At 62.0% G+C, this 115,343-nt stretch carries 93 protein-coding genes, 1 tRNA gene and 4 pseudogenes (2 of these 98 running past the window's edge); 34 read left to right on the forward strand and 64 right to left on the reverse strand.

Annotation, left to right across the window (positions count from 1 at the left end; genetic code table 11):
- Positions 1 to 772, forward strand: the 3' portion of a protein-coding gene (locus HCN50_RS03295; RefSeq protein WP_171708168.1) for a mannitol dehydrogenase family protein. It extends 749 nt beyond the left edge of the window; 772 of the gene's 1,521 nt are visible here — the last part of the coding sequence; its start codon lies off the left edge, out of view; its stop codon occupies positions 770 to 772.
- A 6-nt stretch (positions 773 to 778) separates the two neighbouring features.
- Here HCN50_RS03295 and HCN50_RS03300 read toward each other — a convergent pair whose 3' ends face one another.
- Positions 779 to 1,609 carry a hormone-sensitive lipase gene (locus HCN50_RS03300; protein ID WP_171708169.1) on the reverse strand — a complete coding sequence of 277 codons (831 nt, stop codon included), beginning with the start codon at positions 1,607 to 1,609 and terminating at the stop codon, positions 779 to 781.
- Positions 1,610 to 1,769: 160 nt separating this feature from the next.
- On the opposite strand from HCN50_RS03300, the gene kynU reads away from it, so the two are divergent.
- Together kynU and kynA are read left to right on the forward strand one after the other, a co-directional pair.
- Positions 1,770 to 2,963, forward strand: a complete 1,194-nt coding sequence (gene kynU / locus HCN50_RS03305) for a kynureninase (protein ID WP_171708170.1) — start codon at positions 1,770 to 1,772, stop codon at positions 2,961 to 2,963.
- Entirely contained in the window at positions 2,960 to 3,799 is an 840-nt protein-coding gene (gene kynA / locus HCN50_RS03310) for a tryptophan 2,3-dioxygenase (RefSeq protein WP_171708171.1), read from the forward strand. The genes kynU and kynA overlap by 4 nt, the downstream gene beginning before the upstream one ends.
- Before the next feature lie 82 nt (positions 3,800 to 3,881).
- Here kynA and HCN50_RS03315 read toward each other — a convergent pair whose 3' ends face one another.
- The 4 genes from HCN50_RS03315 to HCN50_RS03330 all read right to left on the reverse strand — a co-directional run bounded on the left by HCN50_RS03315 (position 3,882) and on the right by HCN50_RS03330 (position 8,224).
- Positions 3,882 to 4,352: a RidA family protein gene (locus HCN50_RS03315; protein ID WP_171708425.1), complete on the reverse strand. Its 471-nt coding sequence runs from the start codon at positions 4,350 to 4,352 to the stop codon at positions 3,882 to 3,884.
- A gap of 11 nt (positions 4,353 to 4,363) precedes the next feature.
- Complete coding sequence (locus HCN50_RS03320; protein ID WP_171708172.1) at positions 4,364 to 6,061, reverse strand: benzoate-CoA ligase family protein; 1,698 nt, start codon at positions 6,059 to 6,061, stop codon at positions 4,364 to 4,366.
- Between the two features lie 187 nt (positions 6,062 to 6,248).
- Positions 6,249 to 7,757 carry a flavin-containing monooxygenase gene (locus tag HCN50_RS03325; protein ID WP_171708426.1) on the reverse strand — a complete coding sequence of 503 codons (1,509 nt, stop codon included), beginning with the start codon at positions 7,755 to 7,757 and terminating at the stop codon, positions 6,249 to 6,251.
- 17 nt (positions 7,758 to 7,774) lie between these two features.
- Entirely contained in the window at positions 7,775 to 8,224 is a 450-nt protein-coding gene (locus tag HCN50_RS03330; RefSeq protein WP_171708173.1) for a cupin domain-containing protein, read from the reverse strand.
- Between the two features lie 264 nt (positions 8,225 to 8,488).
- On the opposite strand from HCN50_RS03330, the gene HCN50_RS03335 reads away from it, so the two are divergent.
- Entirely contained in the window at positions 8,489 to 9,526 is a 1,038-nt protein-coding gene (locus HCN50_RS03335; protein WP_171708174.1) for an AraC family transcriptional regulator, read from the forward strand.
- A gap of 12 nt (positions 9,527 to 9,538) precedes the next feature.
- Here HCN50_RS03335 and HCN50_RS03340 read toward each other — a convergent pair whose 3' ends face one another.
- On the reverse strand, positions 9,539 to 10,033 hold the full coding sequence (locus tag HCN50_RS03340) for a MarR family winged helix-turn-helix transcriptional regulator (protein WP_171708175.1): 495 nt from the start codon (positions 10,031 to 10,033) through the stop codon (positions 9,539 to 9,541).
- 212 nt (positions 10,034 to 10,245) lie between these two features.
- Between HCN50_RS03340 and HCN50_RS03345 the strand changes: the two genes are divergently transcribed.
- A complete protein-coding gene (locus tag HCN50_RS03345; RefSeq protein WP_171708176.1) occupies positions 10,246 to 11,418 on the forward strand; it encodes an ABC transporter substrate-binding protein in 1,173 nt (390 codons plus the stop codon).
- A gap of 20 nt (positions 11,419 to 11,438) precedes the next feature.
- Entirely contained in the window at positions 11,439 to 11,894 is a 456-nt protein-coding gene (locus HCN50_RS03350; protein ID WP_171708177.1) for a cupin domain-containing protein, read from the forward strand.
- Positions 11,895 to 12,008: 114 nt separating this feature from the next.
- Here HCN50_RS03350 and HCN50_RS03355 read toward each other — a convergent pair whose 3' ends face one another.
- From HCN50_RS03355 to HCN50_RS03375, 5 genes and pseudogenes are all read right to left on the reverse strand, one after another.
- On the reverse strand, positions 12,009 to 13,262 hold the full coding sequence (locus HCN50_RS03355; protein ID WP_171708178.1) for a flavin-dependent oxidoreductase: 1,254 nt from the start codon (positions 13,260 to 13,262) through the stop codon (positions 12,009 to 12,011).
- 195 nt (positions 13,263 to 13,457) lie between these two features.
- The gene (locus HCN50_RS03360; protein WP_171708179.1) at positions 13,458 to 15,806 is read right to left on the reverse strand and encodes a bifunctional salicylyl-CoA 5-hydroxylase/oxidoreductase; all 2,349 of its coding nucleotides are present in this window, start codon (positions 15,804 to 15,806) and stop codon (positions 13,458 to 13,460) included.
- 205 nt (positions 15,807 to 16,011) lie between these two features.
- Complete coding sequence (locus tag HCN50_RS03365) at positions 16,012 to 16,848, reverse strand: enoyl-CoA hydratase family protein (RefSeq protein ID WP_171708180.1); 837 nt, start codon at positions 16,846 to 16,848, stop codon at positions 16,012 to 16,014.
- A gap of 30 nt (positions 16,849 to 16,878) precedes the next feature.
- Entirely contained in the window at positions 16,879 to 17,640 is a 762-nt protein-coding gene (locus HCN50_RS03370; RefSeq protein ID WP_171708181.1) for an SDR family NAD(P)-dependent oxidoreductase, read from the reverse strand.
- A 310-nt stretch (positions 17,641 to 17,950) separates the two neighbouring features.
- A pseudogene (locus HCN50_RS03375) lies at positions 17,951 to 18,444 on the reverse strand (CoA transferase); the annotation flags it as partial.
- A gap of 60 nt (positions 18,445 to 18,504) precedes the next feature.
- Here HCN50_RS03375 and HCN50_RS03380 point away from each other — a divergent pair.
- The 3 genes from HCN50_RS03380 to HCN50_RS03390 all read left to right on the forward strand — a co-directional run bounded on the left by HCN50_RS03380 (position 18,505) and on the right by HCN50_RS03390 (position 21,528).
- A complete protein-coding gene (locus HCN50_RS03380; RefSeq protein WP_171708182.1) occupies positions 18,505 to 19,434 on the forward strand; it encodes a dihydrodipicolinate synthase family protein in 930 nt (309 codons plus the stop codon).
- A 124-nt stretch (positions 19,435 to 19,558) separates the two neighbouring features.
- A complete protein-coding gene (locus HCN50_RS03385; protein WP_171708183.1) occupies positions 19,559 to 20,584 on the forward strand; it encodes a YihY/virulence factor BrkB family protein in 1,026 nt (341 codons plus the stop codon).
- Between the two features lie 248 nt (positions 20,585 to 20,832).
- Positions 20,833 to 21,528, forward strand: coding sequence for a DUF3750 domain-containing protein (locus HCN50_RS03390; RefSeq protein WP_171708184.1), 696 nt, complete (start codon positions 20,833 to 20,835; stop codon positions 21,526 to 21,528).
- A gap of 104 nt (positions 21,529 to 21,632) precedes the next feature.
- On the opposite strand, the gene HCN50_RS03395 is transcribed toward HCN50_RS03390, so the two are convergent.
- Positions 21,633 to 23,228, reverse strand: coding sequence for an alpha-amylase family glycosyl hydrolase (locus tag HCN50_RS03395; RefSeq protein WP_311966967.1), 1,596 nt, complete (start codon positions 23,226 to 23,228; stop codon positions 21,633 to 21,635).
- A gap of 73 nt (positions 23,229 to 23,301) precedes the next feature.
- Positions 23,302 to 24,900 (reverse strand): alpha-amylase family glycosyl hydrolase, encoded by a 1,599-nt coding sequence (locus HCN50_RS03400; protein WP_171708186.1) that lies wholly within the window; start codon positions 24,898 to 24,900, stop codon positions 23,302 to 23,304.
- A gap of 204 nt (positions 24,901 to 25,104) precedes the next feature.
- Between HCN50_RS03400 and HCN50_RS03405 the strand changes: the two genes are divergently transcribed.
- Positions 25,105 to 25,296: a hypothetical protein gene (locus tag HCN50_RS03405; RefSeq protein ID WP_171708187.1), complete on the forward strand. Its 192-nt coding sequence runs from the start codon at positions 25,105 to 25,107 to the stop codon at positions 25,294 to 25,296.
- 13 nt (positions 25,297 to 25,309) lie between these two features.
- On the opposite strand, the gene HCN50_RS03410 is transcribed toward HCN50_RS03405, so the two are convergent.
- From HCN50_RS03410 to HCN50_RS03445, 8 genes are all read right to left on the reverse strand, one after another.
- The gene (locus HCN50_RS03410) at positions 25,310 to 25,993 is read right to left on the reverse strand and encodes an endonuclease/exonuclease/phosphatase family protein (protein WP_311966968.1); all 684 of its coding nucleotides are present in this window, start codon (positions 25,991 to 25,993) and stop codon (positions 25,310 to 25,312) included.
- On the reverse strand, positions 25,990 to 27,987 hold the full coding sequence (locus HCN50_RS03415) for a VTT domain-containing protein (protein ID WP_235976709.1): 1,998 nt from the start codon (positions 27,985 to 27,987) through the stop codon (positions 25,990 to 25,992). The genes HCN50_RS03410 and HCN50_RS03415 overlap by 4 nt, the downstream gene beginning before the upstream one ends.
- 269 nt (positions 27,988 to 28,256) lie before the next feature.
- Positions 28,257 to 28,460 carry a hypothetical protein gene (locus HCN50_RS03420; protein ID WP_171708188.1) on the reverse strand — a complete coding sequence of 68 codons (204 nt, stop codon included), beginning with the start codon at positions 28,458 to 28,460 and terminating at the stop codon, positions 28,257 to 28,259.
- 160 nt (positions 28,461 to 28,620) lie between these two features.
- A complete protein-coding gene (locus tag HCN50_RS03425) occupies positions 28,621 to 29,985 on the reverse strand; it encodes an HlyD family type I secretion periplasmic adaptor subunit (protein ID WP_171708189.1) in 1,365 nt (454 codons plus the stop codon).
- Positions 29,986 to 30,023: 38 nt separating this feature from the next.
- A complete protein-coding gene (locus HCN50_RS03430; RefSeq protein WP_171708190.1) occupies positions 30,024 to 32,201 on the reverse strand; it encodes a type I secretion system permease/ATPase in 2,178 nt (725 codons plus the stop codon).
- 48 nt (positions 32,202 to 32,249) lie between these two features.
- The gene (locus HCN50_RS03435; protein WP_171708191.1) at positions 32,250 to 34,172 is read right to left on the reverse strand and encodes a hypothetical protein; all 1,923 of its coding nucleotides are present in this window, start codon (positions 34,170 to 34,172) and stop codon (positions 32,250 to 32,252) included.
- A gap of 132 nt (positions 34,173 to 34,304) precedes the next feature.
- Positions 34,305 to 35,117, reverse strand: coding sequence for a hypothetical protein (locus tag HCN50_RS03440; protein ID WP_171708192.1), 813 nt, complete (start codon positions 35,115 to 35,117; stop codon positions 34,305 to 34,307).
- Positions 35,118 to 35,416: 299 nt separating this feature from the next.
- Positions 35,417 to 36,229 (reverse strand): hypothetical protein, encoded by an 813-nt coding sequence (locus tag HCN50_RS03445; RefSeq protein WP_311966969.1) that lies wholly within the window; start codon positions 36,227 to 36,229, stop codon positions 35,417 to 35,419.
- 107 nt (positions 36,230 to 36,336) lie between these two features.
- Here HCN50_RS03445 and HCN50_RS03450 point away from each other — a divergent pair, with 107 nt between their 5' ends.
- Positions 36,337 to 37,185 carry a response regulator transcription factor gene (locus tag HCN50_RS03450; RefSeq protein WP_171708193.1) on the forward strand — a complete coding sequence of 283 codons (849 nt, stop codon included), beginning with the start codon at positions 36,337 to 36,339 and terminating at the stop codon, positions 37,183 to 37,185.
- A gap of 216 nt (positions 37,186 to 37,401) precedes the next feature.
- Here HCN50_RS03450 and HCN50_RS03455 read toward each other — a convergent pair whose 3' ends face one another.
- From HCN50_RS03455 to HCN50_RS03475, 5 genes and pseudogenes are all read right to left on the reverse strand, one after another.
- Complete coding sequence (locus HCN50_RS03455; RefSeq protein WP_171708194.1) at positions 37,402 to 39,696, reverse strand: MHYT domain-containing protein; 2,295 nt, start codon at positions 39,694 to 39,696, stop codon at positions 37,402 to 37,404.
- Between the two features lie 217 nt (positions 39,697 to 39,913).
- Positions 39,914 to 40,093 (reverse strand): annotated as a pseudogene (locus HCN50_RS03460) (TRAP transporter large permease subunit); the annotation flags it as partial.
- A gap of 253 nt (positions 40,094 to 40,346) precedes the next feature.
- Complete coding sequence (locus tag HCN50_RS03465) at positions 40,347 to 41,363, reverse strand: transketolase family protein (RefSeq protein ID WP_171708195.1); 1,017 nt, start codon at positions 41,361 to 41,363, stop codon at positions 40,347 to 40,349.
- Complete coding sequence (locus HCN50_RS03470; protein WP_171708196.1) at positions 41,363 to 42,208, reverse strand: transketolase; 846 nt, start codon at positions 42,206 to 42,208, stop codon at positions 41,363 to 41,365. The genes HCN50_RS03465 and HCN50_RS03470 overlap by 1 nt, the downstream gene beginning before the upstream one ends.
- A gap of 23 nt (positions 42,209 to 42,231) precedes the next feature.
- A complete protein-coding gene (locus HCN50_RS03475; protein WP_171708197.1) occupies positions 42,232 to 42,993 on the reverse strand; it encodes an SDR family NAD(P)-dependent oxidoreductase in 762 nt (253 codons plus the stop codon).
- Between the two features lie 138 nt (positions 42,994 to 43,131).
- Between HCN50_RS03475 and HCN50_RS03480 the strand changes: the two genes are divergently transcribed.
- The 3 genes from HCN50_RS03480 to greA all read left to right on the forward strand — a co-directional run bounded on the left by HCN50_RS03480 (position 43,132) and on the right by greA (position 46,274).
- Positions 43,132 to 44,016 carry a LysR substrate-binding domain-containing protein gene (locus HCN50_RS03480; protein WP_171708430.1) on the forward strand — a complete coding sequence of 295 codons (885 nt, stop codon included), beginning with the start codon at positions 43,132 to 43,134 and terminating at the stop codon, positions 44,014 to 44,016.
- Positions 44,017 to 44,150: 134 nt separating this feature from the next.
- Positions 44,151 to 45,656, forward strand: coding sequence for a helicase HerA domain-containing protein (locus tag HCN50_RS03485; RefSeq protein ID WP_171708198.1), 1,506 nt, complete (start codon positions 44,151 to 44,153; stop codon positions 45,654 to 45,656).
- A gap of 135 nt (positions 45,657 to 45,791) precedes the next feature.
- Positions 45,792 to 46,274 carry a transcription elongation factor GreA gene (gene greA, locus HCN50_RS03490; RefSeq protein ID WP_171708199.1) on the forward strand — a complete coding sequence of 161 codons (483 nt, stop codon included), beginning with the start codon at positions 45,792 to 45,794 and terminating at the stop codon, positions 46,272 to 46,274.
- Positions 46,275 to 47,593: 1,319 nt separating this feature from the next.
- Here greA and HCN50_RS03495 read toward each other — a convergent pair.
- A complete protein-coding gene (locus tag HCN50_RS03495) occupies positions 47,594 to 48,193 on the reverse strand; it encodes a TetR/AcrR family transcriptional regulator (protein WP_171708200.1) in 600 nt (199 codons plus the stop codon).
- A gap of 202 nt (positions 48,194 to 48,395) precedes the next feature.
- Here HCN50_RS03495 and HCN50_RS03500 point away from each other — a divergent pair, with 202 nt between their 5' ends.
- The 3 genes from HCN50_RS03500 (at position 48,396) to HCN50_RS03510 (ending at position 54,201) form a co-directional block, all read left to right on the forward strand.
- Positions 48,396 to 49,637 (forward strand): efflux RND transporter periplasmic adaptor subunit, encoded by a 1,242-nt coding sequence (locus HCN50_RS03500; RefSeq protein WP_171708201.1) that lies wholly within the window; start codon positions 48,396 to 48,398, stop codon positions 49,635 to 49,637.
- 26 nt (positions 49,638 to 49,663) lie between these two features.
- Positions 49,664 to 52,852 carry an efflux RND transporter permease subunit gene (locus tag HCN50_RS03505; RefSeq protein WP_171708202.1) on the forward strand — a complete coding sequence of 1,063 codons (3,189 nt, stop codon included), beginning with the start codon at positions 49,664 to 49,666 and terminating at the stop codon, positions 52,850 to 52,852.
- A 155-nt stretch (positions 52,853 to 53,007) separates the two neighbouring features.
- A complete protein-coding gene (locus HCN50_RS03510) occupies positions 53,008 to 54,201 on the forward strand; it encodes a M20/M25/M40 family metallo-hydrolase (RefSeq protein ID WP_171708203.1) in 1,194 nt (397 codons plus the stop codon).
- 12 nt (positions 54,202 to 54,213) lie between these two features.
- On the opposite strand, the gene HCN50_RS03515 is transcribed toward HCN50_RS03510, so the two are convergent.
- Positions 54,214 to 54,423 (reverse strand): hypothetical protein, encoded by a 210-nt coding sequence (locus HCN50_RS03515; RefSeq protein WP_171708431.1) that lies wholly within the window; start codon positions 54,421 to 54,423, stop codon positions 54,214 to 54,216.
- Between the two features lie 813 nt (positions 54,424 to 55,236).
- On the opposite strand from HCN50_RS03515, the gene HCN50_RS03520 reads away from it, so the two are divergent.
- Positions 55,237 to 56,433 (forward strand): acetyl-CoA C-acyltransferase, encoded by a 1,197-nt coding sequence (locus tag HCN50_RS03520; protein WP_171708204.1) that lies wholly within the window; start codon positions 55,237 to 55,239, stop codon positions 56,431 to 56,433.
- Positions 56,434 to 56,796: 363 nt separating this feature from the next.
- On the opposite strand, the pseudogene HCN50_RS03525 reads toward HCN50_RS03520, so the two are convergent.
- The 7 genes and pseudogenes from HCN50_RS03525 to HCN50_RS03555 form a co-directional block, all read right to left on the reverse strand.
- A pseudogene (locus HCN50_RS03525) lies at positions 56,797 to 57,183 on the reverse strand (enoyl-CoA hydratase-related protein); the annotation flags it as partial.
- Between the two features lie 63 nt (positions 57,184 to 57,246).
- The gene (locus HCN50_RS03530) at positions 57,247 to 58,251 is read right to left on the reverse strand and encodes an NAD(P)H-dependent flavin oxidoreductase (protein WP_171708206.1); all 1,005 of its coding nucleotides are present in this window, start codon (positions 58,249 to 58,251) and stop codon (positions 57,247 to 57,249) included.
- A gap of 31 nt (positions 58,252 to 58,282) precedes the next feature.
- Positions 58,283 to 59,467: an acetyl-CoA C-acyltransferase gene (locus tag HCN50_RS03535; RefSeq protein ID WP_171708207.1), complete on the reverse strand. Its 1,185-nt coding sequence runs from the start codon at positions 59,465 to 59,467 to the stop codon at positions 58,283 to 58,285.
- Positions 59,468 to 59,507: 40 nt separating this feature from the next.
- Positions 59,508 to 60,638 carry an acyl-CoA dehydrogenase family protein gene (locus HCN50_RS03540; RefSeq protein ID WP_171708208.1) on the reverse strand — a complete coding sequence of 377 codons (1,131 nt, stop codon included), beginning with the start codon at positions 60,636 to 60,638 and terminating at the stop codon, positions 59,508 to 59,510.
- Between the two features lie 23 nt (positions 60,639 to 60,661).
- The gene (locus tag HCN50_RS03545) at positions 60,662 to 61,843 is read right to left on the reverse strand and encodes an acyl-CoA dehydrogenase family protein (protein ID WP_171708209.1); all 1,182 of its coding nucleotides are present in this window, start codon (positions 61,841 to 61,843) and stop codon (positions 60,662 to 60,664) included.
- Between the two features lie 15 nt (positions 61,844 to 61,858).
- On the reverse strand, positions 61,859 to 62,596 hold the full coding sequence (locus HCN50_RS03550) for an SDR family oxidoreductase (protein WP_171708210.1): 738 nt from the start codon (positions 62,594 to 62,596) through the stop codon (positions 61,859 to 61,861).
- Between the two features lie 14 nt (positions 62,597 to 62,610).
- The gene (locus HCN50_RS03555; protein ID WP_171708211.1) at positions 62,611 to 63,009 is read right to left on the reverse strand and encodes an AMP-binding protein; all 399 of its coding nucleotides are present in this window, start codon (positions 63,007 to 63,009) and stop codon (positions 62,611 to 62,613) included.
- A gap of 231 nt (positions 63,010 to 63,240) precedes the next feature.
- On the opposite strand from HCN50_RS03555, the gene HCN50_RS03560 reads away from it, so the two are divergent.
- Both HCN50_RS03560 and HCN50_RS03565 read left to right on the forward strand, forming a co-directional pair.
- Positions 63,241 to 63,984, forward strand: coding sequence for an SDR family NAD(P)-dependent oxidoreductase (locus HCN50_RS03560; protein ID WP_171708432.1), 744 nt, complete (start codon positions 63,241 to 63,243; stop codon positions 63,982 to 63,984).
- Positions 63,984 to 64,661 (forward strand): glutathione S-transferase family protein, encoded by a 678-nt coding sequence (locus tag HCN50_RS03565; RefSeq protein ID WP_171708212.1) that lies wholly within the window; start codon positions 63,984 to 63,986, stop codon positions 64,659 to 64,661. Before HCN50_RS03560 ends, HCN50_RS03565 begins: the two co-directional genes overlap by 1 nt.
- Before the next feature lie 34 nt (positions 64,662 to 64,695).
- On the opposite strand, the gene HCN50_RS03570 is transcribed toward HCN50_RS03565, so the two are convergent.
- Together HCN50_RS03570 and HCN50_RS03575 are read right to left on the reverse strand one after the other, a co-directional pair.
- On the reverse strand, positions 64,696 to 65,895 hold the full coding sequence (locus tag HCN50_RS03570) for a CaiB/BaiF CoA transferase family protein (RefSeq protein ID WP_171708213.1): 1,200 nt from the start codon (positions 65,893 to 65,895) through the stop codon (positions 64,696 to 64,698).
- Positions 65,896 to 65,973: 78 nt separating this feature from the next.
- On the reverse strand, positions 65,974 to 66,606 hold the full coding sequence (locus HCN50_RS03575) for a 2-hydroxychromene-2-carboxylate isomerase (protein ID WP_171708214.1): 633 nt from the start codon (positions 66,604 to 66,606) through the stop codon (positions 65,974 to 65,976).
- 240 nt (positions 66,607 to 66,846) lie between these two features.
- Between HCN50_RS03575 and HCN50_RS03580 the strand changes: the two genes are divergently transcribed.
- Positions 66,847 to 67,359 (forward strand): winged helix-turn-helix transcriptional regulator, encoded by a 513-nt coding sequence (locus HCN50_RS03580; RefSeq protein WP_171708215.1) that lies wholly within the window; start codon positions 66,847 to 66,849, stop codon positions 67,357 to 67,359.
- Between the two features lie 126 nt (positions 67,360 to 67,485).
- Here HCN50_RS03580 and HCN50_RS03585 read toward each other — a convergent pair whose 3' ends face one another.
- The 3 genes and pseudogenes from HCN50_RS03585 to HCN50_RS03595 all read right to left on the reverse strand — a co-directional run.
- Positions 67,486 to 69,306: an AMP-binding protein gene (locus HCN50_RS03585; protein WP_311966980.1), complete on the reverse strand. Its 1,821-nt coding sequence runs from the start codon at positions 69,304 to 69,306 to the stop codon at positions 67,486 to 67,488.
- Between the two features lie 172 nt (positions 69,307 to 69,478).
- Entirely contained in the window at positions 69,479 to 70,678 is a 1,200-nt protein-coding gene (locus HCN50_RS03590; protein ID WP_171708217.1) for an ABC transporter substrate-binding protein, read from the reverse strand.
- A gap of 589 nt (positions 70,679 to 71,267) precedes the next feature.
- A pseudogene (locus HCN50_RS03595) lies at positions 71,268 to 72,101 on the reverse strand (efflux RND transporter periplasmic adaptor subunit); the annotation flags it as partial.
- Between the two features lie 84 nt (positions 72,102 to 72,185).
- On the opposite strand from HCN50_RS03595, the gene HCN50_RS03600 reads away from it, so the two are divergent.
- The 3 genes from HCN50_RS03600 (at position 72,186) to fabF (ending at position 75,141) form a co-directional block, all read left to right on the forward strand.
- Positions 72,186 to 72,764: a TetR/AcrR family transcriptional regulator gene (locus tag HCN50_RS03600; RefSeq protein ID WP_171708218.1), complete on the forward strand. Its 579-nt coding sequence runs from the start codon at positions 72,186 to 72,188 to the stop codon at positions 72,762 to 72,764.
- A complete protein-coding gene (locus HCN50_RS03605; RefSeq protein ID WP_235976711.1) occupies positions 72,761 to 73,651 on the forward strand; it encodes an alpha/beta fold hydrolase in 891 nt (296 codons plus the stop codon). Before HCN50_RS03600 ends, HCN50_RS03605 begins: the two co-directional genes overlap by 4 nt.
- 227 nt (positions 73,652 to 73,878) lie before the next feature.
- On the forward strand, positions 73,879 to 75,141 hold the full coding sequence (gene fabF, locus HCN50_RS03610; RefSeq protein WP_171708219.1) for a beta-ketoacyl-ACP synthase II: 1,263 nt from the start codon (positions 73,879 to 73,881) through the stop codon (positions 75,139 to 75,141).
- 514 nt (positions 75,142 to 75,655) lie between these two features.
- Here fabF and HCN50_RS03615 read toward each other — a convergent pair.
- The 6 genes from HCN50_RS03615 to HCN50_RS03640 form a co-directional block, all read right to left on the reverse strand.
- Positions 75,656 to 76,438 carry an ABC transporter permease gene (locus HCN50_RS03615; RefSeq protein ID WP_171708220.1) on the reverse strand — a complete coding sequence of 261 codons (783 nt, stop codon included), beginning with the start codon at positions 76,436 to 76,438 and terminating at the stop codon, positions 75,656 to 75,658.
- Positions 76,435 to 77,247, reverse strand: coding sequence for an ABC transporter permease (locus HCN50_RS03620; RefSeq protein WP_171708434.1), 813 nt, complete (start codon positions 77,245 to 77,247; stop codon positions 76,435 to 76,437). Before HCN50_RS03620 ends, HCN50_RS03615 begins: the two co-directional genes overlap by 4 nt.
- 74 nt (positions 77,248 to 77,321) lie before the next feature.
- Positions 77,322 to 78,383 (reverse strand): ABC transporter substrate-binding protein, encoded by a 1,062-nt coding sequence (locus HCN50_RS03625; protein ID WP_171708221.1) that lies wholly within the window; start codon positions 78,381 to 78,383, stop codon positions 77,322 to 77,324.
- Between the two features lie 28 nt (positions 78,384 to 78,411).
- Entirely contained in the window at positions 78,412 to 79,719 is a 1,308-nt protein-coding gene (locus HCN50_RS03630) for an NAD(P)/FAD-dependent oxidoreductase (RefSeq protein ID WP_235976713.1), read from the reverse strand.
- A 15-nt stretch (positions 79,720 to 79,734) separates the two neighbouring features.
- A complete protein-coding gene (locus tag HCN50_RS03635) occupies positions 79,735 to 80,439 on the reverse strand; it encodes an HAD family hydrolase (protein ID WP_171708223.1) in 705 nt (234 codons plus the stop codon).
- A 43-nt stretch (positions 80,440 to 80,482) separates the two neighbouring features.
- Positions 80,483 to 81,562, reverse strand: coding sequence for an ABC transporter ATP-binding protein (locus HCN50_RS03640; RefSeq protein ID WP_171708224.1), 1,080 nt, complete (start codon positions 81,560 to 81,562; stop codon positions 80,483 to 80,485).
- Positions 81,563 to 81,814: 252 nt separating this feature from the next.
- Here HCN50_RS03640 and HCN50_RS03645 point away from each other — a divergent pair, with 252 nt between their 5' ends.
- Together HCN50_RS03645 and HCN50_RS03650 are read left to right on the forward strand one after the other, a co-directional pair.
- The gene (locus tag HCN50_RS03645) at positions 81,815 to 82,753 is read left to right on the forward strand and encodes a LysR family transcriptional regulator (protein ID WP_171708225.1); all 939 of its coding nucleotides are present in this window, start codon (positions 81,815 to 81,817) and stop codon (positions 82,751 to 82,753) included.
- Between the two features lie 302 nt (positions 82,754 to 83,055).
- Positions 83,056 to 84,366: an FAD-binding oxidoreductase gene (locus HCN50_RS03650; protein WP_311966970.1), complete on the forward strand. Its 1,311-nt coding sequence runs from the start codon at positions 83,056 to 83,058 to the stop codon at positions 84,364 to 84,366.
- A gap of 159 nt (positions 84,367 to 84,525) precedes the next feature.
- Here HCN50_RS03650 and ald read toward each other — a convergent pair whose 3' ends face one another.
- The 10 genes from ald to HCN50_RS03700 form a co-directional block, all read right to left on the reverse strand.
- Positions 84,526 to 85,638 (reverse strand): alanine dehydrogenase, encoded by a 1,113-nt coding sequence (gene ald / locus HCN50_RS03655; RefSeq protein WP_171708226.1) that lies wholly within the window; start codon positions 85,636 to 85,638, stop codon positions 84,526 to 84,528.
- 388 nt (positions 85,639 to 86,026) lie between these two features.
- The gene (locus HCN50_RS03660; protein ID WP_171708227.1) at positions 86,027 to 87,484 is read right to left on the reverse strand and encodes an aldehyde dehydrogenase family protein; all 1,458 of its coding nucleotides are present in this window, start codon (positions 87,482 to 87,484) and stop codon (positions 86,027 to 86,029) included.
- The gene (locus HCN50_RS03665) at positions 87,481 to 88,758 is read right to left on the reverse strand and encodes an NAD(P)/FAD-dependent oxidoreductase (RefSeq protein WP_171708228.1); all 1,278 of its coding nucleotides are present in this window, start codon (positions 88,756 to 88,758) and stop codon (positions 87,481 to 87,483) included. Before HCN50_RS03665 ends, HCN50_RS03660 begins: the two co-directional genes overlap by 4 nt.
- A gap of 72 nt (positions 88,759 to 88,830) precedes the next feature.
- A complete protein-coding gene (locus tag HCN50_RS03670) occupies positions 88,831 to 90,000 on the reverse strand; it encodes an alanine racemase (protein WP_171708436.1) in 1,170 nt (389 codons plus the stop codon).
- A 26-nt stretch (positions 90,001 to 90,026) separates the two neighbouring features.
- Entirely contained in the window at positions 90,027 to 91,013 is a 987-nt protein-coding gene (locus tag HCN50_RS03675; RefSeq protein WP_235976717.1) for a GNAT family N-acetyltransferase, read from the reverse strand.
- A 71-nt stretch (positions 91,014 to 91,084) separates the two neighbouring features.
- A complete protein-coding gene (locus tag HCN50_RS03680) occupies positions 91,085 to 92,395 on the reverse strand; it encodes an NAD(P)/FAD-dependent oxidoreductase (RefSeq protein ID WP_171708229.1) in 1,311 nt (436 codons plus the stop codon).
- Between the two features lie 44 nt (positions 92,396 to 92,439).
- On the reverse strand, positions 92,440 to 93,318 hold the full coding sequence (locus tag HCN50_RS03685; RefSeq protein WP_171708230.1) for an ABC transporter permease: 879 nt from the start codon (positions 93,316 to 93,318) through the stop codon (positions 92,440 to 92,442).
- A gap of 38 nt (positions 93,319 to 93,356) precedes the next feature.
- Positions 93,357 to 94,307: an ABC transporter permease gene (locus HCN50_RS03690; RefSeq protein ID WP_171708231.1), complete on the reverse strand. Its 951-nt coding sequence runs from the start codon at positions 94,305 to 94,307 to the stop codon at positions 93,357 to 93,359.
- 75 nt (positions 94,308 to 94,382) lie between these two features.
- Positions 94,383 to 96,050: a peptide ABC transporter substrate-binding protein gene (locus HCN50_RS03695; RefSeq protein WP_171708232.1), complete on the reverse strand. Its 1,668-nt coding sequence runs from the start codon at positions 96,048 to 96,050 to the stop codon at positions 94,383 to 94,385.
- Positions 96,051 to 96,077: 27 nt separating this feature from the next.
- A complete protein-coding gene (locus tag HCN50_RS03700; protein ID WP_171708233.1) occupies positions 96,078 to 97,742 on the reverse strand; it encodes an ABC transporter ATP-binding protein in 1,665 nt (554 codons plus the stop codon).
- A gap of 664 nt (positions 97,743 to 98,406) precedes the next feature.
- On the opposite strand from HCN50_RS03700, the gene HCN50_RS03705 reads away from it, so the two are divergent.
- Positions 98,407 to 99,732, forward strand: coding sequence for an NAD(P)/FAD-dependent oxidoreductase (locus HCN50_RS03705; RefSeq protein WP_171708234.1), 1,326 nt, complete (start codon positions 98,407 to 98,409; stop codon positions 99,730 to 99,732).
- Positions 99,733 to 99,846: 114 nt separating this feature from the next.
- On the forward strand, positions 99,847 to 100,323 hold the full coding sequence (locus HCN50_RS03710) for an Lrp/AsnC family transcriptional regulator (RefSeq protein ID WP_171708235.1): 477 nt from the start codon (positions 99,847 to 99,849) through the stop codon (positions 100,321 to 100,323).
- A gap of 16 nt (positions 100,324 to 100,339) precedes the next feature.
- On the opposite strand, the gene HCN50_RS03715 is transcribed toward HCN50_RS03710, so the two are convergent.
- Complete coding sequence (locus tag HCN50_RS03715; protein ID WP_171708438.1) at positions 100,340 to 101,716, reverse strand: aspartate aminotransferase family protein; 1,377 nt, start codon at positions 101,714 to 101,716, stop codon at positions 100,340 to 100,342.
- 342 nt (positions 101,717 to 102,058) lie between these two features.
- Between HCN50_RS03715 and HCN50_RS03720 the strand changes: the two genes are divergently transcribed.
- Positions 102,059 to 102,748 (forward strand): haloacid dehalogenase type II, encoded by a 690-nt coding sequence (locus HCN50_RS03720; RefSeq protein WP_171708236.1) that lies wholly within the window; start codon positions 102,059 to 102,061, stop codon positions 102,746 to 102,748.
- A gap of 134 nt (positions 102,749 to 102,882) precedes the next feature.
- Here the strand turns inward: HCN50_RS03720 and HCN50_RS03725 are convergent, their stop codons facing one another.
- The 3 genes from HCN50_RS03725 to HCN50_RS03735 form a co-directional block, all read right to left on the reverse strand.
- Positions 102,883 to 104,340, reverse strand: a complete 1,458-nt coding sequence (locus HCN50_RS03725; protein ID WP_171708237.1) for an NAD-dependent succinate-semialdehyde dehydrogenase — start codon at positions 104,338 to 104,340, stop codon at positions 102,883 to 102,885.
- Between the two features lie 209 nt (positions 104,341 to 104,549).
- On the reverse strand, positions 104,550 to 104,906 hold the full coding sequence (locus tag HCN50_RS03730) for a cupin domain-containing protein (protein WP_171708238.1): 357 nt from the start codon (positions 104,904 to 104,906) through the stop codon (positions 104,550 to 104,552).
- Positions 104,907 to 104,918: 12 nt separating this feature from the next.
- Positions 104,919 to 105,842 (reverse strand): 2-hydroxyacid dehydrogenase, encoded by a 924-nt coding sequence (locus HCN50_RS03735; RefSeq protein WP_171708239.1) that lies wholly within the window; start codon positions 105,840 to 105,842, stop codon positions 104,919 to 104,921.
- A gap of 381 nt (positions 105,843 to 106,223) precedes the next feature.
- Between HCN50_RS03735 and HCN50_RS03740 the strand changes: the two genes are divergently transcribed.
- Positions 106,224 to 107,102: a GNAT family N-acetyltransferase gene (locus HCN50_RS03740; RefSeq protein WP_171708240.1), complete on the forward strand. Its 879-nt coding sequence runs from the start codon at positions 106,224 to 106,226 to the stop codon at positions 107,100 to 107,102.
- 386 nt (positions 107,103 to 107,488) lie between these two features.
- On the opposite strand, the gene HCN50_RS03745 is transcribed toward HCN50_RS03740, so the two are convergent.
- Positions 107,489 to 107,563 (reverse strand) — tRNA-Gln (locus tag HCN50_RS03745).
- 275 nt (positions 107,564 to 107,838) lie between these two features.
- Here HCN50_RS03745 and HCN50_RS03750 point away from each other — a divergent pair.
- Both HCN50_RS03750 and HCN50_RS03755 read left to right on the forward strand, forming a co-directional pair.
- Positions 107,839 to 109,623, forward strand: coding sequence for an acyl-CoA dehydrogenase family protein (locus HCN50_RS03750; protein WP_171708241.1), 1,785 nt, complete (start codon positions 107,839 to 107,841; stop codon positions 109,621 to 109,623).
- A gap of 414 nt (positions 109,624 to 110,037) precedes the next feature.
- Positions 110,038 to 111,321, forward strand: coding sequence for a M15 family metallopeptidase domain-containing protein (locus HCN50_RS03755; RefSeq protein WP_210264750.1), 1,284 nt, complete (start codon positions 110,038 to 110,040; stop codon positions 111,319 to 111,321).
- Between the two features lie 73 nt (positions 111,322 to 111,394).
- Here the strand turns inward: HCN50_RS03755 and HCN50_RS03760 are convergent, their stop codons facing one another.
- Positions 111,395 to 111,739, reverse strand: a complete 345-nt coding sequence (locus tag HCN50_RS03760) for a GcrA family cell cycle regulator (RefSeq protein WP_171708242.1) — start codon at positions 111,737 to 111,739, stop codon at positions 111,395 to 111,397.
- 118 nt (positions 111,740 to 111,857) lie between these two features.
- On the reverse strand, positions 111,858 to 112,985 hold the full coding sequence (locus HCN50_RS03765; protein ID WP_171708243.1) for a hypothetical protein: 1,128 nt from the start codon (positions 112,983 to 112,985) through the stop codon (positions 111,858 to 111,860).
- Between the two features lie 758 nt (positions 112,986 to 113,743).
- Between HCN50_RS03765 and HCN50_RS03770 the strand changes: the two genes are divergently transcribed.
- On the forward strand, positions 113,744 to 113,959 hold the full coding sequence (locus HCN50_RS03770) for a hypothetical protein (protein ID WP_171708244.1): 216 nt from the start codon (positions 113,744 to 113,746) through the stop codon (positions 113,957 to 113,959).
- An 86-nt stretch (positions 113,960 to 114,045) separates the two neighbouring features.
- Here the strand turns inward: HCN50_RS03770 and HCN50_RS03775 are convergent, their stop codons facing one another.
- Positions 114,046 to 114,987: a ring-cleaving dioxygenase gene (locus HCN50_RS03775; RefSeq protein ID WP_171708245.1), complete on the reverse strand. Its 942-nt coding sequence runs from the start codon at positions 114,985 to 114,987 to the stop codon at positions 114,046 to 114,048.
- A 130-nt stretch (positions 114,988 to 115,117) separates the two neighbouring features.
- Between HCN50_RS03775 and HCN50_RS03780 the strand changes: the two genes are divergently transcribed.
- A protein-coding gene (locus tag HCN50_RS03780; RefSeq protein ID WP_171708246.1) for a crotonase/enoyl-CoA hydratase family protein crosses the window boundary here: on the forward strand, positions 115,118 to 115,343 show its 5' portion. Its footprint extends 539 nt past the window's final position; only the first 226 of its 765 coding nucleotides appear in the window; it begins with the start codon at positions 115,118 to 115,120; its stop codon lies beyond the right edge, outside the window.

Below are 115,343 nucleotides of genomic sequence, written 5' to 3' on the forward strand. Positions count from 1 at the left end.
TGAAGCGGACCGTACAGTGATTTCGTCCGCGCTCGGCATGATCGACGCATGGCCCGTCGTCACCGAGCCGTTCACGCAATGGATCGTCGAAGACCGCTTTCCGGCCGGACGGCCGGATTTCGCGGCTGCCGGCGTGCAGATGGTTTCCGACGTGACGCCGTTCGAGCACATGAAGCTGCGGCTGCTCAACGCCAGCCACTCGGGACTCGCCTATCTCGGCTATCTCGCAGGCTTTGAGACCATCGCAGCTACGATGACCGATGAGCACTTTGCGGCGTTCGCGCGCCAAGTGATGCAGGACGCGGTGCCGACATTGGCTATGCCTGAAGAGACGGACCTGGCGGCTTACAGCTCATCTCTTCTGCAGCGCTTTTCAAACCCTGCGCTGCATCATCGCACCTGGCAGATCGCGATGGATGGCTCGCAAAAGCTCCCGCAACGGCTGCTCGCCACCATGCAGGACCGGCTCCGGCTCGGGTTGCCGATTAATACCCACGCGCTCGCGGTAGCCGGCTGGATGCGTTACGTCACCGGCACCGACGAGCAGGGCCGCGCGATCGACGTGCGCGATCCGCTTGCCGCAAAGCTGAAAGCTCTTGCCGAGCGCGCTGGCCCGGCGCCGGAGCGGCTCGCGCCGGCGCTATTGGAAGTCGATTCCATCTTCGGTGCCCTGGGAGCCGATCCTCGGATGCACAGCGCAGTTACCGAGGCGCTCACCAAACTCTACGCACTCGGCGCGCGTCGGGCCGTGCAGACATTTCAGACAGCGTGATCGGGGTTACGGGGACAACAAGGTCCTGGTGAGCTGGTGATCGGGATCGGCGAGTCCGTCGATGACATCGAAATGATGCCGGCCGGGTTCCTCGATCGCGCGGGTTTTCGCGCCGAGCCCGGTCCAGATGTTGGCGAGGAGCGCGTTCTGGCGGACGAATTCCGGACGCTCGGCACTGCCCACCCAGCACGTCACGCGTGCATTCTGCATCGGCTCCAGTAATGCGGGGCTTTCCACGCGCGCTTCGGCCGCGTCGATCCGGAGCTCCGTGTTCATGGCGGCCTTCATCAGCGGACGAAGGTCATGAATGCCGGAAATCGAGACGGTGTGGCTGATGCGCGCCCGCACATCGTCCGGAAGCGGCGACGTCGCCGAAATCATGCGCGTCACCAGATGCCCGCCGGCGGAATGGCCAGCGAGAAAAAGCGGGCCTTCCACCATCGGGGCAGCGTGCTCGACGGCTGAGGCAATTTCGCACGTGATCTCGGCGATGCGCACGGCCGGGCACAGCGTGTAGGAGGGCATCGCCACCGCATAGCCGCTTTCAACCGATCCGCGCGCCAGATGCGACCAAAAGCTCTTGTCGAGCGCCTTCCAGAATCCGCCATGGACGAAGACGACCAGGCCCTTTGGCCGGTCTTCCGGCCTAAAGAGATCGAAGCGGTTTCGTGCGCGCTCGCCATAGCTGATATCAAGCGTCGCGCGGCCGCTGCCTTGAAGTGCGTCGCGATAGGCCTGCGCGGGCTGCACCCACGCCGCCGGCCAGCGTTCGCCGCCCGGAATGTTCGGAGCATTCGCATAGGCGTCGCTCCAGTCGGAAATCTGATGAAAAATCACGCGGTTCGGTTTCCATTTGATCTGGCGGGCGCGCGGACGTCCGATCGCTGCCCGCAGGCAACCAGTCTATACCGGGCAGCACCTTCCGCCGATAAACTTCAAGCTTGAAATAATCGATATCCGCGCGAATAATTCAAGGGGGCGCGGAACAGGGAATAACATGACCGATTTCACGCGTACAAAATCCCTGTTCGTCATCCCGGAGGGCGTGATCTATCTGGACGGCAATTCGCTCGGTCCCCTGCCCGTTGCCGCCGCCGATCGCGTCGGTCGCATGTTGCAGGAGGAATGGGGTAAGCACCTCATCAAGGGCTGGAACGTCGCCGGGTGGATGACGCAGCCGCGCCATATCGGCGACCGCATCGGCCGGCTGATCGGCGCTGCCGAGGGGACGGCGGTGGTGGGCGATACGCTGTCCATCAGAGTCTATCAGGCGCTGGCCTCGGCGCTCGAACTCAATCCGTCGCGGCGGGTGATCTTGTCGGACAGCGGCAACTTTCCTTCCGATCTCTACATCGCCAGCGGCCTGCTTGAAACGCTCGGCCGTGGCTACGAGTTGAAGGTCGTGGCCCCCGAAGACGTCGAATCCGCCATCGACGAGACGATCGCGGTGCTGATGCTGACCGAGGTCGACTATCGCACCGGCCGTCTACACGACATGAGCGCGCTGACGCGCCGGGCGCATGCCGCCGGCGCGTTGACGGTCTGGGATCTCGCGCATTCCGCGGGCGCGATTCCGGTCGAGCTGGAAGCTGCCGGAGCCGATTTCGCCGTCGGCTGCACCTACAAATATCTCAACGCCGGCCCTGGCGCGCCGGCCTTCATCTATGTCGCGCCCAAGCACGCCGATACGGCGCGGCCGGCGCTTTCCGGCTGGATGGGTCATCATGCGCCGTTTGCCTTTGACCTCCACTATCGCGCCGGACCGGGCATTGAGCGAATGCGGGTCGGTACGCCCCCGATCATTGCGATGGCCGCGCTCGACGCCGCCCTCGACGTCTGGGACGGCGTCAGCATGACCGACGTGCGCCAGGCATCGATCGCACTTTCCGACCTGTTCATCCGCGAAGTCGAAGGGCGTTGTCCCGAGCTGACGCTGGCTTCGCCGCGGGACGGAAAGCGGCGTGGCAGCCAGGTCTCGTTTCGTCATCCGGATGGCTACGCGATCATGCAGGCGCTGATCGCACGCGACGTGATCGGCGACTTCCGCGCGCCGGACATGATGCGCTTCGGCTTTACGCCGCTCTACATCGGAGAAGCCGAGGTTCGCGCGGCTGTCGAGGTCCTCGCCGACGTCCTGATCAATCGCCGCTGGGATACCGCGGAGTACCGCAAGAAGGCGCTCGTGACATGACCGGCAAGCCCGACGACTCCTCGCGTGAGGGAGCCCAGATGTCGTTCGACGGGCGCATGTCCTACAGCGATTATCTGCATCTGGAACGCGTTCTGAACGCGCAAGAGCCGCTCTCGGACGCGCATGACGAACTGCTGTTCATCATCCAGCACCAGACTTCCGAACTCTGGATGAAGCTGGCCATCCACGAAATCCGTTCCGCCATCAAGGCGATCCGCCACGACCAGCTGCATCCTGCCTTCAAGATGCTGTCGCGCGTCGCCCGGATCTTCGAGCAGCTCAATACCGCCTGGGACGTGTTGCGGACAATGACACCGAGCGAATACACCGAGTTTCGCGATCAGCTCGGGCAGTCCTCGGGTTTCCAATCGTACCAGTACCGCGCGATCGAGTTTCTCGCCGGCAATCGCAATCTGGCGCTGCTTGGCCCGCATGCCCACCGCGCCGACATCATGGCCAAGCTCGAGGAAATTCTCGCCGAGCCGGGCCTCTATGACGAGGCGCTGCGGCTATTGGCGCGCAATGGTTTTGACATCGGCGAAGACGCACGCCGGACCGACTGGCGCGTCACGCGCACGCCAAATGACGAGGTTCTGGAGGCCTGGAAGACCGTCTATGCGTCGCCGGCGAGGCACTGGATGCTCTACGAGCTTGCGGAAAAGCTGGTCGATTTCGAAGACTATTTCCGCCGCTGGCGCTTCAACCACGTCACGACGGTCGAGCGCATCATTGGCCTGAAGCGCGGAACCGGCGGCACGTCGGGCGTCTCCTACTTGCGCAAGATGCTCGAGGTCGAACTTTTTCCGGAACTCTGGAAGCTGAGAACGGAGCTTTAGAGCCTGATCCGCAAAAGTGGACGCCGATTTTCCGACAAGATCATGTTCAAATCAACGAGTTACGACATCTGCTAAGCCGGCTTCAGCGCGGCACCACCGCCGTCGCCTCGATTTCGACGCGCGCTTGCTTCTCGACCAGGCGTACCACCTGCACCAGCGCCATCGCCGGATAATGCGCGCCGAAAATCTCGCGATAGACGCGGCCGAGCTCCTTCAGGCTCGCGAGATATTCCTCGATGTCGACGACATACCACGTCAAGCGCACGAGATGCGCAGGGCTGGCGCCACCCTCCGCAAGAATAGCGGAAATGTTGGAGAGCGTCTGGCGCACTTGCGCGACGAAGTCCGGCGCCAGACGGCCCTCGGTGTCCCAGCCGATCACGCCACCGGTCACGACAATGCGGCCATCCGCCGCCATGCCGTTCGCGTATCCCTTCGGCATCGGCCAACCGCTCGGCTGCAGCACTTGCGGGCCCGGTAGCGAGGTATCGGTCTGGGAATGAGGCACCACGCTCAGCGTGGGGCCTTTGGGGACGGTCACCGGCTTCTCCATCAGGTTAGACATTATTCCGCGGCAACGCTCGGCGACGTGGGACCGGCCGCAGCCATCTGCCGCAGCGCAAAGCGCCGCAGCTTGCCGGTTTCGGTCTTCGGCAATTGCGCGACATATTCGATCGCACGCGGATATTTATACGGTGCGATCGTCTGCTTGACGTGATCCTGCAAGGCCTGCGTCAGCGCGGCGTCGCCCAGGGCGCCACCCGCCAATACCACATAGGCCTTGACGATCATGCCGCGTGCCTCGTCCGGCGCGCCGACGACACCGCATTCGGCGACGGCAGGATGCGACAGCAGCGCCGCTTCGACCTCGGGACCTGCGATGTTGTAGCCGGAAGAGACGATCATGTCGTCCGAGCGGGCGACAAAGGACAGTCGGCCATTGGCGTCGCGGACAAAGGTATCGCCGGTCAGATTCCAGCCGTCGCGCACATAGTTCGATTGTCGCTTGTCGGCGAGGTAGCGGCATCCTGTGGGTCCGCGCACCGCAAGCTTGCCGACAGTGCCGGGCGGCAGCTCGTTCATGTTGTCGTCGACGATTTTTGCCTCGTAGCCGGTGACCGGATGCCCCGTCGTCCCCGCCACTGCATCGCCGACACGGTTGGTGATAAAGATGTGCAGCAGTTCCGTCGAGCCGATGCCGTCGAGAATGGTCTTGCCGGTCTTGCGGGTCCAGCTTTCGAACACCGGCGCCGGCAACGTCTCGCCGGCCGAGACCGCCAGACGCAGCGACGACAGGTCGGCGCCGTTGTCCATGGCCGCCATCATCGCGCGGTACGCCGTCGGCGAAGTAAAGCAGATCGTCGCCTTGTAGGTCTCGATGATCTTGACCATCTCGGGCGGCGAGGCGTTTTCCAAGAGCGTCGCGGTCGCGCCGAACCGCAGCGGGAAAATCGCGAGTCCGCCGAGCCCGAACGTAAAGGCGAGCGGCGGCGAGCCGACGAAGACATCGTCCTCGGTGACGTCAAGGATTTCCCGGGCATAGCCGTCCGCAATGATCATGAGATCGCGATGGAAATGCATCGTCGCCTTGGGCTCGCCCGTGGTGCCCGAGGTGAATCCGAGCAGCGCGACGTCGTCGCGTCCCGTCTTCACCGCATCGAACCGCACCGGCTTGTTCAGCGCCACCCGGTCAAGCTCGGCATCATGGTTGGAGGTGCCGTCGAAATTCACCACCTGCTTGAGGAATTTGCTGGTCTTCGCGCATGCAACCAGCTCATCGGCGATCCGGCTGTCGGTCAGCGCCAGCGCAATCTCCGCCTTATCGACGATCTTGCCGAGTTCGACGGCGCGCAGCATCGGCATGGTATTGACGACGACGGCGCCTGCCTTGGTCGCGGCAAGCCAGGCCGCGACCAGCGCCGGGTTGTTACCGGAACGGATCAGGACGCGGTTGCCGGGCTTGACGCCGTAATTCTCGACCAGCGCATGCGCCAGGCGGTTCGACCAATCGGCCAGCTCCTTGTAGGTGCGCTGGCGTCCGTTGCCGATCAGCGCGATGCGATCGCCCCAGCCCTTTTCGACGATACGATCGGTCAGTTCGACCGCAGCATTGAGATACTCCGGATACTGAAACTCGGGCCTGTCGAGCAGCAGATCCGGCCATTGCTCGAATGGCGGCAGGTTACGCCGCGCGAAATCGTCGACATGACCGGACGGGCCAAGCGACGGCGGAAGGGATCGGCTGGGAGTTCTATCAGACATTTTCATCGCCCTCGCTTTCATCAATGAAAGGCTCGAGATCAATATCGAAGACACCCGGCAGTCGGCTCACAAATCATTTTAGGCTTAAAGTAATTTTCCGCAAGTGCGGAATTCAGGCCGGTCACAAATAGAGGCGGCCGGGCGCCGCCGTCAGGCTGCGCCCGCCCCCGGAACTCGATTCCCTGTCCTACGCGGCTGCGTGATAATCCGGCGCGGCGGCCAGGAAGCGGCCATAGGCCGCGGCATCCGGCGGGGTGAATTTCTCCAGCAGCGGATTACGCCGGCGACCCTTCACGCCGATATCGGCCAGCAATTCGTCGAAATGCTTGAAGTGATAGGGCGCGACGCACAGCCCGCCATAGACGCCGGCCGCCGGCCGCTCGACGCGCCTGAAATGCAGCATCATCTCGATGTTGTCCTGCATCTGTTTCGGCGTCGGCTGGCGCGCGAGCTGGCCATCGGCATAACGCACCAGCCAATTCGCCGCCAGGTCTGCGCACAACACCGTGCAGAAGCTGGAGTTGAAGCCCACGAACCCCATCTCGGGCAAATCAGGATTGGCAATGAGACGATAGAGCCGGTACTGCCCGTCGGGATCGACCAGCTTCTCGCGGAACGCCTGCGGCAGGAACGGCACGCCCAATTTGTAGCCGATCGCGAGCACGGCGACATCGGCCTGAACGCGCTGCCCGCCGGTCATCACGATCGACTTCCCGTCGTAGCGATCGAAGCTGCCTCGGATAGCCTTGATGCGGCCGTCGGCGACCATCGGGAAAAATCCCGGCGTGGCGATCGGCACCGAGCAGTTGACGCCATCCTCGATCCGCTCGTTCGGCACCATGTCGCATTTGCCGAGCTTGAGCTGAACTCTCAGCAGGCTCTCCAGCCCGCGCCAATGGGCCCAGACGAGCGGCTTTGCAACCGCATGCGCGAGCCGCGACAGCGCGCCGATGCCCCAGCTTTTGAACATCTCCTCCTGCGCGCGGATGTACAGAATGCGTTTGAAATTGACGAGACCGCCGATGAAGTAGGGAATTCGCCACACCGGCTCGCGGTACACCAGCGTCACTTCAGCGGCGCCGGAGTTGACCGCGTTGACGGCTATGTCGGTGGCCGACTTCGAACCGCCGAGCACGACGACCCTGCGGCATTTGGCAATATCCGGATCGTTATACTTCGACGAATGCAGGATGCGCCCGCCTTGCGCCTTGAAGCCGTCTTCGCCTGAGAGGCTAAGCGTCTGGGGCTCGTTGAACTGCCCGGTGCAGACGGCAACGAAATCGAAATCTTCGCCGCTGATGCTGCCGTCCGGCCTCCGCAGCTCGATCCGCCAGCCGGGCGCGGAATCGGGGCGGCGAACCATCTGCACCACGGTCGTGTTGAAGCGGATCGCGCCGAGCAGATTGTTGTCCTTGGCGTATTCAGTCAGATAGGCGTGGACCTGCGGCCCCTTCGGCCATTCCGGATAGGAATCCGGCATCGCCTTGTCGGTGTAGCGGTAGAGATCCTTCGGGCTCTGGGTTTGCACCTCCGGATAGGAGCGCGAAGGCTCCCAGACGCCACCGAGATCGCCGCTGCGCTCGACGATCGTGATCTGATGTCCGCGCGCGGCGAAGGCCTTTGCAGCCGCAAGTCCTGATACGCCTGCGCCAATGACGCAGACCTTTTTTTCGCCTGACCATGACGATGCCTCCAGTGAGATGCGGTTGCGTGCTATTCGTTGGCCTCGGGCGGCAGGAAATCCACCTCATGCTGCGCCGAGATCCGGACCACCTCTTCGGGGTCGGTCAGATTGTGGAGCCGGTCGAACAGCGCTTCCAGCTTCTGCATCGGCGACACCCAGAAGAGCGCGCGGGCCGGCTTGTCGGATTTGTTGAAATAGCCGTGCGGAATGCCGCGCGGCATCCGAACGAGGTCGCCGGCCTTGGCCTGCACCCAGACGCCGTCGAGCTTGAGGTCGAGAACGCCTTCCTGCACCAGGATGAACTCATCCTGCGTCGGGTGAACATGCACCGGCACGAACTGGCCGGGCTCGCTGTTGGTCTCGAACGCAAAGGTCGAATCGGTGACCGCTTTGGGAAAGTACACCTGACCCAGGATGTTCCAGGTCTTGCCCCCGTAGCCGGTGCCGTTCCTGGTGATGCCTTTTTCAAGTGCTGCCATATCGCCCTCCTCTGTCGCCGTTGATGTGGTTGCCATGTCCGAAATCGTTCGCGCAGGCTGGATCGGACCGAAGTCGCCGTCTAGCCGGAAAACGAATCCTGCCAACTCGCGGAGGAATATTGAATGCTGCGACGCAGAAAGGCTGGTCGTCATTCCGAGGCGACGCGAAGCACAAGATGGCCGCATTGCCTTCCGATCAGGCGGCGGGGCCTATCAAATCGCCTTCCCAATGCGGTCGCCCGCAGATATTATAGGCTTCAAATAATGCGGAGGACCTGGACCGTGGCGACGGGCACCAGCATTGTCAGGCATGCCCCCGCCGTCCGGTTGGCGGCGTTCAACCGTGTTTTGACCGATAGCGTCGATGACGACGCCGAGGCGGTGGGGCGAATATTCTGCCCGCATCGATTGAGGCCCGAGCACAACACATCATCCGAATTCTTTGCACTGCATAACGCCGCCGTATTCGGCGGATTATCCGTCAACTATGTCGCCTATGGCGGATCGGTGTCGATTGATCCCGGCTGTCTCGAGCGTTTTTTCCTGCTGCAAATTCCCGTGCACGGCTCGGCACGGATTGAGACAGCCTCGCGCGACGTCGCAACCGCTGCCGGCGCCACCGCATCGCTGTTGTCGCCGACGATCCCGACACGGATGACCTGGAAGGACAATTGCGCCCACATCATTCTGCTGGTGGACCGCAGCCTTCTGGAGCAACGGGCCGCGGCGCTGTCGGGTCGGCCGGCAGGCGCGGTCGAGTTCGAGCCGGCGGTCGATCTCTCCTCCCCAGGCGGCCAGGCGCTTCAGTCGCAGGTCTTCGAGCTCGTTGGCCTCGCCGAGCGCGTCGGACCGCGACGGCCGCTATCGTCGATAACAGCGGCCAATATGCGCGAGACGCTATTGAACGCCTTGCTCCACGGCCAGCGCCACAGTGCGAGTGATGCGATCGACCGGTTCGGCGGACGGATCGAAACGCTGCCGCCGTCATTGCGGCGGGCGCGCGAATTCCTCGATGCGCACGCGGAAGAGCCGCTCGATCTCGCCCAGCTTGCCGAGGCCGCGGGGATCGGCGTCCGCGCGCTACAGCTCGGCTTCCGGCGACATTTCGGAACGTCGATATCGGAGATGCTGCGCGACATCAGGCTGGCGCATCTCAATATCAGGCTGGTCGCGGCCTCCCCAGACGACAGCGTCACCGAGATCGCATTCGAGCTTGGATTTACCCATCTGGGCCGCATGGCGAGCGCTTACCGGGCCAAATTTGGTGAAACGCCGTCTGCGACGCTGCGTGCGATGAACTAGCAGCGCCGTTAATTAGCCTGCCCGCGCCTTCGCGGACCTCTGCGCCGACGCCTTGGTCTTGGCCAAGAGGCGCATCAATTCACGCACATCCTTGGGCGTAAGGTCGCCGAACATGTCGGCGATCCAAAGTTCGTGCTCGGCCGCCATCTTGCGGAATTCGGCGCGCCCGGCCTTGGTGAGGCGGATCACCTGGACGCGGCGATCGGCTTCCGAAGTGCGGCGATCGAGGTGCCCAGATTCGACGAGACGCTCGACCAGCCCGGTGACGTTGCCGTTCGAGACCATCATCCGCTTGGAGACGTCGGACAACGTCATGCCCTCGGGAACCTTGTCGAGCTGGGCCATCAGATCGAACCGCGGCAGCGTGACGTCGAAGCGCTCGCGCAACCGGCTGCGCACCTCGCCTTCGATCAGCGTGGTGCAGGTCAGGAGGCGAAGCCATAGCCTGAGCTCGTCGCCATGATGCTCCGGGAGCTCGACGGCTTTGGTCTCTGAATCAAGGGTCATGATGCAAATCGTGTCCGGCTTGGGCGCTTCCGCAATCCGAGCAGCGCGCCGCTTGAGATCATTGCCCAGATTTCTTTAGGTTTCAAGTAATTGGCGCGTCGCTTGCATGGAAGCGTTCTGCTTGCAGGCGCGCTCAACGTCAGAATAAGCTACCCTTCGAGCATTTGTTGTGCCGTGGATCTCGGCAGGAGAGGCCGAGCGGAGGAATAAACATGAAGCAGTCGTTGAAGCTGACCGGACTTGCCGTTTTGCTGGGTGTTGCCGCAGCTCCTGCCATGGCGCAGGAGAAGATCAAGATCGGCATCATCGTGACGCTGTCGGGACCCGCCGCCGTGCTCGGCCAGCAATCGCGCGACGGCTTTCAGCTCGCGGTCAAGGACCTTGGCGGCAAGATGGCCGGCAAGGATGTCGAGGTTGTCGTCGTCGACGACGAACTCAAGCCCGATGGCGCCGTGACCAAGGCCAAGGGTCTGCTCGAGCGCGAGAAGGTCGACTTCGTGGTCGGGCCGATCTTCTCCAACATCCTGCAGGCCATTCACCGGCCGGTGACCGAGAACAAGACCTTCCTGATCAGCCCGAATGCGGGACCGTCGAGCTATGCCGGCAAGGAGTGCAGCCCGTTCTTCTACGTCACCTCATACCAGAACGACCAGGTTCACGAGATCCTCGGCAAGGTCGCACAGGACCGCGGCTACAAGCGCGTGTATGTGCTGGTGCCGAACTATCAGGCCGGCAAGGATTCGGCGGCCGGCTTCAAGCTCGATTACAAGGGCGAAATCGTCGAGGAGAGCTACACCCCGCTCGGCACGCTGGATTTCCAGGTCGAATTGACCAAGATCGCCAATTCCAAGCCGGACGCGCTGTTCACTTTCATGCCGGGCGGCATGGGCGTCGGCCTCGTCAAGCAGTATCGGCAGGCCGGCCTCGCCGAGAAGATCCCGGTGCTGTCGGCGTTCACTGTCGATGAATCTACCCTGCCTGCGCAGCAGGATGCCGCGGTCGGGATGTTCGGCGGCGCCAACTGGGCGCCGAACATGGACAATCCGCAGAACAAGAAATTCGTCGCCGCCTATGAAAGCGCCTACAACAGCGTGCCCGGCACCTATGCCATGCAGGGGTATGACACGGCGATGCTGATCGACAGCGCGGTGAAGGCGGTGAAGGGCGATCTGAAGAACAAGGACGCCGTGTCGGCCGCGCTGAAGAGGGCCGAGTTCACCTCGCTGCGCGGTGGCTTCAAGTTCAACGTCAACGGCTATCCAATCCAGGATTTCTATCTGACCAAGGTCGCCAAGCGTCCGGACGGCAAATTCCAGACCGAGATCGTCGAGAAGGTGTTTTCCAATTACGGCGATCGCTACGCCAAGGATTGCTCCGCGAAATAATGATTGGAAGGGAACAGCAGATGAAGACCGAAATTGCCGGCGTCACCCGTGCCAATGAAGGCATCCAGGGAATTTCCTGGAGCATCCTTGGCCAGACCTATGTGCCGAAAAACGTCACCGAGCATTCCTTCTCCTGGCACGCGACGTTTCCGCCCGAGACCTTCGTGCCGCCGCACATCCATCCCGACCAGGACGAGTATCTCTACATCCTGGAGGGCAGGCTCGACTTCTTCCTCGACGGCGCGGACACGCAAGCCTCGCCCGGCGATCTGGTGCGGCTGCCGATGGGCAAGCCGCACGGCATCTTCAACAAGTCGGGCCGGACCGCGAAAACGCTGTTCTGGGTATCGCCGACGCGACGGCTCTACGATCTGTTCTGGGCGATCCACAACATGAAGGAGCAGACGCCCGAGGCGGTGGTGGCGCTGGCGGCCGAGCACAACATCCACTTCCTGCCGCCGCCTGCGGGGGCGTGAGGGTCAAAGACTCCCGTCATGGCCGGGCTTGTCCCGGGCATCCACGGCCTCAAGGTGTCGCCAGAGCAAAGACGTCGATGGCCGGGACAAGCCCGGCCATGACGGTGAATTTCTCTATCCCCGCACCGCCGCGAGCCCGACCTGCGGCGGGGCGAAGCCTGCCTTGGAAGCATAGCCGCGCACGATCGCCTCGCGCTGGGCGTGGCTCAGCACTTTGTCGATATCGGTGAATCCGTCAGGCGCCAATTGCTCGACCGCGTCGATCACGCCCTCGGGGCCGCCGCGGCGGTTCGAGCGCACGATCTCCGCCGTCATCGGCAGGCGCTTCTGTTCGTAAGCCACCAGCGCCTGACGCGGATGCTCGCTGCGCGCCAGCTCGTCGGCGAGCGCGCGGGCATCGAGGATCGCCTGCGAGGCGCCGTTGGAGCCGACCGGATACATCGGATGCGCGGCATCGCCAAGCAGCGTCACCCTGCCCCAGGTCCAGTACGGCAGCGGATCGCGGTCGCAGCACGGATACTCATAAAATTCCGCCGTCGCCGAAATCAGGCTGCGCACGTCGACATACGGCACCTTGAACCGCTCGACATGCGGCATCAGTTCCTCGCGCTTGCCGGGCCGCGACCAGTCCTCGCGGCGCGGCGGCGGCGAGTTGCCGTCGCCGATCTTCACCATCACCGCCCAGTTGGTCAGCCGGCTCGACGGGCTCGAGCCTTCGGCGATCGGGTAGATCACGACCTTGGCATTCAGCCCGCCGGCCACGATCATGGAGCGGCCGGTCAGGAATGCCGGCCAGTCGCGCGCGCCGCGCCACAGCATATGTCCGTTCCAGCACGGCGGTCCCTCATCCGGAAACAGCATCTCGCGCACCCGCGAATGAATGCCGTCGGCGCCGATCAGAATATCGCCGCGCGCGGTTTTGACATGGGCGCCGGTGCGGTCGAAAAAATATGCGATCACGCCGCCCTCGTGCTGCGCAAAGGAGCCGAGCCGGCAGCCGGTGTGGATTGCCTCGCCGCCCAGCCGCTCCTCGACGGCGCGATGGATCACGCCCTGCAGGCGGCCGCGGTGGATGGAGAACTGCGGCACGTCGTGTCCGGCGTCGAGGCCGCGCGGCTCGCGCCAGACTTCCTGGCCGTGGCGGCTCAGATAGTACAATTGGTCGGTACGAACAGCGGCGGCATCCAGCCGGTCCAGCAGCCCGAGGCCGGTCAGTTCCCGGATGGCATGCGGCAGCGTGTTGATGCCGACGCCGAGTTCGCGGATGCTGTCGGCCTGTTCGAACAATTCGCAATCGATGCCGCGGGCGCGCAGCATCAGCGCGGTGGTGAGGCCTCCGATGCCGCCTCCGACGATGATCGCTTTCATCAGCGCAACTCCAACTCTCTTCTTCAACCTCGCCCCGCTTGCGGGGAGAGGTCGGATCGCATCGTGAGATGCGATCCGGGTGAGGGGGTACCGCACTCACGGCGTTCACTGCTCGCGGAGAGAGCCCCTCACCCCTGCCCTCTCCCCGCGAAGGGCGGGGGGAGCGAGGGATAGAGCCGGAGGGTGCCACTCGGGCTATTCGGCTGCAAGCGGCTTTGTCGCTTCGGCTTTCAGCTCGGCGCGGGTTTTCGGTTTAGCCTTAACTTTGAGGTCCTCGAAATCCTGCCGGTCGCGCACGCTGTTGCGGAAGATCTGTTCCTTGCCCGGCAGATATTGCGGCGGACAGGCGATATCGGCGCCGTACCAGGCCGCCGCCCGCATCGTGAACGACGGATCGACCAGATGCGGCCGGCCGAGCGCGACGAGGTCGGCGCGGCCGGCAGCGAGGATGGTGTTGACCTGGTCCGCGGTCGTGATGTTCCCGACGCACATCGTCGCCACCCGTGCCTCGTTGCGAACCTGATCGGAGAACGGCGTCTGGAACATTCGGCCATAGACCGGCTGCGCGTCGCGCACGGTCTGCCCCGTGGAGACGTCGACGAGATCGACGCCGGCTTCGGCGAACGCGCGCGCGACCTCGACCGCATCGTCGCCGGTGATGCCGCCGGCGGCCCAGTCGGTGGCGGAAATGCGCACCGACATCGGCTTGCGCGCCGGCCATGCCGAGCGCATCGCGGCGAACACTTCGAGCGGATAACGCAATCGGTTCTCGAGCGTGCCGCCATATTCGTCGGTGCGCTTGTTGGTCAGCGGCGAAATGAAACTCGCCAGCAGATAGCCATGGGCGCAGTGCAGCTCCAGCATATCGAAGCCGCAGGCTTCGCCCCGCAGCGTTGCGGCCACGAACTCCTGCTTGACATGATCCATCGCGGCGCGATCCATCTCGCGCGGCACCCGGCTGTCGGGGAAGTAAGGCAACGGCGATGCCGAGATCGTGTCCCAGCCGCCCGCTTCCAGCGGCCGGTCCATCCCCTCCCACATCAACTTGGTCGCGCCCTTGCGGCCGGCATGTCCAAGTTGCAGACAGATTTTCGCAGCCGAATTGGCGTGAACGAAATCGACGATGCGCGTCCAGGCCGCCTGCTGCTCATCGTTCCACATTCCGGCGCAGCCCGGCGTGATGCGGGCATCGCGGCCGACGCACGTCATCTCCGTGAAAATCAAGCCGGCGCCGCCGATGGCGCGCGAGCCGTAATGCACCAGATGAAAATCGGTGGGTAACCCCTCCTTGGCCGAATACATGCACATCGGCGATACCACCGCGCGATTTGCGACCTGCATCTCACGCAGCTTCAGCGGCTGGAACATCGGCGCGACCGGCTTGTCGACATCGACATCAAAGCCTTTGGCGCGCACGTGCTTCGCAAACGCCTTGTCGACCTCACGGACGAACTCCGGCGCGCGCAGCGTGAGATTGTCGTAGGTGATCGCCTTGGCGCGGGTCATGACGCCGAAGGCGAACTGCACGGGATCGAAATCCCAGAAGCGGTCGACATGCTCGAACCAGACCAGCGACACATCGGCGGCGTGCTGGGTCTTCTCGACCTCCTCGCGCCGCCCCTGCTCGTAGGTCTTAAGCGCCTCGCGAACGCTCGGCGCCTCTGCCATCGCATCCGCCAGCGCGATCGCGTCTTCCATTGCGAGCTTGGTGCCGGAGCCGATCGAGAAATGCGCGGTCGCCTTGGCGTCACCGAGCAGCACCATGTTGTCCTTGACCCAGCGCTGGCTGCGGATCATCGGGAAGTTGCGCCACATCGAGCGGTTGATCAGCAGGGGATGGCCGTCGAGGAACCAGCCGAAGATTTCCGCCATGCGCTCGGCGGACTCGCGCTCGCCGAGGCCTTCGAGGCCGGCACGCTGGAAGGTTTGTGCATCGGTCTCGAAGATCCAGGTCGAACGTCCCGCCTCATACTGATAGGCATGCGCGATGAACGGACCCCACTCGGTTTCCTGGAAGATAAAGGTGAAGGCATCGAGCGGCTTGGTCGAGCCCATCCAAGCGAACTTGTTGGAGCGCAGATCGACCTGCGGCTGGAAATGCCCGATATATTTGTCGCGGAAGCGGCTGTTGATGCCGTCGGCGAGCACGATCAGATCGGCATCGGCAAAGCGGGCCTCGTCATCAATATCGGTTTCGAACTTGAGCGTCACGCCGAGTTCGCGGGCGCGCTCTTGCAGGATCAACAGCAGCGTGCGGCGCGAGCAGCCGCAGAAGCCGTTGCCGCCGACGCGGTGCACGGTGCCGCGGAAATGCACGGCGATATCGTCCCAATAAGCGAATTCCTGCGTGATGCGGCGATAGCTCGGCGGATCGTACTTCTCGAAATTGTCCAGCGTCGCGTCCGAGAACACCACGCCGAAGCCGAAAGTGTCGTCGGCGCGGTTGCGCTCATAGACGGTGATCTCGGCCTGCGGCCGCTGTTTCTTCAGGAGGATCGCGGCGTAGAGACCGGCCGGTCCGCCGCCGATTATCGCGACCTTCATCTATCGCCTCCGAAACAGGCTGTCGGGCTAGTCCGGAATTATTTTAAGCCTAAAATAATTTCCGGGCAAGGGGCTCTTTGTCCCACACACTCCGCCCTCATCCTGAGGAGCGGCCTCTCGGCCGCGTCTCGAAGGATGGGCTACGGACCTGCATGGTTCGAGACGCCGCTAAAGCGGCTCCTCACCATGAGGGGATAGATGGCCCTCAATTCCCCTGAAACACCGGGGTTCGCTTGTTCGAGAATGCCTCGAACGCCCGCGCAAAATCCTCCGTGGTCATGCAGAGCGCTTGGGCCACGGCTTCGGCCTCGATCGCCTCCTCCACCGACATCGCCCATTCCATTGCCAGCATGCGCTTGGTCATGGTGTTGGCGAAGGTCGGGCCTTCGGCGATCTGCTTGGCCAGAAGCTGCGCCTGCGCCAGCACCTGCTCCGGCGTGACGATCCTGGAGAAGAAGCCCCATTTTTCGCCCTCCTCCGCGGTCATGAAGCGGCCGGTATAGAGCAGTTCCGAGGCCCGCGATTGGCCGATGATGCGCGGCAGGATCGCGCAGGCGCCCATGTCGCAGCCGGCGAGACCGACCTTGTTGAACAGGAACGCGACCTTGGCGCCGGTCGCAGCCAGACGCAGGTCGGATGCCATCGCGATGATCGCGCCGGCGCCGGCGCAGATACCTTCGACGGCAGCCACGATCGGCTGCGGACACGCCCGCATCGCCTTCACGAGATCGCCGGTCATCCGGGTAAAGGAGGTGACGCCCTTGGTGTCCATTTGAATCAAGGGACCGATGATCTCGAACACGTCGCCGCCGGACGAAAAATTGCCGCCGGCGCCGGTCACGACGATGGTTTTGACTTCATCGTCCATCGCGCAGGCGCGGAAGAAATCGGTCAGCTCGCGGTAGCTTTCGAAAGTCAGCGGGTTCTTTCGCTCCGGACGATTGAGCGTCACCGTGGCGACGCGATCGACGACGGCCAGCACGAAATGTTTCGGCGAGTAATCCGCCAGCGGCAGCGTGACGGGGTTGGCAGGCTTGCTCATGGGATCTCCCTGAATTGCATTGTTGGCCGGTCAGATCTCACCGCCGGCGACCGCGATGGCCTGCCCCGTGATGGCGCCGGCGCCTTCGCCGCAGAGCCACAGCACGGCATCGGCCACTTCCGATGGCGCGACGAGGCGTCCCTGCGGATTGTGTTTTGCCAGTTCCGCGATCGCCTGCTCGCGGCTGCGGCCGGTCTTCTTGATGATGTTGTCGACCGAACCTTCCACGAGATCGGTTTCGGTGAAGCCGGGACAGACCGCGTTGACGGTGACGCCGCTCTTTGCCGTCTCCAGCGCCAGCGAACGGACCAGGCCGATCACCGCATGCTTGGCCGCACTATAGGCCGAGACATAGGCGTAGCCCTTCAGGCCGGCGGTCGATGCAACCGCGATAATACGGCCGCGCCGGCGCTCCAGCATCCCGGGCAACACGGCTTGCGTGGCGTGGACGACGCCCATGAAATTGACGTCCATCATTCGCTGGAACAGCGCCGCATCCGAACGGCCGAACGGCGCGGACTCCGCCGCGCCGGCGTTGGCGATGAGGATATCGATCGGCTGCCGCGCGGCGGCATGCGCAATAGCTGACTTGATCGCGGCCTGATCGGCGACATCGGCGACGGCAGCGAACTGCGCCACGCCGGAGGCAACGGCTTCATCCAGCGTGGCACGGTTCCGGCCGACAACGGTTACCGCCGCCCCCGCTTCCGACAGCGCCGCCGCTATCGCCCGGCCGATGCCCCGCCCGCCACCGGTGACGAGCGCATGGGAGGAACGCGACAACAGAGACATCGGGCAGGCCTCCTGGATGATGTTTCAGGATATATTTTAAACTTCAAGCTTTTGCAAGGAAGGGGGAGCTGGATGCGCCTCCATGACGCCGAAGCAGGCCACAACACGAGACCGTCATCCCCGCGCAGGCGGGGATCCAGTACGCCGCGGCTTATCGGCTTAACCACTGACGTCTCTGGAATAATGAATCGTCCGCCGGAGCCTGTCATCGGGCGCGCATTCGCGCGACCCGTTGGCGCACGATGACACTTGAATATGAGGCGGCGATCTCGCGGCGCGTCGCGTCCGAGGCTGGTCTGAAACTTCCGCCCACCGCGCCCCACATTACCTGGCCGACGTCATCGAAGCCGACGCGGTCGGACCACGGTCCCGGGCCGCCGAAGGCGGTCGCCGTGGTCAGGATGATGTCCGGCTTGACCGCCTTCAGTGATTCATAATCGAGCTTCATCGCCCGCAGCGTCTGCGGCGGCAGATTGGCGACCACCACATCAGTCGTCGCGATCAGCCGGCGCATCACCTTCTGGCCGTGCGGCTTCATCGGATCGAGCGTGATGCATTTCTTGTTGCGGTTGACCTGCAGGAACAGCGCACCCTCGCCGCCTCGCCGACCGGCGCGACAAAGCGATCCTCGCTGCCGTCGCGCTTCTCCACGCGAATGACTTCCGCGCCGAATTCCGCCAGCAGGGTCGCGCAATAGGGTCCCGCGATATATCGCCCGAAATCGAGGACGCGGACGCCCTCCAGAACTCCCCCATCGATTAACCCCTTTACCTTACTGCCCGGTTGCGCCGAGCCTTCCAGCATGTTGATGAATGAACCGGACGACCATACAATCACTGATCCTCCCCGAACGGAACATCCCAGATGACTTCGACTGCACAACGGCCCTATCGCGGTGTCTTCCCCGTCGCTCCGACCATTTTCGACGATCGCGGCGAGCTCGATCTTGAAGGACAGCGCCGTTGCATCGATTTCATGATCGACGCCGGCTCGAACGGCCTCTGCATTCTGGCCAATTTCTCCGAGCAGTTCGTCCTGACCGATGCCGAACGCGAGAAGGTGATGCATACGGTGCTAGAGCACGTCGCCGGCCGCGTGCCGGTCATCGTGACAACGACGCATTTCGGCTCGCGCATCTGCGCCGAACGCAGCCGCCAGGCCCAGGATGCGGGCGCTGCGATGGTGATGATCATGCCGCCCTATCACGGCGCCACGTTCCGCGTGTCGGAGAAAGCCATTTTCGAATTCTATCGCACCGTCTCCGACGCCGTCGACATCCCGATCATGATCCAGGATGCTCCGGTCGCCGGGACGCCGCTTTCGGTCGACCTGTTGGCGCGCATGGCGCGAGAAATTTCCAACATCCGCTATTTCAAGGTCGAGGTGCCGATGGCGGCGGCGAAGCTGCGCGACCTCATCGCCGCCGGCGGCGACAGCATCGAAGGTCCCTGGGACGGCGAGGAAGCCATCACGTTGATGGCCGATCTCGATGCCGGTGCGACCGGCGCGATGACGGGCGGCGGCTATCCTGATGGCATAAGGCAGATCATCGATCCCTATCTGGCGGGGCGCCGCGACGAAGCGATGGCGGCCTATGCACGCTGGCTGCCGCTGATCAACTACGAGAACCGCCAGTGCGGGTTGCAGGCCGCCAAGATATTGATGAAGGAAGGCGGCGTGATCGGCTCGGAGGCGGTGCGTCACCCCCTGCAGAAGGTACACCCGGCGGCGCACGCCGGCCTCATCGAGATCGCCCGCCAGCTCGATCCCGTGGTGTTGCGCTGGGGACGGTAACAAATAGCCGTCATCGACCGGCACCGCCCTGCGGCAGGGCATAACCGGCTGCTCGTCGCGCCTTGACCGAGGAACGTCGCCGTTCTCTGCGCATTGAGGCGTAGAGACATGGGGACCGTTCGATATGAACAATGTGCGTCACCTGCACGAGACCAAGCCCGAGCCAGCCAAGGGCGAGGCGGACGCTTCGGCGCCCGCGGGCGATCAGGCCCGCGGCCGCCGCGCGGTGTCACCGTGGCAAATTCCCTGGAAGGGCTGGAAGGACATCCTGATCAGGACCTACCGGCAGGTCGGCGAAGACCGGCTTCTCGCGGTCGCCGCCGGCGTCGTCTTCTACGGCCTGCTTGCCCTGTTCCCGGCGATTACCGCCCTCGTCTCGTCCTACGCGCTGTTCGCCAAGGCAAGCACGATCAGCGACCACATGACGATGCTTGCCGGCATCCTGCCGGAGGGTGCGCTCGGCATCGTGAAGGATCAGGTAGATCGGGTGCTTGCCAAGGGCGACGTCAAGCTGGGTCTGGCGTTTGCCCTGTCCTTCCTCCTCGCCGTGTGGAGCGCCAATGGCGGCATCAAGGCCATCATCGATGCGCTCAACGTGGTCTATGACGAGGACGAGAAGCGCGGCTTTTTCAAGCTCAACGCGGTTTCGCTCGCGTTGACCTTTGGCGGACTGCTCGGCGTGCTCCTCGCCATCGGCTCCGTGATCGCGCTCCCGATCGTTCTGTCGACAATCGGACTTGGGGCCGTTACCGATGCCCTGTTTCGATTTGGACGGTGGCCCGTTCTGGTGCTGACGATGCTTGTGGGCCTCGCGGTGCTCTACCGGTTCGGACCAAGCCGCCGCTCGGCGCAATGGCGCTGGCTCAGCGTCGGCAGTGTATTTGCAACGCTGACATGGCTTGCCGGATCGGCCTTGCTATCATTCTACCTCGCCAATTACGCCAACTACGATGCGACATATGGCTCGCTCGGGGCTGCGATCGGCCTGATGATGTGGATGTGGATGTCGACGATCGTCGTGCTGCTCGGCGCTGAACTCAATGCGGAGATCGAACATCAGACCGCCGCCGATAGCACGGAGGGCGGAAACAAGCCGCTGGGCCGTCGCGGGGCGAAGATGGCCGACACGATCGGCGAAGCGAAATCGTAAGCAGCGTAAACGGAATGTTCCTGTTTTTCTCGAGCAGGCTCGGATGTCTTGGTTCGCTGTTACTTTCAGCCGCTGTGACCATCGGCCTGCTTTTCGCCTTCGGCGTTCTCCGTTTCTAGTTTTCGGGAAACGCTGAACTGGAAATCAGCATTCCAAACACCTACATCAAGTGCCCGCAGACCGCCCCCGATCGATTCCCCGCCGTGAAAAGATATCTCCTGATTCTTGTTCTCCTCGTGCTCGTCCCCATGGCTGTTTCCGCCGTGAAATATCTGCTCGGCGAGCGGCGTGGGAACTGGCAGACGGCCGACCGGTCGAGTGCCGGGCTTCTTCCCAAAGCCTCCGAGCATGCCGATGCCGTCATCAGGGTCTTCGCGGCGAGAACGGTACGCTGGCGCGGGATATTCGCGGTTCACACCTGGATCGTCGTGAAGGAGCGCGGCGCCAGCCGCTATAGCCGATATGACTACACGGCCTGGGGTGAACCGATCCGGATCGACGGATTCCAGGCTGACGGCCGCTGGTTTGGCGCGGTCCCGGAAACGGTCGTCAGCGTCGACGGTCCGAAGGCGGAAGCGCTGATTCCCAAAATCCGCTCGGTGATCGAGACTTACAAGTTTCGAGCCAATGGAGATTACAGCGCCTGGCCCGGTCCGAACTCCAACACGTTCATCCAGGCGATACTGGATGCCGTTCCGGAACTTGAAGCGGTGTTGCCGCCGACGGCGATCGGCAAGGATTATCCTTACCATGGCAATTGGCTCGGCTTCACGCCGTCGCGCACCGGCGTTTTTGCTTCGCTCGGAGGTTATCTTGGGCTGACGGTCGGATGGATCGAAGGATTCGAGCTCAATCTCTTCGGCGGCGTCCTCGGCTTTGACATCCGCCGCCCCGCATTGAAATTGCCCGCTGTCGGCCGGCTCGGGGTGCCGGTTGGTCCGTGATAGCGGTATCGACCATAGCGAGGGATTGCCTAGATTGCCTGCCTGCCGCCATTCAGTGTTTGCGAGGAGATGTAGGTCAGTTCGGACGCACTCTCACCGGCGATTCACTGGTTTATCCTGACAATCACACCTTCATTCGGCCTCAGATGCGTCGGACCCTCGATCTTGCCTGGCTCACGGTCGAGGTAAGTTGATATTAGTGTGACGCCGCGGCCCTGCCATTCCCACAATCGCGGCTCCCTGCAGAGATTGAGAGCGACCACGATCTCGGCTTTGCCCAGGGCGCGTGCGAACCAGAACACGTCGTTGTGCGACCGCCGCGGCCGGTACTCACCATGCAGCAGGCAGGGCTCGGTGCGCCGCAAGGCGATCAGTTCACGGTAGAGGTTCAGCAATGATCGCGCGTCGCACCGTTGTCCCTCAATGTTGCGCGAACGATCTTCGCTGAGCGGCAGCCAAGGCTCACCGGTGGTGAACCCACCGCGCTCGGTATTATGCCAGCGCAGCGGCGCGCGCTCGGGATCGCGGTTGAGACCAAATCCCTTCACCAGTTTTTCGAACGGGTCGCGAACTCTGTCGGGCGGAATCTTCACCTGCTCCGATCCGATCTCGTCGCCGGCAAACAAAAACGGCGTGCCACGGATCGTCATCAAGAGCATTGCGAGAATTCTCGACTGCGCCTCGCCAAGTTTGGTCGCCACGCGGTGCTTGTCGTGACCCCCGATCACGAAGTCGGGCCAGGCGCCATCCGGGATCGCATTGAAATAGGCATCGATCGTCGCCTGTAGCGCAATTGCATTCCATTGAGTATCCAGAAGGGCGAAGTTGAGGGGCAGATGTAGCCGCGGCTTGCTGTTGCCGTAGAAGTGACCGATGCGGTCCGTCTTGCCCTGCACCTCGCCGCACAGCAGCCGCTCGTCGTATTCGTCGAGAACGCCCCTTACGTATTCGAGGCAACGCATGGCTTCGGGCCGGTCGTCGGTGAAGACAGGCATGTATTTTTGCGGCGGCGGCGTGGTGTCGTCAGCTTCGGGATCGGGGGGATTGTCGCGCAGAAGCTCGTCCTTGATCAGCACCGCGCTGGCATCGACGCGAAACCCGTCGACGCCGCGATCGAGCCAGAAGCGCATGGTATCGGCCATGGCTTGGTGAACCTGTTCGTTCCGCCAGTTCAGGTCGGGCTGGCTGGTCAAGAACGAGTGGTAATAGAACTGTCGGCGCGGCTCGCACCATTCCCAGGCGCTGCCGCCGAACCGGCTGAGCCAGTTGTTCGGCGGCCCGCCATTGGGAGCTGCTTCCGCCCATACGTACCAATCGGCCTTCGGATTATCCCGGGAGGTGCGGCTCTCCTGAAACCAGGCATGCTGGTCGGACGTGTGGTTGGGCACGAAATCGAGAATGAGCTTGATGCCATCCTTGTGCAGGGCATGTAACACACGTTCGAAATCTTCCATCGTGCCGTAGCGCGGATCGACAGCGCAAAAATCTGAAATGTCGTAACCAAAGTCGTGATCGGGACTTTTGTAGATCGGGGTCAGCCATACGGCGCCGACACCGAGCCATTTGAGATAATCGATCCGTTGCAACAGACCCGGAAGATCGCCATAGCCATCACCGTTGCTGTCTTGAAATGAAATGGCTGCGATTTCGTAGATGACGGCGTTGCGCCACCAAGCCGTCGATGTTTCCTTTGCACTCACGCGCCCAGCTAGCTCCTTTTGGTTAGGCGGATGCCTCACGTGAGTTCCAAACGTCCGCTGGATGCGGTGGTTCCTAACGGCTCGGCAGATCGATGACGAGCCCCTCATCACCAGTAAGCGTGACGGTGCCCGGAATCAGATCTCCGTCCCGCTTCGCCTCAGTTGAAACCAGGATCCTCGCATGCGCGTCCTCCTCCAGCTTCAGGGCCTGCGGGCGGTCGGTCAGATTCAAGACGACGAGAAGCCTGCTGTCATTGAACTCCCGGTAATAGGCCAACAAATCCTCGTCGACGACATATGGCCGATACGAGCCAACCGACAGCGCCGGCGTTTGCTTGCGCAGGTGCAGGAGGCGACGATAGAGATTCAGGATCGAACGGGCGTCCTCACGCAGCGTCGCGACATTGTTCGACCGCCAACCGTCCGCCAGCGGCAGCCACGGATCGACCCTGCTGAAGCCGGCATGCTCGCTCGCGTCCCACTGCATCGGCGTGCGGGCGCCGTCGCGGCCGACCCCGATTCCTGGCACGTTGCGCTCGAAGGGGTCGCGCACGCGGTCGCGGGGAATGTCGACCTGAGGCATTCCCAGTTCATCGCCGTAATAGATGGTTGGCGTGCCTCTTAGGGTCAGCAACAACATGGCGGCGGTGGCGGCCTGCCGTCGCCCCACCCTGCTGGCAATACGCGGTCGGTCATGATTGCCGAGCACCCAGTTCGGCCATCCACCTTTGGGCAGAGCCTCTTCATATTCGGTGATCAGCGCCTGGATGTGCTTTGCGTCCCAGCGCGCATTGAGCAACGCGAAATTGAACGGCAGGTGCACCCCGCCGAGATCCCTGCCGTAATAGGCGACCAGGCGCTCGACCGGCAGGTATATCTCGCCGATCAGCAGACGATCCGGAAACTCATCGACCGTCCGGCGCAACATCGCGACGACATCGTGCACCTCCGGCAGGTCGGTGGTGTAGAGCGGGATCAGCGCTTCATGCGGCGGCCTGCCGTCCCGATGATTCGGGTTGAGCGGATTGTCGCGGCACTGTTCGTCCTTGATCAGGTGCCAGATCACGTCGACGCGGAAGCCGTCGACGTCCTTTTGCATCCAGAAGCGAAGCACATCCTGCATGGCCGCCACGACTTCCGGATTTCGCCAGTTGAGGTCGGGCTGGGAATTCAGAAACGCATGATAGTAGTACTGGCCGGTGGCGGGATCGAACTGCCAGGCGCTGCCGCCGAAGTCGGACATCCAGTTGTTGGGCGGACCGCCATCAGGGGCTGGGTCACGCCAGATGTACCAATCGCGCTTCGGACTGTTGCGCGACGCGCGGCTTTCGACAAACCACGCATGCTGGTCGGAAGAATGGTTCGGGACAAAGTCCAGGATCACCTTGATGCCGCGCGCATGCGCTTGTGCAATCAGCCGCTCGAAATCCGCCATGGTGCCGAAGATCGGATCGATATCGACATAGTCGGCGATGTCGTAGCCGAAATCTTTCATCGGCGAACGGAAGATCGGCGAAATCCAGATCGCATCGACGCCGAGATCGACCAGATAGGGCAGCCTTTGGCTGATGCCCTTGAGATCGCCTACGCCATCGTCATTGCTGTCCTGAAAGGACCTTGGATAGATCTGATAGATGACGGCGGATTCCCACCACGGCCTCGATCCATTCATGGCTGTCGATCATTCCGATGCAAGGACCACAAAGGCGGATCGCGATGAACAATGTTGCCGAAGGATGGCGAAATCTTCATGACTGCGGACCGCGGCGTTTCGCGACAACAATTCGTCGGGATAGCTCAGGTTCCGAGCCACCTAACCGGATGCAAACGCTGGAACCTTCGTTTCGGTCAGACGTAAGAATCACGGAGGACCGACATGACCGATCAACAGACCTTTGCCTTGCTGCTGGGCGAGGCAGCGATGGCCGTTTGGGGCGATATGCCGCGCGACATCCAGGAAGCGTTATTCGAGACCGCGATGCGCGAGCGCGAGGACCTGCGCCATGGCCTCGCTTGCCTGCTGCATGAGCGTCATCCCAGAACCCAACATCCGGCGAAACCGGCGTGACGGCGGGTGAACCCTAATCCGCGAACGCGACATCCGCGATCACGGGAAGATGGTCCGAATAGGCGCAGGCCTTGCGATCGGTCCAGGCCGAACGGATCGTCAGATCGCGCGAGGCGTAGATCCGGTCGAGCCGCATCATCGGCAAGCGCGACGGAAATGTCCTGAGCCGCGTTCGCACCGGGCAAATCCGCGCCAGCACCCCACGTACCGACTTCACCCAGAACCAGTCGTTGAAATCGCCAATTACGAGGGTCCTTGTCGGCTGCACCAGGTCGGCCAGGGCATGCGCCTGGGCGTGCCGTTCATGGATGCTCAAGCCGAGATGCGTGGCAATGACGCTGACGTCCCCCAGGCGGGACACGATGCGCGCGGCGATCGCCCGGCGCGGCTCGCGCTCCTGATACGAGACATCGGAGATTGTCGGCGGCTCGGCGAAGGGCCAGCGGCTGAGCAGCACCTGCCCGTAGTCGCCGTCTTCCGTGACGATCGACCGCGCGTCGACGCTGTGGCCGCCGACCGCTTTTGCCAGCAGGGCAAAGGGATCATCGGTCCGTCCGCGCGAGTCGACCTCCTGCAGCGCGACGATGTCGGGCGCCCAGTGCCGGATGACGGAACAGACGCCGTCGACATCGAATCTCGGGTTGAGATGGAAGATGCCATGGACGTTCCACGTCATGATGCGCAGCGTCGCCGTCACGTTCTTCGTCCCGCCATCCACGTCACCAGGAACTGCACGCCTAGGCACAGCGCAATCCAGGCGAGGATCGCCAGCGCCAATAATACCGCGTTGGTCCACGAGGCATTGCGCGCGAGATCCGCGATCTGCGCGCCGAGCGCAGCCATCACCGCGATGCCTGGCGTCATGCCCAGCACGGTGCCGAGCAGGAAATCGCGCAGGCTCAGCTTGCTGGCGCCCGCCACCACGTTCACGATCGAGAACGGTGCGATCGGCACCATCCGGATCATCGCCACCGCAACGACGCCCTTGCCGATGATGCGGCTCTGAACCCGGGCGGCCCGGCGACCTAACAGCCGCTGCAAGCGCGCCTGGCCCAGCACGCGGCCGATCGAAAACAGCGTGAGCGCGCTCAGCAGCACGCCGACGCCGGCGCTGAAGAAGCCCATCCACGGCCCAAGCGCCGCCGACGTCGCCGCGATCAACACCAGCACCGGAAACACCACGAGCCCGCCAAGGACGAAGGCGGCGATTGCAAACAGCGGCGCAAAGTGCGACCCCGCGGGCTGCGAAATGATCGAGGAAACGAAGCCGACGTCAGCGAAATCGCGCAGCGACGTGTACTGCCAGGCGAGCGCGAGGCCAGCGAGCGCCGCGGCGAGGCCTGATACGGCCAAGATCGTTCTTGGCGTCCACATGCGATTGGCGGCGCGGTCGAGGTGCAGCGGCTCCCTGGGATCGGCGACGGGCTGCACCATGATGGCCATGCCGCCGACTGACGCGGCGGGATCGATCGGCTGCAGCGATTTCGCGGCGTCGCTCTCCGCCAGGCGATCGAGAAATCCGAACAGGTCGGCTTCGTTGCGCGCGATCTCACGTTCATCGACGCCGCAGAAATGCCCGATCAACTGGCGGCGAAGCCGCGCGATATATTTGCGGTGCGTTTCAGATGTCGCCTCGAAGGCGAGATCGCATTCGGTGTCGGCGCCCATCGAGCGATTGTTGAGGTTGGCCGAACCGACGCGCAGGATGTGATCATCGACGATCATCACCTTGCTGTGCACCATGACGACGGCATTCTTCTCCGGCCCTCGCGTCGATGGATAGAGAAAGCGGACCCGGTCCATGACACCAGCCGCCACGAAGTGCCCGATGAAGCCGCCGCGGCCGCTCTGCATCGCCTGCGATTCGAACCAGGACGAATGCATCTTCGGCGTCACGATCAGGACGCGAAGCTGCGGCACGTCCAGCAACCGCTGCGTCAGGAGGCGCGCGATGTCGGTGGCGCTGGTGAACTGGTTCTCGATATAGATGAAGCGGTCGGCCGCATTGATGGAGGCCTCGAACAGCCGCGCGACCTCGTTCACCCCGCCGGCACTCGCCGTTGCGATCTCGGTCCGGGCGATGCCCGCGGTCATGCCGCGGCACTGCACCGCCACCGAGGCCGGCCAGCGATCGCCGGCGACCGGAGCGGTTGTTGCGACCGTGCAGCCGGCGCTCCGCCACCTGTTCTCGGCCACCTCGGTCAGGCTGGCCGCAATCTCGCCATCCACCATGCACTGCACGTCGTGAAACGGCGGATAGGGCTTGCCGTCGGGATCGGTGCGCAGCGGATGCTTGGCTTCGTGGGCGCTGGTGTCCCAGCGCCGGATGGTGAGGTCGAGACCGCCGACAAAGGCAAGCGCGCCATCGATGACGACGATCTTCTGGTGCTGCGCCGAGCCCAGGGGAAGGCTGGAGTCGAAACAGAAACAAAGCCGGCCCGATGCGTCCGCCGTGAATTTGGTGACCGAATTCCATTCCCGTTCCGCCGCGTAGAGCGCCGGAAAATTCCAGATCAGGATGTTGATCTGCAGGTCAGGCTTCTCGCGCAGCAGCGCCTTGAGAAACGCACCGAGTTGTTCCGGATAACCATCCTCGGCACGCCCAGAAGGCCCGACGAAGCGGGTCTCGCTGTGGATGTCCCAGCCGATGATATAGACCTGCCGCGTCGCGCGCAGCAGCGCCTCCCGCAAAGCGGCGAAATAAGCGGCTGCATCGTTGAGAATTGCCAGCCGCCCCGCCTTGCATCTTCTCCAGACGGTTTCGCCCGGGATGAGGATGGATGAGCTTTGCAGCAGGCGGCACCTCGGCGACAGAAGACAAGCGGGATCACGAACGAATGTTCGCCCGACGACAATTCAACGCTTGGCAGGCCTGACAGTTCCAGCCAGGCGGAACTTGCCGCCTTCCCCACCGCTTTCGGCGCGTCGTCGAATTGCTGGGGACACGCTAGCGGTTGCTTCTATCGGCGAGAACCGGGGACATAGCGTTCCGGACCAGGCACTTCCTTCTCAACTGCAGGCTCAATATAGCTGATGTGCAGCGATGTCGGCGATTTGAAGCCGTCGAACATGACGCGGACGGTGCTGCGATAACGGCCCGAGCCGATGACAACCCCTTCCCGGCCGGCAAGATTCGGACATCGCGCGGCTCCGAGCGCGCTCATTCTGATGCGGGTCCGTTCAGGCAGTGAAGGCTGTTGGTCGGGCGGCGTCTTTGGCGGCCTCGTCGTCGGGCCGGGTGCTTTTGCAGGATTCATTTGCGCGCCCGGCGATGAAATACGTTCGGTCTCGACTGCACGACAAGATATTCACCGACCGGATCGCCTAGCGCTCCCGGAATGCACGCGTCATGCTGTCGTGGATCGGTTTGACGAGGTACTGGAAGAAGGTCCGTTCCGACGTCTTGATGTAGACCTCGGCCGGCATGCCCGGCGTCGGGCTGAAGTTCGGGACGTTCCGGCTCTCCTCGCGGTTGAGCTTGACGCGGACGAGATAGATGTCGGTCGGCCCGACCTGCTGGGACTTCTTTTCGTCAGCCAGCGTATCGGCCGACAGGTACACGACGTCGCCGGAGACCATCGGCGTGATGCGCTGGTTCAACGCGGTCAGCCGCACCATCGCGGTCTGCCCGTGCTTGACATGGTCGATATCCTGCGGCCGCAATCGCGCCTCGATGATGAGCTCGTCCTTCAGCGGCAACAGCTCCATGATGTTCTTGCCGGCCTCGACGACGCCACCCCGCGTGTGATAGCGCAGCTTCACCACAACACCGCTGACCGGCGCCGTGACGCGGATACGATCGAGCACGCCCTTGGCGCTCAACATCCGCTCGCGGACGTCGGCCAGTTCGCCCCGCACCTCGTGCATCTGTTCGACCGCGGTCTTGATCGCGGTCTTGCGCACGCCGTTGATCTGCTCGACCGCGCGGGCAATGCGTTCCTTGGCATCGCCGATGTCGCCCATGATGCGGCCCACTTCGCCTTCCAAATTGGCCTTCGACCGCTGCAGCACCATCAGCTCGGGCTTGCGCACCAGGCCGGCCTGTACCAGCTTGTCCTTGGTGACGATTTCCTCGTCGAGCAGAACGATCTGACGGTGGACCGCCTCGAGCTGCACCCGAGATCCGCGGATACGCTCCTCCAGGGCGTTGATGCTCTCGCGGATGCTCTTGATGTCGCTGTTGAGATTGTTGCGGCGCGCCGCAAACGTCATCTGCTGGCTGTCGACGATTTCCTTCACCTCGGACGAGTTCGCAAGCCAGTGGCCGATCTCGGCCGGCCACGTGACGTCGTTTTCCTCTTTTGTCTCGGCCTGCAGCCTCGCATCGATGGCTGTCAGGCGGATTCGCCGCAGGAACAGCCGCTGCAGCTCCGCGCGCGCCGCGGTGTCGTCAAGCTCAAGCAAGGTTTGTCCAGCTTCCACCGTGTCGCCCTCGCGTACGTAGATTTCGCGGATCATGCCGCCTTCCAGATGCTGAATGATCTTGTTTTGCCCGGTAACGACGAATACGCCGGAAGCGACCACGGCGCCGGCAATCGGCGCCATGTTGCCCCAGACTCCGAATCCCATCAGCACCACCGCCATGATCAGCGCGCCGGCAACGGTCGGCAGCTTGGTCGATCGCGGCAGCGAATCGTACCAGGTGCCATCGGATTTGGCGGCGCGCTCCGCAATTTTCCTGTTGGCCATCGTGCAACCTCGTTCCTGTCAAACCCGCCCGGCGCCGCTCAATTCAACGAAGGCGGACCGTCCGGTCCGGTCGGGGTACTGTTCGGCTTGCGTCCGGTAATCATCGGAATGATCTCGTCGCGGCTGCCGAAGGCCTGCACCGCGCCCTGATGCAGGATCATGATCTTGTCGACGCTCATCAGCAGCGCCGCGCGCTGGGTGATCGTCACCACCGTGATCTGCTTTTCCTTGGCGCGCAGCAGCGCCTTGGCAAGCGCCCGCTCGCCATTGGCGTCGAGATTCGAATTCGGCTCATCGAGCACGAGCAGGCGGGGATTGCCGAAGAACGCGCGCGCCAGCCCGATCCGCTGCCGCTGGCCGCCGGACAGCGGACTTCCGTCCATGCCGACGACGGTCTCATAGCCTTGTGCAAAGCTCGAGATCATCTCATGCACATCGGCGATCTCGGCGGCATCGAACACATCCTCGTCGCGTGCGTCGTCGCGCATGCGGCCGATATTCGCCTTGATGGTTGCCGGGAACAGTTGGACGTCCTGCGGCAGGTAGCCGACGCTCTCGCCGAACTGGCGCGGGTCCCAGTTGCGCAGGTCCATCATGTCGAGCCTCACGCTGCCGGCGGTCGGGATGATCGATCCGACCAGCATGCGAGCCAGCATGGTTTTGCCCGTGCCTGAGTCTCCGACGATGGCAAGCGATTCCCCGGGTTTCAATTGAAAGCTGATGCCGTTCAGGATCACCTTCTTGTTCGGCGGCGGCACGTAGAGAATGCGTTCGACATTGAGATATCCGGCTGGACGCGGCAGGCGAAGCCGCTCCAGGTTGAGCGGCGAGTTCAACAGCAGCGCCTTGACGCGGGCATAGGCCGAACGCGCCTGCACGAAGTTTCGCCAACCTTCGATCGTGCCCTCCAGCGGCGCCAGCGCGCGGCTTGCGACGATCGAAGCCGCGATCACCATGCCGCTGGTAATCTGGCTTTCCAGCGCCAGCCACGCGCCCCAGCCCAGGATCGCGATCTGGGTGCACAACCGCAGGAACTTCGACAGGCCCGTCATCAGGATATTGCGGTCCTGCCCGATCACCTGCGCTTTCAGGGATTCCACGGTCTCGCGGCCCCATACCACGACGCCTTCCGGAATCATGCCCATCGCATTGATGACCTGGGCGTTGCGGGCCATCGATTCAGCCTGCAGATTGGCCCTCGTGCCGTAATTATTGGCCTGGTTGAACGGGAGCGCCGTAACTCGCTGGTTCAACAGCGCCACGACGACCAGCGCGACGCCTGATCCCAGCACGATGAATCCGAGATGCGGGTGGATCAGGAACACCACGGCAAAATAGACCGGCGCCACCGGCGTATCGAACATCGTCAGCAGCACCGGACCGGTAATGAACGCGCGCAGGTGCTGCAGGTCCGCCAATGTCTGGAATTCGCGGCTGGATCCGCTCTGCGCGGCCTTGGCGGCAGCACTCAGGACCGGACCGCCCAATCGTGCCTCGGTTTCGACCGCAACCCGCATCAGGATGATGCGGCGCATCATGTCCATCAGCACATGCGCCCCGATCGCGATGACCACGATGATGGTGAGCATCACCAGCGTGTCCGTGCTGCGGCTGGTCATCACGCGATCGGACATGTTGAACAGGTAGATTGGAATCGCGAGCACCAGGAGGTTGACCGCAACCGAGAACAATCCAACGGTCACCAGGTTGCGGCGAGCGTTCGCCAGACCGCTGCCGAGCACGTCCCTGAATTCATTGTCGCTGGAACGCTTGTGCAGTGGCGGCGAATTACCGCCACCGCCGCCTCCACCCCTGCCGCCTGAGGAGCCGCCACCGTTCTTGTCACCTCCGGTGCGGAGCGGCGGCGCCGGAACCGCCTGCTCGATCACGACGGTAGATCCCGGCGCCGGCGTCTTGGCTTCCGCCCGCGCCTCGGTTCTGGCCTCGGGCTTGGCCACCGTCTTGGCCTCTGTCTTGGCCACCTTCCGCAGGAATGGCTCGGCCGACCGTGGCTCGGCGATCCTGGGCGCAGTGCTGGCTTCGGCCGAAACACCCTTCTCGTCGGCAAATTTGACGAGCGAATCTCCGACACGCGAAGGCGGCGGATCAAACCACGGGCGAAGCGGAATTATCTTGGCGGCGCTCGCCGTTGCTTCGTCATGCTGAGTAAGGCGCAAGCTCCCGGCGTTGCCTGAACGATCATCCCAGCCCCACATCTGAAAACTCTCCTGCAACTGAAATAAACAAAGCGCCTGCTCATGCCGCTAGTGCAGCACGCTCGCCATCGGGTCTGCCTGCACTGAATTGACGATCGCCGCCGGCGGCGGGCTCGTCGTATCCTGGGCATCGTCCACGAAAGCAATCAGTTCGGTCACCAGCGCATTGGCATCGGCGTTGACGTCGCTATCGGACGCCGTCGGCACCAGGTTGGCCTGCACCAGAATGGAATCGGTGTAGATCTGACCCTCGACGTAGGTGGCGTCAGGATTGAGATCGACGATGGCAGCGTCGTTGGCCAGTTCGTTGCCGCCGGTGGTAACCAACTGCGTCACGGCCCCATCGGGATCAAGCGCCATCAGGTCGGCGAGCGGCTGGTTCTGAAGCTGATACATCACATCAACGTCGGAAGTGATGTTGGTCTGCCAGATCGCATTGATGTCGTAATAGTCTCCGGTGATGTAGAGCACCTTCAGGGGGCCGCCATGGCCGATAAGGGCGCTGGCCAGTTCGGGATCGAGCGATGTCAAGCCGGCGGCAATCAAGCTTTGGATCAGCTCGAGATTGCCAGGCATCTCGTCGAAAGTATCGCCGCCATAGTTTGCAACCGCGGCTTCGTTCGACAGGCTGTTGCCGCCCGAACTCGCTGATTGAAACGGCTCGACGCCGTCGGCCGCCATCGCAATATTGTCGTCATCCAGCAGGATGTTGTTTTGAAAGATCACGTTCAGGCCGTGATAGCCGCCCTTGATGATGATCAGGTCGTATTGAATGCTGCCGTCATAGATCAGGGACAGATTGCCTTGTTGATTGTGGCCGCCGACGAGGTTGTAATGGCTGCTGCTGACCTGCATTGCCACATCGTTGTCGGAGAGACAGTTGACCTGGGCTACCGCGTGAACACTGTAATAGTCACCGTCGACGACGTCGATGACCCAGTTCGGGCCGGCCATCCGGGCCGCGAAGCCGTCGTAGATGCTGGGGTTCTGGGCGAAATCGGCGATGTTGGTGGCGACGTTCGCGTTGTCACTAGTTAACGACGGCGCGCGGCTGCCGCCCGATACGCTGACCTCGTCATTGTCGACGATGATGTTGGTCTGGAAGATGGCGTTGGTCTTGAAGTAATCGCCCATCACCAGCATGGTGCGGGCAGCCTCACCGATATCGACGATCAGCGCCCCGTTGACACTGAGGTTGCCGCCCATCGAGGCCCACTGGCCGATGCCATCGCCGGTATCCGGCAACTTTTCGACCGGCGCCGTCGACTCCGCTGGCCGCTGCTGCAGCTCGCCATTGACATAGTAGCCGGGGATAACCGAGTTCGCATCCGGCGTACCGCCGCGCGCGGCCCAGGCCGCGTCGTGCGCGATCAGGAAATCCGTCGCGCCGCCATCGGTTTGCGGCATCTGCCAGTCGGCAGGAATCTCTGCATTCGCGTCGGCCGCCAATTGCTCAACGACGGCCATCGCATCGCCGTTGAGGTGCGCGATCAGCGGTGCAACGACCAACGCATCCGCCGGCAGATTGACGTCGTCATCGTGCATGAAATTGTACTGGTGAACCGTCAGTTGGGTCTGCTCGCCGCCTTCCTGATATTTCACCCTGACGTGATGCTCGGCACCCCCTCCTCCGCCCCCGCCAGGCGGTTTCGGCAGCGGCCCGTTCGGTGCCTGCGAACGCGGAAAGAAATCGAAATCGTCGTCCTGCGGGCCGTGGAGCAGCTTAAGCGGGCGGCCGCGAACGAAATGAATAGGATCGTCCGGCATCAGTTCCGGCACCGGGCCCGCCGCGGTTTCCATGTCGTCGGGAGCGACACGATAACTGTAGTTCGGCCGCAGCGTCGTGTAGTCGTCAGATGGACGAGGTGCGAGACTTTCATCGAACTCGACGCGGTCCCGGGCGATGTCGTGGAAGATCCGAAAATAGCCTGCAAAGTGGGAAATAATTTCAACGACGCTCGCTGACGCCATGGGAACCTCCCGTCGCCGTGGAGTACTGAAGCCGCCATAGGCCTCCGTTCTCCCCGGCGATCGCAGCGACTGAAATGAAAATGACTGGAAGAAAAATCCGCGCGGCTAACGCCGCGCGGATCGAACGCGAAACTAGCCGATATCGTTGTCCGTCAGATTATCGCCGGCGGCCTGAATGCTGACGCTGTTGAACTGGATGTTAGCACCCAGCGTGATGTTCTGGTCGAATGCAGACTGGTTGAGAACTGCATCGGCACTGGAAGCGACGTTTGCACGGTCGCCAATATTGTCGGTATCGATCCTTGACGTTCCGCCCTCGATCTTGGCGTCCATGTCGAAGCCGGCACCCGGGTTGCACCATGATCCGCCGCCGCCGCCATCGTAGCTGGCAGAAGAGCTGTTGGTGTCCTGATCGAGCAGGTTGTTGACCTGATCAATATTGAACTGGTTGCCATCGCCCATCGTCTGGGTGACCACGTCGGGCATCACGACAGAGCCGTGCGTGGTGAAGTGAGTGAGATCGATGACCGGAGTGCTCAGGCCGTCAGTGTCGAGTTCAAGGTCGACCTTTACGTCGACACAAACGTCGACCTTGTTCTCGACCGTGTTCTCGATCTTATTTTCGATATCGTTGTCGACCCTGTTGTCGACGTCGTTGTCAACCTCGTTGTCGACCTCGTTCTTGTTCTCATTGAAGTTCAGGTTGCCGTTCAGGTTTCCGTTGCCGTTCAGGTTGCCGTTGGCATTCCAGTTGTCGTTGCTGCTGTTGGATTCCAGCGACTGGACCGCGGTCTGGTATTGCCCCTGACCCTGGCCCTGGCCTTGCAACTGGCCTTGGCCCTGACCCTGCAACTGAGCCTGAAGATTGGCCTGCGCCTGCAGTTGGTCTTGCTCCTGGTCCTGATCCTGATGCTTGGGATCCCACTTCGGCTTTGGATACACCATGACGCGCTCCTGCGGTTGGAGCATCGCGGGCGGGCGGAGATCGCTGATCTTCTAAGTCTGCGGTCTTCGATACGCGGCGGTGCTCTTTACGTCGGTTCTTCCGACCGCCGGCACCTCGCGTTATTGCGGAGGCCGGCGCGGCCAGAATGCCGCCACAGCTTCGCCAACAACATGCACGCATTGGATGCAGCGCCGTATCTTGCGATATCAACCATCGATGCGAGCGGCACTCGCTAATATTTCTGCGTTGGAATGAAGAGGGGCGGAACGAGGCCGGCCCCGCCCGTCGTCGTCCCGCATCAAGCTGCGTCGAGCGGAACGGCTTTCGGCTGCACGCCATGAACATGCGCTTCGAGCCGCGGCAGCAGATCCCAGATCTCACGGTTGATTTTCGTCATTTCGTTGGTCGTCCGCAGCATCTCCTGCAGACGGCTTTCGTCCAGCGCCTTTATCTCTCCGAATCTCAGGCTCGACCGTGTTTCCATGAGCCGCATCGACTGCGTATGGGTGATGGCGCCCGAGGAATCGAAAATGAACATGCAATGATTCAGCTCGTTGCGAACCTTGGTCGATTCCGAGAAGCGTTCGATCAGAGTTGTCAGGTTCTTCGACAGAGCCTTGTCGCTGACCCTGATTTTGGCCAGCCGCTGGATCAGATCCAACCTCGCGCGCGTTGTGTTCAGCGTCGCGAACACGACTGCGGCGGAGGCCTCGTCCGTGCGCAAGAGAATCATCAATACGTAGATGAAAAGGCTTTCATTATTCGACCAACTGCAGATCAGGTTTCCCATCAGGGCGAGAATGAATGTGCGGCGATCCGCCGAGGCGGGAGCCGCGGCAGCGAGCATGTCGAAATCCGGTTTTGGCGGCAGCTTGCTGACAAACATGGCAATGTGTCCGGAAAATGCAGGCCGATCATTTGATCGTAACGGCTTCATGGCCAAAGACGCACATATCGAAAGATATAGCAGCGAACGTTGGGCGACCGCTGCTCTGCAAGCACGGCAACTAAAAATTGCTTGCCATCCTGCTGTAGTTCCATTGCTTTCGACGACCTCTTGAGGCTCGCACCGCTTGGCATTCCGTTTGAACCATAGTAAACTTTTATGCACAATTAAGATGCAAAGTGATCTGTTTCACATCGATTCCGATGAATCGGATGGAACCTATCGATAGTCATAGGACGAAAAGTCATAGGACGTAATGTGAGGGGCGCGTTATGTCAGTCCCGTTTCGGAAGACGGTTTTCCTTGTCGATGCGATGGCGTTCAGACGGGCTCGCGCAGAGAGCTTCTTAAGTCCGTGGGCTCGAAACGAAAGCGTCGAACTGATTTCGCTCGATCCTGACGAAGCTCACACAAAGCTTGTCGAGCGCGCCGTATGCGACATGCTGATTTACAGCGTCGGCGCTCCCTCTGCCCACGAGGTCTTCACCGAGATACAGGTATTGCATACGCTTCGCCGCGAGGCGGCACTGGCTATCGTCTCCGACGATGAACACCCCGCCACCGTTCTCGCCGCGATCCGTTGCGGAGCCCGGGGCTACTTCAGCAATTCCATGGCCCCCGAGCTTGCGTTGCATGCACTTTCGTTTGTCCTCCATGGCGGCACTTATTTTCCGCCCGCCGCCATCCTGGCCGGTCACACCTTCAGCGCACCGGCGCGGGTTGAATACAAACAAGCGGACGTGCCCCAGGAGCAGGCGCTTCCCGGGCTTGAACAACAGGCGCAGGCCCCTCCCCTGGGGCCGGAGGATGGCCCTTACGACCAGCAAGTCCCCCTTTTCGATGATAACGCGCTAGGCGCGCAGCGCCACAATGGCTCAAACGGCGCGCGGCATGCACCCGAGTTTACCGAGCGACAGCACGCCGTTCTCGCTTGTCTCCGCCAAGGCGACCCCAACAAGGTGATCGGCCGCAAGCTCGGCATGACCGAAACGACCGTGAAGGTCCATGTCCGCGAAATCATGCGCAAGCTGGGCGTGAGCAACCGGACACAGGTCGCGATCGCGGCGGCTCGCGTCTCCGCGAGCGGCGCTATCGAAGTGATTTCCGCGGATTCAACCTGACGGTCAGGTCGTCCGTATCCTACTAGCAATCGCTTCTCGGCGCTGCGTGCCGGCGCCATCTCGCGGAAAAATGAATCCGTCGCGACGGGCCACAACCAGCGCTGCCGATACCGGATCATTGGTGTTAATCCTTCCGATAGGGGCCACGAAAGAACAGGATGCTTCGGAGACCTTTGCGTCGCCAATTCCATTGTCATTGCCCTGCCCAGGGAAGGATCAAGCCCGCTTCGGGTGCAAGGTCAAAACCGAGCGCGAAGCTGCCTGCGCGCGCATCACCTCATCAATGACGGCCACCAGCGCCGCCTGATCGAACGGCTTGGAAATGCGTGGCAGATGAGGCTGCGCGGAGCCCAGCAGCTCGGCGTATCCCGTGCAGAGCACCACGGGCGTGCCGGGACGCTCGGCGGCCACCGCCTCGGCGAGCTGCAGCCCGTTCATCCCCGGCATGGCGTAATCCGTTACCACGATGTCGATCTTCGGCATTCGGCGCAGCAACTGGACTGCCTCCTCGCCGGAGCGCGCCTCGATCACGGCGTGACCGAGATCGTCGAGCATCGCAGCGACGCTGTCGAGCACAAGCAGGTCATCATCGACGACCAGCACGGAGATCGGGCGACTGCTGCGCGACGCGGGGCGCGACGGCTCGGCGGCATGAGGCGCGGGCAGCTCTTCATCCTGGGAGGCGGGCAGCCAGATCTCGGCCGTGGTCCCCTCGCCGATGCGGCTCTTCAGCAGCAGCGCACCTCCGGACTGTTCGGCGAGCCCCTTCACCATCGAGAGGCCGAGACCGGTTCCCTTGCCGACGCCCTTGGTCGTGAAGAACGGCTCCTGCGCATGCTTGAGCGTCTCCTCATTCATGCCGCAGCCGGTGTCGCTCACCGAGATCGCGACGTACCGTCCCTCGGCAAGACCATCGATGGCGTGCTCTTCGCGTGCGGCGATGCTGATGACGCCGCCCGTCGCGATCGCATCGCGGGCATTGACGGCGAGGTTGAGGATCGCGAGCTCGAGCTGGTTGGCATCGACCTTCACCTTCGAAAGCTCGATCGGAAAACGGGTCTCGACCCGGATACCCGGATCAAACTTCAGGAGAGCCGCCATGCCGCGCACCAGCTCGGGGACATCCACGACGACGGGCTTGAGGTCCTGCTTGCGCGCGAACGCCAGCATGCGCTGGGTCAGCGAAGCACCGCGCAGCGCCCCCTGGATCGCGTTGTCAAGGAGCCGATGAATTCTGGGATCTTCCGGCTGGAGGCGCTTCTTGGCGAGTTCGAGGCTGCCCAGGATCACGGCAAGGATGTTGTTGAAGTCATGGGCGACGCCGCCGGTCAACTGTCCGACAGTCTCCATCTTCTGCGATATCACGAGGGCGTCGCGCGTGCGCTCCAGGGCTTCCTGCGCCAGGCGGCGCTCCGTCACATCCCGCACGATCTTGGCAAAGCCGATGATTTCGCCACGCTCGTTCTGCACCACACGAATCGTCGCCTCGGCCCAGAAGCGGCTGCCATCCTTGCGAACACGCCAGCCCTCGCCTGTCGACTTGCCTTCCCGTTTTGCATCCTGAAGCACGGCATCGGGAGCTCCGGAGTCGCGATCCTCTTCGGTATGAAGGATGGCGTAGTGCGTGCCGACGATCTCGTCGCCGTAGCCGATCAGCCGGCGCGCGCCGAGATTCCAGTTCGCCACCCGTCCCTCGGGATCGAGCATGAAGATGGCGTGATCGGCCACCCCCTCCACCAGCAGACGGAATCGCTCCTCGCTTCGCCTGAGCGCCTCGGCTTCGCGGTCGGCGCGTTCCGCCGAGGCGCGATCATACAGGGCCGCGGCGAGCCCGATGACAAGGACGACGATCGTGGTGCCGGCGACAAGGAACGCGAGCGGCGCCTGCCCCACCGCGCCGTGCACGGCGCGGCCAAGGACATCCGCTGGAATGAAGGACGAGCCCCGCATGGCGGCGTAGTGCATCCCGGAGATCGCCAGGCCCATGACGACTCCCGCCGATATCCGCTCGAGCACGCTCGTCATGTGAAAAGCGAGCCGTAGCGCGATGATGGAAGCTCCGATCGCAATGGCGATGGAAAGCACCACCCAGACCGGATCGTAGTGGATGGAAGCCGCCATCCGCATCGCGCTCATGCCGGTATAGTGCATGCCGGAGATCGCGAGCCCCATGCCAACGCCGGAAACGACAAGCGCGTTCGACCGCTGGCTGACGACAACGAACGCGGCTGCCGCGACCAGGATGGGAAGGGCAAGCGAGAGCAGCGTGAGCAGCGGATCGTAGGAAATTTCGATCCCAGGAAGGCTGAATGCCAGCATGGCGACGAAATGCATCGACCAGATGCCGCCGCCCATGGCGACTGCCGCGGCCCCTAGCCAGCCCAGGCTGGCGGAGCCGGAAGCGGCCCGCATGCGGGTCGCGAGGTCCAGCGCAGTGTAGGAAGAAAGCGCGGCGATCAGGATCGACAGCGCGACAAGAACGGGGTCGTGGGAGCCTGGATGGTGATGCATTCCATAGACGGCGCAGCGAAAGCATCAAACTAGCACTGATTTGCCGACAATGCATTGTTCCCGCGCCGAATAGCAGGCTGTCGAGGTGTCAGGCCCGGGCGGAAAGCATGGCCTCGGCGGGAGGGATCGAACCTCCGAACAGCGAGATCAAAATCCACCCGATTATTCAATGACTTCAACGCGAATTTGAATCGAAAATGCGCTGTCGCCCCTGCTAGAGGAAGCCGATCGTGGTCGCGGCGAGGAACATTGGCACGCCGCCCGGCAGCGTGGTCATGACCTTGGCGAGCGACGCCGAGAAGCCCGACTGCGTCAGCGCCCAGGCCATGCCGGTTGCCGCACCGATAATGAGCAGGATGGCACCCGAGAGCGAGACGGTTTCAACCAGCATCGGATAGGGAATGCGCGTGTACCTGGGCGGCCGCGCCCATGATCAGGGTCCGGCGGCTCATGATCATCGGCTTGCGCGTGGTCATCGATTCCTCCTTGGCATGCGGGCCCGACGGGACGGTTGAGTGGCGTGTTTCCCGTAGTTTTCTTGTTGGCAGGGGACCCGAGGGCCCAGCGATGGGCGGCAACCGTCATTCCGCGCAGCCGAGCTGCGAACCGACCGATGTTGCCGGAGTTTGTTATGGAGCGCCGTTAGGGTCTCAGCGCCCTAGCCATTGCTTGATCTGTCTTGATACTTCCGCGGTGGAAATTCCGTAGCGGTCGTGAAGGGTGGGCAGCGCGCCGGCGGCGAGAAACTCGTCGGGCAGTGCAATCTGGCGGAAGACCGGATGAACGCCGGAACGCATCAAGAGCGCGGCAGTCGCTTCGCCGAGGCCGCCGATCACAGTGTGGTTCTCCGTAACGACGACCAGCCGGCCTGGCTTGCCGGCTTCGCGGAGGATCGTCTCGCTGTCGAGTGGCTTGATTGTCGGAACATGCAGTACGGCCGCGTCCACACGGTCGCCGGTCAGCGCCTTCGCGGCCTCGAGCGCGCGCATCGTCATGAAGCCGGTGGAGATGATCAGGACATCCCGGCCGTCCCGGATCAGAGATGCCTTGCCGAGTTCGAAGTTGTAGCCGTACTCGTCGAGCACCACCGGCACCTGGCCGCGCAGCAACCGCACATAGACGGGGCCTTGATGGGCGGCAATCGCGGGCACCACTTGCTCGATCTCGTGCGCGTCGCAGGGATCGATCACTGTCATGTTCGGCATGGCGCGGAACAGTGCGAGATCCTCGGCCGCCTGGTGGCTTGGACCATAGCCCGAGGTCAGGCCCGGCAGGGCACACACGATCTTCACGTTGCGGTCTTCCTCCGCGATCGTTTGATGAATGAAATCGTAGGCGCGGCGTGAGGCGAACACGGCGTACGTGGTCGCGAATGGCATGAAGCCTTCGGCCGCAAATCCCGAGGCGGCGCCGAACAGCAACTGCTCGGCCATGCCCATCTGGTAGTACCTGTCAGGGAATGCCTTGGCGAAGATATGCAGGTCGGTGTACTTGCCGAGATCGGCCGTCATGCCGACCACGTCGGCGCGGTTGCGAGCGAGTTCGACGAGCGCATGCCCGAAAGGCGCCGGCCTGGTCCTTTGTCCTTCGGCCGCGATCGAGGCGATCATGGCCGACGTAGTCAGGCGCGGCTTTCCCGTCGGCGCTGCTGATCCACTTGGCTTCATCACTGCCTCCCTGCTTCGAGCGCGCCAAGCGCGAGCTGCCATTCGTGCGGTTCGACGCGGATGAAGTGGTTCTTCTCGCGCTGCTCCAGGAACGGAACGCCCTTGCCCATCAGTGTATCGGCGACGATGATGCGGGGCCTGGGCTCGGGACAAGACTTGGCGGTGTCGAATGCCGCCACCACCGCATCGAGGTCATTCCCGTCCACGCGCTGCACGAACCAGCCGAACCCGCGGAGTTTGTCCACCAGCGGCTCGAACGCCATCATTTCCGTCGAGGGACCATCGGCCTGCTGGTTGTTGACGTCGACGATGGCGACGAGGTTGTCGAGCTTGTGGTGAGCTGCCGACATGATCGCTTCCCAGACCGAGCCTTCGTCGAGTTCTCCGTCGGAGAACAGTGTGAAAACCCGCGCACTGGAATTCTTGCGCTTCAGCCCGAGCGCAATTCCCACGGCGATGCTCAAGCCGAGCCCGAGCGACCCGCCCGACATCTCCATGCCGGGCGTGTAGGAGGCCATGCCGGACATCGGCAGGCGGCTTTCGTCGCTGCCATAGGTCTCGAGCTCGGCCTCGGGAATGATCCCGGCCTCGATCAAGGCCGCATAGAGCGCAATGGCATAATGGCCGTTCGAGAGCAGAAAGCGGTCGCGCCCCTCCCAGGACGGCTGCTCCGGCCGGTAGTGCATGGCGTGGAAGTAGGCGACCGCGAGCACGTCGGCGATATCAAGCGCCTGCGCGATGTAGCCTTGCCCCTGAACCTCGCCCATCCGCAGCGCATTGCGGCGGATGTTGTAGGCGCGCTGCGCCAGCGTCGGCGCATTGGCAATTGTCGGAGTCGTTTCCATGGCGATCTCCCCTCTCCTGCTGCTCAGTGAATCAGCATGCCGCCGTTGACGTCGATCACCGCCCCTGTCACGTAGGCGGAGAGGTCTGACGCGAGGAAGGTGTAGATTCCCGCGACGTCATTGGCTTCGCCGAGACGGCCGAGCGGAATGCCTTCGAGTATCTTTGCCTTCATCTCGTCGGTGAGCTTGCCGGCCGTGACGTCGGTTCCGATCAGGCCGGGCGTGACGCAATTGACGCGGATGCCATCGGGTCCGAACTCGCGGGCCATGGCCTTGGCGAGGCCCAGCACCCCGGCCTTGGCCGCCGAATAATGCGGGCCACCGAAGATGCCGCCGCCGCGTTGCGCCGAGACCGACGACATGCAGGCAATCGAGCCGGACTTGCGCCGGCGCATATGCGGGATCACCGCCTGGGAGAGAAACAGCACGCCCTTGAGATTGACGTCCTGAATGCGTTCCCAATCTGCCGGCGTAATTTCGAGTAGCTTCACCGGCTGGGTAATGCCGGCGTTGTTGATCAGGATGTCGATCTGGCCGAAGGCGCCGATCACAGCGTCAGTCGCCTTCACGCAGGATTTCTGGTCGGCGACGTCGCATGCGAGACCCAGATGGGGTTCGTCGGAAAGCTCCTCCAGGCCTTTAGCTGCGGCCTCTGCCGCCGCACCGTCGATGTCGATGATCGCGACCCGGGCACCTTCCGCCGCAAACCGCCGGGCGGTTGCCAGGCCAATTCCGCGCGGCGATGCTGCGCCCGAGATAACCGCCGTCTTGCCGCGTAGCAGCATGCATTCCTCCCTGACATTCGACCCTGCAAGGCGCCGTCGATCGGCACTGCTTCTTGATGATATCGACTACGCCCCATCCGATATCCCGACAAACGCGCAGTTGTCGTCGATAGATGAATCTGGTTCACTTATGGCATGTTGCTCTCCAATATCCCGATTTCAGCGGTCCGCGCCTTCGAGGCGGCCGCGCGCACCGGCTCTTTCCGCGATGCCGCCAGCGAACTCCATTTGACGCCGAGCGCCGTCAGTCACGCGATCCGCAAGCTGGAAAGCGCGATGAGCACCACGCTTTTCGAGCGCAGCGCCCGCTCGATCCGGTTGACGCCGGCCGGACATAACCTGATGCGTCACGCCGGCGCCGCATTCGACAATCTGCGCCGCGGCATTGAAGAGGTGGCCGGCCGCGGCCCGCTACTGCTTCGGGTCCATTGCGCGCCGAGCTTCGCGGCGCAGTGGCTGGCGCCGCGGCTCGCGAAATTCATCGCTGCCGAACCCAAGCTGGAAGTACGGCTCGCCGCCGGCACCGAATACGCCCGGTTCAGCAACGACGATTTCGATCTCGATATCGTCTATGGGCAGCCGAGGAGCGAGGCCCTGGAAATCGTCCCGCTCGGCGAAGAGACGGTTACGCCGCTTTGCGCACCGGCGCTGGCAAAGAAAATCCGCAAGCCGAAGGACTTGTTCGGCCAGGTACTCATCCGTTCAGAGGTCAAGCAGGTCCAGTGGCATCAGTGGTTCGCCGCGAACGGGCTTGAGTCGCCCGCGATCCATGGCATGCGCTTCGATCGCAGCTTCCTCGCGATTGCCATGGCCTCAAGCGGCCTCGGCGTCACCCTGGAGTCGACACGCCTCGCCGAACGCGAGATCGAGACCGGCCGCTTGGTCGCGCCGCTTGCCGGCCGCGCCGTCGATGTCCGATATGTCGGCCATCATCTGGTATTCCCCCGCGCCAACCGGCAGCGCCGCGCGGTTCGGGCATTTGCCGATTGGATCATGGCGGAACTTGCGCAAACGAAGCGCTAAGCTTCGTATCCATTTGTCCAGCAATTCGTGGAGCAGATCAACCGTGGAGAACGAGGAGTGGTCGGCCATGGGCGCTCGACGGGCTCCGACCAGATTGTTAAGCCCGCCTCCGCAAGGATACTTTGAGTCGAGACATGGCCGTTGCGATCGAGATGGGACACACCAGGGCAGGCGCCCCGGCGACTCTGGACCTTGAGGAACTGCTTGCGACTCGCCTGCTGGTGCAGGGCAACTCAGGCTCCGGCAAATCCCATCTGCTACGCCGGCTGCTGGAACAGAGCGCCCCCTGGGTGCAACAGACCATCATCGACCCCGAAGGCGACTTCGTGGCGCTTGCCGACCGTTTCGGCCATCTCCTGATCGATGCCGAGGACCATACCGAGCGCGGCCTGCAGGTCGCCGGCGAGCGAGCGCGAATCCATCGCGTCTCCACGGTGCTCAATCTCGAGGGGCTCGACGCCGAGAATCAGATGCGGCGCGCCGCCGCTTTCCTCGGCGGACTTTTCGATGTCGCCCGCGACCACTGGTACCCGATGCTGGTGGTGGTGGATGAGGCGCAGCTCTTCGCGCCGGCAGCCGCCGGCGAGGTTTCGGACGAGGCGCGCAAACTCTCGCTCGGCGCCATGACCAACCTGATGTGCCGCGGCCGCAAACGCGGGCTTGCGGGGATCATCGCTACCCAGCGGCTGGCAAAGCTTGCCAAGAACGTCGCGGCCGAAGCGTCCAATTTCCTCATGGGCCGGACTTTTCTGGATATCGACATGGCGCGCGCCGCCGACCTTCTGGGCATGGAGCGGCGACACGCAGAGGCCTTTCGGGATCTGGAGCGCGGGCAGTTCATGGCGCTGGGGCCCGCCCTCTCCCGCCGTCCGCTCGAGCTGTGCATAGGTCCGACGGATACCACGCCGCGTAACGCGACCCCGCGCCTGATGCCTCTGCCCGAAGCGACGCCGGACGCACGCGCCATCATCCTGGCCGCGCCGCCGCCCGAGAACAATCGGCCGCAACGACGCTCGCCGCCAGACCTGCTCGGCCAGCTCATGGCGGCGAAAACCGCGGCGCTGGAGAGCCGTCCCGAAGCGGTGGAGCAGCCACTCAGCGCCGAGGAATTGGCGGAGCGACGCGAGCGAGTGGACCGGATACTGCGCGCCATCATGGCGGAACCCGACGCGGGATTCCGTGCCATCGGCGTCCTTTATCAGGAGTTCGTGGTCCGCTGCCGAATAGAGGGCCTCGGTTCGGCCGTGCCGGACCTGGCTGACTTCCGTCGCATGCTGACGCGCGCCCGTGCCGGGCTCGGCTCCGATATGGCCGAGGATGACGGGTGGCAGGATGTCTCGGTCCGCGCCTCGCTTCTGCCGGAGGACATGCAGGGCGTCTTCATGATGATCGCCCGGGCCGCGAAGGAGGGATGGCCCTGCCCGGGCGATGCGGCGATTGCGCGCGCCTATGGCTCCCATTCGTTGCGCCGTGCACGGCGCCTGCTGACCTACATCGAGGAGCAGGGCCTCATCGTTTGCCAGCTTGACGGCTCCGGCCGGCGGATCGTGACACTCGTCGAGCTGGCCTGGGCGACCGCACCGGGCGACCCCAATGCCGCGGAACTGCCGGCGGAGCCAGGCTGCACCGGTTCTCTATGATGAGATGGTTGCCGGTCTCACGCCGCGGTATATGATTCGCAAAAGTCGTTGCGCGTTGCGCTAAAGTCCGTTTGACGCGTCCGCGATCTTGTCGCCGACCGATTTTTTCATATGTCCCTTGAAAGGAGCCTGAGCTTGAGCGTTGCCTTTACCAAGGAAGACAGTGCCGAAACCGCGTCGGAGACGTTGCTTCCCGACCGCCCGGTTTCACCTCATCCGAACCTTGTGACGGAAGCCGGACTAACGGCGCTGGAATTTCAGCTCGACCAGGCTCGCAACGCGTACGCGGCCGCGCAGAAGATCGAAGACGTCAATGAACGACGACGGCAATCAGCAGCCCCTCTGCGTGATGTGCGCTACTTTGCGACGAGAGTTCGCACGGCCCAGGTTATCGCCGATCCGACGTCGACTGACGCTGTCGCCTTTGGGAGCACCGTGACGTTCAGGCGAGACGATGGGCGCGTGCAGAAATATCGTATCGTGGGAGAGGACGAGGCGGACCCCAAAGCCGGTTCAATTTCCTACGTATCACCAGTGGCAAGACTTCTGATGGGCAAAGCTGTTGGGGATGAGGTCGACACAGCCGGTCAAAAGCTTGAGATCATTTCGATCTCCTAAAGCATGATGAAATTAGATTTGATTGCGACCAGAAGAAGGTGCGCTCCCTCTCCCGTTTGCGGGGGAGGGTTGGGTGGGGGTATCTCCGCGGGCGACACTGCCCGAGTGGAGAGAGCCCCCACCCGGCGCTTCGTGCCGACCTCCCTCGCAAGCGGGAGAGGGAAAGCGCCTCCGCGGCTAAACTCATCTAACCAAAAATCATCATGCTCTAGCCCGTCCCCACCCGGACCGTGCGCTTTGGTTCCTGCGCTTGACGCGCGGCGCGCTGCGGAAGCACCATCGAGAATTTGTGACAGATCTATTTTATTTTCGCAGGCACGCCCATCGTCGAGGACGTTGGTCAGTTTCGTGTCAGAAATGGCCGGCAAATTATGGGCGGCCTAATCTCGAGCCGATCGTTCGCACCGAGAGGAGCGCCGCGTCGCCGCAGCACAATCAAGCGCTCGGCGCTCGTTCCCCGGCGCGAAGCCTATAGGTTGTCCGACGCACATCGAGGTCAGCGGCCGTCATCTGCAATCGTGCGCAAATCCCAATCCACAAACCAACCAGCAAACAGTGAGGGCCCGCTTGGGACGGAAGCGAAAAATGCTGGCAAGCGGAATTGCCAAGCACCCAACTAAGGCGGCCTTGCTAACCAATGTGGAGGCCGCCCTGGAAGGCGGCCCAAAGGTTCATTCTGATCTATGTCAGCTGACGGTCAGCTACTATGTTGATACAGCGATTCGCCTAGTGCGGTTCAGTTTTGTCGGTCGGAATCCGTAGTTCTGCAGCCCGTTCTTTACGTTCCTTCTTGGAAAATTCGCGCTCTCGTCGCTCAAACGCGGCGAGCTCTTTTTGTGCCGCCTCAAGAAAACGGTCTCGTGGTGTTATTGCCAATTGAGCAGGTCCCGTCATTACACACCCTCATCGGTGGCCCGGGCTCATCCTACTCAAGTGCTGAGGCCCGGAAAAGGTTTATGACGGTAAAATTACGGACAGGCGAGCAATTCACAGGGCTGTTGTCGCCAAATGATGGTCGCCAATCGCTCGTCTGGCTACCAGATATTGCAACAGGTCCAACGTTCGCTACCCAAAATGGTTGAGTTCAGCGCTCGCGAAATGCCCACGCTACCTGATCAAACAGTGGCTGGGTGAGATAGGAACCCATACTACGATCGCCGGTCTTGATGAAGGCCTCGACCGGCATGCAACGCTGCAGAGCGCGCAACGGACTATCTCGCGGATAACGTCAACCGTCGTATTAGGCACCATAGGCTATGCCGTCTCTCCTTAACCGACGTCGCATCTTCATCGCGCATCGGCTCGAAGAAAATGACCTCTCACTTTGCCGACTGCTCTTCGAAAACTTTGACAGATACGTTCGCCACCTGACGCAACGCTTCGCGATCGGCGCCCGATGACGCCATCACGCCCATGCCGGCGGATACCGCCGACAGATAGCGCGCCAGCGCGGCAGCGTCGGCGGCCGGCTTCAGATCGCCCTCTTTCTTCGCCCTGACGAAGCGTTCGCGCAGTTGACTTTCGGTTAATGCACGGCGCGCTGCGAGTTCGAAGGGAACGTTCTCCGAACCCGTACCGCACGCAAGACCGCCTTGCACGAGCAGGCAACCGGGCGGATTATCGGGATCGGTTTGGCTGTCTGCGGTACCCATGAGCATCCGCTCCGCGACATCGCGGGCAGTTGGCGCGCTCAAAACCTGCTCCATCCAGGCCGCACGTTTGGCCGTGTACCGGTCGAGAGCGGCCTTCAGAAGGCCTTCCTTATTCCCAAAAGCCGCATAAAGGCTCGGCGGGTTAATGCCCATCGCCTCGGTAAGCTGAGCAATGGTTGCGCCCTCATAGCCATTTCTCCAGAAGACCTCCATCGCCTGATCCAATGCGGCATCGGCGTCGAATTCTCTGGGGCGTCCCATGGCCATTCGCGTTACTCCCTTGAAGCCGACGCCGTTTTCCGCTCGGCGTTCTTTCCTCTAACCTTCTGATTTCTCGTGATTCTTTTATTTGATTTCCAGTGCTGCGGCTTGCGATATAAGATTTTCGTAGTGTGCAGTACATAAGTATCTTGCAGACTGCCGTCCAGCTCCACATCTGTAGCGAACACTACAATTATGGAGCGCGCAAATGCCCCCATCCGACAAGACCACCCCTTTTAGCCGATTCCGACGCATTGTCGGCGGCGTTGCCGTTATCGGCGCCCTCGTGGCGGCCGGTTCGATCGCGAGCGGCCGCTATTTTCATGCGGCCCAGGCGACCACAGGGACCGCACCCGAGCAAGCCGTCTCTGTCACGATCTCGGTAATCGAGCCGCGCCGGACCGCGCTGTGGGATGACTTTTCTGGACGTCTCGAAGCCGTCAACCGCGTCGAGCTTCGCCCACGCGTCGCGGGCGCGATCCTGTCGGCCAATTTTGCCGAGGGTGCGCTCGTGAAAGCCGGCGACGTCCTGTTCAAGATTGATCCGGCGCCCTACGCCGCCGAAGTGGATAAGGCAAGCGCGCAGCTCGAGGCAGCAAAGGCGCGTGCGATCTTCACTGCCAGCGAAGTTGAGCGCGGCGCGCAGCTTGTTGGCAACGCCGTCGTCACGCGGCGCGATTTCGATCAGCGCGACAATGCCAATCGCGAAGCGATCGCCAATGTGAAGGCCGCCGAAGCGACGCTGCAGACTGCAAAGCTCAATCTAAACTACACTGAGGTCCGCGCGCCCGTCGATGGCCGCGTCGGCAAGATCGAGGTGACCGTCGGAAATCTCGTGGCCGCAGGAACAGCCTCGCCGGTCCTGACCTCTCTGGTTTCTGTCAACCCGATCTATGCGAGTTTCGATGCGGACGAAGAGATCGTGCTGCGGGCGCTGAATTCCATTGCAGATAGTTCGGGCAAGCGCGGCAATCTTGATCAAATACCCGTCGAGATGACCACCTCTGGCGGCACATCGGCCAAAGGCCATATCCAGTTGATCGACAATCAGGTCAATGGTCAGAGCGGCACGATACGCGTCCGCGCGGTATTCCCGAACGATGATGGCCGCCTCATCCCCGGCCAGTTTGCGCGGGTGCGGATGGGCCAGCCGCAGCAACAGACGCTGGTGATGATCGACGAGCGAGCCATCGGCACCGATCAGGACAAGAAGTTCGTTATGGTGGTCAGCGACGACAACCGCGCGATCTATCGCGGAATAACGCTCGGGGGCTCCGTCGATGGACTGCGCATCGTGACGGGCGGCCTAAAATCCGGTGACCGCATCGTCGTCAATGGGCTGCAACGGGTACGCCCGGGCGCACTCCTGAAGACCGAAATTGCGGCGATGGGCTCGCGTGGGCCACAGCAAGCATCGAACGACAGCAGCCAGCAAATCGCGCAGCGCTAACTACCCGCAGCGCTTGGGGCATCGCAATGAATCTCTCAAAATTCTTCATCGACCGGCCGATTTTTGCCGGCGTGCTTTCGATCGTGATCTTTTTGGCCGGCCTGATCTCGCTCTTCGCCATGCCGATCTCGGAGTATCCGGACGTCGTACCGCCCTCCGTGGTGGTGCGCGCGACCTACCCTGGCGCCAATCCGAAGGTGATCGCGGAAACAGTGGCAACGCCGATCGAAGAGCAGATCAACGGCATCGAGAACATGCTCTATATGAGCAGTCAGGCAACCACTGACGGCGCGATGACGCTGACAGTGACGTTCCGCCTCGGCACCGATCCCGACAAGGCGACGCAGCTTGTGCAGAACCGCGTGCAGCAGGCAGAGCCGCGCCTGCCGGCGGTCGTTCGCCAGCTCGGCATTATTACCAAGAAGAGCTCGCCCGACCTAACGATGGTCGTGCACCTGCTGTCGCCGAACAATCGCTACGACATGACTTATCTCCGCAATTACGCGGTGCTGAACGTCAAGGACCGCCTTGCGCGGATCGACGGCGTCGGTGATGTCCAGCTCTACGGCGCCGGGGACTACTCGATGCGCGTCTGGGTCGATCCGCAGAAGGCCGCCGAGCACGGCCTGACCGCAAGCGACATCGTGAGGGCGATCCAGGCGCAGAACGTCGAGGCCGCCGCCGGCGTGGTTGGCTCCTCACCGAGCGTCAAGGGCATCGACCTTCAGATGTCGGTCAACGCCGAAGGTCGGCTCGCAAGTGAGGAGCAGTTCGGCGACATCGTGGTCAAGACCGGCTCGCGTGGCGAGGTGGAGCGGCTGCGCGATGTTGCGCGCATCGAATTAGGTGCGTCCCAATACGGCCTGCGCTCGCTGCTCGACAACAAGCAGGCGGTGGCGATCCCGATCTTCCAGGCGCCGGGCTCCAACGCGCTCCAGATCTCCGACCGCGTCCGCGCCACCATGGCCGAGATCAAGAAGAACATGCCCGAGGGCGTATCCTACCAGATCGTCTACGACCCCACGCAGTTCGTGCGCTCGTCGATCGAGGCGGTGATCCATACGCTGCTGGAAGCGATCGCGCTGGTGGTACTGGTGGTCATCCTGTTCCTCCAGACCTGGCGGGCCTCCATCATTCCGCTCCTGGCCGTGCCGGTGTCGATCGTCGGCACATTTGCCGTGATGCACGTGTTCGGCTTCTCCATCAATGCGCTTAGCCTGTTCGGCCTGGTGCTCGCGATCGGCATCGTCGTCGACGACGCGATCGTCGTGGTCGAGAATGTCGAGCGCAACATCGAGGCCGGGCTGTCGCCGCGAGACGCCACCTATCAGGCAATGCGGGAAGTCTCCGGCCCCATCATCGCGATCGCACTGGTCTTGATTGCCGTATTCGTTCCCCTCGCCTTCATCTCCGGCCTCACCGGGCAATTCTACAAGCAGTTCGCGCTGACGATCGCGATCTCGACCGTGATCTCCGCGGTCAATTCGCTGACGCTGTCGCCGGCACTGTCGGCGTTGCTGCTCAAGGGCCACAATGAGCCCAAGGACAGGCTGACGCTCATTCTGGAAAAAGGTTTCGGCTGGTTCTTCCGCGGCTTCAACCGAGCCTTCGCGCGCTCTTCGGAGAATTATGGCGGCAGCGTCTCCAAAGTGATCTCCGGCAAGGCGGCGGTGATGGGCGTCTATGTGCTCCTGATCGGCCTGACCGCCCTGCTCTTCCAGCAGGTGCCAAGCGGCTTCGTCCCAGGCCAGGACAAGCAGTACCTCGTCGGCTTCGCACGCCTGCCCGACGGGGCCACGCTCGACCGCACCGAAGACGTCATCCGCAAGATGAGCGACATTGCGCTGACGCAGCCCGGCGTCGAGAGCTCGGTGGCGTTTCCCGGCCTTTCGATCTCCGGCTTCACCAACTCCTCCAACGCCGGAATCGTGTTCTCCACGCTGAAGCCGTTCGACGAGCGCAGGGATCCCGCGTTGAGTGGCCCCGCGATCGCGGCCGAGCTGAACAAGAAATATGCCGGGATCCAGGAAGCTTTCATCGCCATGTTCCCGCCGCCGCCGGTCAACGGGCTCGGCACCATCGGTGGCTTCAAGCTCCAGATCGAGGACCGCGCCGGCCTCGGCTATGACGCGCTGAACGAGGCGACCAAGGCGTTCATGGCCGCGATGCAGAAGGCACCGGAAATCGCCGGCGTCTTCTCGAGCTTCCAGGTCAACGTGCCACAGTTGTTCGCCGATATTGACCGCACTAAGGCCTTGCAGCTTGGCGTCCCCGTGACCGAGGTCTTCAACACGCTGCAGATCTATCTGGGCTCATACTACGTCAACGACTTCAACAAGTTCGGCCGCACCTATTCAGTCTATGTTCAGGCTGACGCGCCGTTCCGTGCACGGGCTGACGACATCCGGCAACTGAAGGTGCGCTCCGCATCCGGCGACATGATCCCGCTCTCAGCGCTGCTGAAGATTCGCCAGAGCGCCGGGCCTGAGCGCGCGATCCGTTACAACGGGTTCCTGTCTTCCGACATTAACGCCGCCGCGGCACCTGGCTATTCCTCGGGACAAGCGCAGGCCGCCGCCGAGCGTATCGCCGCTGAAGTACTGCCGCCCGGCTTTGCTTTCGAATGGACCGACCTGACTTATCAGGAATTCATCGCAGGCAATTCCGGCATCTGGGTCTTCCCGCTGGCGATTCTGCTGGTGTTCCTGGTTCTGGCAGCGCTCTACGAGAGCCTCACCTTGCCCCTCTCGATCATCATGATCGTACCGATGGGGCTGCTTGCCGCGATGTTCGGCGTCTGGATGTCGAAGGGAGACAATAACGTCTTCACCCAGATCGGGTTGATCGTGCTGGTGGGATTGTCCGCCAAGAACGCGATTCTTATCGTCGAATTCGCACGCGAGCTGGAATTCGCAGGCCGTTCGCCGATTCGTGCCGCAATCGAGGCGAGCCGCCTGCGGCTGCGTCCGATCCTGATGACCTCGATGGCGTTCATCATGGGCGTCTTGCCCCTGGTGCTCTCGACCGGTGCCGGTTCGGAAATGCGCCGAGCCATGGGCGTTGCCGTCTTCTCTGGCATGATCGGCGTTACGGTGTTTGGCCTGTTCCTGACACCCGTGTTCTACGTTCTTTTGCGCACCGTCACGGGACTGAAGCCACTGACAAACCATTCCGCCAGTGGGGCTGCCAGTCACGCGCCGGAGGCCAGCCCCTGATGAAACGTCGGGGTTGCCCGGAAGCGCCAAGTTGTGCACGTTCAACAGGTCCCTTTGCCTTGCGAATTCCGGCCTGCTCCGCTCTAAATTAACCCAGCGAAGCGTCTGCGTGGCCTTGCGCCGCGAAAGATGCTCGTTCGTCAAAGGGACCAGTCATGTCTATCGACACTCAGGCCGCCACCAATCGCCTCATTCGCTTCCTCGCTGTCGAGGGCGTTACTGGAAGAGAGGCAGCGATCGGGCGCGAGCTAGCTGCGGCGCTGCAGAAAAGCGGCGTCCCGGCGGACGCGATCCGCCTCGACGACGCCAATACACGCATTCCCGTGCCGACGGAGACCGGCAACCTCATTGTCGACCTGCCCGGCCGCGGCGCGATGCACAACCAGCCGCGGATCATGTTCATGACCCACATGGACACCGTGCCGCTGTGCGCCGGCGCCAAGCCGAAGCTAACGGGGCGCAAGATCGTCAACGAGGCGAAGACCGCGCTCGGCGGCGACAACCGCTGCGGCTGTGGCGTTCTCGTCACGCTGGCAGCCGAACTGACGAAGCAGAAGCTTGATCATCCGCCGATCACGCTCCTGTTCTGCGTGCGCGAGGAGAGCGGGCTCTGGGGGGCGCGCCACGTCAAGACCCACGACCTCGGCTCGCCGGTCATGGCCTTCAACTACGACGGCGGCTCTGCCTCCAATGTCACCATCGGGGCCGTCGGTGCGGATCGCTGGCAGGTCGAGATTTTCGGCCGTGCCTCGCATGCCGGCGTCGCGCCGGAGCGCGGGATCAGTTCGACCATGATCCTTGCGCTTGCGCTCGCCGACGTAAAGGCCGGCGGCTGGTTTGGCAAGGTGGTCAAGGGCAAACGGCAAGGCACGAGCAATGTGGGTCCCGTCACCGGCGGCGACGGACGGCCGGCCGGTGACGCGACCAATGTCGTGACCGACTATGTGCACGTGCGCGGAGAAAGCCGCAGCCACGATGCGAAGTTTTTCAGGGAGATCACCAAGGCCTACAAGGCCGCGTTCGAAAAGGCCGCGAAGCGCGTCAAGAACAGCGACGGCAAGTCAGGCCGCGTAAAGTTCAAGGCCGAGACCGACTATTATCCGTTCCGCATGAAGGAAAGCCTGCCGGTCGTGAAACGCGCGGTCGCCGCGGTCTCCGCTATCGGCAAAACGCCAACCATCCGCGCCGCGAGTGGCGGCCTGGACGCGAACTGGATGGTCCGCCACGGTGTTCCGACCGTGACCTTCGGTGCAGGGCAAAACGAGCCGCACACGATTGACGAATGGATCAATCTCGACGAGTACGACCGGGCATGCATGCTCGCAGTACAACTTGCGACCATGCGATGAGCTGCTTGTACCCTAAGCTCCCCTGCCATCCCGTTTGCCAATCACGCATCGCCATGCCGCCAGGCGCTCGGCGGGATGCTGCTTCATCCACTCGGCGAGCTGCGGCGCGCCGACCAGGCAAGACTGCACCGACACGTCCGCGAAGTCTGAGGTGGTGACGGTCTTCTCGTGGCAATTTGCCGGAGAGGAGAGACTGCAGAGCACCGCGATGATCTTAATCACCACAGGAGAGCCTCATCGGTGCGGATGGGCATTGGCGCCGCTGGCTACATGGCTTACTGGCGCCTTGTCCTGCTGCTCGCTAACTGGATCAGCCGGGGGGAAGATACCGTCATATATCGCGCGGGCCTCTCGAATTAGGCGCGCTCGCTCGCGCTCAGACTTTGGGACAAACCGAATGACTTCGCCCATATTCGCTCCAGACGTTAGTTAACGAAAGAGCCCGCGGTTGGAGAACGGGTCGTCTATCATATGACGCCAATCCTTCCATCTCGATCTATGATGCCGGCTCCAACTTTGAAGCTCTGAAGGCGGTAACGAGGAATAAAAAGCTCGTGACCGGCCTCGCCAGGCATGTCACCTGACATCTATTCAGCAGGAATGCCCAACAAGTTCACCAGGATTCACGGTAGGGGCGCACTTCCGAAAGAAACGACCAGGCCGAACGGTCCTGATGCGCGATGTGATGGATTTCCTCGGCAACCACCAGCGGCTTCGTACTACCGTTGCTCATGCGACCTCCAAACGTTCGCGAATGAATTCGAGCCGATCGTTGCCGAAGAACATTTTCGCCATTCATATGAAGGTAGGCAGGCGACAGCGCGCGCTCAGGACCGCAGTGGTTCCGGCTGTTTCAGGAGAAGAGCCTGTAATTTCCCCGAGTGGAACGTCTCCGTCATGATGTCACAGAGATCCGCCGGCGGGTTCCAGCCCATGGAGAGCGCCCCACACAGAGGGGCGCGAACATTGCATTGCATTCCAATATATAGATGATTATCGTCATATAATAAGCCGCGACCGAACAGGAGACCCATCATGACCGCCCCTTCCGATCCCGTCGTCATCCTTTCCGCCGCCCGCACGCCGCTTGGCCGTTTCATGGGCGAATTGTCCCCCTTCAGCGCGCACAAGCTCGGCGCTCGCGTGATCGGCGCCGCGCTGGATCGGGCGAAACTGGCGCCAGAGCGGATCGACGAGATTTTTATGGGCAACGTGCTGCCGGCCGGCCAGGGCCAGGCACCCGCCCGCCAGGCCGCGCGCGGCGCCGGACTGCCCGATGCCACCGGCGCCACCACCATCAACAAGGTGTGCGGCTCCGGCATGAAGGCGACCATGCTGGCCCATGACATCATCAATGCCGGCTCCGCCGCGATCGTGCTGTCGGGCGGGATGGAGAGCATGTCGAACGCGCCCTACTTGCTCGCCAAGGCGCGCGGCGGCTACCGCGCCGGGCACGACCGGATCATCGATCACATGATGATGGATGGGCTGGAAGACGCCTATGAGACCGGCCGCTCGATGGGCGATTTCGGGGAGGCCACCGCGGAGGCCTATCAGTTCACCCGCAAGGACCAGGACGCGTACGCGATCGAGACGCTGACGCGCGCACGCAAAGCGGTCGAGGGCGGCGCATTCAATGCCGAAATTGCGCCGATCACGCTGGCTGACAAGGCTGGACCACGCGTCGTCGCCAACGACGAGCATCCGCTCAAGGTCGATCCCGCCAAGATCCCCGGCCTGAAGCCGGCGTTTCGGGCCAACGGCACCATCACGCCGGCCGCTTCCTCGGCAAACGCCGACGGCGCCGCGGCGCTTATTCTGGCAAAACGTTCGCTCGCCGATCGCGACGGGCTTCCGATGCTGGCCGAGATCAAGGGCCATGCCACCCATAGCCAGGAACCGCAATGGTTCACCACGGCACCGATCCCGGCGATCAAGAAGCTGCTCGACAAGGTGGGCTGGAGCGTCGGCGATGTCGACCTGTTCGAGATCAACGAGGCCTTTGCAGTGGTGGCAATGGCCGCGCAGAAGGATCTCGGCATTGCGAGAGAAAAGCTCAACGTCAACGGCGGCGCCTGCGCGCTCGGCCATCCAATCGGCGCGACCGGCGCGCGGTTGATCGTGACGCTGTTGCATGCGCTGGAAGCGCGGAACTTGAAGCGCGGGGTCGCCGCACTTTGCATCGGTGGCGGCGAGGCTACTGCAATCGCAGTAGAGCGCATCGTCCGCTGACGGAGCAACCAGGTGGAGCATACTCCACACTCAAGCTGCCGGCACCGTTCTGATGCAGGCCCAGGAAGCATTTCCGACGGTCCACCTGGGGCCTGCTGCCGATGGTCTTTCGGGTAACGCGTCGCCTGTTCCGAGATAACCCAAATCATATTGGATGATCATCATCATATACAACAAACGAATTCCGCGGAACGGATCCTTGGTCTACGCCTCGGTCCTGAAAGGCCGGTCAGCGATACTGACGTCCAGATTGAACGCAGGCTATTGCCCGACGAATACGGGCTTGCGCTTGTCGACGAAGGCGCGCACCGCTTCCTTGTGATCCGTCGTTCGCGCGGACCGGATCATGTATTCCGCTTATCGCGCCGATTCCGCGGCGATTCGAATGTCACAGGCGAGCGCGAGTGCAAGTCCTGCGCCTGCCGCAGTTCCGGGAAGCGCTGCGATCGTCGGCTTCTGCAATCCCACCAACGCACCCGTGAGGGTGCGCTGCTTGATGCGCAAGTCGGCGATCCGCTCATCGATCGGCGCGGCGGCCTTGGCGGCATTGCTCCCCATACCCTTGACGTCACCGCCGGCGCAAAAGGCCGACCCGGCACCGGTGATGAGCAATGCGCCGACGCTAGTATCGCCGCCGCACTGCCTGATCATGCGCCGCAGCGCGGGCGTCAATTGATCGGACAACGCGTTGCGCGCCTCGGGCCGGTTCAGCGTGATCAGCGCGACGCGGTTCCGGATTTCACACAGCAACTCACCTGTGCCGGTATCGACTCGATGCGATCTTCGGCCATTCGCGCTGCTCCCGTCGTGCCTTCACGCGACCTTCAGGGCTGCCTCACTATCGGCGTCCAGGAATCCCGTCAGCCGGCTTCTGATCAGCCACTCGGCTTCCGCCATGATGCGATCGATCAATTCTTTCACCGTCGGAATGTCGTGAATGAGCCCAACGACCATGCCGCAGCTCCAGGCGCCCGCGTCCATGTCGCCCTCGATCATCACCTTGGGATAGACGCCCGCCACCTGGTCGTGGATGTCGTCGATCTTCAGGCCCTTGCCTTTCTCTCGTTCAATCTCGAGCAGGTGCTCGACGCCCTTGTTGTTCAAGACACGTTCGGTATTCCGCAGCGCGCGCATCACCAGGCGCGTGTCGAGCTCCGACGCCTTAACCAGCGCATTCTTGACGTTTTCGTGCACCGGCGCTTCCTTGGTGGCAATAAAGCGCGTGCCCATGTTCATGCCGGCGGCGCCCATCGCCAAGGCCGCAACCAGATTGCGCGCGTCTGCCATACCGCCGGAGGCAACGAACGGTATCTTTAGTTCCTCGGCCGCGCGCGGCAACAGGATCATGTTGGGCATGTCGTCCTCGCCGGGATGACCGCCACATTCGAAGCCGTCGACACTGACGGCGTCACAGCCGATCTGTTCGGCCTTCAGCGAATGCCGGACCGACGTGCATTTGTGGATCACCTTGATGCCACCTGCCTTGAGGGCCGGCATGTACTGTTCGGGGCTGCGGCCGGCGGTTTCGACGATTTTGACGCCGCCTTCCTTGATGGCCGCGATATACTCGGGATAAGGCGGCGCGCTGAAAGTCGGCAGAAACGTCAGGTTCACACCGAACGGCTTATCTGTCATATCGTGGCAACGCGCGATCTCCTTGGCCAATAGTTCCGGCGTTCGTTGCGTCAGGCCCGTGATGATTCCCAGCCCGCCGGCATTCGAAACCGCGGCCGCGAGTTCGGCGAACCCCACATAGTGCATTCCGCCCTGGATGATCGGATGTTCAATGCCGAACATCTCGGTAATTGCTGTCTTCACGAATACCTCCGATTTGTTGTCGCGCTTTCGCTCAATGGACCATTTCGAACAGCCCGGCCGCCCCCATGCCGCCACCGATGCACATGGTCACTACACCGTATTTGGCCTTCCGGCGGCGCCCCTCTATCAACACGTGGCCGGCAAGGCGCGCTCCGGTCATTCCGTAGGGATGGCCCATCGAGATCGAACCGCCGTTGACGTTGAGCTTTTCAGGATCGATCCCGAGCTTGTCGCGGCAATAGATTACCTGAACGGCATAGGCTTCGTTCAGCTCCCACAAATCGATGTCATCGATCTTCAGGCCGTGACGCTTGAGTAGGCGCGGAATAGCGGCCACGGGCCCGACGCCCATTTCGTCCGGTTCGACTCCGGCCGCGACAAAGCCGCGAAAAATGCCAAGCGGCTTAAGGCCCTTCTTCGCGGCCAACTTGTGGCCCATAATGACGCAGGCCGACGCGCCGTCAGAAAGTTGGCTGGCGTTTCCGGCGCTGATCGTCTTGCCCTCAAACACCGGCTTGATGCGGGCAAGACCCTCTGCTGTCGTTTCCGGCCGCGGTCCCTCATCCTTGGTCAGCGTGATATCCTTGAACGACACCTGGTTGGTGTCCTTGTCCATGACGGCCATCCTGGTCCTGAACGGGACGATCTCGTCGTTGAAGCGCCCGCCCTGGAGAGCCGCCGCCGTGCGGCGCTGACATTCGAGGCTGTACTCGTCCTGGCGCTCACGCGAAATCTTGTACCGCTCCGCAACGACCTCGGCGGTATCCAGCATCGACATGTATATTTCCGGCTTTATAGCCATCAACTCATCGTCAATCGCATGAAACTTGTTCATGTGCTCGTTCTGAACGAGGCTGATCGACTCCGCCCCCCCGGCAACCGCGACCTCGACGCCGTCGAACATGACCGAACGCGCGGCGACTGCGATCGCCTGCAGACCGGAAGCACATTGGCGGTCAATCGTCGTGCCGGCGACCGTCACCGGCAGGCCGGCACGGATTGCTCCCTTGCGGGCCACGTTCATCACCATAGTGCCCTGCTGCATCGCGCAGCCCATCACCACGTCCTCGACCTCTCCCGGTTCGATCCTCGCGCGCTTGACCGCTTCGGCGATCACGTGACCGGCCATCGTCGGACCTTCGGTGCTGTTAAGCGCACCGCGATATGCCTTGCCGATGCCCGTGCGTGCAGTTGAAACGATCACCGCTTCAGTCATGGTTACTCTCCGTTGAGCGCGACCCGCGCATGCAGTTGAATTAGCTCTGCTGCGCGTAGCGCATCAGATGATAGGCAGGATCGCCGAACTGGACGTTGATGGAGCTTATTCGTTTGAAGTAATGACCGACGTTCAACTCGTCGCTCATGCCCATGCCGCCGTGCAATTGCACCGCTTGCTCTGCGATAAAGCGCGCGGCGTAGCCAACCTTCGACTTCGCGCCGGACGCCAGCTTCGATCCATTTGGCTCTTGCGCAGCGAGGCTGAGGTTCAGATGCTGGGTGAGCGAAATCGCCTCTTCGAGCGCGATGAACATGTCGACCATGCGGTGCTGCAACACCTGAAAGGTCCCGAGAGCGACCCCGAACTGCTTGCGCGCTTTACTATATTCCAGCGTGGCGGAATTCAGCACCGACATCGCGCCGACTGCTTCGGCGCACAGGGCAGCGATAGCTCGGTCGCGGCAGGCCTCCAGAGCAGCGACTCCCCAGCCTTCAAGGCCCAGCAATTGGCCGGCGGGCACTTCCACGTTCATCAGTGTGAGTTCCGCGGCACGCCGACCGTCGATCGTCTTGAAGCTCTGCAAGTGAAGATTGGCGGCATGACGATCGATCACGAAAAGACTCACGCCAAAGCGATCGCGCTGTCCGCCCGAAGTGCGCGCCGAGACGATCAGCCTGTCGGCCCACGGTGCGCCAATCACCGCAGCCTTGGTCCCACTCAAGACAAAATTATCTCCGTGACGACGCGCGGTCGTGGTGACGTTGTTGAAATCATAGCGTGATCGTCCCTCGGCCCAGGCAAGCGTCCATATCGCCTCGCCTTCCATGATCTTGGGCAGGAAGGTCTGGCGCTGCTCGGGCGAACCGACGTCCTCGATCAGGCCGCCGGCGAGGACAACCGTCTCAAAATACGGCTCGACGACGAGGTTGCGGCCGAATTCCTGCATCACGATCATCGTGGCAAGCGAGCCGCCACCAAGCCCGCCCGAGCTTTCCTGGAACGGCGCAGCGCAGAGCCCGAGGTCGGCGAAGGATTTCCAGTGCCTGCGGCTCCAGCCTTCATCGGTCGCAACGATCTTGCGCCGCTCGTCGAAATCGTACTGCTCGCGCAGGAGGCGTTGGATGATGGAACGGAGCAATTCCTGTTCTTCCGTCAACTGAATGTCCATCGGATTCGCTCGTGCGAATGTGATCAGAGACCCAGCACTGCTTTTGCGATGATGTTGCGCTGGATCTCGTTCGATCCGCCATAAATGCTGAGCTTGCGGGAGTTCAGGTACTTCTCGGTCGCGGTGTGTCCATAATCGGGTCCCGGCATGAAGCGGTTGGCGCTTACCGGGTGCTCACGGATGGCCAGACCGTAATTGCCGATCGCCTGGTGCATCAGATCGGTAATGCGCTGGAATATCTCAGTGCCCCGGATCTTGAACAGCGAGGCGGCCGGTCCGGGGTCGATGCCGCGTGACATCTGCGCGATGATGCGCAGTTCGGTTGCCTCCAGCGCCAGCACGTCGAGCTCGACGCGCGCGATCTCCTTGATCAACTCGCCGAATGTCGGATCGTCTTCGCCGATTTCGGTCTTCACGACATGCTTGAGACGCTTCAGATAGCGCGTCGAACGGCCGATCCCCGCCATGCTGGTCCGCTCGTTGCCGAGCAGAAACTTCGCGTAGGTCCAGCCCTTGTTCTCCTCGCCGATCAAATTCTCCACGGGGACGCGCACGTCCTCGAGGAACACGTCGTTGACCTCGTGCGATCCGTCGATCGTAATGATCGGCCGGACGGTAACGCCCGGCGATTTCATATCGATCAACAGAAAGGAAATACCTGCCTGAGGCTTCGCGCCAGGGTCCGTTCGCACCAGGCAGAAAATCCAGTCGGCATGCTGGGCGAGCGTCGTCCAGGTTTTGTGGCCGTTGACGATGTAGTGATCGCCATCCCGCACCGCCTTGGTGCGGACCGAGGCGAGGTCGGAGCCGGCGCCCGGCTCGGAATAGCCCTGGCACCACCAGTCGTCACCGGAGAGAATCCGCGGCAGAAACTTCTTCTTCTGCGCATCGTTGCCGAAGGTGTAGATGACCGGACCGACCATGGTGACGCTGAATGCGAGCGGCGGCAGCGTTCCGGCGCGCGAAGTCTCCTGCTCAAAGATGAATCGCTGCGTGACCGACCAGCCCGGGCCGCCATATTCCTTGGGCCAGAGCGGCGCGACCCAACCCTTCTTGTGGAGGATGCGATGCCAGAGCAGCGACTGCTCCTTGGTCAAATCGGTCTCGGGGTTTGGAACGCGCATTTCCTGCGGATAATTCGTCGCAATAAAAGCGCGCACCTCATCACGAAACGCAGCATCCTCGCTGGAAAGGTCGAGATCCATGTTGCGATGCTCCTGTTACCACTTCTCGCCGAAGGGACGGATTTCCAGCTCGAAGGTCCAGGCGCTGCGCGGCTGCTGATAGAGCAGCCAATAGGATTCCGCGACCGAGGATGGCGGCATCAAGAGATCGGGATTATCCAGAGCATTCGGGCCAAGTGCCTCGATCCGCCGCTGGCGTACCCATTCAGTGTCGACGCCGGAATCGATGATGAGATGCGCCACGTGGATGTTCTTGGGCCCCAACTCGCGCGCCGCCGCCTGTGCCACGGCCCGCAGACCAAACTTGGCACTGGCAAAGGCGGCATAGCCGATCCCACCGCGCAGGCTCGCCGTCGCTCCGGTGAAGAAGATATTGCCCCTGCCTCGCGGAAGCATCAGGCGCGCGGCTTCGCGGCCGGCGAGAAAGCCGGAATAGCAGGCCATCTCCCAGACCTTGCGGAACACGCGCTCGGTGGTTTCCAGAATCGGAAAGTTGACGTTTGCGCCGATGTTGAAGATGCAAACCTCAAGTGGCGCATGCTTGTCGGCATCGCCGAGGAATGAAATGATCTCCTCCTCCTTGCGCGCATCGAGCGAGCGCGCGTGGATTTCGCCGCCGGCCTTCTCGATCTCCTTCACGAGCGGTTCGAGCTTGGCACCGTTGCGTCGTCCCGCAAACACCGTGAAGCCCTCTGAGGCGAACTTCTTTGCGATCTCGCCGCCGATATAGTCACCGGCGCCGATCACGGCCACGGTTGCGTTTCTCTTTTGCAAAGCCCTTCTCCCGGTCAAGTTAAGTGAGTTCGTCGTTGGAGTTTCACCGGCTGCCTCGCCGCAACTCGGTCGCCGCGCCAGCATTGCGCGAGCTCATGCTCCCGTGTCTTGTCGGTTGAGCGACCCGGCAAGACGGCGACGACGACGATTTTCGGCGGCCGAATGTAGGAGGTGAGCCTAGGCTTGATGGAGTTCAACATACGATCGCCCGCTCGCACGCCGAGCGAGGAGAGAACGTTGGCGATCTCGGTGACCCGCCTATCGAGGTCACCATAGCTCCAGGCCATGCCGTCTTCGACCAGAGCGATTTGGCCCGGAGTCTTGTCGACATAATCCGCCATCACTTCGTGGATGCGGCGCGGCAGCCCTGCAGCAATCTCATCGATATCGATCGCCGATGAAAGACCCGCCACCACCCAACCTCCCGAACAACGAACGTCGCCCTGGTTTGTTCACAGTGCGCTCGATTTCGATCTAACGTTCTTTTTTAGAACTCGTCAATCGCAAAATCAGTTTTGGACGCTGACGGCGAAAATTGGCCAGCTATGCTGCCATACCCATAGCCCATGGAAAAGTTCGTTTACAGCGCGGCTGATCAAGGATACACATCGGTATCAAATAAGAACTTATGGGGAGAGATGAACATGGCGGGAGAGCGCGGCGTTGCAATCCTTGTCGGCGCAGGCGACGCGATCGGCGCAGCCGTCGCGCGGCGTTTTGCCAAAGGCGGTTATACGGTTTGTATCTGCCGACGTGACGCAGCCAAATCCCAAGGATTAGTGGAGGAACTCACCGCTGCCGGCTACCGTATCCACGCTTTCAGCATCGATGCTCGTCAGGAAGCCGACGTTCAAAAGCTTTTTTCCGACGTCGAAAGCAACATCGGACCGATCGAGGTCTGCCTTTTCAATGCCGGATCGAATGTCAACAAGCCCCTCGTGGAGACCACGCAAAAGCTGTTCTTCAAGGCCTGGGAACTGGCCTGCTACGCCGGATTCCTGGTCGGACGCGAGGCTACGCGCGTTATGCTGCCGCGCGGACGCGGCACGATCTTTTTTACCGGCGCGACCGCCAGTATCCGTGGCGGACCGGGATTTGCGGCGTTTTCATCGGCGAAGTTCGGCCTTCGCGCGGTCGCCCAGGCGATGGCGCGCGAACTGGGACCGAAGAATATCCACGTCGTCCATCTCATCATCGACGCCGGCGTCGATAGCGAAGCCATTCATCAGCGCATGAAAGCGGCCAAAGGGATCGAGCCAAGCGAGATTCCACCGGACAGCCTGACGAAGACGTCTTCCATCGCCGAGGCCTATTGGTTCACGCATCAGCAGAGCCGGGACGGCTGGACCCATGAACTCGATCTTCGTCCATCCGTGGAGACATGGTGATGAGCGCAACACCTGACCTAACGCTGTGGGGCGTTGGAACAAGCCGCACCATTCGTCCGCACTGGGCCATGCACGAGCTTGGCTTGTCCTACAAGGTCAAGCCGATCGGGCCGCGGACAGGCGAGACCAAGACGGCCGAATACACCAAGCTCAATCCCCGCCAGAAGATTCCCCTGCTGCAGGACGGCGACTTCTGCATTGGCGAGAGCGCCGCGATCGTTGCCTACCTGTCGCGAACCTATTCGACGCCGGAACGCTCGCTGATTCCGGAAACCCAGCGCGAGTTCGCCGCGTGGCTCGAGTGGTGCTTCTTTATCGTGGCCGAACTCGATTCCACCAGCCTTTACGTGATGCGCCGCCATCGGGCGGATGCATTGGGGCACATCTATGGAGTTGCGCCCGAAGTCGTCGCACAAGCCGGTGAATATTTCCGGCAACAGCTACGGCACGTGGAGGTCGCGCTGGCCGACGGACGGACATTCTTGATGGGTGACCAATTTACCAGCGCTGACATTCTGCTTACGACGTGCCTTGATTGGGCCATCGCTTACGGTGTCGGCATCTGCGACAATGCCGATCCCTACCTTGAGCGCATCCAGAAGCGAGACGCCTATCGAAAAGCCCGAGCGGCGAACGCTCCAGTAGCACCGATCGCGGCGGCGCCGGCGAAAGCCTGAGCACCGATCGCCCGTCGCGCGAGAGAACCTCGGCTCAGACGGCCACGCGCACGGTGCGCTCGGCGACCATCCTGTCGATGGCGCTGTCGTCATAACCCAATTCGCGCAACACCTCGCGGGAGTGCTCGCCAACGCGGGGAGCCGGCCCGCCGATCGCAGCCTCATTAATCTCGAAGCGAGCCGCGGGCTTCGGCTGCCGCACCCGTCCGACCTTCGGCTGATCGAATTCCGCGATGATGTCGCGCGCCACCACCTGTTCATTGTGGATGATTTCGCTCCGGCGCAGGATCGGCGCACAAGGCACATCGGCGGCGTCGAGGCGCTCCAGCCATTCGGCAGTGGTACGCTGGCTGATATATTCAGCCATCTTGTTGATGCGGGCCGTGGCGTTGACCGAACGCGCCGATGGGGTCGCGAATCGGGAATCCTTGGCAAGCTCAGGATCTCCGGATGCCCGGCAGAAGCCCTGCCATTCGGAATCCGAAATCGTGCCGGCGGTGATGTAGCCGTCACTGGTCTTGAACACGAGATCCGGCCGATCGTTGGGATCGGCTGCGGCGGCTTCGGCCCCCACGACCGTATACTGCATCATGCCTTCGGGCCACAGGTAGGAAATCATCGCATCCAGCATCGCGACCTGGATGTGATCGCCCTGCCCCGTTTTCTCGCGAGCATAGAGCGCTGCCGCCACAGCCTGCGCAGTGAATACGGCGGTGGTCTTGTCGCATACGATCGTGCGGATCATTTGTGGACGGTTCGTTACCGGCTGCGACTGGATATCAGCAAAACCCGACAGACCCTGAATGATCGGGTCATAGACGCGTTTCTTTACGTACGGGCCGGTATCACCGACGCCGCTGATCGAGACGTAGATCAGGCGCGGATGGCGCTGCCGCAATTCTTCTGCACCGAGTCCGAGGCGCTCCATGGTGCCCGGCCGAAAATTCTGCACCAGCACGTCAGCCTGCGCGACCAGCCTGGTGAGCACCTCACGGCCACCCGCGCTCTTGACATCGATCGACAGCGAACGCTTGCCGCGGTTCGAAGAGATGAACAGCGCGGAAAACTCGCCATCCTTGTCGATGGTGGCACGGCTGCGGCGCGTAATATCGCCGCCGATCGGCTCGATCTTCAGTACGTCGGCGCCCTGGTCCGCCAGAAACATGGTCGCGAACGGGCCCGACACCACGCCGGTCAGATCGAGGACGCGAACACCGCTAAGCGGTCCAGGCATGAGACATTCTCCCTGAGTTCACTTTTGCTTTAGGTCCCGGAATTTGGCTTCGCCACTCAACCCGGGCAGTCGCCGCCGTCAGGCCGTCTTGGGAACAGGTTGCCTGGTCTGTTCGACAATCGACTCCTCGACGTCGCGAAGCTGATCCTTGCCGAAAAACATTTCCTTTCCAACGAAGAAGGTCGGCGAGCCGAATGCTCCCCGGCTGACGGCGTCGCTGGTCAGGTCGATCAGCCTCTTCTTGACATCATCCTGCTGTGCGCGCGCGATCAACCGGTCGATATCGATCCCTGACGACATGAATGCGTTCCGGAAGATTTCGAGATCGTCCATCTTCTTCGGCTCTTCCCACATATGATGGTAGGCGGCGCGGAAATAGGGCTCGAACACGCCTTCGAATTGGGCGGCCACGGCGCCACGCATCAGCATCAGCGTGTTGATCGGAAAGAAGGGATTTTGGCGAAATTTCGTGACGTTATAGCGGCGAATGAAGCGCTGGGTCTCCAGCGCCTGGTATTCCGGCTTGTTCTTGATGCCGCGAAGCGAGTCAAAGGGTGACATGTTGCCGGTCGCCTTGTAGATGCCGCCGAGCAGAACCGGGACATACTCGAATTTCACGCCGGTACGCCGCTCGATGCCCGGAATGGCCACTTCCGCCAGATAGGCATTAGGACTGCCGAAATCGAACTGGAATTCAACCTTCAGGGGCATGTCGATTCTCCCGGAGAGCGCGTTGTTGGTCAGGTTCGGCGACCGCTAGTTTGAACCCAAGCTCGTTAGCTATCCTTATAGTTCTAAAATCGAACTGTCAAATAATGTAGAATTTTCCCCAATCTGACGGCAATGCTAGGGGATTGTTTGGAGTTTAGTACCTAACTAGAATGGTAGCGAAACCAAAAGCCCCCTGGCACGATTCGAACGGAACTGGCGCGAGAAGACTGGAGAGCAGGAATGAGATGGGATGAACTGGAGGAAGAGCCATGTTCTATGGCCCGGACGATCGGCGTGATCGGCGATCGCTGGACCCTTCTGATCCTGCGCGAATGCTTCCTGCGCACGCGCCGCTTCGAGGGATTTCAGTCGGCGCTCGGAATCACACGCCATCTGCTCGCAGAGCGGCTGAAGAAACTGGTCCGCCAGGGCGTGCTGCGTCGCATTCCCTATCAGGAGTCGCCCAAACGGCATGAATACATCCTTACCCAAAAGGGACTCGATCTCTATCCGATCATGATGGCGCTTGTGCATTGGGGCGACACGCACATGGTCGACGAGCGCGGGCGACCTTTGCTGCACCAGCACCGCAAATGCGGAAAGAACTTCGATCCCGTCATGGTGTGCTCCGAATGCGGCGAGCCGCTTTTGGCCAAGGAGGTTCATACCCATCCCGGCCCTGGTGCTCGAAGCACTCCGGCAATAGAGGCGCCAGAGAAACCGAAGGCAAAGGCGCGCCGCAGCGCCGCTTGAGGTCCGCTCGCCGGGAATATTTCGATCGGAACCTCGCTCAGCAGATCGCAGAACAAGGGAATATATCCGCGGGTGTCGCCTGACGGACACGAGATGTCCGGCAACGGTCGCGAACGGCTACCGCCCTTAGACCCGTATCACATCTCGATTTGCTTCGTTGCAGTAGAGGCGTTCGATCTGTTCAGAGCGATGTTTCAGCACAGCACGTTGATTGACATACGCCTTGTCGGTGATTTCTCCTGCCGCCAATGACGGCGGATCCTTCAGCAGAAAAAACGAACAGATTCGTTCGCTGCTTCCAACGGTTTCATTGTACTCCCGAAAACGATCTTTCAGAAATTGAACCACGCGAGGGTCGCAGGTCAAATCTGCAGCCGGAGTCTTGGAAATCCGCGCGGCCTCGGTCGGATTCAACCAGCAGAGCAGCGCGCACGATTCACGATTTTCTCCGGCAACGACAATGTCCAGCAATACACCGCGTGTAGCAGCCAGGATTCCCGCGCGCATATTGCCGATCGAGACCCACGTGCCGTTCGCGAGCTTGAAGTTCTCGGAAATTCTGCCTGTAAAACGCAGCCCGCGCTCCGGCTTCTGCGGATCCAGAAACGAGACGGTGTCGCCGATGCGGTAGAATCCTTCCTCATCGAAGGCCTTCTGCGTCAAATCCGGCCTTCCGAGATAACCCGGGGTAACGTTAGGCCCCTTCACCCTCACCTCGTAAGTATCGGAAATCGGAATCAATTTAAGCTGCAGACCCGGCGCAGGAAGGCCGATCTCTCCCGGCTGGTCGGTCGCCCAATGGGTCGTGCTGATCGTCGGGGCCGTTTCAGTGGTGCCATAGCCCGACATGACTGGAATGCGCCGGCCGGTGATCGATGATGTCAGCCGATAGAGTTTCTCAAGCGTCCCCTCCGAAATTGCAGCCCCGGCATAGCTCAATCTGTCCATCCGCTTGAACACGCTGGCGCCAAGCTCGAGGTCGTTCTCGATCGCGTCGCATAAGAGATTATAGCCGGCTGGCACGTTGAACATGGCGGTGGGCGAAATCTCCCTGAGATTCGCGACCGTCTTGTGGAAGAGCTGAGGCAGCGGCCGCCCATCGTCGATGTAGAGCGTCCCCCCATTCTTGAGGATGCCGTGAAGGATGACGTTGCTGCCCATCGTATGGTGCCATGGCAGCCACTCAACCTGGACCGGCGCCTCCGGCGAAGACACCAGCAGACTCCCCATTTGCAGGGAGCTCGCCATCATACGGTGGGTGTTGAGCACGCCCTTGGGAAAACCGGTCGAGCCAGACGTGAAGAGTATCTTCGCGACAGCGTCGCAAGACAGCGCACTCGATGCGCGCTGGAATCCGTCGATCGAGCTTCGCGCGGTCAGAGTCTGAAAAGGCACCGTGTCCGGCGCGCCATCGACACTGATCCAGGTCGCGGCTGCCAGTTCCGGAATGGATCGGCCAGCCGAAAAGTCGCGTCCGCTCTGGACGAAAACAAAATTCGGGCCCAACGCTTCCGCAATATCCTTGAGACGAGCCAGCCCCCCGGGCATCAGCGTATAGTTTGGCGATACTGGCGCCAGGATCACCCCTATCGACATTGCGGCAAACGAGATCACCGCGTTCTCGATGGAGTTTCCTGAAAGCACCGCCAGCTTGTCAGCCGGCTTTGCGCCCATATCGATCAGGCTTTGGCCGACCGCCTGAACCTGCAGCCATGCCTCTCTGTAGGAGATCTCGTCCCATCCCACCTTCGCGTTGCGTTGCGCAAGGAAAATTCTATCCGGAGCAGAATTTGCCCAGGTCGGAAGCAAATCCGTGATGCGCCAGTCGCACTTTCCTAACTCGAGGGGCGAACTCAAGATGAGCGTGCCGTCGGTTCGACGCTCTATCGAAAGCTCTCTCGGCGCAAACGTCAGTGCCTTCATCGACATCGAAATGGTCTCCTGAATTTGCGATGGACCCGATCGAGCGCGCTACACGCGATTCGCTACTCTTGGTGCTGATTGCTGCTGCGCCCGCTGATTGGATCACGCGAGCCGCCCACCGGCTTTCGGACCAGACCGGCCGGCAGTTCGCATCCAACTCGCGAACTTGCCCGGCGCATCGTTCGCCCGTGCGAGGTCACTCGGACCTGGCGTCGAGCACTTCCCCGAAGGCTTGCCAGCTCGTGCCGCTCCATCGCTGCAATCGCATCTGCGTCCAGATCATATTCTCAGTTTCGGTAGTGTTGACCTTGATGCCGGGCAGCGCAGTCGGGACGACGAAATCCCTGAGGTTCTTGGCTTGCGCAAGAATATTCTTGCGCGATAGATCATTGCCGCATTGCTTCAGAATTTGCTCGAGCACGATGCCTTGCTGGTAGCCGGTCAGATAGCTGCCGTTGGTGATGTCGGCGCCCGGTAAATACTTGTCAAAAAACGCCCGAAACGCCTGCATGCCCGGGTCGTCTTTCCATGCCGCATCGAGAATGTCCTTGTTGGTCGTGCCGACGATCACGCCGACCGATTTGTCGAGACCGGCCGGTGCGAGCGTGCCTCCAACCGAGCCGGATGGAAAATTGAGGATTACGGTCGCCTTCCAGCCGATCACGGCGGCTTGCCGGATGGCTTGAGCGGCGAACTTCGGTGTGCCGGCGATCACGAGGGCATCTGCACCGGAGCTCCTCAGGTTAACCACCTGAGAATCGACCGTCGGTTCGGTGACCTCATAGGAAGCGGTCACGACCTTTCGGTCAAAATCTTTCCCGAGAAACGACTTGAAGGCGTTGACATAATCTTTGCCAAGATCGTCGTTCTGATAGAGGATGGCATACTTGGCGTTTGGCTGTGCCCTCATCAGGTATTTGGCATAGATTTTTCCTTCGGTGTCGTAGCTGACGAGACCTGTCGTGGTCAGCGGGTAGTTGGCAACATCCGTGAACTTGGATGACCCGCTCATAATTGCGATGCTGGGCACCCCTTTCGACCTCAGGTATTTGGCCGTCGCCGAGATGCCGGGAGTGCCGAGCTGGCCGAACATGAACGACACTTCATCGCTCTCAACGAGTTTGCGGACGTGCTCCACGGCCTTGGGAGGGCTGTATGCGTCGTCATACGCGATGTAGTTGATCTTGCGTCCGTTGATGCCGCCGCGATCATTGACCGACTGGATATAGGCCATGACACCCTTGCCCACGAGACCGATCGACGACGCCGGTCCGCTGAAGGGAAAAACCCCGCCGATCTTGATCTCGGTCGCTGTAATACCGGGCTCTTCGGCCGCGAATGCAGGCCCGCACAAAAGTAAAGCCAGGGCCGCCACGGCCTTCGATTTCGTCAGCATTGCTCATCCTCCCGAAAGTAATGCCGCTCCGGGCATATGAATTGTCTTGTTGCGCCGTCGGCTGCTCGTCCGTTGTCACTCGCTGAGCTGTCTCAGCGCACGCCGGTCGAGGGTTGCAAGGCGGCACATCGCGGCCGTTGCTATCGACCGTCTTCCCTCCAGCCTACAGTTCTTTTTTTGAACTCGTCAAGCCATCGGGTGATGGATCGCCGGGCAGCGAGCGGCGCGCCTGCCCGATCTGGATGAGCCAAATTGCGCTTTTTCTGCTATTATCTCGCTGATCCACGCGCACTCTTGCGTCCTGAATACCCATCAGGAACGTGCGGTGGCGGCACTTCTTACAGGCCGGCGGTGAAATTCTTTTATAGAACTAAATTGCAGATTCTGACTCAAGCTGATCTTGAAGGTAGCGGCGCACTATCGCCTCTCTCACTGAGTAATGCTGGCCGAGAAGATGCCTCGCCACAGATCTGAATGCGGCAGACTGCTCAGCCAGACTTGCCGAGCGCTTTCAGGATAAAGCGAATCTGATCGCGCAGGCATGCTTCGGTATCTTCGCCGCATTGAACGCGGTGCTCGATCAGAACCGGCCAAGCGGTGCTGCCGCGGCCTCGCCGTCGAGCACATAACGGGCCTCATAGGTGCGGGTCTGAGCATCGGCCGAATTCGACAACTGTCGCAGATACGCCGGATAGCGCCGCCCATCTGCCGCTCCATAAACGCTGGCCTCGGCGACGGAGCCGATCGCTGGCCGGATCGTTTCGGGAAGCGCGACCACAGCTTCGCGGGGGCCGGCTTTTGCGATCCTAACGACTGTCTGGCCGGCTGAGACGACCTGCCCGGGCTCGCCAAGCGTTTCGACCACTGTTCCGTCCGCATCCGCTACCAAGACCGAGTAGGTCGCCTCATTCTCGGCAACCCGCGCATCAGCTTCGGCGGTGGCGAGTTGCGCCGTGGCCGTATCCAACGCGGCCTTCGCTTGCTCGTAGCGCTGTCGGGAAGCCCATCCGTTGCTCACCAACTTGGCGTATCGCTGTTCATCCGCGTCAGTCTGAACGACAGATGCACGCGCTGCGGCAACGGCGTTGCGCTTCGCCGTGACCGCAAGGCAAAGATCGGTTTCATCGATCCGCATCAGCGGCTGACCGGCTTTGACCTGCTGACCGCTATTCACAAGCCGTTCCACGATCTTGCCGGCGACGCGAAACCCGAGGTTGCTCTGCACCCTCGCCCCTATGATGCCGGTGACGCCGCGTTCGGATTCGGTCACCCGCGCCGCTGTCACCATTCTGACGATAGGAGGTTCCTGCCTCGGATCACTCACGGCAGAGGCTTCCCGCGTGCGAAGCGTAACCACGGCGGCCGCTGCTAAGGCCGCGACCAGAATGCCCCCTAACACAATAATCGGTCTTCGCTTTTCCATGTCCGCGTCCTCACCAAAAATAGATTGCATTCGAACTCTATACCTGATATAGATTACGAACGCAATCTAAAAAGGAGACCAACGATGCGCGTGAGTCGCGTTCAGGCCGCGGAAAACCGCCAAAACGTGATCAATGTGGCGAGCCGCCTTTTTCGGTCACGCGGGTTTGATGGCATCGGTCTTAAGGACCTGATGGAGGGGGCCGGGCTGACCCAAGGCGGGTTTTACAAGCAGTTCGCGTCGAAGGAGGACTTGGCGGCGCAGGCATCCAGGCGGGCATTGGAGAGCGCTAGTCTTCGATGGTCGACCGCGATCGCGGAGCATCCTGAGGATCCGCTTGGCGCGGTCATCGCGTTCTACCTCAGCCCGGAGCATCGCGAAGAAAGGATGGACGGCTGCCCGGTCGTGGCGCTCGGCTCTGATGCCGCCAGACAGGGCAATGAGGTGAAAGCGTCGTTCGAAGCCGGGATCAAAGCGTATCTCGAAATTCTCGGCCGCGTGATCGCCGAGACTGGCGGTGAGGAATCCAGTGGCAAAGCCATGGCTATTCTCTCGACCATGGTCGGTGCGCTGACGCTATCGCGAGTCGTCAACGATCCGGATTTGGCTCGGGCGATTCTGGATGCAGCAGTCAAACAGGTCCGAGAAGCCGCCGCCGCTTGAAAGATCGCATCCCTCAAAGCACGGGAGAAATCGAAATGCTTAGTGTGACAAAAGGCAAACCAAGTTTGCTCAAAATATCGGATACGCTTAGCCTACGTTTTCAAGAGATCGGCAGCGGGCCTCCACTACTCCTCATACATACGATCCGGACGCAGCTCGAATATTTCCGCGGTCTGGCGCCCCTCCTCGCGAGATCGCACACGGTTTACGCCATTGACCTTCCAGGCCACGGACACTCACCGATAGATCCAAGCGCGAGCTTCGACGAACCCTACTTCAGGCAGGCCGTAATTCGTCTCATCGAGAAGCTAAACCTCTCGGCCGTGACTGTTGTTGGCGAGTCGATCGGCGGGACATTGGCCCTTACAGTGGCAGCGTCGCTTCCGCAGCGGGTGAAGCGGGTCTATGCGATCAACCCCTATGACTATGAGACGCGCTACGGGGACGGTATTCGACGCGGCAACTGGTTCGCGAATTTTATCATCGGAAGTTTGCAGATCCCGGTACTCGGCGCGATGAATGCATCGCTCGAAAACAAGATGGTTCTCGGCAAGATCATGGGCGGCGGATATCACGACCCGCGCAAACTGCCGAGCGACTTGCTTACTGAGTTCGACGAAGTAGCCCACCGCCCGGGATACAAGCGGATCGCACGTAAGGTGCTGGCAGGCTGGCGATCCTGGAGCAAGGCACGCGATTACGATCGGCAAATCTCGGCGCCTGTGACCCTCATTTATGGCGATAGTGATTGGTCTCGGCCAAATGAACGCGAACGCACACGGTCGCTGATTCCTGCCTCGCAGATGCTAACGCTCAAAAATACCGGCCACTTCTCAGCTGTTGAAAATCCGTCGGAGCTGGCCCGCGTGATAATGGAGACAGAATGACCGCAATGATCAACGCAAGGGCGTGCCATCACGTTCAAGCCCCTGAGAGCTCGAATCACTGGGCTGACGTCCAGGCATAATGATCCGCGCAACGAATACGCGTTTGGCTGAAATAGCGTGTTGCGAACGTCGTTTCGTCCCTGAACGGATGTTCGACAAGAGCCTTCGCAAGCAGATGGGATTGCCGGCTTGACTGGTCGCCAAGTCGAATTTGAAAGTCGCTGATCATGCGTCGCGTCGTCGTTACTGGATTGGGATTGGTATCACCGCTGGGTTGCGGTAGTGAGCTCGCGTGGTCCCGCCTGCTCTCTGCCCGCTCAGGACTTGCCGCACTCCCGGAGTGGGCGGCCGCCCTTCCCGCACGAGTTGCCGGAATCGTCCCAACGAAAGCCGACGACCCATGCGGTGGTTTCGATCCGGATCTGGTTGTTCCTCCTAAGGATCAGCGCAGGATGGATCGCTTCATCCTGTTCGCACTGGCGGCCGCGGCCGAGGCTCTTGCACAAGCGGCATGGACGCCTTCCGACGCACGCTCACTGGAGCGCACCGCGACCGTGATCGCATCGGGCATCGGAGGCTTTCCGGCGATCGTCGAGGCGGTTCGTACCACCGATCAGCGCGGAGCGAGGCGCCTCTCGCCCTTCACCGTGCCGTCCTTTCTCGCAAACCTCGCGGCAGGTCATATCTCCATCCGCTACGGCTTCAAGGGTCCCATCGGCACGCCGGTCACCGCTTGCGCTGCGAGCGTGCAGGCGATCGGCGATGCCACACGCCTCATCCGAACCGAAGAAGCGGACCTCGCGATTTGCGGTGGTTCGGAAGCCTGCATCGATCTCGTGAGCCTCGGCGGCTTCGCCGCCGCCCGGGCCCTTTCGACGGGCTTCAACGAAACGCCGGCCCGCGCGTCCCGCCCCTTTGACCGCGACCGCGACGGCTTCGTCATGGGCGAAGGTGCCGGTATCCTCGTCATTGAAGAGCTGGAACACGCGCTCCGGCGCGGCGCCCGACCGGTCGCCGAAATCGTAGGCTATGGCACGACCGCAGATGCCTACCACATCACGTCAGGACCCGAGGACGGCGACGGCGCGCGCCGCGCCATGGAAGGCGCCTTGCGACAGGCCGGCCTCAAGCCCGGTGACATCCAGCATCTCAACGCCCATTCCACCTCGACGCCGGTTGGCGACGCTTCCGAACTGGAAGCGATCAAAGCCGTATTCGGCCGCAACGGAAACATTGCCGTGAGCGCCACCAAATCGGCGACCGGTCATCTGCTCGGCGCAGCCGGAGGAGCGGAAGCGATCTTCACCATCCTCGCGTTACGCGACCAGGCCGCGCCGCCCACGCTTAATCTCGAAAATGGCGACGCGGCCGCTGATGGCGTCGACCTTGTCGCCCGCGAGGCGCGGCCCATGACGATGGAGCATGCGATTTCGAATGGATTCGGCTTCGGAGGTGTCAACGCCAGCGTCATCTTTCGACGTTGGCAATAACCAGGCCTGTCCAGGATCGGCAGTCATCGCTGACCTGCCTGACTGTGTCACCTGCACCGACGGCGAATGGTGGCGAACGAAATAGCGATGTCATTCTTCAACGGGCAGCCGAATGCGCTCTTCCAGATGAAGCAATGGGGACGGCGATTTAGCCAAGCAATATCAACTGACTGGGGCGGGAGGGATCGAATCTCCGAATGGCGGAATCAAATCAGTTTGATTATTCAACGATTTCAATGCGCGTTTGGAAAGAAGCTCAGAATCTCGCCTCAGCGATATCAATAAACTAGCAGTCGTTTCCAAATGAACAGGGTGCCTGCGAGACGAAATCGATCCTCGAAGTTTCAGTCGCAACTTCGGTACTCAGTCCGTAAGCTGAGACTCGAACCTTTCCGTCAGTTGCTTCGCGACACCGAGAGTGCCTAGATCTCGTTCAGAGGATTCTCCAGCAGGCCAGGTTGGGAGCCCCCAATTCCTGCTGATGACGACTTTCCGATCCGATCATTGTGCTTTGTTAGGCATTCTTCCGCCGCGCACTGGCTAGCAGCACCAGCATGAACGAGGCGGCAGTCATCAACGTGGAGATGGCGGCGATCGTCGGATCGATCTCGTCTCGCAATGCCGTGAACATCCTTTTCGTCAGCGGCTGGTACTGACCGCCCGAGATGAACAGTGCGACGATCGTCTCGTCCATCGCCGAGATAAAGGCGAAGATACCGCCGGCCGCGACGCTGGACTTGATCTGCGGCAGCGTGACCGCAAAGAAGCTGCGCAGGCGGTTCATGCCGAGGCTGCGCGCGACCATCTCCTGCGCTGGGTCAAAGCTCTGCAGGCCCGCGAGCACCGAGATCACGACATAGGGTAAGCCCAGCATCACGTTGGCGAGCACCAAGCCGGGCATGGTGGCAACGAGCCCAACCCTTACGTAGACGAAGAAAATGCCGACCGCCGTGATAATGATCGGCACCACCAGCGGCAACAGCAGAGCTATATGGACAAAGCGCATGATGCGCAGCTTCGACTGGCTAATCGCGTAGGCGGCGGCGACGCCGAGCGGCGTTGCGATCAGAACGGTGAAAGCGGCGACCGTCAGCGTAACCTGGGTTGCCTGCATCCAGGCCGGGTTGGAGAAATACTGCTGATACCAGCGCAGTGACAATGAGGGCGGCGGGAAGGTCAGGAAGCGTGCGCTGGAGAACGAGATCGGCACGATAATGAGCACCGGCAGGATCAGGTAGATCAGCACCAGCGCGCAAGCGATGATTAGAGTGATCCGGGCGGGCGAAAGTGCCTTCATTTCTGCCCCAACACACGATCGAGGGAAACGAAGCGGCTCACGATGACAAAGATCAGGAGCACACTTACCAGCAGCACGACGGCGACTGCGCTGGCCGCACCGAACTGATTGTAGAGCTCGACGTTGCGGCTCACCAGCATCGAGACCATCACCGTGCGGCCGCCGCCAAGCAGTTCCGGCGTGATGTAGAAGCCGAGGCAAAGCACGAAGACCATCGTACAGCCAGCCAGCACGCCAGGCAGCGACAGCGGCAGGAAGATTCGGAAGAACGCCTGCGCCGGGTTCGCGCCAAGGCTGGCGCCGGCCTGCATCAGGTCGTTCGGGATCTTCTGCATGGTGGCGTACAGGGGCAGCACCATAAACGGCAGGAGGATATGGACGGTCGCGACCACCGTGCCCAAGGTGTTGTGCACGAGCGCTAACGGTTCACCGATGACATCGAGATAACGCAGGAACTGATTGATCACTCCTGTCCGCTGCAAGAGCGCCAGCCAGGCATAGGCTCGCACCAGCACGCTTGTCCAGAACGGCAGCACTACCAGGGCAAGGATGACGACGCTCCATCCCCTCGGCACGGCATTCGCAGCATAGGCAACGGGATAACCGAGCAGCAGCGCAAGCACGGTCACCAGTAGGCTGATCTCGAAGGTCAGGGCAAAGCTGCGCCAATAGACATCCTCGGTCAGGATCCGGTGATAATGCTCCAGCGTGAATCCGTCATGGTAGATCGACTGCCAAGCGAGCCAGCCGACCGGCACCACGATCAGCAGGAGGATGACCAGCAGGGCCGGCGACACCAGGGCGAGCATCAGGCCGTGCTCGCGGCGCTGATGCCTGAGGGATGGATCTCGTCCGGATGTCGCCAAGTCTACCTCCGTCCCTGCTATTTCTGCATGAAGGCGGCCCAACGCTTCTCGGCTGCCTCACCTTGCGGCGACGACCACCAAGCGTATGACATCAGGGCCTGCTTGGCCGCATTCGTCGGTTCGCTCGGCAATTGGGCTGCGCGCTCCGGCTTGATCACACCGGTCTCAAAGGCCTTGGGGTTGCCGGGGCCGTAGTCAATATGGAGCGGCAGATTGGCCTGATGCACAGGATCGATTGCCTCGTTGAGAAACTTCACCGCGGTGTCGAGGTTCGGCGCGCCCTTGAGAATGCAGAGCGAGGTACTCTGCAAGATACCCTGGTTGTAGGTGAAGTTGACCTTGGCGCCTTCCTTGGCCACCGCGCTGACGCGACCGTTCCAGGCCATCACCATATCGACCTCGCCGTCGTTCAGGAGCTGCGCGGACTGCGCGCCCGAGGTCCACCACACCGTGATGTGCGGCTTGATCTCCTCAAGCTTCCTGAAGGCACGATCGACGTCGAGCGGGTAGAGCTTGTCCGGCGCAACGCCATCCGCCATCAACGCGGCTTCCAGCGTCGCGATCGGGTGATTGCGCAGCGCGCGACGGCCAGGGAACTTCTTCACATCCCAGAAATCCGCCCAGCTGTTCGGCGCATTCTGCGGAAAGGTCTTCTGGCTGTAGGCTAGTACACTGGAATAAAATTCATACGACGCCGAATAAGGGGTGCGATAGGCCTCGGGCATCGCCGCGGCATTGGGAATCTTCGAGAAGTCGAGCTTCTCAATCAGCCCCTGCTCGCCGCCCCGCAGGCAATAGCCGGTCGGCGTGTCGACGACATCCCAGATCGGCTTGCCGCTGCCGACCTGCGTCTTGATCGCGGGCCAAGCGTCGGGAATGGAGTCCTGGTTGATGGTGATACCAAGCTTCTTGGCGGAAGGATCGAGAATCGCAACCGTTTGCGCCTGCTGATAGGCCCCCCCTTGCGATACGAAGGTGATCTGCCCAGCCGCCTGAACCGCGATGCTGTCCAGTCCGAATAGCCCGAGCGCCGCGCCGAACAGCACATATCCATACTTCAAGCCCGATTTTGCTTTCATCATGTCCTCCTCTCGAACCAAGCAAATCTTACTGTCCGATCGCGTCCAGAAACTGGTACCAGCCCGCGACCATGCGCACCGCGGGTTCGCGCAGCGTGTAGAACGGAATGACCTTGACACGGCTCGCGTCGAGCAGCCCGAGCTCCGGCTTTTCGCCGCAGACGAAGGCCGCGAGATAGCGGCCCATCAGGCTCGACATCGCGACTCCGGCACCGTTGTAGCCCATCGAAAACAGGGTCCGATCGTCCAGCCGTCCGATATGCGGCACCGAGTCTATGGTCATGGCGACGAGGCCCGACCATTTGAACGCGAGCGGGACGTCGGACAAGTCCGGGAAGATGTCGACCATGGCCTTCCGCAAAGCCTCGAAGGCCGCTTCCGAGTCCTGCCTGCCGAAGGCGCCGCGGCCGCCAAAAATCACGCGATTGTCGACCATGCGGAACCAGCGCATCATGCGCTTGGTCTCGGTGTAGGTGCGGCCCGTCGGCATCAGCCGTCCCGCGAGATTGCGCGACAGTGTGTCGGTTGCGATGATCGCGCTGCGGAACGGCACCAGCGTACGCTGCATATGCCGCGTTGCGTCCGTCAGGTCGGAATAGCTGTTGGTGGCAATGATCGCCTGCTTGGCGCGCACCGCACCCCGTGGCGTCTCGGCGACAATGCCGCCCTGCTCGCGGCGGAGCCTAAGCACCGGCGTGCCCTGGTAGATGGCAACGCCAAGGCGCGCGACGCCGTCGGCGAGACCGCGCACATAGTTGAGCGGATGAATGCCGCCGGATCCGGGATTGAGCACCCCGCCAACGAAGGCCTCAGAGCCGGTCTCGTCCCGCACTTCGCGGGCGTCGAGGATGCGGACCTCGGCATCGCCCATCTCGCGCTTCATCCAGTTGGCTTCGTCCGCTGCCGCCTTGAGCGTCACCATATTGTGCGCGGCCTTGACCTGCCCGGTTCGCGTCAGATGGGCGCTGGTGATGCCGTACTCGGAAACGAGTTCCTCGACCATGTCGATCGATTCATGCGCGATCTCATACATGCGCCGCGCCATCGCGCGGCCATGCGCGGCGTCGATCTCGCGAAACGACAGGCGGAACTTTGCGGTGATCACCCCGCCATTGCGGCCGCTCGCTCCCCAGCCGGGCCGATTGGCCTCGAGCACGACTGGCGCAAGCCCGCTTCTGGCAATGTGATGCGCCGCCGACAGGCCGGTGTAACCCGCACCGATGATGACGACATCCGCCTGGCGCTCGCCTGACAGGACCGGAAAATCGCGCAAAGGCTCCGCCGTGCTCGCCCACAGCGAGTTGACCGAAGGAAGCGAGGTCCAGTCCCGTGTCATCGGCGCACTCATGGTTCACGCTGCGGCGCCAACCGCCGCGTCTGCAAAGGCTTTCATCGTCGGGAAATGGAAATCCGGCTTGGTGAGCTTCTCCACGGCTGGCGTGCCGCCAAAGCCGGCCATGCCCTGGCGGCGCTCGATCCAGCACACCTTGTAGCCGAGCTTCCGCGCGATCCCGATGTCGTGGTGCTGACTCTGCGCCACATGCAAAATATCGGACTGCTTGTAGCCGAAGGCCGACTGGCGGCCCTTGTTGTAGGCGAAGAACTCCGGATTGGGTTTTGCGACGCCGGTGTCATCGGCGCAGACGGTGTCATCGAAAGGATCGCCCAGCGCGTGCGCATAGCAGGACAGCGCAACGCGGTCGGCATTGGTCATCGCGACCAGACGGAATTTGGTGCGCAGGCGCTTCAAGGCCTCGACCGAGTCAGCGAACGGCGCCCAGCGCAACACCGCGAGCTGGAACACATCGCAGGAGGCATCGTCGGCCGGCAACTCCAGCTCCTTGGCGAGATGGCGATAGACGTGGAACATCACCTCGCTCGACCGTTCCGGATGCAGGTCGCGGCCACGCTTGTAGGCTTCAAAGATCTTGTCATCGGAGAGCTCGGCCGGTGACTTCCCGGAGATCTTGCGCACCGCATTGAGCACGCCGGTCTCGAAATCGATCAAGGTGCCGACGACGTCGAAGGTGAGAACCTTGAAATTGCTGAACGACATGAAGCTTCTTCTCTTTGAGTTGGACGGGTTTGGGTGGCGAGATTCACGCGTCCGCCTTGGGCACGACGATGGTATCCTCAGGGTGAAGCGTGACGGTGAGGCTTCCGCCCACCGGCGGAATGCGGCTATAGGCCTGGTGATGGCTGGGCTGGCGCAGGCTGAGCGCCGTCCCATCGGCAAGCGCGAGGAACACGCGCAGGCTTTCGCCCTGGTAGACGACGTCAGTGACAGTGCCGGTCAAACAATTGTTGACATTGGCCGCGCCGCCGTCGATCAGCAGCTTTTCGCTGTGCACGGCGAGCATCAGCGCATCGCCTGCCGGAATGGCGCGGGCGCTGCGTAAGACTGCGTTGCCGAGAGTAACGCTACAGGCGTCAACGCGGCGGACCGGGAGCAGCGTCGCTTCGCCGATAAAGCTCGCGACAAAGGAATCCGCCGGATGATCGTGCAGGCGCGCGGGCTCATCGATCTGGATCAGCCGCCCGTCCTTCATGACGGCGACGCGGTCGCTCATGGTGAGCGCCTCACGCTGATCATGGGTGACATAGATGATGGTGGCACCGATGCGGCGGTGCAGCGCCCGCAATTCGATCTGCATGGACTCGCGGAGCTGCTTGTCGAGCGCTGAAAGCGGCTCGTCCATCAGGATCAGTCGCGGCTCGAAAATCATGGCGCGCGCCAGCGCCACGCGCTGCCGCTGGCCGCCGGAGAGCTGCGCCACGCCGCGCTCCTCGTAGCCGGCAAGGTCCACCATCGCGAGTGCCGCGCGCACCCGGTCCGGCCATTTCGATTTTGGAAGTCGCCGCGCGCGCAAGGGGAAGGCGACGTTCTCGCCAACGCTCATATGAGGAAACAGCGCGTAGTTCTGGAACACGACGCCGATGTCGCGCTTATGCGGCGGCACGTAAGTGACGTCGCGCGCGCCGAAGTGGACCGAGCCTGACGACGGGACGATGAAGCCGCCGAGAATGCCAAGCAGCGTGGTTTTGCCGGATCCGGACGGTCCGAGCAGCGACACGAACTCGCCGGCGCCGACATTCAGCGACACGTCGTCGAGCGCTCGAACCGAGCCGTAAGCCTTGCTCGCGGACCTGATCTCAACACTTTCCGCCCGTTTGTCCAACGATCGACCTCGTCACGTTCAATCGACGGCCCGCGTTGTCGCGCGCCATTGGCATCGCCGCCCGTTGGCAGCGACTGTTGAACCGGCATAATTCTGTTTTATACCGTGCACATCGGACAGCTCACGGATGGCCGCCGCCGACGCACGCAGTCTTTCCTCCCGCCCTTGCTTTGGGCGCTCTCACTCCAATGACATCAGAGTTGCCGGCAGTCAGCAATTGCCAAATTCTCACCGGTCCTATAACGTCATGTTATGCCGGAGCTCCGCCGAATGCTGCCCTCCTCCAACGCGCTGTTTGTGTTCGACGCCGCGGCGCGAAACGGCAGCTTCACAGCCGCGGCGGCCGAGCTGAATGTCACGCAGCCCGCCGTGAGCCGGATGCTCGGACAATTCGAGGAGCATCTCGGTGTTCGCCTATTCGACCGCACTGCGGGGCGCGCAGTGCTGACGGAGGAAGGCCAGCTCTTGTACCGGCGCGTGCACGAGGGATTCCGCTCAATCGAGACCGGCCTGATTGAGATCGAGCGCCGGCGCAAGGGCACCGAAACCGTCACCCTCTCGGTTTCTTCCGCCTTCACGACGCATTGGCTAATGCCACGCATCGACAAGCTGCAGCGGGATTTTCCGCAGGTCGATGTGCGTTTCCAACTGATCTCCGGCGCGCTACGCGGCCCTGTCGAGAGTGTCGATCTCGGCATGCGGTTTCGCCACGTTGAGGACCCCTCTTCCGGCGGCACGCTGGTGATGAATGAGGTCATGCTACCGGTCTGCAGTCCCGGCTATATGCGCCAAGCGGAGCCCGCGGATGGAAATACCATCATTCGGCTCGTCGACACGCCCGATGACTGGGCTGCGGACTACCCGCACTTCCTGACCAAGCGGCGCGGCCCTTCCAAAGTGCTAAGCTTCACCGACTATGCCGTGGTGGTGCAGGCTGCCCTTCTCGGCCAAGGCATCGCCCTCGGCTGGCTGACGGTTGTTTCGCACTGGCTCTTGACCGGTGCGCTCGTTCCGGCCTCCGACGCACTCACCACCACGCGACGGATCTGTGAATTCCTATCTCCGCGCAACAGGCCGATGCGCCCTGTCGCCGCAGAAATCCGGGATTGGATCATCGAGCAAATGCGCGCCGAAATCGCGAAAATCGACCGGCTGCATCCACGGCTTGGACTGATGGCCGCATGTTATTGATCATCGGCTGCCAGGCCTCGGCCAATTGTTGCTCTTCACCCGTGGCAGCGTAGGCGGCGCAAACTGCCGACAATCGTGGCATTTCGGCATTGGTGTCTTCGGAACCGCCACCGAACGGCAAGCAATTCCGCACAAACGCGCAAAGATGATCCGATGCCAATCGGAGCTGCAGCATGTCCCAGTCAGTACACGTTCTGGCCTTTCGCGACCTTCTGGACAGCGGAGGCGTCGTTGACGACCCGGAGCGGATCGCCACCTACACAACGGACCAACGCCAGCTCTTCACGGGGTCCACGATTGCCGTGCTGAAGCCGGCGACGACGGAGCAGGTCGCGGACATCGTGCGGCTAGCGGCGCATCGCGGTATCGGAATCGTTCCGCAGGGCGGCAACACCAGCTACTGCGGCGGCGCGACGCCGGACACCTCCGGACGGCAGATCATTGTGAGCCTCGAGCGGATGGACAGGATCCGCGAAGTCGATCCGGTCTCCATGAGCATCTCTGTGGATGCTGGGGCCATCCTGAAAAATGTACAGAACGCCGCGGCGAACGCCGGACTTCTGTTGCCGCTCAGTCTCGGCGCGGAAGGCAGCTGCCGGATCGGCGGCAACATCGGAACGAACGCCGGCGGCCTGTCAGTCGTCAGGTACGGGATGACTCGCGATCTGCTGCTCGGGATCGAGGCGGTTCTGTCGGACGGCACCGTGGTTTCGGACATGCGCAAACTGCGGAAGAATAATACGGGCTACGACATCAAGCAGTGCTTCGCCGGAAGCGAGGGAACTCTCGGCATTGTCACGGGCGCAGTGTTGCGTCTTGCGCCTTTGCCGACCCGCCGCGCGAGCGCCTGGCTGAAACTCGCCAGCGGCGCACCACTCGCCGAGCTTCTGGCCCTTGTACGCCGCGAATCCGCGGACCTGCTCACCACGTTCGAATTCATGACGGCCCGCTCGATCGCGCTCGCGACCGAAGCGATGACCAACCCGCCCTCGGTCCGCGCCGGCTCGGGAGGCACCGTACTCGCCGAGTTCGCCTCTTCCTCGCGCCATGTCGGTCTCGACGAGCTGATGGAAGCCGTTCTGGCCGAGGCGATCGAGGCCGGATGGATCGAGGACGCGTTCCTGGCGCAGAGCGAATCACAACGGACCGCGATGTGGCAGCTCCGCGAGGCCATCCCCGAGGGCGAGAAGCGCCGGAATGGATCGGTCAAGCACGACATTTCCGTGCCGCTTTCCTCCATTCAGCGCTTTCTGGATTTGGCCGCCTCGCAGGTGCGGTCGTATGACGCCGACCTTGAACTGTCTGTCTATGGACACGCTGGCGACGGCAATCTGCACTACAACGTGCTCGTTCCTCCCGACGTCGACCGGACGGAGTTCACCAAGCGGATCGAAAGCGGCCTGTCGCTGCAACTCTACGACACGGCCGCGGCGCTCGGCGGCACGTTCAGCGCAGAGCACGGCGTCGGTCGGTTCAAGAAGCACCTTCTGGAGCGATACGGGGATGTCGGCCGCATCGCTGCGATGCGCCGTATCAAGAAGGCCTTTGATCCGGCGGGTATCATGAACCCCGGCGCGATCGTTCGCCCGTGGAGGAAGGAGCCTGCCTCTTGAATCATCTGGCGGCCAGCCGGCGGATGCTTTCCTTAGGCCTAGTCGGTACCTCTCTGGCATCTCTATCATCCAAATCGCCTTGTCCATGAAAAATGGGCCACTCCGAAGGAGTGGCCCAAGTTGGGGAGGAAACGCCCCTGAGGGACTGGTGAAATCGGATCAGGCGGCAACCTGTTCGATTGGTGAACATGGCAAGCCGAGACTCTTCGCCACGGCCTTGGAAGTTAGCCGCCCGCGATGGACATTCAGCCCCGCACGCAGATGCGGATTTTCGAGCACGGCTTCGAATCCCTTGTTGGCGACGGCCAGACCAAATGGCAGCGTGGCGTTGTTCAATGCCTGGCTCGACGTTAGCGGCACAGCTCCCGGCATGTTGGCGACGCAATAATGGATGATGCCATCCACCTCGTAAGTCGGATCGGCGTGCGTCGTAGGACGCGATGTCTCGAAGCATCCGCCCTGGTCGATTGCTACGTCGACGATCACAGCTCCCTTGCGCATCGAGCTCAACATGCCGCGGCTGACGAGTTTCGGCGCGCTCGCACCTGGAACGAGCACTGCGCCAATAACGACGTCTGCGGCAAATACCTCGTTCTCGAGCACGTCTATCGTGGAGAACCGGGTACGGACACGTCCTTCGAACAGCTCATCCAGTTCACGAAGCCGCGGTATCGACCGATCAACGATAGTGACCTCGGCGCCCAGGCCCACCGCCATGCGTGCTGCATGCGTACCGACGACCCCGCCCCCGAGCACCACGACGCGAGCCGGTTGAACGCCCGGAACACCGCCCATCAACAGACCTCGCCCACCCGCATATCTCCTGAGCGCCGCACCTGCAGCTTCGATCGCCAGCCGACCCGCGACCTCGCTCATTGGCGCAAGCAATGGAAGTCCGCCGCGCGCATCGGTGACGGTTTCGTAGGCGATCGCTGTGCATCCGGACTTCAGGAGACGCTTGGCCTGCTCTGGGTCGGGCGCCAGATGGAGATAGGTGAACAGGATCTGGGTCTCTCGGAGCAGCGTCCATTCTGAAGGCTGGGGTTCCTTTACCTTGACGATCATGTCGCTTGACGCAAACACGTCGCGCGCGGAGTCTAGAATCGTTGCACCAGCCCGGCGATAGTCGTCGTCCGTCGCGCCGATGCCGGCACCTGCATTGGTCTCGACAACGACGCCGTGGCTTGCCGCCACATATTCGCGGACGGCGCCAGGCGTCAGGCCTACGCGATACTCATGCGTCTTGATTTCCTTGGGCACACCAATTTTCACCGGCAACCTCCTTGAGACAAGCTTGCGAAGCGGAACGCGAAATCGTGCAGAGCTTCAGCAACACCTAATGAGACAGCGCAAGATTCCAAAGAGGACGTTGCGATATCCATCTGACGACCTTGACGCTGACTACAACGTATCTCGGGTCCGGCCGCATTGCGCAGTCAAAGTGAAGCAAAGTTCGGCACGATGTTGCATTGAAGATGCGTTAGAAGAAGTAATGTGCGGTGACCGCACGCTCTCGCAGCCATCGAATCCGCTCGGCCGCGGACATCCTATCTTGATCTTCTGATTTCGGCGGCGCCCGATCAGGCGCTGAAGGCATTACGCAATCTGCTCGAACGTGCCGCCAAATGCGGCACACGAAGAATTCATGCACTGTGGCGTTTCAGCGATAGAATCCGAGAACGGCCTTGGTCTCGAGATATTCCTCGATGCCCTCAAGGCCGTATTCCCGGCCATTGCCGGAACGCTTGTATCCGCCAAAAGGTGCATTCGGGTCCCAGTCGGGAAAGTTGAGATGAACCTGACCGGACCGGATCTGCTCGGCCACGGCCCGCACGGTCTCCATACCAGTGCCTTGCACGTGGGCGCCGAGGCCGTAGACCGTGTCGTTGGCAATCTCGATTGCCTCATCCACGCTGTCATAGGGTATGATCGAGAGTACCGGGCCGAAGATTTCCTCCTGCGCGATCCTCATGTCGCGACGGACGTTCGAGAAGATCGTCGGCCGCGCATAGAGTCCGACCTGCAGGTCGTCCGGCCGCCCCGGTCCGCCGATGACGAGCTTGGCGCCCTCCTCCAGGCCGATCCCGATCATGGCCTGGACTCGCTCGAACTGCGGCCGGTTGGCGATCGGGCCATGGGTCGTGCTTTCCGCGAGGGGATCGCCGACCACCAATTCGGAAGCTGCCGCCGCGGCGAGAATCTCGACCTCCTTCATCTGTGAGCGGGACACGAGCATGCGCGTCGGTGCGCTACAGGATTGGCCGAGATTGCGGAAGGCGGCGCCGACGCCGAGCGGAACAGCCCGGCCCAGATCGGCATCCGGCAAAATGATATTCGGCGACTTGCCGCCGAGTTCCTGGGCGACGCGCTTCACCGTGGGCGCCGCCGCTTGCGCGACAAGAACCCCCGCGCGCGTCGAGCCGGTGATCGAGATCATGTCCACCTGCGGATGCGACGCTAGAGCGCCGCCCACGGTTGGACCTGTGCCGTTGACGAGGTTGAATACGCCGGGCGGACAGCCGGCGTCGTCCATCACCTCAGCGAACAGCAAGGCGCTGAGCGGCGACAATTCGCTCGGCTTCAACACGACAGTGCAACCCGCCGCCAGCGCCGGTCCGACCTTGGCTGTGATCTGGTAGAGCGGCCAGTTCCAGGGCGTAATGAGTCCACAGACGCCGATCGCCTCGCGTAGGATCGCGGTGCTGCCGCGCGGGGTGACGAACGGATAGGTCGCGAGATTGGCGCGCGCGACCCGGATATGTTCGGCAGCCAGCGGCACTTGGGCGCGACGCGCGTAGGTGATGGCGGCTCCCATCTCGCATGTGAGGGCCTGCGCGAACAGCTCCAGCCGCTCGAGCAGCAAACCATGGACCCGGTCGAGCAGCGCCGCCCTCTCAGCAGGTGGCGTCATGGACCAGCCGGCGAAGGCTCGTCTCGCGGCCGCGACAGCGCAGTCCACATCCCCGCCATCCCCGAGCGCGACTTCGGCGATCGGCTGCTCGGTCGCCGGATTAACGACGCTCGCCGTGGCCGATCCGGTCGGCTTCCGCCATTCTCCATCGATGTAGAACTTGCCGAGCAAATCAGCGTCCATCAGGTGTCCAACCGGCGAAGTCATTGGAAGCGATCCTTAATGCGGTAGTAGGCGCCGACCAGCGGGAGGAACCAGGGCGGACCGAGATGGCCCGGAATGGCCGGCCACGCGAAATCTTTCCAAGGATTGAGCTCGGCGCGCCCGTCCATGACCTCAGCCATGATCGTCCCCATCAGGGTCGACATCTGGGTGCCGTGGCCACTGTAGCCCATGGAATAGTAGATGCCGTTGCGTTCGCCGGCGCGCGGCAGCCGGTCGCGCGTCATGTCGACCATTCCGCCCCAGCAATAATCGATACGCACGCCGCGAAGCTCGGGAAAGACGTCGTGCAACGCCGCCTGCAGGATGGCGCCGCTTTTTTCGTCCGACGCCGGATTGGAGATGGCGAAGCGCGCGCGGCCACCGAACAGCAGCCGGTTGTCGGGCGTCGTTCGGAAGTAGTTGACGAGGTTCTTGGTATCGACCGCCATCCGGCGGCGTGGCAGGAGCCGATCGAGGGCTGGGATGGGCAAGGGCTCGGTGACGATCAGGAAGGCGCCGACCGGCACGATCCGGCGCCGAATCCAACCCAGCGGTCCCGTATGCGAGATGCCGCTCGCAAGCAGAACCTGCGAGGCCCGTAGTCGGCCCTTGGATGTCTCGATCTCGTGGCCTCCGCCGGCGGCGGGCCGCAGGGCCGTCATCGTCGCATGCTCGTGGATATCGACCCCGCGCCGCGCGGCCGCTTCGGCAAGGCCGCGGACGAAGCGTCCGACATGCATGCCGGCGCTCTTGCGGTAGATGAGCCCGCCGTAATACCGCTTCGATCCCACCTCACCGACCAGATCGGCACGGCTCACCATCGCCGTGTCGGGATCGACAGTGGCGGCCAGCAATTCCTGGCTGCGCGCCAGCTTGTCGTAGTGCTCAGGCCTCGCCGCAAGCTTGATCTTGCCGACGCGCGCGAATTTGCAGTCGATGTTCTCCTCGGTCACCAGCCGCTCGACCATATCGACGCCGGCGTCGAAGGCCCGGTAGAGCCGGTCGGCGACGTCCTTGCCGAGCTTGGCCGAGAGCGTGCCGTAGTCCTGCGCGAACCCATTGTTGCACATCCCGCCGTTTCGGCCGGAAGCCGCGTGCCCGATCGTCTCGGCTTCGAGCAGCACGACGCGCGCGCCCTTCTTGGCGAGCGCCAGCGCGGCGGAAGAGCCGGTCAGGCCGCCCCCGATCACGGCGACGTCGTAAGAGCCCTCCACCGGCCCTGCGGCGGCGCTCGTGAATGGCTGCGATGTATCCAGCCAATAGGATGTGAGCTTCATATCGACCTCTGATCCTCGCGATGCGAATGCTGGGCACCCGCAAATCGTTACGGCGCAACTCTGTTCGAGAACCTACCAGCCGCGCATTCGCGGCCACTGAGCTTCGATTGTGTCGCTCCCGGCGGAGACGACATTGTACAACTCGTGTTGTGAGGCCGTCGCGCAGGCGTGATTGGGCAGGATCCTGACCTTCGCGCCGATCGACAGATCGGGCAAAGCGTGCGCCGCGCCGGACCGGATGGCGAGGATGCCGTGCTCCTGGCTCGCCTGCGCGACGATCAGGTCGGGATAGATCTTGCCGCAGGGATCGCAGACGAGGCCGTAGCCCTGGTCGATTCGCTGCGCCGCTGTGCCGCGGTCGCGCGACAGCGCCATCCAGCCGGCATCGACCAGAATCCAGCCCTTCTCAGGCTTCGTGCCGATCACCGTGGCAAGTACGGAGATCGCGATGTCGTCGGTCGTGCAGACACCGACACCGTGCATCACAAGATCGAAGAACATGTAGACGCCAGCCCGCATCTCCGTAATGCCGGTCAGGTCTTCGGCGAAATGGGCGGTGGGCGTCGAACCGACGCTCACGACAGGGCATTCGTGTCCGGCTGCGCGCAACATCTCCGCCGCGGCGACCGCCACGGCACGCTCGTTCTCCGCAGCCGCGATAAGGGCCTGGGGCGTGCACAGGCTGTAGGACTCGCCGGCATGGGTGAGAATGCCGGCGAGCTTGACGCCGGCCTCGCCCAGCGCAGCCGCGACGGCGATGAGCTTGGGATCGGTGGCGGTCAGCCCGCCGCGATGACCGTCGCAGTCGATCTCGATGAAGGCGGATGGCGTCACGCCAGCGGCGCGACCGGCCGTGCCGAGCATCGTCGCCTGTTCAGGCGAATCGAGCAGCACCTTGAGATCGATGCCTGCTTTCCGCAGACGCATTGCTCTCTCGGCAGCGTGCGGTGCAAGCCCCACGGCATAAGTCATGTCACGGACACCGTGCCGCGCGAAGTACTCTGCCTCCGCCAAGGTGGAGACAGTGATTGGCCCCGGCTCGGACCGATAGGCGCGTCGGGCGACGTCAATGGATTTGGCGGTCTTCATATGGGGACGCAGCACCACGCCTCGCGCGGCCATGCGAGAGGACAGACGGGCGAGATTGCGATCCAGCCGGTCAGTGTCGAGCAGGAGAGCCGGAGTTGCCAGCGTGCCCACCGTTGCTGCCGTCTCGCCATTCTGGATATTTGGTCCGCGCATCTCCTGCCGTAGCACTTCGCTCTCCCCTAGCCGAACGACTGGTTGGCGATCGCAAAGGTCCGCGCTGGCCCGGTCGACAGCGGCGGCGTCCCCAGAAGCATGGTGGTGGCATCTCCGACCTGCTGCAGACCGACGGCTTCGAGCCATTCTCCGAGCTGAGATGAGGCAGAGGTGTCGATCCGGACGAAAGCACGCCCGAGACCTGCGAGCGCAGCTTCGATCAGCGTGCGTGCATCGGTCGGGCTCTCGGCCACGACAGGGCCGATGACATGTCCGCGCCCGAAAAGGCGGGAGATAGCATAGCCGCTGGGTATGCCGTCGCGCTGCAGGACGTAGCCGTCGGCGCTCTGGACGAGCCGATCCAGCATCCGTTGCCTATCCAGACCAGTAGCCTCGCGATCGAGCCGCATTATCGCCTCGAAATCCGATGCAGCCATTGCCCTGACAAGGCTCGACGGCGGCGCCTTTTGGCGTTCCTCGCAAATTCCCTGGTGCTGGTGGATGACCCCAATAGGGACGAAGCCGCGCCGCCGGTAAAGCATGATGCCTTCGGCCGTGGAATTCAATGTGATGGTTCGTGGATACGCCGACGCGAGCAACGCATCCATGAGCCGCGCCCCGTAGCCACGGCCCTGAGCGGCCTTCGCAATGATGATCATCCCGGCGGAAGCATGGGTCTCGCCGTACGGCCACCAGGCCGCGGTCCCGATCACCACACCGGCGCGCTGCAGAACAAAGCCATGGCCCAACTGCAGCGCGAAATCCCAATCCTCGAACCGATAGGGCCAAGACATCTCTTGCGAGAGCTTCAGGGCGCCTTCCAGATGCGCTCTGGCGAATGGAAGCAGGACCACGTCCTGATTGACACGATCTCCGGGCCGGTACGCTGCGCTTGTCATGATGCGTCGATGTTTCTTGCTCGGAGTTGCCCGACTAATCCCGAGTGCCTGACAGGGTGAGGACCATCGGATGATCCTCGCGTAGCCTGGAGCGTAGCTTGGACCCCACAGCATTACGCAATCGGACTGGAGCAAAGTTCGGCATAGTATTTCATTGATGATGCGGCAGGAGGGTCAATCTGCCATCAGCGGCTGGCACGCCACAGCGCGATCCGATCACGCATGCGATAGCCCTGAATGAAGGCAGGCATGAACCACGGATTGCCTCGATAGAGTGGGATGAATGCCGGCGGCCGGAAGTCAAAGGCGGTGCGCGCCTGCTCCTTGTGACCCATGAGCTTGTGGGCCGCATGCATACCGATCCACGGTGCCCAGACTACGCCGGAACCGCAGAAGCCAGTGGCATAGACGATGCCGTTCTTCTCGAAGATGCGGGGAATCATGTCGCGGTTCATTGCCACATTGCCGAACCAGCTGTGCGAAAGGCGAACATTCTCCAGTTCGGGAAAAAGGTTCACCAACCCCTTACGCAGAAGCAGCTTCGGAGCGACGGGATCGCCGACGCGGGAGCTATCACGTCCACCCAGCAGAATACGTCTGCCGTCGGGTGAGGGTCGGTAATAGAAGCCGACCTCCCGGTTCTCGGTGATCATCATGCGTTTCGGCATCAGCCGCGCCATGGCTTCGGGCGCGAGCTCCTCGGTCGCAATGATCCGGCTGCGAACCGGGACCAGCCTGCGGCGCAGGAAAGGCACGGCACCATCGGTGTAGCCGTTGGTACAAACCAGCACCTGACGCGCCTGCACCGATCCGGCTGCGGTGACGACGCGGAATCCGGAGGCATCCCCCTCTATTGAGATGACCGGTGTTCGGCCGTGGACCGTCAGTCCCGATGCGAGCGCAACGCGCAGGAGTTCGGCGTGGAATTTCGCCGGGTGCAGCCCGCCGATATCCATCCGAACCGTGCCACCGCGATAGACATCGGTGCCGATGTAGCTGCGTTGCTCGGGATACGGAACCGCGTAGGACTCGATCCGCAGTTTCTTCGCCAGGGTCTCCGCGCTGCGCGCCATGGCTTCGTATTGTTCATAGCCGAAGGCGCCTTTGAACTGTCCGACAGCCTGGAAGTCGCACGCGAGCCCTTCCGTCCTGATGAAATCGTACAGGAATTCGCGCGCGCTCTTGCCTTCCGCCTCGATTGCCAGCGCCGTCTCTTCGCCGAACCGTCGCGTGAGCGTCGCGTAGTCCGGCCGAATGGTTCCGCTGGTGATTCCACCGTTGCGCGTCGAAGCTCCCTCTCCCGGGTTCATTGCGTCAAACGCTGCGACCGAGCGCCCCTCGCGCGCCAGCACCAGCCCGGCCGAAAGCCCGGCATAGCCCGCACCCACGATCAGCACGTCGAGCTTCTTGGACAATGGCTGCTGAGGCAGCGGCTTAAGCGGAGCGGCTTCCCACCAATAGGGCGTCGCCTTTTCGTCAACTCTCGGCGCGAGCATGGCGTTTGCTTCTCATATGTTCAACTGTGGCTTGGCTCAAATTGTCAAATGTGGTCGTCTCGAACGTCGAGGGCGTCTCGCAGGCCGTCGCCGATGAAGTTGAAGCTCGTTACCGCAATTGTAATTGCGGCACCGGGGATGATGGCGAGCCATGGAGCGCTGGCCAGATATTGCTGGGCGCCGTTGAGCAAGTTGCCCCAGCTGGGCATCGGCGGCTGGATTCCGTAGCCGAGAAAGCTGATATAGGCTTCCAGAAGAATCGCGCGAGCGACCGCCAGGCTCGCGGCGACGATGATTGGACCTATCGCATTGGGCAGGATCTCGCGGAACATGATATGCCTGCGGCTCAGCCCTACCATGCGCGCAGCCTGGACGAACTCGCGCTCGCGCAGCGAGCGGACCTCGGCCTCGACGATTCTGGCGGTCTCCATCCAGCTCGTGACGGCAATGATCACGGTGATCATCACCGGGCTGGGCCGCAGCGTTGCGGCCAGCGCCAGGACGAGGAAGATCGAGGGATAAGAAAGGAAGCCGTCCACGGTGCGCATCAGCGCCGCGCCGACCCAGCCGCCGCGATATCCGGCCGTCACGCCGACCAGCGTGCCGATCAGCGTTGACAGCAGCATCGCGGAGAAGCCGACCAGCAGCGAGACACGCCCGGCCATCAACAGCCGCGCAGCCAGATCACGCCCCAGCGGATCGGTGCCGAAGTAGTGATTACCGCTGAGAGGTGGAGCAAAGCGGGCGCGCAGATCGATTTGGAGCGAGTCGTATGCCAAGGCATAGGGACCGATGGCGCACGCCAGCACAAGTAGGGTGATCATCGCGATCCCCACGAGTGCCAGATGATGGCGCATGAAGCGGTACACCGCACGGCTGTGCCACCAGCGAATCGGAGCTGCGTGCGCGACGATAGCGGTCATATCTGCTGCCTCCTGTAAACAGGCGTGAGTCCGCGGGGTCAGGCCAAGCGGATGCGCGGGTCGACGATAGCGATGACGATGTCTGCGATCAGGTTGCCCAGGACGACCAGGATGGCCGAGAATATCAATAGCCCCATTACGACCGGATAGTCGCTATAACCGAGGCTATCGAGAAACAACCGACCCATTCCCGGCCACGTGAAGACCGTCTCAGTGACCAATGCGCCGGTCAGAATGCTGGGCAGTTGCATCCCTGCCAGCGTGATCATCGGCAACAGCGCATTGCCGACGACATGCCTCAGCAAGATGCGGCGCTCGCTTACGCCTTTGGCACGGGCCGTCTTGACGAAATCCTGGCTTAGCGCATCGAGTGTCGCCGTGCGCATGTAGCGGCTCCAGATCGCGACATGAACCAGCGACAGCACCAGGCTTGGCAGGATCAGGTGATGCAGATAGTCCAGCACCGAGCCGTCGCCGATCGTGTACATGTTACCTGCAGGAACCCACCCGAGTTTCAATGTGAAGATGTAGATGCCGATCAGGCCGAACCAGAAAGTCGGGACCGACAGCGCGATCATGGCGCCGACCGTCGCGCAATAGTCGAAGAGAGAATAGCGGTGGGTGGCACCGCGGATGCCGATCCAGGAACCAATCGCGATCGCCAGTGCGGTAGACGTCCCCATGAGCAGCAGCGTCGCCGACAGATGCCGACCAATCACCGCCAGCACCGAAGAGCCATCGCGGAAGGAGTGTCCCCAGTCGCCCTGAACCAACCGCCAAGCCCAATCGAGATACTGAATCCATAGCGGCCGGTTCAGCCCTAGCTGCTCTACGAGTCTCTCGACGTCCTTCTGGCTCATGCCAGGATCGAGCCCGAATTGCGCAAGAGGACCGCCCGGCATGAGGTTGAGAACCGTGAATCCGATGATCGAGACGATCACCAGCAGGACGATGCTCTGCGAGAGACGATTGAGCAGGAACCCGGACATTCGAGTCTCCATGTTACCTTGACGGTGCAGTCGGTCGCCGTCCTTCCGGCTATGCAGGTCTCGGACGGTGGTACGTCAACTCGCCCAATACCAAGCCAGCGCGTTCCAGGATTCCGTGCGCGTGTTGCCGTTCGGAACGACGCCCGAAATGCCTTTCTTGTGACCCTGGACCGCATTGCTCTGATACAGCGGAAGGAAGGGCAGGTCCTGGCGGACAAGCTCTTGTACGCGATGATAGATTGCGCGCCGCGCTTCCGGATCGAAGGTGCGAGCTCCCTTGTCGAGCAAGGCATCGACTTCCGGATTGGCGTACTGCGCGTTGTTCGAACCACGCCCGCCCTTTGCGGCGATCGAACGCGAGTGCAGGCGATTGGTGACATCGGGGTCAGCCCCGATCAGATACGTGCTGCCGACTATCACGGAATCGAACTGCGATTGCTGCCAGAACTCGCCCCACATCACGGCGGCGGGCAGGTTCGATATCTTCATCTCGACGCCCAATTGCGCAAATGTCTGCTGCAGGAACTGCTGCGCCTGCTCGCGAAGCGGATCGCCTGACGTGGTCGAGTTGGCGAAGGACAGGCGGACGCCGCCTTTGCCACGAATGCCATCTCGTCCAGGCACCCAGCCGGCCTTGTCGAGGATCTTGCGCGCGCGGTCCAGATTGTATTCGTGTGCCGGCAGGTTGGAGTTGTAGTACAAGGATTGTTTCGGCATGAAGGTCTCTGTCGGCGCCGGCACTCCGTAGTAGAGCCCCTGGATGATCGCCTCCTTGTCGATCGCCGCGTAGAGCGCCTCGCGAACCGCCAGTTCCTTGAATTGGGGACGCTCGAGGTTCAGGTAAAAGGACTCGAATGAGGCCCTTGGGACCAGGGTCACAACGCGGTTCGGCAGCGTCTTGGCTTCCCGATAGTGGTCAGGGGTGATGTAGGGCTGCCCCACAAGATCCACATCGCCGCTCTTGAACTGAGTGTAGAGGACGGTGAGATCGGGAATGTATTTGAAGACCAGCCTCTCGATGTGAGGGCCTTCACCGAAATAGTCGAGGTTGGCCACGAGTTCGAGATGATCGCCCGGGACCCGCTTGCCCCACTTGAATGCGCCGGTGCCGACCGGAGCCTGATTGAAGGCTGCGTTGCTTGGGTTGGCCTCCTTCTCTAGGAGGTGCTTGGGGACGATAAAAGTTTCGGTCAGGAATGACAAATATGGTGCAAAGGCCTCTTCCATTCGCCACGAGATCTCCGAGGGCGAGATCACCGTAATGTCGCGCACGAGCGCATGCCCGGCGGTGCGCCAACTCCGGAAATTGGGATTCGTGATCAGTTCGAGAGTGAACTTCACGTCTTCGGCGCTGAAAGGCTTGCCGTCGTGCCATCGGACATCGTCACGCAAGCGAATGCGCCATTTGAGACCGTCCTCCGAAATGCCGCCGTTCTTCTGGCTCGGCACTTCCACGGCAAGGTTTGGCTGAATGACGCCTTGTGGATCGATGCGGAAGAGCGCGTCAAAAACCGAGAAATGCACCCCATCATCGACTTCAATGTGCGCCATCAGCGGATTGAAGACGGTCGGCTCCTGCCCAAGTCCAACGATTATACGGCCGGTCGGTTTTGGGGATGTGCGAGCGACGGCGGGCTTGCCCAAGAGATGGGGCGCGAAGAAGCCGGCTGCTCCGCCGATCGCCAGCACTCGCAGAGCATCACGCCGAGAGTAGGTCGATGTAGTCGCAGAACGCTTGGTCATAACGTCTCTCCTCCCTTGTGATGTTCTTTACGGATTTGCTGCATGTTCGAGCATGCTACCCGCCTGCTCTCCCGGGATCGCCGCTACCAGTTCTCGCGTGTAGGCGGATTTCGGGTCGAGGAAGATTTGCGACGGCGGTCCCCGTTCGACGATCTGTCCTCGATGCATGACGGCGATTTCATCGCAGATCTGGCTGGCGACGCGCAGATCATGCGTGATGAAGATCATCGAGACGCCGGTCTCCCGCTGAATCTGGTCCAGCAGCTTCAAGATCTGAGCCTGGATCGACACGTCGAGCGCAGAGACCGCTTCGTCGGCAATCAGCAATTTTGGCCTGAACATCAGCGCCCGGGCGATGCCGATGCGTTGGCGCTGCCCGCCGGAGAACTCGTGCGGATAACGGTCAAAGGCGCCTGAGTCCAGACCGACATGGGACAGCAGCTCCCGCGCCCGCTCACAAGCCTCGCTGTAGAGTATCCCATGCGCGACCGGACCGACCGTGAGAATGTGCCCGACCGTCGATCGCGGGTTGAGCGATGCAAAAGGATCCTGGAAGATCATCTGGATTTTTGGCCGCAGCGACCGAAACTCGGCTTCGGAAAGCCCGGCAATGTCGCGGCCTTCGAACAGAATCGAGCCGCTATCGCACGCCATGAGCTTGATCAGCAACCGACCGAGCGACGATTTGCCCGAGCCGCTCTCCCCGACAACGCCCAGCGTGCGCCCCGACGTGAGATCGAACGTGACGCCATTGACCGCAGGCACGATGCGCCGCTTGCCGAAAAGCGCGCTGCCACTGCGATAGGTTTTTGCGAGCCGTTCAACTTTCAGGATGGGCACCCGGTCCGCAGCATGCAAGGGAACACGGTCCTTGCCGGTCAGGTGCGGCACAGCCGCGATCAGGCGTCGCGAATAGAGATGACTGGGCGACTTTAGTACCTGCTCGGCACCGCCCTGCTCCACGCAACGGCCCTTTTCCATCACGACAACGTAGTCGGCAATCTGCGCCACAACTCCGAAGTCGTGGGTGATGAACATGACGCTCATTCCCTTGCGGCGCTGAATGTCGCGGATCAATTGCAGGATCTGCGCCTGGGTCGTCACGTCCAGCGCGGTGGTCGGCTCGTCCGCAATCAGGATCGCGGGCTCGAGAGCCAAAGCCATGGCGATCATTACCCGTTGCCGCTGGCCGCCCGAAAGCCGGAATGGATATTGGTGATACATAAGCTGCGGATCGGGCAGGCCCACTTCAATCAACAGGTCGATGGCCCGGCTGCGACGGGATTTCGGCGTCCCAACATCGTGGACCGCCATCACCTCCTCGATCTGCGCACCCACGGTCATCAGCGGGTTGAGTGCCGAGAGAGGGTCCTGAAAGATCATCGACACGACCCGGCCGCGCAGGCTGCGGAGTTTATCGGGCGAGAGACCAACGATGTTCATTCCATCGAGGTGGACCGCACCCGAAGAGACACGGATTACTTTCGGCAGGAGCCCCATGATCGCATTGGCGGTAACCGACTTACCCGATCCAGATTCGCCGATGATGCACAGAATCTGACCGCGCATCAGATCGAAGGAGATGTTCTCGACGGCGTGGGCCCGCTCCATTCCTCCCGGCAGACTTACGCTAAGCTCGCGCACCGAGAGCGCCACATCGGCGGGGGTTACAGCCTGGATGCCAGAGCCCATAGGGCCATCCTCCCCTTTCAACCGGGTCCGATCATTCTGCTGCGCGCCGGGCCTTCGGCTCCTTGCGTTCCCGCGCTCCCTGGGCAGTTCAACAACTCGCCGCTCAAATTGCCATTCCTTCATTGGAGGCTGGGACATGATTCAGGCCTGCTTGCGCAATAAGCAAGATCGGTTGCTCAGAAGACAACACCGGCCAGGTTGGCCACCGCCATCGCGAGGAAGCCCATAGAGCGTCGCCAGCTCTATCGCTTCGGCCAAGGTCTTTTCCTGGACAAGGCTCATGCAGTTCGCTCCTCGGATATCGACCCATTGATCGAGATTGAATGGTTCTCCTGATTTTGACGACTTCAGTCACCCTGGAGTCGCCGAAACGCGGCATTCGGGCAGCATGAACTTCTGAAAACGAAGTCCGATTTGGCATTTCAGTCTGCATCGCGAGACCCGCTGACGCGCGGCGGATGCACGCTTGTTCTTGGCCGCCCCGATTGCGGAGAGAGTGCGTCGGTCTCCACACTGCGACATCGGTGCAAGCCAACTATTCTCGCAATAATAGCCTGTGTCCAAGGCAGCAAACGGCAGGAAATTCCGTCCCATCACGAAAGTCCGCGGGGCCTGCCGCACTTTCTCCGCTAGGTTACGGCAACCCACGGGAGGTCCCCGCCCAATGAGCGCGCCGCTCATGCATATCGAATCCAGTCCATCCCTGCCTCGAGAGGCAGACGTCGTCGTCATTGGCGGCGGAGTGGTGGGCGTGTTCACGAGCTACTATCTCACCCGTCGCGGCCTCAAGGTCGCGTTGCTTGAAAAGGGCCGTGTTGCTGCCGAGCAGTCCAGCCGCAACTGGGGATGGTGCCGCCAGCAGAACCGCGATGCGCGCGAGTTGCCGATTGCGACCAAGAGCCTCGATCTCTGGGGGAGAGTTGCTCAGGAGACCGGTGAAGATACGGGTTTCCGCCGCTGCGGCCTCTTATATTTGTCGAACGACGAAAATGAGCTTGAGGCCTGGGCCAAATGGCGAGATTTCGCCAGGACCATGGGCGTTACGACGCACATGTTGAGTGCGGAAGAAGCGAACGAGCGAGGCAAGGCGACGGGCCGCAAGTGGAAAGGTGGCGTCTTCTCTCCAACCGACGGGACGGCAGATACCTCAAAGGCCGTTCCCATCGCCGCGCGCGCGATCATGGCGGCGGGTGGCACTGTGCACCAGTATTGCGCGGCGCGCGGCATAGAACTCAGCGCCGGCCGGGTCGATGGAGTGGTGACCGAAGCGGGCACGATCCGGACGAAGACGGCGGTTATGGCAGGAGGCGCGTGGGCCTCTTCGTTCTGCAACCAGCTTGGAATTCGCTTTCCACAGGCGTCCGTACGCCAGTCCATTCTCGCCGTGGCTCCTGGCGCGGCAAGCCTGCCTGATGCCTTGTACACTGCGCTGGTGTCGCTCACGCGACGCGGCAACGGCGGATACACGCTGGCAATCAGCGGGCGCGCGCGAGTCGACCCCACACCGCAGCAGTTCAGGTTCGGCCGCGAATTCCTGCCAATGTTCGCCCGTCGGTGGCGAAGTCTTAGCGCTGGGGCCTTCGAGGGCTTGCGGCAAGGGCATGAATCCTTGGCGAAATGGGCCCTCGATGAGGTGACCCCGATGGAACTGAACCGGACACTCAATCCCCGTCCCGACATGAGGCAGATTCGGCTAACACATCAACGAGCTTGCGAGTTGGTACCCGAACTCCGATACGTCGCAATCTCAAACGTCTGGGCCGGTTACATCGACAGCACACCCGACGGCATTCCGGCAATCGGTGAAGTTGAATCGATTCCAGGGTTCATCCTTGCGGCGGGGTTCAGCGGCCACGGTTTCGGGATTGGGCCTGGGGCGGGGCATATGATCGCCGACATCATCACCGGTCGCGCGCCGATCGTCGACCCGCGTCCCTACAGGCCGGAGCGGCTGAAAATGAGCGCCTGGGGCAAGGTCAGCGAGTTCTAAAACGCAGTTTCCGCCGCCGGTGGGAAAAGATGCTGGTTGATGCTATGACACTGCCTATGACGCTGAAGCCTCACAGCCCTGACGCCCTTGTCGCCCTCATCTCATGGCATTGCTATGAAGCTCGATAAGATCGACATCAGGATTTTATGCGAACTGCAGAAGAACGGGCGTGTTTCCAACGTCGAGCTCTCGGAACTGATAAACCTTTCCCCAAGCCCATGTCTGATGCGGGTCAAGAGACTCCAGACAGAGGGCTTCATCACCGGCTATTCCGCCCAGATCGACGTTTCCAAACTCGGACAAACTCTGACCGTGTTCGCCGAAATCACCCTGAAGAATCACCGGCAAATTGATTTCGCTCGCTTCCTCACGACCATCGAGAAGATCGATTCCGTTGTCGAATGCCATCTTGTTTCAGGCGGGTACGACTATCTCGTGAAATTCATCACCGCAGGAATCAGCGAATACCAGGCGGTCATGGAACGTCTCGTCGAGATGGACATCGGCATCGACAAATACTTCAGTTTCGTCGTACTGAAGTCCCCGATTGTGAAATCCTACTTGCCTCTCGAGAGCATATTCAACGGCTAGAGAGCAGGCGCGGTGTTTATCCTTTCATGGCCGCGCGGACGTCCTTGTCTTCGAGCGTCTGGTCGAGCGTACTCCTTGTCCGTTCGATGATGCCGTCGATGTCCGCATCCGTGCAGCAGAGCGGCGGCGCAAAACCCAGCACGCCCTGGGCAAAGGCGCGGATGACGAGGCCATTGTCCCATGCGCGGTCAAAAATACGGCGCGCCGCGTCGGCTTCCGTCGGCAGGGGCGTCTTGCGCTTCTTGTCGGTAACAAGCTCGATTGCGGCCAGCATGCCGCGACCACGGACATCGCCGACAAGCGGATGATCGGCAAGCGCGCGAAGACCTTCCATCAGGCGGTGCCCCGCCTTCCGGCCGTTTTCCAGCAGGCCGTTTTCATAAAGGTCAAGGCATGCAAGCCCGACGGCTGCGCTGACGGGATGTGCGGAATAGGTGTAGCCGTGGCCAACGGCCGTCTTGCCGGCGCCATCGGCAATTGTGTTGTAGACGCGGTCGGACATGAGAATGGCCCCCATCGGCACATAGCCCGACGTCAGTCCTTTTGCCGTTGTCATGAGATCCGGCACGACATCGTCCTCTTCACAGGCGAACAGCGGACCGACGCGGCCAAAGCCGGTAATAACCTCATCGGCAACAAACAGAATATCGTGCTCCTTGCAAACAGCCTGCATTTCCTTCAGCCACGACGGCGGCGGAACGAGGACGCCTCCCGAGCCCTGGATCGGCTCGACATAGAAGGCAGCAACGCGATCAGCGCCCAGTTCGGATATCTTGGCCTGCAGGGCCGCGACCGACGCAGCAATGATAGCCTGGGGATGGGTACCAACCGGATTGCGATAGGCATAGTGCGAGGGAATCTTGTGCTGCCAGCTATAAGGTACTCCAAAACCCGTATGAAACGCCGGCAGCGCGGTCAAGCCAGACCCTGCCGTCGACGATCCATGGTAGCCATACTCGACGGAAATGAACTGGTCTTTCTGTGGCCTCCCCTTGGCATGATAATAGTACCGAATGAACCGGATCGTGCTGTCGACGGCATCGGATCCGCCCAACGTGAAGTAGACATGGTTCAGGTCACCAGGCGCCAATTCAGCCAGCCTGGCGGCCAGCCGGATAGCCGGGTCGGAGCCCAGTCCGAAATAACCCGTGGCATAGGGCAGCTCGCGCAGCTGTCTCGCCGCAGCTTCAACGATGCTGTCCTGTCCGTAGCCGGCATTGACACACCACAGACCAGCAAAGCCGTCGAGCAACTGCCGCCCGGAGACATCGGTCAGCGTCGCACCCTTTGCTGATTTCAGCACCCGCACGCCTTGCGCCTCATGGCTTCGATAAGATGAGACTGGGTGAATCAGATGCGCGCGGTCGAGTTCAATCAGCGAGTTGCTCAACATGTCGTCCTCCAGATCAACCCCGACGCTTATGCGGTCGTCCCGATGTTTTCGGGTCCAAAATAGGATGTCAAAGACAGCAGTTGCTCCTAAGCAGCATATCGACGGAGGAAGTTTTGCCTTTCGTTGACGATCGCCGCGGCATCTTATGCCGGCCTTGAGCGACGCACGCCATTGGCGCTCAAACTCGAAACGCCTCTTCGCGCAACTCTCTGCCAAAGCTCCAATCCGATACGACACAATCTGCTCCCGGGCCGCGCGACTGCGGTGCTTTATCTTGTCGGCTGCTCATTATGATGCTTGTCGTACCGGCAAGCGGTGCGTGAGGACGGAAGGATACGAGTCATGGCGACGTTTAGACCCAAATACATCACGTTCGACTGCTACGGCACGTTGACGAATTTCGACATGGCCGGCGCGGCAACGAGAGTCTATGGCTCCGAGCTCTCGTCGGCGGCCATGGCAAAGCTCATCAAGGATTTTTCGGCCTATCGCCTGGACGAGGTTCTCGGCGCCTGGAAGCCGTATTTCGAGGTCGTGCACAATGCGCTCGAGCGCGCGTGCAAGCGCAATGGTATCGCATTTCGGCCGGAGCATGCTCAGCGCATCAATGAAGAGATCCACACATGGGGTCCACATGCCGACGTCCCGGCGGGTCTGGCCAAGGTTGCCAACGAAATCCCGCTCGTCATCCTGTCGAATTCCATGAAGAACCTCATCATGTCGAACGTGGAGAAGCTCGGCGCTCCCTTTCACATGGTCATCACGGCCGAGGAGACCGGCGCCTACAAGCCGCAGATGAAAGGCTTCGAGTATATGCTGGACAAGCTGGGCTGCGGCCCGGAAGATATCACCCACGTCTCGTCCTCCTTCCGCTACGACCTGATGACCGCCTACGACCTCGGCATCAAGAGCAAGGTCTGGGTGAATCGCGGTCACGAGCCCGCGAATCCATTCTATGAATACACCGAGGTCGCTGGCATCGGCGGGCTTGCCGCGGCTGTCGGCCTGGAGCCCCTGCGCAAAAGCGCGTGAGCGCAATTCTCTTCAGGGTTCTCTCGCGCACGTCAGTTCTTACAAAAGCTTCAATAGAAATCGGCGCTGCGAATGAAAAAGGGGGCGGTTCGACCGCCCCCTTTCTTGTTTCAGGTACTGATTCGATGGGCCGATCAGTCCAGCCCGCCGACATGGAGCGCCTTGGTCTCGAGATATTCTTCTATCCCGAGCTGGGATCCCTCGCGTCCGAGGCCCGACTGCTTTACGCCGCCGAAAGGCGCAACCTCAGTCGAGATCAGGCCGGTGTTCAAGCCGACCATGCCGAATTCCAGCGCTTCGGCAACACGCCAGGAGCGCCTGAGGTTTTCAGTGTAGAAATAGGCGGCAAGGCCGAACGGCGTGCCGTTTGCGATCGCAACCGCCTCGTCCTCGGTCTCAAAGCGGAAAAGCGGTGCGACCGGGCCGAACGTCTCTTCTGAAGCGAGCAGCATCTCAGTGGTCGCGCCACCGAGCACGACGGGGCGCGCATATTGCCGGCCTTCCGGCACCGCTTCACTCTCCGAGATGATCTTTGCGCCTTTATCCAGGGCGTCCGTGACGTGCCGCTTGATCTTGTCGATCGCCGCGCCATTGATCATCGGCCCGATCGCGACTCCCTCTTCCGTACCGGCACCGACCTTCATTTTGGCAACCCGGCTGGCGAGCTTCTGTGCGAAGGCGTCGTAAATGCGTGATTGCACCAGAATGCGATTGCAGCAGACGCACGTCTGCCCTCCATTGCGGAATTTCGACGCAATCGCCCCCTCGACGGCCCGGTCGACATCGGCATCGTCAAAGACGATGAAAGGCGCGTTGCCGCCGAGTTCGAGGCTGAGCCTCTTGATGTTGTCAGCAGCGCCTTTCATCAGCAACGCGCCGACGCGGGTCGATCCGGTGAAGGAAATCTTGCGGACGGTTTCGTTGGCCATCAGTTCTTGGCCGATGTCTGCCGGCATACCCGTCACAATGTTGATCACGCCTGCTGGAATCCCGGCCTGCTCCGCCAGAACACCGATTGCAAGGGCCGAGAAAGGCGTAAATTCAGACGGCTTGATGACGACAGTGCAGCCCGCAGCAAGCGCAGGCGCCACCTTGCGCGTAATCATCGCGTTGGGAAAATTCCAGGGCGTGATGATCCCGCAGACGCCGACCGGCTCTTTCAGCACCAAAATGCGGCGATCGACAGTGGGCGAAGGGATCATCGATCCATTGATCCGCCGTGCCTCTTCCGCAAACCACTTGACGAAGGATGCCCCGTAACGGATTTCTCCGAGCGATTCAGCAAGCGGCTTGCCCTGCTCCAGCGTCAGCAAAAGCGCCAAGTCCTGCTCATGGCGCCGCATGAGCTCATACCAACGCTCCAACAGCACCGCACGCTCTGCATGGGCCTTTGTCCTCCAACTCTTGAACGCATCGGCCGCGACGTTGATTGCTTCCCTGGTCTCGTCACGCCCCATGTCGGGGATAGTGCCAATAACTTCCTGGCTGGCAGGATCGATGACATCAACGGTGCCTTTCGTACTCGCATCCCGCCAGTTGCCGCCGATCAGCGCTTGCTGGCGAAACAGATCTCTGTCCTTCAATGCAATCATCTACTCGTTCCCTTGCCTTCGGGGCCGACCCCGCGATCACTGCCCGGATTTGCGATGGCGAGACAAAGCCGCCTCATCCGAGCAATACAGGACCGCGCGCCGCATTTTTCATTGAGAATGATGTGTCTGGCCGCGTTGAATCTGGTCAGACGCGGCCCCGAAGGTCGAATATTCTGAGGGGCGTTTTTAGTGCTGCCCTCAGCATCGTCTCAGTCATAATGGCAGACGTAGATCTTTCGCACGGTCTCGATCGTGCGCCAGATCCCGACGAAGCCAGGTTTCATCACAAAGCTGTCGCCGGCGCGGTACCTCCGGGTCTCACCATCCTTTTCCTCGATTTCGATGAGGCCCGAGAGGATGTGGCAGAACTCGAAGGTGGTGCCCTTGATTGAATGGGTTTCGCCCGGCGTTGCTTCCCAGACGCCGGTCAGCACCTTCTCGTTCTTCGAGGCATCCTGCGCCCAAGTCTTGAACGATGGATTGCCTGAAATGAGCCGTTCCGGAGCGGGCACAGCGTTCTTCGGTGCGAAGTCCGGATTGGTGTCTATGGTGACCAGAAGTGACATGGCATTTTCCTGTTAGTAGCCGAGCGTTCGATCGACGAGGCCGATCGGATTTCTGCCGGCGCGATGGCGCCGGATGTTCTCTATGACGGCTTGTGCTGCCGTATACGGTTGCGTCACGGACGCGATATGCGGCGTTATGATCACCTTTGGATGAGACCAGAGCGCATGGCTTTCCGGCAGCGGCTCGGGATCGGTCACGTCGAGCATGGCCGCTGACAGGCGGCCGCTGTCGAGCGCCTCGATGAGCGCGCCTTGGTCAAGCTGCGGGCCGCGGCCGACATGCAGCAACCTCGCTCCCACTGGCAAAAGCGAGAAGAGCCTTGCGTTCAGGATGCCGCTCGTTTGCTCCGTCAGAGGAAGAAGACAGACGAGGATATCCGTTCCTTGCAGAAATTTGCCAAGCTGACCCTCGCCGTGGAAGCAGGTGACACCCTCGACCACCTTCTTGCTTCGGCTCCACGCGGCAAGGGGAAATCGAAAGGGCTTCAAGCGGTCGATCGCAGCTTGCGCCAACATCCCAAGGCCCAGGAAGCCCACACGACGGTCCGTCGCCTGAGAGCCAGCAAGAGCTTGCCACAGGCCTCTTCTCTGCTGCTCATGATATGCCAGCATCTCACGATGGAGCGTCAGCACACCAAGGACGACGTATTCCTGCATCATGCGTATGATGCCGTCCTCGACCATGCGCACGAGCTTCACGTGGCCGGGTATCGCCTCCGGCTTGAACTGATCCACCCCTGCACCGAGGGAAAAGAGCACTTCCAGATTACGAAAGCGCGAGACATCGTCCGGCACGTTCCAGGTCAGCAGGTAGCGTACCTTTTCCGGATCGATACATTCGCTATAATGGTAGAATTCCAGATCGGGGAGCTCGCGCGCAAAGACCTGACGGAAAATTGCGCCCCGAGCGGTATCGGAATTGAAAACAAACGCCATCGACGTGTTTCTCTCAGGTCCTCGCCGGCGACGCTGGGGCACTGAGACCCTCCCGCACCCTGGCACTATTTGCGTAGCCGACCGACCAAGGTGCGGTTTGCGTACTTCCGAGGGTTACAAATGCGACGAGCCTTGCGGGAATTTGGTCCCGCCTGCGCAAGTCCCGGATGTCGACAGGCTAACCGCAAGCAGGAGCTTTCCCTGCTGAATTGAGTTGCGCCATAGGCGGAACATTCCGAATAACCACCGCCAAACAGGCGAAACCTGCTGGCTTTCCGCGCTATGCTGCAGCAAGAGAGGGCTCGTGCGGTGACGCAGCAGAGGATCCACGGTGCGACATGCCGTGGGCTTTGAAGTCCCGCAAAGGAACGGATGAGCTGAATGGGACGAACGGTACGCGTCAAGTCCTTTGAACTGGCGGCGAAGGACATCAATGAAGTTGATGTGAAGCTGCTCCACGCGCTCTCTATTGGGGTCGGCTGGCCGCATCGACCTAAGGATTGGGATTTCTTGCGCCGCGCAGGTCATGGCATCGTAGCCGTCGATGGCATAGGGCGCGTCTTCGGCAGCGCGATGTGGTTTCCGCACGGGCGCGAATTTGCCACTGTCGGCTTGGTGATCACATCGCCCCGCACCCAGGCACAAGGTACCGGCCGGTGGCTCATGGAACAGGTGTTTGAGCGCTGTGGCGACCGGAATTTGAGCCTGAACTCGACCGATGCGGCGTATCACCTTTATCTTTCGCTGGGCTTCAGGAAAGAAGCGGTCGTATATCTGTGGCAGGGAGAGGTTGTGTCGCCACTCCCACCGGTGCCGGTTCTGGACGGTGAATTGAGGTCGCTGTCAGCCGAGAGTGTTGAAGAGATCGCAGCAGTGGATGAGCGCGCGTTCGGAACAAGCCGCCAGAAGCTGCTTGCATTGCTTTCGGAAGGTGCGTCAATCTGCGTTCTGCGCCGCGGCGGCGAGACGGTCGGCTACTCCATGAAGCGCGAATTCGGGCGTGGTCACGTGATCGGTCCGATCGTCGCCAGCAATGATCGTGACGCGATCCACCTTACGGCTGTGCATCTCAAGGATCTCGTCGGACGGTTCGCCCGCGTCGATACGCGGGAGCAGACGGGTCCCTTTGCCGACTTTCTTCAGCAGAGCCGCCTCGGGATGAACGACACCGTCACGACCATGTCCAAGGGACGGCGATTCCTGAACCGGAAGGACAACGAGCCGTGGGTCTACGGATTGGCCGGGCACGCCTTGAGCTGAAGCCGTGAGTCGACGCCCACCGGTGGCGAATCCCGCGCATGGATGCGCACCGCCGCCTCAATGACCTCGCTAGCCTGCCAACGAACTAACGAAGCCGTTGTCGGGTTTCAGGCGCGACCCGATACCGCTATCAGAGCATTCATTTGGCCCGACCTGATATCCTATTGACGATGCGGATAGGACCGACCTGCATCAATCTGATACGTGCGCTGTCGGGGGTATCTCCCATAGCAGCGCGGAACGCCTCGAACCTACCAGCCAATCTGCTCGCAATGGCAGCGGCCAATCCCAGACAAATGCATCATTCCGACCGGCCGTCCGATTCGTTCGCCGTTGGGAGGCGAGAATGGAGGCTGCTTTCATAACGAACTCAGTAGCTTAAGCGCTGGCTGGGGCGGGAGGGATCGAACCTCCGAATGGCGGAATCAAAATCCGCTGCCTTACCGCTTGGCTACGCCCCAACAGTGCGGGCCGGGGATCGGCCAGCACCGATCCGGGTCCGGCACCGCCGGTCTATAGAGGGAAACACGCCATTTCAACAGCCTGCCGGGGCCAATTTCACCCAAAATCGGCTCCGTCGACATGACCCTTTATATAATGGGTCGCGGCAGGGGGTATCGCTCGGCCGGCCTTGGCGTCTACGCGAGTGAACGTACCGGCCGGCGGAGAGTTGAGAGAACCCCGGTTTCGTGGGAAGACGGCGGCAGCACATTAGCCAAAAAGCGAGATTTTCGTCATGACCTATCGCGCGCCGATCTCCGACATCCTGCTCGCGCTCAACCACGGCGCCGGCCTGCAGGCGGCCGTGAAGGCCGGCCATTACGGCGACTTCGACAGCGACATCACCGCCGCCGTGCTGGAGGAAGCCGGCAAATTCGCCGGCGACGTGCTGGCCCCGCTGAACCGGGTCGGCGACGAACACGGCATCAAGCTCGCCGACAACAAGGTGACGACCGCGCCGGGCTGGCCGGACGCCTATCAGCGGTGGGCCGCCGCCGGCTGGAACGCAGTGTCGGGCCCGGAAGTCTTTGGCGGCCAAGGCCTGCCGCTGGCGATCAACGCGGCCTGCACCGAAATCTGGAGCGCCTCGAACGTCGCGTTCGGCCTCTGCCCGCTGCTCACGCTCTCGGCGATCGAGGCGCTCGATGCCCATGGCAGCGAGGAGCTGAAACAGATCTATCTGCAGAAGCTCGTCTCCGGCGAATGGACCGGCACCATGCAGCTCACCGAGCCGCAGGCCGGCTCCGATGTCGGCGCGCTGCGCACCCGTGCCGAGCGCGCCGGCGACGGCACCTATCGCATCAAGGGAACAAAAATCTTCATCACCTATGGCGACCACGACATGACCGACAACATCGTGCATTTCGTGCTCGCCCGCCTGCCCGACGCGCCCGCGGGCACCAAGGGGATTTCGCTATTCCTGATTCCGAAATTCCTCGTCAACGCCGACGGCTCGCTGGGCGCGCGCAACGACATCTATCCCAGCGGCGTCGAGCACAAGCTCGGCATGCATGCCTCCCCCACCTGCACCATGACGATGGGCGATCATGGTGGCGCCATCGGTTACCTGATCGGCGAGGAAAACAAGGGCATGCAATGCATGTTCACGATGATGAACCAGGCCCGCCTCGGCGTCGGCCTGGAGGGCGTCGGCATCGCCGACCGCGCCTATCAGCAGGCGCTGGCCTTCGCGCAGGAACGCAAGCAGGGGCGCGCGGTCGGCAAGAAGGGCGACGGGCTCGATCCCATCATCGTGCATCCCGACGTCAAGCGCATGCTCCTGCAAATGCGCAGCATGACGGCGGCCGCACGTTCGATCTGCTACGCCACCGCGGTCGCGCTCGACATTGCCACGCGCGCCAACGACCCGAAGGTGCGCGCCGATGCGGCCGCGCGCGGCGCGCTGCTGACGCCGATCGCAAAGGCCTTCTCCACCGATATCGGCAACGAAGTGACGTATCTCGGCGTGCAGGTCCACGGCGGCATGGGCTTCATCGAGGAGACCGGCGCCGCGCAGCATTACCGTGATGCGCGCATCACCTCGATCTACGAGGGCACCAACGGCATCCAGTCGATCGACCTGGTCACGCGCAAGCTCGCGGCGAATGGCGGCGCGTCGGTCTGGGCGCTGCTCGATGAACTCAGCAGCATCGTCAAGCAGGTCGAAACCTCGAACGATCCGGCCTTCGGCACGACGGGGGCAAAACTGCGCGACGCACTCGGCTCGCTCGAACGCGCCAGCAAGTGGCTGTTGGAGCGCGTGGCGTCTGCGCCGAACGACGCGCTGGCGGGCGCCACGCCTTACCTGCGCCTGTTCGGCTCGACGCTCGGCGGCTGCATGCTGGCCGGCGAAGCGCTGGCCGCCAGGAGCAACGGCGAGGCGGGCAGCGATCCGCAACGCTACGTGACGGTCGCGCGGTTCTTTGCCGAGAACATCGCCGTGCAGGCAGGATCGCTGGAGAAGACCGTGACGGACTCAGCCGATGCCGTGAACGGCGCGGACGCCGCGTTGCTGGGGTGACGGCATCGTCGCAACACAAAACGTCGTCATGCCGCGCGCTTCTCTGTCCGATAGCGCACACACGTCTCAGAATTGAACAATAAGTTCCATGCTGAGCCCGTTGTTTAGAAGCAACACCCATAAAAAAAGGAATGCTCCCGTATCGTCCCGCCGTTGCGCATTCATTTCGCAATCCGAAGAATGAACCCCGTCGCGTGCTTGGCTGTGTAATCAGGCTCATGCGGAGCCTTGGGAGGCCGCATCATGGACCCCTGGCGGTTGGCTACGAAGGCGCAGCGCCGAATCAATGCCCTCGCGGGCACGGCCCTCGCGAGCTGCGTTCTCGCCTGGCTCGCAGGCGTTGGTTCACCTTCCATCGAACATGTCAGCGCTTCTATCGATAATGCCCGTGGTTCCAGCAAGAGCGCCGGCGCAATGCCACCTGTGGAACGCCGCGAGCGATCTCTCATCGCAAATACTGCACCTGCGGACACGCCACAGGCGATCGTCACGGCTATCGCCGCCGAGGTGGCGACGGCGACTGCATCCGCGCCAGAGAAAGCCACCAACACGACGGCAGGCCTGGATCAGTCGAAATCTTTTGTCGTGGCATCGCTGACCGATCCGGCGCAGGTGTTCCCGACTGAAGCGCCGGCCGTCCAGGCGGCGACGGCGAGCACGCCTGATCTCGCGCCAGCGAAAGTCGCCGCCAAAATGGCGGCGCTATATGAGTCGATATCGCTTTTCGAAATTTCGTTGACCGATCCGTCGCAGGTGCTGCCGGCCGAGGAACCGTCCAGCGAACTCGCGATGGTCACCCCGACCGATGTGGTGCCTGACAACGCCCAGCCGGCGATTCCTCCCCTCCAGATCAACGAGGAGTGTCTCGTCGCGGAGATCTGCATCGATCGCTACCTATGGGCCCTGTACGAACGGGCGCCCAAGATCGACGCCATCAAGGTGCACGAACAGCGCAAGGTGACGATCAAGCGCAAGGGCAAGACGAAAACTGTCACCCGGACCTTCACCAGGCGTGTCGACGAGGACTTCACCTGGAAGGACCCGAAGGCCGCTGAAAGAGCCGGCATGTCGATGATGGACTATGTGATTGGCGGCATGGACCGGAAGTTCAAGCTCAAGCTGTTTCACACCCTTCACGCGGCCGAGCAGGCTGGCCTCTCTCCCGGCATCACCAGCGCGTTCCGCGATGATTACCGTCAGGGAATCGCAAGCGGCCTGAAGGCGGCAACCGACCGGTCCTACCATGGCGGCAGCTTCCGCGGCGGCTATGGCCGCGGGCTTGCGGCCGACATTGTGAGCGTGAAGGGCGCAACCCGCGCGCAGCGCTGGGTCTCTACCGAAAAGCTCTGGAAGTGGATCGACGCGCACGGCAAGGAATTTGGAATTGGCCGGCCGTACCTCGACAGAGACCCGCCCCATGTGGCGCCGACCGACGGCCAGGAATATGTCTCTCGCCGCGGTGGGGAGAAAACCCAAATCGCGGAAGCGAAGACCAAGAACGACGCTGAAGCGAAGACGATGAAGGTTGCGGACGCGAAGATCAAGAAGACTCGCGCCGTGGAAGCGAAGGTCAAGAAGGGCAGCCGGCAGGCTGCGCGGGACGATCATCGCAAGGCGAAACGGGTCAAGACCGCTAAAATCGCCAAGACGGCCAAGACGGCTAAGACGGCCAAGCTCGCGAGAGCGAGGACCATGTAGCCGGCTCAAAGCCCGCTCACGCTCCTGTCAGGGGCGGATCAATCCCTTCCGCTGAACCAGGCGGCCGCAGGAGTCAGCCCGTGTTCCTGACCGCATCAGCCAGCATGGCGTAAAGCTCGCGCTTGGTGAGTTCTTTGGCCGGCGTCGCTGCAGGCTTAAGCCTCAACACCTTCGGCTTGGACACCACCCGATCCACCGGCCGAGCACAGGCCGCCGCCAGCTTTGGCTTTCGCGTCGGCACTGAAACGATCTTGGGACTGGCGGTAGGCGGCTTGTGACCCCGCTTATGGCCCAAGCGCTTCAGCTTGGCGCTCACGGCGTTGCGGCTGTAACCGAGCCTGCTTGCGATCTGACCCGCGCTGTGGCCCTCGGTCCAGAGTCTCTTGAGCAGTGCTACGTCGTTCGCATCCCAACTCATGGAGATGGTTATACGCCTGATCTCAGCGCGAGGCGAGTCTTTGCTGATGGCGCGCCTTCGACAGCCCATCTTGTCGTTAATGCTGACGTTACCCGACTCGCGCCGGTGACATCACTCATCATCTCGGTTCGCGGGCTCGCGAGGTCGCCGCAGCGACCGTCAAGGCGATCGCTGCGGGATCGCAGCACAGCACCATCAACAGGATCAGCCATCGCACCGCCGCTTCGGGCGCGACGCCGACCATCATGGCGAGATACTGGATCGGGCCTGCGGATGCTTCGATGCGCGCGCGTTCGCCCGCCAGCGCCGCGCGTTGGCTTTGCAATCCGACCAGCGTTGCGGTAGCCGCCTGCCGCTGGGTATGCAACCGATCCCGTGTCGCACGTTCCTGCGTTGCGATGTTGATGGCCCGCGTCACCCGGCCGCGGCGTGTCGATTCATCGACGGCACGGTCGATTTGCGCGATGCGGCTCGCCAGATCGGCGACGACGGCCGATTGCGCCGAGACGCGGGCGTCGAGCGATTCAATGCGCTCGCTGACGCCGGAGCGCGCCGTGGCCGCGACGCTGACATGTGCCTCGACCAGCTTGCCGAACACGCCGGCAGCGTTGATAAGCGCAAGGCCGGCAACGAGGGTGACCATGACAAAACGCATTTTCCAACTGGTCAGGCGCCAATGCGCGGCCAGCCATCCCGCGATCACGAGCTTGCCGGCTTCCATCGTGGCGGCAAGCACCATGACCGCAACCGGATCGCCGGGAAAGATTTCGGCCATGCCGGCGACGGAGAAATAGGCCGCGACCGTGGCCAGCGCCAGCGCTGCCGCAAGGGCGAAGCCACCGCGGCCGGCGCGCTCGGGTCGCGGTGGTGCCGGTACGGCGTCGGGCACGGCAGAGACGGACTCTGCCATGCCGGGCGCGGCGGAAACCATCGGCGGCTCAAGCGGCGCGCTGGGTGCCGCTGGTTCGATGTTGGCTTTGGTTACCTCCGTTGCCTTCGCCTTGGCCGCCCTGGTGCCTTTGGTACGACCGCCCGCCGAAGAGGAGCGGCTGCGCTTCTTCGCCGGCAGCGGCGCCTTGCCGGAGGGTTCAATGTTGAGCTCTTCCGCCGGTGTTGCCACCAGCCTTGGAGTGCGGTTTGAGGCATTGGCCCAGGCATCAAGCTGATGCCTGATGCGCATGGCGTCGCTATCGCCCTCCGTCAGTTCGGGCGTGGAGATCGCTCGCGTGGTTGCACGGCCTGTCATGTGACCCCCTGCCTCGTAACGGCGAAAGTCAGCTTCTCCTCGGTGAAGAATTGGAGCGCGCCATAGCCTTTCGGGGCGACCGGATGTCCAAAGCTTCCGTCAGGAATCGGAAACACAGCGACAACAGTGCCCGACCCGTGATCGTTGGCGACGTTTTCGGCTCGCTCGCCAATCGCAAACTTCGACATCGAAAACCCCTTCTGGATTCGTGGGCGCGATTATATCCGCACGCGCCGGCCATCGCTGCTTAACGATGCGGCTTCCGAAATTTACGACGCTGGTTGTTGCACGAATGCCGCATCCTGCTCGCCGGAACCGCATCACGCGTTGCGCGCAAGGCGAGCACGGCCTGATGTTAGAATTGAGTCGGAAAGGCTGGTCGCGAACGAAATCCGCCCGACGATCTGAATTTGCGGCTCGCGCTGGAGCGGCCTCTCCTGCGACGATGCACGTCCTGCCACGGCAGGCTTCATCGCGCGCCGAACAACCCCTTCCAGAACTGTTGCCGGACAATGACAGTCACGGCCGATCCCGCGCAGAGACCGTAGTTCTACGCTTTGCGAATCGTCCACGTCAGAACTCTACTATTGCCGCAATTCGTATTCCTTGAGCGTTCTGTCCACCGTCCGTGCCGAAAACGGCGCGGCTTTGAAGTGCGTCGTTTTACGGACCGATTTCCTTAAAGGCCGGGCGCGCACCCTGCTGGCACGAACCCTGCATGGCCTGAGCGAACCGGGTGTTCAACAACGAAGGTCACCATGCTCGTTACTCTCATCGCTGTTCTCTGCAACAGCCAGCTCTGCCTCGAAAAGGTCGTTACCACCAGTGAGCAGTCCGGCATTACGATGGGCGCCTGCGCGGTCAACGCGCAGATCGGCATCGCCGACTGGCTCTCCAAGGGGCCATATCACGCGTGGCAATTGAAGAGCTACAAATGCGTGCTCGGCAAATACGTTCCGAAGAACGAGGCGTGAGCGCGTAACACGTAGCATGTAAGTGGATGGAGCCAACGGTGCCGGCCGAGAGCCGCGCCCGTTGGCTCTACCTTACCCTACGCGACTTACGAAATCGGCTTCAGTCCCGCTTCGATCGCCGCCCTTCGCGGCTCCAGGAACGGCGGCAGCGCCAACCTCTCGCCGAGGCTTTCCATCGGCTCGTCGGTCGCGAAACCCGGGCCGTCGGTGGCGATCTCGAACAGGATGCCGTTGGGCTCGCGGAAATAGAGACTGCGGAAATAGAAGCGATCGATCTCGCCGCTGTTGGGAATGCGCAGCTCATTCAGCCGCTGCGTCCAGGCGTGATACTGGGTTTCATCCGGCGTGCGGAACGCGACATGGTGCACGCCGCCGGCGCCCTGGCGCGCCGCCGGCGAGGCCTTGTCCTCGAGCACGTGGAGTTCGGCGGCGGGGCCGCCCTCGCCCATCTCGAACACATGAATTTCCGCACCGTGGGCGGCATAGTCGCGCACGCGGCGCATGTTCATGACCTCGGTCAGCACGAAGGCGGTGCGCGACATATCGTGCACGGTCAACACGATCGGACCGAGCCCGCGGATCTGATGCTCCGGCGGCACCGGGCTCTTCTCCCACGGCGCGGCTGGGCCCGCGCCGCTATCGTCGATCAGCACCAGCCGCTGCCCCTCGCCGTCCTCGAACGGCAGCGTCAACCGGCCGTCGACTTCGACGACATCGCGGACCGCCGCACCGGCACTCTTGAGCCGATCCCGCCAATAGCCGAGCGCCTTCTCGCCCGCGACGCGCAGGCCGGTGCGCGAGATCGAGTTGGTTCCGCGATGCTCCGGCGCGGCCGGGAAATCGAAGAAGGTGAGATCGGTGCCGGGATTGGCTTTGCCGTCGGCGTAGAACAGGTGGTAGGCGCTGACGTCGTCCTGGTTGACCGTCTTCTTGACCAGCCGCATGCCGAGCAGGCCGGTATAAAAGGCCAAATTCTCCCGCGGCTTCGCGGAGATTGCGGTCAGGTGATGAATTCCGCCTAGCTGCATTGCATTGTCCTCGCAGTCACATCCCCGGGAAAATCGCAGGTTGTAGTTTGGTCTATAGCCGGATCATGTAGGATGTGACCCGATGATTGGCCAGCGGCACCGTTGCCGCCGGCGTTCCAGGGGCACGTTCATGACCGGGCATCTCATTGTCTCAGACGAAGACGCGACACGCGTGATCAAGCTACGGCGGCCCGAAAAGAAGAACGCCTTCACCCAGGACATGTATCGTGGAATGAGCGATGCGATCGACAAGGCGCAAAACAACCCCGATATCCGCTGCATCATCATAACGGGCGGTTCGGGCGTGTTCACCGCCGGCAATGATCTTGAGGACTTTCTCAAAGAGAGCACTTCGA

Origin of the sequence: Bradyrhizobium archetypum (genome assembly GCF_013114835.1) — a bacterium.
GTDB classification, from domain to species: domain Bacteria; phylum Pseudomonadota; class Alphaproteobacteria; order Rhizobiales; family Xanthobacteraceae; genus Bradyrhizobium; species Bradyrhizobium archetypum.

Coding starts and splice junctions, on each gene's coding strand:
- kynU (WP_171708170.1), top strand. CDS start 1,770: ATGACCGATTTCACGCGTACAAAATCCCTGTTCGTCATCCCGGAGGGC.
- kynA (WP_171708171.1), top strand. CDS start 2,960: ATGACCGGCAAGCCCGACGACTCCTCGCGTGAGGGAGCCCAGATGTCG.
- HCN50_RS03315 (WP_171708425.1), bottom strand. CDS start 4,352: ATGGAGAAGCCGGTGACCGTCCCCAAAGGCCCCACGCTGAGCGTGGTG.
- HCN50_RS03320 (WP_171708172.1), bottom strand. CDS start 6,061: ATGTCTGATAGAACTCCCAGCCGATCCCTTCCGCCGTCGCTTGGCCCG.
- HCN50_RS03330 (WP_171708173.1), bottom strand. CDS start 8,224: ATGGCAGCACTTGAAAAAGGCATCACCAGGAACGGCACCGGCTACGGG.
- HCN50_RS03335 (WP_171708174.1), top strand. CDS start 8,489: ATGCGGAGGACCTGGACCGTGGCGACGGGCACCAGCATTGTCAGGCAT.
- HCN50_RS03340 (WP_171708175.1), bottom strand. CDS start 10,033: ATGACCCTTGATTCAGAGACCAAAGCCGTCGAGCTCCCGGAGCATCAT.
- HCN50_RS03345 (WP_171708176.1), top strand. CDS start 10,246: ATGAAGCAGTCGTTGAAGCTGACCGGACTTGCCGTTTTGCTGGGTGTT.
- HCN50_RS03350 (WP_171708177.1), top strand. CDS start 11,439: ATGAAGACCGAAATTGCCGGCGTCACCCGTGCCAATGAAGGCATCCAG.
- HCN50_RS03355 (WP_171708178.1), bottom strand. CDS start 13,262: ATGAAAGCGATCATCGTCGGAGGCGGCATCGGAGGCCTCACCACCGCG.
- HCN50_RS03360 (WP_171708179.1), bottom strand. CDS start 15,806: ATGAAGGTCGCGATAATCGGCGGCGGACCGGCCGGTCTCTACGCCGCG.
- HCN50_RS03365 (WP_171708180.1), bottom strand. CDS start 16,848: ATGAGCAAGCCTGCCAACCCCGTCACGCTGCCGCTGGCGGATTACTCG.
- HCN50_RS03370 (WP_171708181.1), bottom strand. CDS start 17,640: ATGTCTCTGTTGTCGCGTTCCTCCCATGCGCTCGTCACCGGTGGCGGG.
- HCN50_RS03380 (WP_171708182.1), top strand. CDS start 18,505: ATGACTTCGACTGCACAACGGCCCTATCGCGGTGTCTTCCCCGTCGCT.
- HCN50_RS03385 (WP_171708183.1), top strand. CDS start 19,559: ATGAACAATGTGCGTCACCTGCACGAGACCAAGCCCGAGCCAGCCAAG.
- HCN50_RS03390 (WP_171708184.1), top strand. CDS start 20,833: ATGGCTGTTTCCGCCGTGAAATATCTGCTCGGCGAGCGGCGTGGGAAC.
- HCN50_RS03400 (WP_171708186.1), bottom strand. CDS start 24,900: ATGAATGGATCGAGGCCGTGGTGGGAATCCGCCGTCATCTATCAGATC.
- HCN50_RS03405 (WP_171708187.1), top strand. CDS start 25,105: ATGACCGATCAACAGACCTTTGCCTTGCTGCTGGGCGAGGCAGCGATG.
- HCN50_RS03420 (WP_171708188.1), bottom strand. CDS start 28,460: ATGAGCGCGCTCGGAGCCGCGCGATGTCCGAATCTTGCCGGCCGGGAA.
- HCN50_RS03425 (WP_171708189.1), bottom strand. CDS start 29,985: ATGGCCAACAGGAAAATTGCGGAGCGCGCCGCCAAATCCGATGGCACC.
- HCN50_RS03430 (WP_171708190.1), bottom strand. CDS start 32,201: ATGTGGGGCTGGGATGATCGTTCAGGCAACGCCGGGAGCTTGCGCCTT.
- HCN50_RS03435 (WP_171708191.1), bottom strand. CDS start 34,172: ATGGCGTCAGCGAGCGTCGTTGAAATTATTTCCCACTTTGCAGGCTAT.
- HCN50_RS03440 (WP_171708192.1), bottom strand. CDS start 35,117: ATGGTGTATCCAAAGCCGAAGTGGGATCCCAAGCATCAGGATCAGGAC.
- HCN50_RS03450 (WP_171708193.1), top strand. CDS start 36,337: ATGTCAGTCCCGTTTCGGAAGACGGTTTTCCTTGTCGATGCGATGGCG.
- HCN50_RS03455 (WP_171708194.1), bottom strand. CDS start 39,696: ATGCATCACCATCCAGGCTCCCACGACCCCGTTCTTGTCGCGCTGTCG.
- HCN50_RS03465 (WP_171708195.1), bottom strand. CDS start 41,363: ATGAAGCCAAGTGGATCAGCAGCGCCGACGGGAAAGCCGCGCCTGACT.
- HCN50_RS03470 (WP_171708196.1), bottom strand. CDS start 42,208: ATGGAAACGACTCCGACAATTGCCAATGCGCCGACGCTGGCGCAGCGC.
- HCN50_RS03475 (WP_171708197.1), bottom strand. CDS start 42,993: ATGCTGCTACGCGGCAAGACGGCGGTTATCTCGGGCGCAGCATCGCCG.
- HCN50_RS03485 (WP_171708198.1), top strand. CDS start 44,151: ATGGCCGTTGCGATCGAGATGGGACACACCAGGGCAGGCGCCCCGGCG.
- HCN50_RS03495 (WP_171708200.1), bottom strand. CDS start 48,193: ATGGCCATGGGACGCCCCAGAGAATTCGACGCCGATGCCGCATTGGAT.
- HCN50_RS03500 (WP_171708201.1), top strand. CDS start 48,396: ATGCCCCCATCCGACAAGACCACCCCTTTTAGCCGATTCCGACGCATT.
- HCN50_RS03505 (WP_171708202.1), top strand. CDS start 49,664: ATGAATCTCTCAAAATTCTTCATCGACCGGCCGATTTTTGCCGGCGTG.
- HCN50_RS03510 (WP_171708203.1), top strand. CDS start 53,008: ATGTCTATCGACACTCAGGCCGCCACCAATCGCCTCATTCGCTTCCTC.
- HCN50_RS03520 (WP_171708204.1), top strand. CDS start 55,237: ATGACCGCCCCTTCCGATCCCGTCGTCATCCTTTCCGCCGCCCGCACG.
- HCN50_RS03535 (WP_171708207.1), bottom strand. CDS start 59,467: ATGACTGAAGCGGTGATCGTTTCAACTGCACGCACGGGCATCGGCAAG.
- HCN50_RS03540 (WP_171708208.1), bottom strand. CDS start 60,638: ATGGACATTCAGTTGACGGAAGAACAGGAATTGCTCCGTTCCATCATC.
- HCN50_RS03545 (WP_171708209.1), bottom strand. CDS start 61,843: ATGGATCTCGACCTTTCCAGCGAGGATGCTGCGTTTCGTGATGAGGTG.
- HCN50_RS03560 (WP_171708432.1), top strand. CDS start 63,241: ATGGCGGGAGAGCGCGGCGTTGCAATCCTTGTCGGCGCAGGCGACGCG.
- HCN50_RS03565 (WP_171708212.1), top strand. CDS start 63,984: ATGAGCGCAACACCTGACCTAACGCTGTGGGGCGTTGGAACAAGCCGC.
- HCN50_RS03570 (WP_171708213.1), bottom strand. CDS start 65,895: ATGCCTGGACCGCTTAGCGGTGTTCGCGTCCTCGATCTGACCGGCGTG.
- HCN50_RS03575 (WP_171708214.1), bottom strand. CDS start 66,606: ATGCCCCTGAAGGTTGAATTCCAGTTCGATTTCGGCAGTCCTAATGCC.
- HCN50_RS03580 (WP_171708215.1), top strand. CDS start 66,847: ATGAGATGGGATGAACTGGAGGAAGAGCCATGTTCTATGGCCCGGACG.
- HCN50_RS03590 (WP_171708217.1), bottom strand. CDS start 70,678: ATGCTGACGAAATCGAAGGCCGTGGCGGCCCTGGCTTTACTTTTGTGC.
- HCN50_RS03600 (WP_171708218.1), top strand. CDS start 72,186: ATGCGCGTGAGTCGCGTTCAGGCCGCGGAAAACCGCCAAAACGTGATC.
- fabF (WP_171708219.1), top strand. CDS start 73,879: ATGCGTCGCGTCGTCGTTACTGGATTGGGATTGGTATCACCGCTGGGT.
- HCN50_RS03615 (WP_171708220.1), bottom strand. CDS start 76,438: ATGAAGGCACTTTCGCCCGCCCGGATCACTCTAATCATCGCTTGCGCG.
- HCN50_RS03620 (WP_171708434.1), bottom strand. CDS start 77,247: ATGCTCGCCCTGGTGTCGCCGGCCCTGCTGGTCATCCTCCTGCTGATC.
- HCN50_RS03625 (WP_171708221.1), bottom strand. CDS start 78,383: ATGAAAGCAAAATCGGGCTTGAAGTATGGATATGTGCTGTTCGGCGCG.
- HCN50_RS03630 (WP_235976713.1), bottom strand. CDS start 79,719: ATGACACGGGACTGGACCTCGCTTCCTTCGGTCAACTCGCTGTGGGCG.
- HCN50_RS03635 (WP_171708223.1), bottom strand. CDS start 80,439: ATGTCGTTCAGCAATTTCAAGGTTCTCACCTTCGACGTCGTCGGCACC.
- HCN50_RS03645 (WP_171708225.1), top strand. CDS start 81,815: ATGCCGGAGCTCCGCCGAATGCTGCCCTCCTCCAACGCGCTGTTTGTG.
- HCN50_RS03660 (WP_171708227.1), bottom strand. CDS start 87,484: ATGACTTCGCCGGTTGGACACCTGATGGACGCTGATTTGCTCGGCAAG.
- HCN50_RS03665 (WP_171708228.1), bottom strand. CDS start 88,758: ATGAAGCTCACATCCTATTGGCTGGATACATCGCAGCCATTCACGAGC.
- HCN50_RS03670 (WP_171708436.1), bottom strand. CDS start 90,000: ATGCGCGGACCAAATATCCAGAATGGCGAGACGGCAGCAACGGTGGGC.
- HCN50_RS03675 (WP_235976717.1), bottom strand. CDS start 91,013: ATGCTGTGGGGTCCAAGCTACGCTCCAGGCTACGCGAGGATCATCCGA.
- HCN50_RS03680 (WP_171708229.1), bottom strand. CDS start 92,395: ATGCTCGCGCCGAGAGTTGACGAAAAGGCGACGCCCTATTGGTGGGAA.
- HCN50_RS03685 (WP_171708230.1), bottom strand. CDS start 93,318: ATGACCGCTATCGTCGCGCACGCAGCTCCGATTCGCTGGTGGCACAGC.
- HCN50_RS03690 (WP_171708231.1), bottom strand. CDS start 94,307: ATGTCCGGGTTCCTGCTCAATCGTCTCTCGCAGAGCATCGTCCTGCTG.
- HCN50_RS03695 (WP_171708232.1), bottom strand. CDS start 96,050: ATGACCAAGCGTTCTGCGACTACATCGACCTACTCTCGGCGTGATGCT.
- HCN50_RS03700 (WP_171708233.1), bottom strand. CDS start 97,742: ATGGGCTCTGGCATCCAGGCTGTAACCCCCGCCGATGTGGCGCTCTCG.
- HCN50_RS03705 (WP_171708234.1), top strand. CDS start 98,407: ATGAGCGCGCCGCTCATGCATATCGAATCCAGTCCATCCCTGCCTCGA.
- HCN50_RS03710 (WP_171708235.1), top strand. CDS start 99,847: ATGAAGCTCGATAAGATCGACATCAGGATTTTATGCGAACTGCAGAAG.
- HCN50_RS03715 (WP_171708438.1), bottom strand. CDS start 101,716: ATGTTGAGCAACTCGCTGATTGAACTCGACCGCGCGCATCTGATTCAC.
- HCN50_RS03720 (WP_171708236.1), top strand. CDS start 102,059: ATGGCGACGTTTAGACCCAAATACATCACGTTCGACTGCTACGGCACG.
- HCN50_RS03725 (WP_171708237.1), bottom strand. CDS start 104,340: ATGATTGCATTGAAGGACAGAGATCTGTTTCGCCAGCAAGCGCTGATC.
- HCN50_RS03730 (WP_171708238.1), bottom strand. CDS start 104,906: ATGTCACTTCTGGTCACCATAGACACCAATCCGGACTTCGCACCGAAG.
- HCN50_RS03735 (WP_171708239.1), bottom strand. CDS start 105,842: ATGGCGTTTGTTTTCAATTCCGATACCGCTCGGGGCGCAATTTTCCGT.
- HCN50_RS03740 (WP_171708240.1), top strand. CDS start 106,224: ATGGGACGAACGGTACGCGTCAAGTCCTTTGAACTGGCGGCGAAGGAC.
- HCN50_RS03750 (WP_171708241.1), top strand. CDS start 107,839: ATGACCTATCGCGCGCCGATCTCCGACATCCTGCTCGCGCTCAACCAC.
- HCN50_RS03755 (WP_210264750.1), top strand. CDS start 110,038: ATGCCACCTGTGGAACGCCGCGAGCGATCTCTCATCGCAAATACTGCA.
- HCN50_RS03760 (WP_171708242.1), bottom strand. CDS start 111,739: ATGAGTTGGGATGCGAACGACGTAGCACTGCTCAAGAGACTCTGGACC.
- HCN50_RS03765 (WP_171708243.1), bottom strand. CDS start 112,985: ATGACAGGCCGTGCAACCACGCGAGCGATCTCCACGCCCGAACTGACG.
- HCN50_RS03770 (WP_171708244.1), top strand. CDS start 113,744: ATGCTCGTTACTCTCATCGCTGTTCTCTGCAACAGCCAGCTCTGCCTC.
- HCN50_RS03775 (WP_171708245.1), bottom strand. CDS start 114,987: ATGCAGCTAGGCGGAATTCATCACCTGACCGCAATCTCCGCGAAGCCG.